Below are 93,501 nucleotides of genomic sequence, written 5' to 3' on the forward strand. Positions count from 1 at the left end.
GGTGCCGGCCGAGGCGACGGCGAGGGCCCGGATCGCGGTGGCGGCGCCGCCCTGCGGCGCGCGGTTGCCCTCCAGGGCGGCGTCGAGGACGTCGACGGCTGCGACGTCGGCCAGCGCCGGGACGACGACGTCGGCCAGCTCGTGGGCGGTCTGGTCGAGGTCGAGGGTGGTGCCGATGAGCACCGAGGCGTCGGCGATCAGGGCGAGCCGGCGGCGGGCCTCGGCGGCGGCCAGGTCGGCGCGGTAGCGGTCGGTGACGTCCACGACGGACGCGGCGACGCCGAGGATGTGCCCGCTCGCGTCCTCCAGCCGGTAGTAGGAGACCAGCCGGGCCCGGTCGTCCTCGCCCCCGCCGATGCCGCCCGCCACGAACCGGTCCAGCTCCGGCGCGCCGGTGGCCAGCACCCGGCGCATGGCGGCCTCGCTCTCCTCGATGTCCACGAACGGCAGCACCTCGCCGATCCGGTGCCCGAGGTGGTCCTCCGCGGGGAGGCCGTGGATGCGCTCCAGGGCGGGGTTGACCATCACGTAGCGCAGGTCGGTGTCGAGGACGGCGAGGCCGATCGGGGACTGGGCCACCAGGCGCAGCGAGAGCGCCAGGTCCCGTTCCAGGTCGCGCAGGACCTCCCGGTCGGTGGCGATGCCGAGGGCGTACATGCTGCCGTGCGGGCCCTCCAGCCGGACGTTGCGCAGCTCGACCAGGCGGGGGCCGCCGTCCTTGTGCCGGACGGGGAAGACGCCGGCCCAGCTCTCGCCCTCGCCCATCACCCGGTCGAACAGGTCGAGGACGACGGCCAGGTCCTCCTCGGCGACCAGCAGCCGGGCGGCGTACTGGCCGAGCGCCTCGGCGGGCGTCCAGCCGAACAGGTCCTGGGCCTGCGGGCTCCACAGGATGATCCGGCCCTCGCGGTCGAGGACGACGGCGGCCACGCTGAGCACGTCGAGGAGACCGCCCGCCTCGTCCCAGGCGGGCCGGGTCCGGCCGGGGCCGGTCCGGAATCCGTCGGTGGTGCCCATGCGAGGTCCTCCTTGCGCCCGCGCGCGGTGGGGCGGCCCCGGCGGCGCCGGGGCCCGGACGCCGCCGCGCCCGGTCCGGTACCGCCGCTCGCGCCGCCGTCCGCCGCGCCGCGGTCTCCATCGTCCCTCGGATCCCGCGCGGCGCGCAGCCGCTGCGGCCCGGGCGCGGCGTGGGAGTGGTGACCGTACGGGGGGCGGCTCAGGCGCCCGCGGGGCCCGCGGGGGCGCGGTGGCCGTCCGGGAGGGGCAGGGCGAACCACACGGTCTTGCCCGTCGGGGAGGCGTGGTGGCCCCAGCGCTCGGCGATCTGCTCGACGAGCCACATGCCGCGGCCGTTCTCGCTGTCCCGCCCGGCGAGCGAGCAGCGCGGCAGGGCGCCGCCGCGGTCGGTGACCCGGGCGACCAGGTGGCCGGGGGTGCGGGAGAGGGACAGCTCGACGTCGCCGGCGCCCTCGGGGACGTGCACGATCGCGTTGGTGACCAGTTCGGAGAGGAGCAGCGCGGCGTCGTCCGTCAGCGCGTCCAGTCCCCAGTCGGCCAGCAGGCGCCGGGAGAAGGCGCGGGCCGCCGCGACGGAGCGGGGGGAGGCGGGCAGGGAGATCGCGTGGGCCGGGCGGTGCGGGACGGCGGCCAGGGGCCGCGGGGCGACGGTGGGTCCCCCTGAGGCGCGGCGGCCCCACGGGCCGTTCCACGGGCCGGCCGGCGGCGGGACGGCCGCGTCGGGGACGCCGAGGAGGGCGTCCGCCGGAGACGCGGGGCTCAGGGTGTCACGGCTGGAAGCAGACATGAGGCTCTGTGCGATCGAGGGGGGACACGAAGGCGGACCGTGGGGGGTCGCGGGCTTCGCGGTGGTCTTCCCCACACTGGCGTGATTTCCGCCAGAGGTCTATACCCTCTCGGTCACGGTGGCCCTGCGGAGCGCTATGTTCGCAGGTGACGGGCGCTGAACGGGGTCTAAAGTCATGGTGAACACGGGGTGGGAGCCGTACTCCCCTCGGCCGGGCGGCCGGGCGACGGGTCAGCCGGGTGGCCAGGCGACCGGTCGGCCGGGGAACGCGGGGCTCCCCGGCCGCCGCCCGCGTCACTTGCGCGGGCACTCCTTCCACGCCAGGTGGTAGATCGTGTTGATGGCGCCGTCCGTCGAGTCCATGGTCATGAAGCTGTTGGTCTTGGAGGTGTCGGACGTGCCGGCGTTGACGCGGAGTTCCGTGTTGATGTTGAAGTTGCGCCGCTCGCCGCAGGGCGCCCACACCAGCGCGCCCACCGGAACCGAGTCGGTGGCCTGCCAGTTGTCGCCGTACGGGCCTCTGAAGGCGTGGGAGCTGGGCGTCGTCTGGGACGAGCCCTGGAAGTAGTACGAGGCCTTCTCCGTGCCGCTCGCCCCGGACTCCAGCTTGGCGTAGCCGCGGTAGTCGGCGCTGGCGATGGCGTAGGTGAAGCCCTGCGGGACGTGCACGATCAGGTTGAGCTGGCAGTTCTTGCGGAAGTCGGTGGGCTTGGAGCCCACGCCGACCTGGGCCAGGTAGTCGCTGTAGGTGACGGTGAAGGCGGTGTTGTCGGGCGACACCGCGACGGCGGCGGTGCCGACCGGACAGCCCGAGCCGTTGACGGTCGCGATCTCGATGACGATCTTGTCCGGCGGCGGGTTGGTGATGACCGAGGGCTGCTGGGTGCCGAACGCCGAGGCGAACAGCGCGGCGATCGCGCCGGTGGTGACCAGACCTGCGGGCATGGCGCTCCAATCGGTTGCCTTCGGGCGGCGTGGGCGGCCCGAGGGGACGGCGGGAACCATTCCGCGGCGTACGACCCTCGGTGCCCCTTGGAGCGGACCCTTCCGGGACGACCGGCCGGCCGGCGGCGGAACGACGTGCCGGACCGGAAGAAGGGCAGGTCAGGAGCATCGACACGCCATGCCCATGACAATCCTCACGGCCCGCTGGGACGGGGAGCGTTCGAATGATAGGGAGCCCCAGGGGGGTTGGCTAGGCCCCCCGCCGCGGGCCCGCCCGGCCACCGGCCGCGTCCGGTGCGGAACACCCCTCCGACCCCCGGCGCGCACTCCGTGACAATTCCGGAATTCAATGTTCCACCCCGCCCCCTCCCCCACTCCGCAAAACATTTGCCGCCCCAAACGCGCGTGCGACATAATGACGGCCTTTCACCACCGTTCATTTCTCACACCCGGGTGAGGGCCACTGCCCGATGGGCGTTTCTCTTCGCGCGTTCCGCGCACTCGTTCTCCTCTTCGGTTTCTATCTCTTCTGCGTCGCGGTGCTCTGCGCCCTGGTCGGCACCGGCGTGTTCGTCTACTGGTCGCTGGGGGCGCACGCCGCGACGCTGAAGCTCATCACCCTGCCCCTGCTGCTGGCCGTCCCGCTGGTCCGGGGCATGCTGCACCTGCGCACGCCGCAGGACGACGGCGAGGACGGTCTGCCCGTCACCGAGGCGGAGCAGCCCCGGCTGTGGGCGGCCGTCCGCGAGGTGGCCGCGGCGGCGGGGACGCGGGCGCCCGACGAGATCTTCCTCGTCGGCGACGTGAACGCGGCGGTCTCCGAGAACTCCCGCTTCCTGGGCCTGATTCCAGGGCGCCGCCGGCTCTATGTGGGAGTGCCGCTGATGACGGGCCTGATGGACAGTCAGCTTCGGGCGGTCCTCGGCCACGAATTCGGTCACTACTGCAATGCCGACACCCGTATCTCCGCCATCACCCTGCGCGGCCGGCACGCGCTCGCCCGGACGGTGACGTCCTTCCGGCGGGAATCCCGGAAACAGGTGGAGAAGGAGCTCACGAAACAGCGGGCGGCGGCCGAGAAGCGGATCCGCAAGGGGCGGCGGCCCAAGAAGACCGACGCCTCCGGCGCCGGGCTGAGCTACCGGCTGATGGCCCGGCTCTTCGTCGGCTACGCCAAGTTCTACCTGCGGACCACCCGCGGCGACGGTCGGCGGCAGGAACTCGCCGCCGACCGGGTGGCGGTGCGCGTCGCGGGCCGGGACGCCGCCGCGTCCGCGCTGCGGCGCACCGCCGCCCTCGCCGACCTGCACGACTTCTACCTCCACGGCTACGCCACCCTGGGCCTGCCGGCCGGACTGCTGCCGCCCGAGGGCCAGTTCTACGGCGGTCTCGGCCACCTGCTCGCGGCGCCGGGCCGGTACGCGGAGTTCGAGCGGCTGGCCCGCGAGCTGCCGGACACCGAGCCGTCGCCCTACGACGCGCACCCGCCGATGGCCGAACGGGTCGCGCGGATCGAGGCGCTGCCCGACGACGGCCGGGGCGCGGACGGGCCCGCGCGGTGGGCCCTGGAGCTCCTCGACGCGCCCGACCGGGTCCTGGCCCGGCTGGAGGAGGCGACGCTGACGCCCGAGGTGCTGCGACTGCGCCGCGCCTCGTGGCCGGAGCTCGTCCACTTCGGGATCCGCGCCCACCGGGCCGCCGAGGTGGAGCGGCTGCGCGCCGCCACGGCCGCGTACACCGGCGGCGACGGTTCGCTGCGCGCCCTGCTGGACGCGGCCGACGGCGGGCTCCTGTGGCACGTCGCCGCCCGGCTGGCCGGCGAGGACGGCGACGACGCCGAGGCCGATCCCCGGGCCGAACTCCTGCACGGCCTGCACGCGCTCCTCATCCTGGAGCTCGTCGACGCGGGCTGGGCCGGCTGGGAACTGTCCTGGTCGGACGCGGCCCGGCTGCGCCTGCCGGAGGGGTACGACGAGCTGGTGCCCGCCGCGGTGGCGGCGGTGGCCGCCGAGGTCCCGGACACCCGGCCGCTGCGGTCGCTGCTGCCGGCGGCCTGAACGCGCCCGCGTACGGGGGCCCGTGGCGGGCGCCGCGCCGCCCCCTGGCAGCATGACCCCGTCTCATCTGTCCCACCCATCACTCCCACCGCACCGAAGGACGACATGATGACGCTCCGCTGCACCGTGCTCGACGACTACCAGGGCGTCGCCCTCTCCACGGCCGACTGGTCGGTCCTCGGCGACGCCGTCGAGGTCCGGGTGGTGCGCGAGCACGTCGCCGGGCACGACCGGCTCGCCGAGGAGCTGGCCGACAGCGAGATCGTCGTCATCATGCGGGAACGCACGCCGTTCCCCGCCGAGTTGTTCGCCCGGCTGCCGAAGCTGCGGCTGCTGATCACCTCGGGCATGCGGAACGCGTCCGTCGACCTCGACGCGGCGGCCCGGCACGGCGTCACCGTGTGCGGGACCGACAGCAACCCCGAGCCGCCCGTCGAGCTGACCTGGGCGCTGCTCCTCGGGCTGGCCCGCGGCCTGGTCCCGGAGAACGCGGCGCTGCGCGACGGCGGCCCCTGGCAGAGCACCGTCGGGGCCGACCTGCACGGCCGGCGGCTGGGGCTGCTGGGGCTGGGGAAGACCGGCGGCCGGATGGCGCGGATCGGGCGGGCGTTCGGCATGGAGGTGGCGGCCTGGAGCCCCAACCTCACCGACGAGCGGGCGGCCGCCGCGGACGCCGTCCGGGTGTCCAAGGAGGAGCTCTTCTCGGACAGCGACTTCGTCTCCGTCCACCTGGTGCTGGGCGAGCGGACCCGCGGGCTGGTCGGCGAGGCGGAGCTCGGGCTGATGCGGCCGACGGCCTACCTCGTCAACACCTCGCGGGCGGCCATCGTGGACCAGGACGCGCTGGCCCGCGCGCTGCGCGACGGCCGGATCGCCGGGGCCGGCGTCGACGTCTTCGACGAGGAGCCGCTGCCCGCGGACCACCCCTTCCGCACCCTCCCCCGGCTGCTGGCCACCCCGCACCTGGGGTACGTCACGCGGCGCAACTACGACGGGTACTTCACCCAGGCCGTGGAGGACGTCGCCGCGTTCCTGGCGGGCGAGCCGGTCCGGCGCCTGGCCTGACGCTTCCGCCGCCCGCTGGGCGGCGTCGAACGGGCGCGGGGGGCGACGAACGGACACGGGGGGGCGACGAACGGACGCGGTGGCCGTCCCGGCGTGGACGGCCGCCCACGTGGCGGAAGAGAACCGCCGCCGCCCCGACGCCCGGGCCCCCGCGGGCCGTTCACGCGTCGGTCGCCAGCGCCAGCGACGCCCCCTCCTCGTCCGCCTCGGTGTCGAAGACGACCCGCCCGGCCAACCGGGTGGCGATCTCGTCGCGTTCGGCCGGGGTCGCGGCGCCGGTGACGAAGACCCCGGAGCGGGTGAAGGAGTCCTTCTCCGGGGGGATGACGTCACCGGGCCGGACGCGGAGGTCGGCGGCGAGGACGGCGGGGTGCGCGGCGAGTTCGTCCCAGCCGCGGACGGCGCGGAGTCGGCCGGGCGGGGCGAAGAGGAAGTCGACGCGGGCGGCGCGGCCCGGCTCGGGCGGCGGCGGGGGCGTCCGGCCGAGCAGGTCGTCGACGAGCGTGCCGTAGAGCTCCAGTCCGGGCCGGGTGTGCTCGACGAGGGCGTGGATGAAGTCGCCGCCGCCGCGGCAGTGGAACTCGCCGAGCACGATGCCGTCGGCGGTCACCCACAGCTCGATGTGGAAGACGCCGCGGGTGATGCCGACCGCCTTCAGCCCGCGGGCCACCGTGTCGCGGGCGAGCCGGTCCGTCGCCTCGTCGAGGCCGGCGGGCTGCTGCTGGCTGGTGGAGATGAAGCCGTCGGTGACGGCCTTCCGGGTCAGCGCGAGCACCTGCGGCTCGCCGCCGAGGACGATGCCCTCGGCCGAGTACTCGTCCCCGGCGACGAAGGTCTCCACGAGGAAGTAGGGGGAGGCCGGCAGCGGGCTCATGGCCTCCGACGGGAGGCGGAACTTCCGTACGGCCTCGGGTAGTTGCTCGGGGCTGCCGATGAGGGAGACGCCGATGCTGGCGAGGCCGTCGCGCGGTTTGACGACCCACGGGCCGGGGGCGGTCTCCCGCAGGAAGCGCTCGGCGTCGGCCACGTTGTCGCAGACGGCGGTGTGGGGCTGGGGGAACCCGGCCTCGCGGAGCCGCTGCCGGCACAGGTCCTTGGTGCGGACGCGGCGCACCGCGTCGGGGTCGTTGCCCGCGAGGCCGAGCTCCTGGGCGATGACGGCGGTCGGCAGCACCGACAGTTCGCGGACGGTGAGGACGGCGTCGATGGGCGGCCGGGTGGCGGCCCAGGCCCGGCAGGCCTCGGGGTGGTGGACGTCGAGGGCGACCACCTCGTCCACGTACCCGAGGTCCCGGGCGGTCGCGGACCGCAGGTTCTCCGGGGTGTCGGCGCCCACCAGGGTGACGCCGCGCCGCCGGGCCTGTTCGCTCAGCCGCCGGATCTGGTCCTGACCCCAGGCCGGCATTCCGGTGTTTCCCATGACGAGGAGCGTCACATCTGCCATACGACCGGCTCACTTCCTCTGACGACTGATCGGACGACTGGTCTGGCGACTGATCGGATTGCAGGGATTCCTGACGAAGCGTAGCGGTTCGCCGTGGTTCGGGGAGGGTGGCCGGACGGGTGTCGTACCGGCCGGACGGCTCGCGGGTGGCGACCGGATCGGGCGCCGGGAACGGTCGGCGTTATTTCGGCCAGGGTCGAAAAGGTACGCGCGGCGCATTGGCCACCTCCCGCCGCCGTCTCACATGCCGTATGCATATTCAGCATGCAATCATCTGTCGTGAAACCGTGTGCGCGGCATTTCGGGGAGTCCCCTGGAATGGATTCCGCAAGAGCCGGGCAAGGGTTTCCTCCGTCCAATGCGCGGCGCTGGTGACGGCCCGCCCCAACCGTCCCATGGCGGGGAACGCCTTCCGGCCAGAACCGGTCGATTGACAGCCCGAACGGCCCTCTCTAGCGTCAGGGGCGTCATGCTCCCGAAGGGGCGAACCCCTTCGCCCGACGGGGCGCACCCCTTCGCCGTCGCTTTACCGCCGGCCGTCCCCGCGCATTCCGGAAATCATCCGGGCGCGGCCGAACGGCCCGCTTCCACGCCCCATCCCCCGTTTCCTCTCCACCCCTTCTCCACCCCCTCTCCGCCTCTTCTCCCGCAAGGCCGTCCGCTCCGTGGATTCCCGCTCTGGAGGCGCCCGTATGGCCGTGGACCCCCTGCTCTCGCACCCGGATTTCACCGGTGCGGACGTGGCCGTGATGACGGAAATCGAAAACGAACTGGCCGACCGGCTGGACATGCTGGGCGATGACGGCGATCTCATCGTGGTGGCCGGTCTGGTGGCCGCGCGGATCGTCGACGCGGCCGTTCTGGAGAAAATCGCCGACGACCGCTCCGGGGCCGGGCGGCCGCTCGATCTCGCCGCCCACGGAATTCCGGCCGAGGAATTCACGCGTTTCCAGCGGCTCTGGTACCACTTCAAGGTGCCGTACGCGCGGGCGTCGCTGGTCTGGTGGCGGCTGTTCTGCCGGGCCGTCGGGCGCGGCGCCGCCGTGGACGAGGCGCTGGAGCGGATGGCCGACGGGCTGTCGGCGCTGCACGCTCCCCTCCCCGACGCCCTCGCGCGGGCCGGCGCGGGGGCGCCCGGCGGAACGGTGGTCGTCACGGCGGACGAGACGGCCGGGCTGCGGGCGCTGACGGCGGCCGTCCGGCTGGACGCGCCGCTGGTCGCGGTGGACGACGTCCACGCGGCCGTGACGGCCGGCCGGGAGCTCGGCCTCCGGGTGGTCACGGCCGACCCCGAGGCCGGCCCTTCGCCGGCGGGCGGGCGCGCCGCCCTGTGGCTGGGTCCGCCCGCCGTCCTGGAGGGCCTGCCGGAGCGGGCGCGTCGGGACTGGGCGGCGCTCCCCGCGGACGAACGGGAGGCGCTGCTGGCCGGGTTCGAGCGCCGGATCTCGTCCGTCGAGCGGGTCCGGCTGTTCGCCGGCGAGACGCTCCTCGACAACCGGGGCGTCGGCGCGGAGATGGCGGCCTGCCGCGCCCTGCCGCCGGCGGAGTGGAGTGGTACGCGGCTGGTCCTGGCGACGCTGCTGTGGTGCTGGCAGGAGGCCGGGTTCGTGCTCCAGGAACTCAACCAGTCCCTGCTGTCGTTCCCCGCGCTCTCCCTCTTCCTGCTGCGCAAGTCCCGTGGCTACGCGGGGCTGTTGGGCGAGGCCGAGCCGCCGGAGGCGACCGCCCCCGACGCCCTGGCGGCGGCCCGCCGGCTGGGCGGGCTGCGTACCCGCGCCGAGGAGCGGTACGAGCGGTGCCTGCACTTCGACGGCAGCAACTGGGAGCGCCGCGAGTTCCTGCTGCCGCTGTCGGTGTACCGGCGCAGCGCGCGCGTCCCGGACGGGCTGCCGGAGCGGCTGTACGCCGAGACGGGCGCGGAGTTCACCGGCCGTACCGGGTCCGCTGAGGAGTGGGACGGCTTCCTGGAGCGCGTGCTGGAGGCGGGGAGCTCGCCGACCCGGGCGATGCAGGCGGTGGCGCACTGGGCCGCGGACGCCGAGGACCTGCCGGTGGACATGGCGGTCTTCACGGTGCCGGTGGGCCGGAAGCTGCTGGAGCCGTGGACGATGGAGTTCACGGACCTGTTCTGCTACACGGGGTTCCGCTCCGGCTTCCGCCCGGAGGAGTTCGGCATCGCCAACGGCCGGCTGCTGATGTACAACGTCATCGCCCAGCGCATGCGGTACAACGCGGTGAAGAAGGCGCAGAACTACGCGCCGGTCATGCGGTTCGCCCCGCAGGGGTTCAACCTGCCGGACATCGCCGTCGCCGAGGACGCGTTCCACGGCGGCCACGCCGCGGCCGGCATCCGGCTGGCCTGCCGGCTCCCCATCACCGTCCGGTACCGCGACCGCGACTGGAACGGGCTGGCGGACGTCCGGCTGAACCGGTCGGCGTACAGCCGGGAGAACCGGTTCCGGCCGCGGGACATGGTGCTGGGCCACCGCTACACCGCGTGGGCGAAGGGGCTGGCCGACGCCACGTACCGCCGGGGTCTGAGCTTCGACGACAAGTGGACGGACAAGGTCAAGGACCTCGACCTGTGAGGACGGAGCCGGTGATGGGCGAGGCGATGACCGGGGCGGCGCCCCGGGAAGCGGCCGGGGCCGTACAAGAGGCGGCCGAGGCGGTCGAGGCGGTGGTCGAGCCGCTGCCGGACGGCAAGGGCTGCGTGGTGCGGCTGGGCGACCGGGTGGTCAGGGTCCCCGCGCGCTGCCCGCACCGCGGCGCGCCGCTCGCGGCCGGGCTGGTGACCGGCGTGTTCCTGGAGTGCCCCTGGCACGGGGCCACCTTCGACCTGCGCACCGGCCGGCGGGTGCGCGGTCCCCAGTGCGCCGACATCGCCGTGCGGCCCCTGCCGCCGGACGGCCGGGCGGCGACGGACGGTCCGGCGAGGACGGCCGTCCCGGCGAAACCGGAGGAGGGAAGCGCATGACGTACGTGATCACCGAGCCGTGTATCGACGTCAAGGACGGCGCCTGTGTGGATGTCTGTCCCGTCGACTGCATCGAGGGCGCGGAGGCCGAGGCGCCGCAGTTCTACATCGACCCCGCCCGCTGCGTCGACTGCGACCTGTGCGCCACCGTCTGCCCGGTGGACGCCATCTTCCGCGAGGAGGAACTGCCCGAGGAGTGGGAGCACTTCACGGCCGTCAACGCCGACTACTTCAGCGAGCGGGCGGAGGCGTGATGCGTTCCGAGGCCGACGACCTCTCCATCATCCGGTGGGCCAACGCCAGGATCGGCGACATCGCCACCTCGCTGCACGTCCCGCACGGCGAGCGGCCGGTGCACATGCACGGGGCGGACGCCACGGGGGTGGGGCTGGTGAGCAACGGCGCGATCGGCGCCGACGTCATCCGGCTGCCCGCGGGCGCCGGCTTCCCGCCGCACACCCACCCCGGCCACCACGTCCTGGTGGTCCTCGGCGGTCTCGGCACCATCACCTACAACGGGCGCGTCCACCCGACCGAGGCGGGCCAGATCTACCTGGTCGAGGGCTCGGTGTCGCACGCGGTCGGCGCGATCTCGGACCACGTGCTGCTGGCCATCGGCGCCCCGCACATGCCGGTGGAGTCCGAGCGGCGGATGGAGGTCGTGGTCTACGAGGAGGTGCTGAGCGAGGTCGGCAACCTGCACTGCCTCATCTGCGACCTCAAGTCCCGGCTGCCGGCGTACCTGCACGACGTGGGGTGCTCGCACTGCCCCTGCCACGACTGCGCGGCTCCCGGCCAGGCCCGGTGCTGACCCTACTCTCCCCTCCCGTCATCAAGGAGCCGTCCATGGGCATCTCGCGTTACCACACCCAGGTGACCCACCCTGGGCTGACCGCGCTCAAGGCGGAGATCGAGCCCGCCCGCAAGGGCGTCCTCGGCCACCCGATGTACCACAGCGTCACCAGCCCGGAAGCGGCGCGGATCTTCATGGAGCACCACGTCTTCGCCGTCTGGGACTTCATGTCCCTGCTCACCTCCCTCCAGCGGCGGCTCACCTGCGTGGAGGTGCCCTGGGTGCCGAGCGGCCCGGTGGCCAGCCGCCGGCTGATCAACGAGATCACGCTGGTGGAGGAGAGCGACGAGTACGGCGACGGCTTCATCAGCCACTTCGAGCTCTATCGGGCCGCGATGGACGACGTGGGGGCGGACACCGGGCCCGTCGACGCGTTCCTCCGTGCGCTGCGGGCCGGCGTGCCGGTGTCCGAGGCACTGCGGACGGCCGGGGTGCCGGAGCCGTCGGCGCGGTTCGTCGAGGGCACCTGGACCGTACTGGAGACGGCGCCCGTGCACTGCCAGGCGGCGGTGTTCGCGTTCGGGCGCGAGGACCTGATCCCCGAGATGTTCGAGCAGGTGGTGCGGATCGAGGACGCGGACGGGCGGCTGGCCCGGTTCAAGGACTACCTGGAGCGGCACATCGAGGTCGACGCGGACGAGCACACGCCGATGGCGATGCACATGCTGGTCGATGTGTGCGGCGACGACGGCGGGAAGTGGAGGCAGTGCGCGGACGCGGTGCGTTCCGCACTCCACGCGCGGGCGGATCTGTGGACGGGGATCACGGACGCGATCTCCAGCCCGTCCGGCGTTTGAGGACTGGGGGTACCCCCTCTGGGGAAGCCCGCAGGGCGCTTCGGGGGTGCGGGGGCGCAGCCCCCGCAAGAAACGGTGAAAGGGCGGGGCGGGGCAAACCCACGGCCCGTAGGGCCGTGCCCGCCCCCGCGGAGAGGAGAACGACGTGCTCACCGACCCCCGCACCGGCCACCCCCGTCCCCACCCCGCCGCGCCCGGCGACACCCCGGGCACGGCGGGGTCCGCCGGACACGCCGTCGCGGCGGCGCGGCGGGCGCTCCCCGGCTGGTCGGGACTGACGGCCAGGGAGCGGTCCCGGCGGCTGCTGCGGTTCGCGGCGGTGCTGGAGGAGGAGGCGGGGGCGTTCGCGGCGGCGGAACGGGCGGGCACGGGCAAGCCGTTCGCCGACGCCGCCGCCGAGGTGGCGCAGTGCGCCGACCTGATCCGCTTCTACGCCGGCGCGGCGCGCGCGGACCTCGCGCCGGCCGGGGGCCGGCGGCTGCCGGGCCGGGAGAGCTGGGTCCGGTGGGAGCCGCTGGGCGTGGTCGCTGCGGTCGTGCCGTGGAACTACCCGCTGCTGATGGCGGTCTGGCGGTTCGCTCCCGCGCTGGCGGCCGGCAACACCGTCGTCCTCAAGCCGGCGGAGACGACGCCGGACAGCGCGCTGCTGGCCGCCCGGCACGCGGACGAGGAGCTGGGCCCGGGCGTGCTGACCGCGCTGCCGGGAGGCCGGGAGACCGGCCGGCTGCTCGTCGGGCACGAGGGCGTGGACGCCGTCGCGTTCACCGGCAGCCGGGCCGGCGGGCTGGACGTGGCGGCCCGGGCCGGGGTACGCCGGGTGAGCCTCGAACTGGGCGGCAACTGCCCGGCGTTGGTGCTGCCGGACGCCCCCGCGTACACCTGGGAGCGGCTGACCGACGCCTGCGTGTACAACGCGGGTCAGAGCTGCGCCGCCCCGGCCCGGGTGCTCACCCCGCGGTCCTGCTACGAGCGGACGGTGGCCGGGCTGGCGGAGGCGATGGCGGCCCGTCGGGCGGGAGCGGACTTCGGCCCGCTGAACAACCCCGAGCAGCTGAAGCGGTTCGACGGGCTGCTGGCGGCGAGCCGGGCCGGCGTCCGGCACGTGGCGCCCGTCGCGCCGGGAGAAGACGAGCGGGACGGCTACTGGCAGCCGGCGACGGTCCTCGCCGACCTGCCGGACGACGATCCGGCGGTGCGGGAGGAGGTGTTCGGCCCGGTGCTCACCGTCCAGGCCGTGCCGGACACCGAGGCGCTGGTCGCGGCCGCCAACGGCGTGCCGCACGCACTCGCGGCGAGCGTGTGGGGCGAGACCGTGCCCGCCGTGCTGCGGCTGGCGGGCGCGCTGGACGCGGGTGAGGTGTGGGTCAACTGCCACCTGGAGCAGACGGCCGAACTCCCGCACGGCGGACGCCGGCAGTCCGGCCAGGGCACCGATCTGAGCGTGCTGGCGCTCGCCGAGTACCAGCGGCCGAAGACCGTCACCATCGCTCTGGAGTGACGCACCTGGACTGATGTGTTCCGCCATGGACCGATGTATTCCGCCATGCGTTCCGCACGGCCCGTTGATGACACGTGTGACTGTTCCGGCTCCCCCCGGCGTGGAAATCTCGACGCATCACAGCCGAGGGGGATCACGACATGGACAAGCGGTACGAGGTCTACTGCCTGGCCGACCGGCACTTCTACGAGACCCCGGACCGCCTGCCCGCCCTCGCCGGGACCGCCACGGAGGACGGTCTGTTCGAGACCGCCCGGCGGCCGGTTCCGGACGGCTGGGCCACCGCCCGCAACGGCGACTGGCTGAACCTCTTCCCGGCCGGCCCGGACGGCGGGCCGCTCCCGGGACAGCCGCTCCAGGGCTGGAAGATCCACGTCTCCGCGACCGCCGCCACGGCGGACAAGACGGCGGCGGACGTGTGGGACCACTGCGTCGCCCGGGGCATCCCGTTCAAGTTCGTGCCCGGGCCGCACCTGCTGCACCTGCGCAACACCAAGTACGCGGGCCGCGACCACAGCGGCAAGTTCGTCACCGTCTACCCGGCGGACGAGGAGCAACTGCGCACGACGCTGGAGGAGCTGGACGCGGTCCTCGGCGGCCGGCCCGGGCCGTACGTCCTCACCGACCTCCGCTGGAACGCGGGCCCCCTCTACGTCCGGTACGGCGCCTTCGCCCGCCGCTTCTGCGTCGGCGAGCGCGGCACGCTCGTCCCGGCGATCGAGGACGGCACGGGCCGGCTCGTCCCCGACTCCCGCGACCCGGCGTTCCGGGTCCCGTCCTGGGTGACCCTCCCGGCGTTCCTCGAACCCCACCTCGCGGCGCGCAACGCGACCACCGTGGCCGACCTGCCGTACCGCATCGAGAAGGCGCTGCACTTCTCCAACGGCGGCGGCGTCTACCGCGGCACCGACACCCGCGACGGGCGGAAGGTCGTCCTCAAGGAGGGCCGGCCGCACGCCGGTCTCGCGGCCGACGGCGCGGACGCCGTCGCCCGGCTGGAGCGGGAGCGCGACGCGCTGGAACGGCTCGCGGGCCTGGACGCCGCGCCCGGGCTGCGCGACTGGTTCACGCTCGGCGAGCACAGCTTCCTGGTGATGGACTTCGTCGAGGGCAGACCGCTCAACTCCTTCTTCGCCGAACGCCATCCGCTGCTCGCCGCCGAGCCCGACCCGGCCGCCACCGCCGCGTACACCGCGTGGGCGCTGCGGATCCACCGGGCGGTGGAGGAGGCCGTCGAGGCCGTCCACGAGCGCGGGCTGGTCTTCAACGACCTGCACATGTTCAACATCATGGTGGCGCCCGACGAACGGTCGGTCACCCTCATCGACTTCGAGGCCGCCGCGCCGGCGAGCGAGCACGGCCGGCAGGTCGTCGCCCACCCGGGCTTCTTCGCCCCGCCGGACCGCCGGGGCCGGGACGTGGACCGGTACGCGCTGGCCTGCCTGCGGCTGGCGCTGTTCCTGCCGGTCACCACGCTCTTCGTCATCGACCGGCAGCATGCCGCGCACCTCGCCGAGGTGATCGCCGCGCAGTTCCCGGTGGAGCGGGAGTTCCTGGACGAGGCGGTCGCGGAGATCACCCGTGACGCGGGGGCCGTTCCCCGGACCCGCTCCTCGGTCCGCCCGCCCCGGCCGGGCGACTGGCCGGCGAGCCGCGACTCCATGGTCCGCGCGCTCCTCGCCTCCGCCACGCCCGAGCGCGACGACCGCCTCTTCCCGGGCGACGTCGCCCAGTTCGGTGACGGCGGCGGACTCGGTCTCGCGCACGGCGCGGCCGGGGTGCTGTACGCCCTCGCGGAGGCGGGCGCGCCGCGCTACGAGGCGGGCGAGCGGTGGCTGCTCGACCACACCGACCCGCTGCCGCCGGGCACCCCGCTCGGTCTCTACGACGGCGTCGCCGGCGTCGCCCTCGTCCTCGACCGGCTCGGCCACACCGGGCGCGCCCTGGACCTGGCCGAGGCGGTCCTCCGCGAGAACTGGCAGCGGCTCTCCTCCGACCTGCGCGGCGGCCTGGCCGGCCTCGGCCTCCTCTTCGACCACCTCGCCGGCTCCACCGGGGACACCGCCCTGCGCGAACACGCCGTACGGGCGGCCCGGATCCTCGCCGACCGCCTCGCGGCCGACGCTTCCGGGGCCCCCGACAGCCCCCGCGCCGCCGGCCTGCTGCGCGGCGCGACCGGGCCCGCCCTCCTCTTCCTCCGGCTGTACGAACGGACGGGCGCACCCGAGCTCCTGGACCTGGCCGGCCGCGCGCTCCGCGCGGACCTCGCCCGCTGCGTCACCACCGGCAACGGGACGCTGGAGGTCGACGAGGGCTGGCGGACCATGCCGTACGTCGGGGACGGGAGCGTGGGCATCGGCATGGTGCTCGACGACTTCCTCGCGGCGGCGGCCGACGGATCGGCCGACGACCCGGCGCTCGTCGCGGCCCGCGACGGGATCGCGGCGGCAGCCCGGGCCCGGTTCTACGCCCAGCCGGGCCTGTTCCAGGGCCGCGCCGGCATGGTCCTGCACCTCGCCCGCACCTCCGCGCCCGGCGTCACGCCCGGACAGGTGGCCGCCCAGGTCGACGGCCTGGACTGGTACGCCATGGGCTACCGGGGCGAACTCGCCTTCCCCGGCCACCAGATGATGCGGCTCTCCATGGACCTCGCCACCGGAACGGCCGGCTGTCTCCTGGCCCTGACCGCCGCCCTCGGCGACCGCCCGGCCCACCTGCCGTTCCTCCCGCCCCTCCCGGGCTCCCGCCCGGTCACGGGCCCCTGAACCCGGCACCGCCGTTCGGCGGGGCCGTAGCACAGCACCGACAGTCCCCGAGAAAGGACACAGTCATGGCACTTCTCGACCTGCAGAACATGGAGTCCGACGAGCTGCACGGCGGTGGCGGCGGCGGGCAGAGCACCGTCAGCCTGCTCTCCTGCGTCAGCGCGGCGAGCGTTCTCCTGTGTCTGTGACCCGACGGGTCCAACGGGCCTGAGGCCCCGGCCGGTCCTCCTCCGCGGGGGGCCGGCCGGGGTCCGGCCGTGGGGTGCCCCGGTCCCGCCCTTTCACCGTTTCCTGGGCTGCGCCCCAGACCCCCTTGTCGCGGCTTCGCCGCTCGTCCTCAATCGCCGGACGGGCTGAGAGTGCCCGCTGAGGCACGATTCAGCCCGTTGGGGGTCCCCCCTCTGGGGGAGTTTGAGGACAACCGCGCGGAGCGCGGTTTCGGGGGTCTGGGGGCTGGCCCCCAGGAAACGGTGAAAGGGCGGGACTGGGGCACCCCTCTCCCCCGCAACCACGAAGGCGGTGCCCCCATGACGCCCGGCGACCAGCTCCTCCTCGCCACCACGCGCCACAGCGCGGGCCGAGCCGCCACCCTCACACTCCTCTCCCTCGCCTCGGCAAGCGCCGCGCTCCTCCTCCCCGCCGCCCTCGGCCGCGCCGTGGACCTCCTCCTGACCCACGACAGCGGAGCCACCCACTGGGTGGCACTGTGCGCCGCACTCCTGGCCGCACCGGCCGCCCTGGACGCCCTCACCGACCTCCTGGCAGGCACCACCACCGCCCGAGCCACAGCCTGGCTACGCCACAAACTCCTGCGGCACGCCCTGGCCACCGGCCCCCGCGCCACCGCCGACAGCCCGCCGGGAGATCTGGTCACCCGCCTCGTCGGAAACACGGCGGACGCCGGTGCCGCCCCGGCCGCCCTCGCCGCGGCCGTCGCCTCGGTGGCCGCACCGCTGGGCGGCGTCGTCGCCCTCGCCCTCATCGACCCCTGGCTGGCCGCCGCGTTCCTGGCCGGGGCGCCGCTGCTCGTCCTCCTCCTGCGCGCGTTCACCCGCGCCTCCACCGACTGCGCCGCCCGCTACCAGCGCCTCCAGGGCGACATCGCCGGACGGCTGGCCGAGGCCCTGACCGGAGCCAGGACCATCGCCGCCGCGGGCACGGCCGACCGCGAACGCGCCCGGATCCTGCGGCCGTTGGGCGGCCTCTCCCGGCAAGGCCACCGGGTGTGGCGGGTCCAGGGACGTGCCGCCGCCCGCGCCGTCACGCTCGTGCCGCTGCTGCAGATCGCGGTTCTCGCCGTCGCCGGACTGCTGCTGTCCCGGGGACGGATCAGCGTGGGCGACGTGCTGGCCGCCTCCCGGTACGCGGTGCTCGCGACCGGTGTCGGCATGCTCGTCGGGCAGCTGGGCGGGCTGGTGCGCGGCCGGGCCGCCGCCCGCCGGCTGGCCGAGGTGCTCGCCGTCCCCGCGCCGGGGTACGGGACGCGGCCGGCGCCGTCCGGCGACGGGACGCTGGAACTGCGCGGCGTCACCGCCGTCCGCGGCGACCGGACCGTCCTGCGCGACGTCGATCTCACCGTCCCGGGCGGCACGTCGGTGGCCGTCGTGGGCCGGTCCGGGACCGGCAAGTCCGTGCTGGCCGCGCTCGCCGGGCGGCTCGCCGACCCGGACGCGGGAACCGTCGCGCTGGACGGCGTCCCCCTCCCGGAGCTGAGCCACGACGCGCTGCGGCACTCCGTCGGCTACGCCTTCGAACGGCCCGCGCTGCTCGGCGGCACGATCGGCGGCACGATCGCCTTCGGCGCGGCCGATCCGGGGCACGACGCGGTGACCGCCGCCGCCCGGGCGGCCTGCGCGGACGGCTTCGTCCGGCGGCTGCCGGAGGGGTACGCGACGCCGTGCGCCTCGGCGCCCCTGTCCGGCGGCGAGACCCAACGCCTCGGCCTGGCGCGGGCGTTCGCGCACGCGGAACGCGTCCTCGTCCTCGACGACGCCACCTCCAGCCTGGACTCCCCCACGGAACGCGAGGTCGGCCGGGCGCTGCTGCACGACGTCGCCGCCCGCACCCGGCTGATCGTCGCCCACCGCGCGTCGACGGCCGCCCGCGCGGACCGGGTCGTCTGGCTCGACGACGGCCGGGTGCGGGCGGCCGGGCCGCACGCGGAGCTGTGGCGGCTGCCCGAGTACCGGGCGGTGTTCGGTGCCTGAGCCGGGCCGTACGCCGTCGACCGCCCGGCAGGGGCTGCGGTTCCTCGCCGCCCGGCGGGCAGCCCTGGCCCGGCTCGCCGGCTGGTCGGTCCTGGAGGCCGGCCACACCTTCACCTTGGGGTACGCGCTGGCCCGGGCCCTGGACCGGGGCTTCCTCGCCGGCCGGGAGGCCACCGGCCTCGGCTGGCTCGGCCTGGCGGCCCTGGCCGTCCTCGCCGGGGCGTACGGCACCGGGCGCACCTACCGCGCCACCGCCGACCTCGTGGAGCCGCTGCGCGACGGCCTCGTCCGGCGCGTGGTCGGCCGGGCGCTCGTGGACGGCGACGGCGCGGCGGTCTCCCGCCTCACCCACCAGGTGGAGATCGCCCGCGACACGTTCGCCGGGCTCGTGATGGTCTCCCGCTCCTTCGTCTTCACGGCCGGCGGCGCGCTGGCCGGACTGTGCGCCCTGGCGCCCGCCCTGCTGCTGGCCGTGGTGCCGCCGCTGCTGCTGGGGCTGCTGCTCTTCCTGCTGACGCTGCGGGTCCTGGCCCGCCGCCAGGAGGCGGTACTCGTCGCGGACGAGGCGCTCGCCCGCTCCCTCGACGAGGTGGCCCGCGGTCTGCGCGACATCACGGCGGGCGGTGCGGAACGGCGCGTGGCCGCCGCGACCGGCGCCCTCGTCGACGCCGAACGGGACGCGGCCCGCGCCCTCGCCCGCTGGTCCGTCGTCCGCGTCGCCGCCCTCGCCCTGGCCGGCCGCCTCCCGATCGTCCTCCTCCTCGCCCTGGCCCCCTGGCTCCTGGACCACGGCGCCACCCCCGGCGCCTTCGTCGGCGCCCTGGCCTACGTGACCCAGTCCCTCCTCCCGGCGGTCCAGGAACTCGTCCACGGCCTGGGCGCGAGCGGCGCCCGACTGGCCGTCGTCATACGCCGGTTGACGGCGGGGACGGGGAGCGGCACCGGGCGGCCCGACGGCCCCGGGCCGGGCAGATCCACGGGGAAGGCAGGCGCGGCCCCGGACGCAGCGCCGCGCGAGTGCGCGCCCCACTCGCCGCACCCCTCCCTCACCCCCGCCCTGGAATTCCGCGGCGTCACCTTCGCCTACGGACCGCACGCCGCCCCCGTCGTCCGGTCGCTGGACCTGAGCGTCGCGTCGGGGGCGCGGCTCGCCGTCGTCGGGCCGAGCGGGGTCGGGAAGTCGACGCTGGCCGGGCTGGCGGCCGGGCTGTTGGTGCCGGCCGGGGGCGAGGTCGTCGTCGGGGGGCTGCCCGCGCGGGGGGCGGCGGCGCGGGCGGGGCGGGTGCTGATTCCGCAGGAGGCGTACGTGTTCTCGGGGACGCTGGGCGAGAACCTGGGCTATCTCCGGGCGGATCCGGTGCCGGAGGACGAGTTGTGGGCGGCCGCGGAGGCCGTCGGCATGGGGGAACTGGCCGAGCGGCTCGGCGGGTTCGGGACGGTCGTGGCGCCCGCGGGGCTCTCGGCGGGCGAGCGCCAGTGGATCGCGCTGGCCCGGGCGTACCTGTCGCCGGCGCCGCTGGCGCTGCTGGACGAGGCGACGTGCCACCTCGACCCGGCCGCCGAGGCCCGCGCCGAGGACGCGTTTGCCCGGCGGCCGGGCGGGACCCTGGTCGTCGTCGCGCACCGCGCCGCGTCGGCGCTCCGCGCTGACCGGGTGCTGGTGATGGACGGGCCGCACACGGTGTGCGGGGAGCACGCGGAGCTGCTCCGCGTGTCCCCGCTGTACCGCGATCTGATGGCGGACGCGGACGCCGGGGGCCCGTCAGACCCAGCCGGCTCCCTGGGCGACTCTTATCGCGTCGACCCGGTTGCGCGCGCCGGTCTTCCGGGTGATCGCGCACATGTAGTTGCGCACGGTGCCGTGCGACAGGTGCAGGCTGCGGGCGATCTCCCCGACGCCGGCGCCCTCGGCGGCGAGTGACAGCACGGTGAGCTCACGGCGGGTGAGCGGGATCTCGGAGGCCTCCAGGAAGCCGAAGCCGAGGGACTCGTCGATGTAGCGCTCGCCTTTGGCGACGTGCCGGATGCCCTCGACCAGCCGGTCGGGCGAAGCGTTTTTGCTCAGGTACCCCAAGGCTCGCTCCTCGTACGCGCGGCGCAGCGGCCCCGGCCGTTCCGCGGTCGCCAGGGCGAGCAGGGCCGGACGCGCGTCCCCTGCGGCACATCCGCCCGACAGCTCACGCAGGCCCGGTCCCGCCGCGTGCGGGCTGTCCATGTCGACGACGCAGACGCGCGGCCGTACCGTCCGCGCGGTGAGGACCGCGCGGCGCCAGGGCGCGGCGTGCACCTCGAACTCCGGTTCTCTTCCGATCAGTTCCATGAGGGCGGTGCGCAGCAGCGAGGTGTCGTGCACCAGGAGAACTCGAATCACGGATCCCGTCCCACCCTTCCCGTTTCCCCCCGTTGTGCGTCTTGCTCGGGGCACGTCAACAATTCATACCGGCGTGTGCCACGGTCACGGGCGGGGATCACTGACCCGCTGGGGGCGCAAGGGCGCACAACTTCCGCCACGCGCGCCCCAAGTTCACTCGAACGCGCCTGCCGGAACTCTTGAAAGAGCAGTATTTCCCCCGGTCCGTCAAGGCCGTGTGGTTCGCCGACACCGGTTTCCCCGAAAAACGGTGCGGCAGTCGGGGCGGATGGGGAAGCCGTGATTCCGAGTAGAGAGGGGGGACGCGCCTCAGGCGCCCGTGAAGCGGGCCAGGACGTACAGGGCGGGCCCGGACAGGTCACCGTCCGAGGTATCGGCGGAATCGACGGCATCCGTGTCGTCGTACATGGCGAGCACCCTGAACCCGTGCTCCGCCAAGTGGTGCTCCAGCTCCATCGGATACAGCAGCCGGAACCGCACGTGGTCCGTCAGCGGCTCCCGCCCCGCGACGCGCCACAGCCGCCTGCGGGTGAGGAGCTGGTGCCGGCGGTCGAGGGTGTACGTGGCCTCGGCGGTGGCGGTGAAGGCGGGGGCGGCGAGGGTGAAGTGGCGCTGGAACGCCGCCTCCTCGGGGTCGGCCAGCGGGTTGGGCACGTGCACGAACAGCAGCGCCCCCGGCCGGCAGTGGGCGGCGAAGGTCTCCACCGCGCGGGACACGTCCGCGTTGGCGTGCAGGTTGGACAGCGCCCAGCCGAAGCAGGTGACGGCGTCGAAGGTCCGGCCCAGGCGCAGGCTCCGCATGTCGCCGACGCGGTAGTCGGGCCCCGGCCGCCGCTCGCGGGCGAAGGCGAGCATGTTCTCCTGGCAGTCGAAGCCTACGCAGTCCACCCCCGCCTCGGTGAAGTAGGCGACGTGCCGGCCGGTGCCGCAGCCGGCGTCGAGCAGCGTCCGGACGCCGCCGGGGGCGTGCGCGGCGAACAGCCGTTCGCAGAACCGGGGGATGTCCTTCTCCGTCCCCGGGTACATCTCCTCGTACAGCTCCGGATGGTCGTAGAGCAGGTTGCTCAGCAGAGGGTCCATCGCTGCCTCTCCCACGGCGGTGCCTGTCATGCGGCGGCGCCACTCACACGGCGGTGCCGCCTGGTTCGGTGTCGAAGACGATGCGCGCCGCCAGCCCGGCCACCAGCGCGTCGAGGGCGTCCGCGTCCGGCGCGGCGGCGACGAAGACCCCGGGCCGGGAGTACGAGTCCCGGGCGGGCCCGATCACGTCCCCCGGCGCGACGCGGAGGTGGGCCGCCAGCACGGCCGGGTGCCGGCGCACCTCGTCCCAGCCGCGGACCGCGCGCAGCCGGCCGGGCGGCGCGAGCGGGAACTCGGCGCGGGCCGCGCCGGACGCGGCGGGCACGGGGGCCGGGGCGCGACCGAGCAGGTCGTCGATGAGGGTGCCGTACAACTCCAGCCCGGGGCGGGTGTGTTCGACGAGGGCGTGGATGTAGTCGCCGCCGCCGCGGTCGTGCAGCTCGCCGAGGACGACACCGTCCGGGGTCACCCAGAACTCGACGTGGAAGATGCCCCGGGTGACGCCGACGGCCGTGAGCGCGCGGGCGACCGCGTCGGCCGCCACCTCGGCCGTCGCCTCGTCCAGCCCCGCGGGCACCCGCTGGCTGGTCTCCACGAACCCGTCGCCGGTCCCCTTGCGGGTGAGGGCGAGGACGCGGGGGACGCCGCCGACGAGGACGCCCTCGGCGGAGTACTCGGCACCTTCGACGAAGGTCTCCACGAGGAAGCCGGCGGACGCGGGGAGCGCACCCATGGCAGCCGGCAGTGACCCGAATTTGCCCAGTGCCTCCGGGAGTTGGTCCGGACGGTCGATCCGGGAGACGCCGATGCCGGCCAGCCCGTCGCGCGGCTTGACGACCCACGGGCCGGGAGGGGTCGCGCGCAGGAAGCGCTCGGCGTCGGCGAGGTCCGCGCAGAGCGCGGTGCGCGGCTGGACGAAGCCCGCCGCGCGCAGCCGGTCGCGGCACAGGTCCTTGTTGCGGACCCGCCGGACGGCCTCGGGGTCATTGCCCGCGATGCCCAGCTCGCGGGCGATCACCGCGGCGGGGAGGACGGACAGTTCGCGGATGGTGGCCACCGCCGAGACGGCGGGCCGGCCGGCCGCCCAGGCCCGGCAGGCGCCGGGGTCGTGGACGTCGAGCGGCAGCACGGCGTCGTAGCGGGCGAGCTCGTCGGGCGTGGCCGTCCGCAGGTTGCCGGGGGTGTCGGCGCCGGTGAGGGCGAGTCCGCGGCGCCGGGCCTGCTCGCACAGCCGCCGCAGCTGGTCGCGCGCCCAGGGCGTCAGGGCGGTGCAGCCCAGGACGAGGAGCGTCTCCTCCGTCATGCCGACCGGTACTCCTCCCCGTCCACGGAAGGTGCCGACGGGCGGGCCGCGGTGCGGGTCACCGTGCGGTCACCGGACGCGCCGTCGGGCAGGGCCCTACGAGTATGCGCACCCGCCGGGTGCCTGCCAACCACAGGCGTCCGGCGGGCGCGTCGGAGGGGCGGGAAGCGGCCAGCGGGCGGTCAGCCGGCCGCCGGGCGGAGCTCCAGCGTGCAGCACTTGACGCTGCCGCCGCCCTTGAGCAGCTCGGCCAGGTCGACGCCGACCGGCTCGAACCCGCGGGCGGCCAGCCGCTCGGCCAGCCCGGTGGCGGCCTCGGGCAGCACGACGTGCAGGCCGTCGCTGACGGCGTTGAGGCCGAGCACCGCCGCGTCCTCGGCGGTCGCCAGCACGGCGTCCGGGAAGAGGCGTTCGAGCACGGCCCGGCTGCCGGGGGTGAACGCGCCCGGGTAGTACATGACCTCGTCCGGGCCGAGGACCGCCAGAGCCGTGTCGAGGTGGTAGTAGCGCTCGTCCGTCAGCTCCAGGCTGACGACCGGGCGGCCGAAGAACTCCTGCGCCTCCGCGTGCGACTCGGGCGCGCTCCGGAAGCCCTTGCCCGCGAGCACCCAAGCGCCGGTGACCAGGAAGTCGCCCTCGCCCTCGTTGACGTGCACCGGGTCCAGCGTCTCGGTGTACCCCCGGGACCGGAACCAGTCCAGGTAGGCGGGGCCCTCCGCGGCCCGCTCGGCGTTCCGGAAGCGGGCGCCCAGCACCTTGCCGTCGACGACGGTGGCGCCGTTGGCCGCGTAGACCATGTCGGGGAGGTCCGGCAGCGGCTCGATGACGTCGACGCGGTGGCCGAGCCGGAGGTAGAGGTCCCGCAGGTCCTCCCACTGGGCCACGGCCAGGTCCGTGTCCACGGGCTTGGCGGGATCCATCCAGGGGTTGATGGCGTAGGTGACACGGAAGTGGGTGGGCGGGCACATGAGGTAGTGGCGGGGGCGGGCCGTACGGGGTGTGGCGGGCATGGTGTGCTCCTCGGTGGGGGTTTCTCGGGGTTCCGGTGACGGGGGGGCTCGCTCAGCCGGTCCCCCACCTGGCCTCCAGGGCCGTGATCGCCGCTTCGTCCAGCGCCACCAGCGGGAAGTCGGAGGGCGTGTGCCCGCCGGCCTCCGGCCGGTCGAGGCGGCCGGCGAGATCCTCCAGCGCTTCCCGCCAGGCGGCGGTGTCGGGCGCGGCTCCCGCGGCTCGGTGGACGGTGAGCGTCAGGGCGCCGTCCGGGGCGGTCCCGTCCACGTGCAGGTGCAGCGGCTCGCGCGCCGGGACGGGCGGGGCGATCGGCCACTCGTCGGCGGGCGCGGGCGCCCAGTCGTCCGCTCCGGCCGCCGGGCGGTGGACGGACGTCCAGTACGCGTCCGGCGCCTCCGCCCCACCCGGCGCCGTACGCAGCAGCTCCTTGACCCGCTTGAGCAGCACGCCGTGCCCGTCCGGCCGGTGCGGCCCGGCGGGCAGCCGGACGGCGACCTCCCGCCCGAACGGACCGACGGTGGCGGTGAACGGGCCGCGGTCGGCGCGCACGACCCCGACGGCGAGTCCTGGCGAGGCGAGGGCGAGGCCGGTGAGCAGCACGTCGTCCAGGCGGGCATGGAAGCGGGCCGCCACGCGGGCGAGGCCGCGGGTGAGCGCGGGGGGCGCGAGCTCGGTCGTCGTGGTGGCGACGGCGGCGGGCGCCTCGCCCTGGCCGGCGGGGGCCGAGGCCGAGGCGGACACCGCCACCGAGGACTCCTCGCCCTGTGCGGCGCGGGTGCGGGCCGGGGCAGGCGGTGTCGGCTTCACCGTCGCGGTGGTCACGGTGGTCGCGGATGGCGTGGTGGTCGGATCCGGAGCAGTGGTCTGCGGGAGCTCGCCGCCCTCCCGGGCGTGCGTGGACGGCACCGGCGTCGCGGGAGGTCGCTCGTCGTCTTGGGCGCGTGCCCATGCCGCGAACGGGGCCGGTTCCGGGTCGAGTTCGGCGCCGGCAGCCACTGCGGCGAGGTCGGTGGCGAGGAGGCGGAGGGATTCCTCGTCGGCGGCGAGTGGGTGGGCGGTGAGCAGGAGTCGGCCCTGACGGTGGGGGCCGCGGTCCCACCAGAGGGCGTCGAGGAGGACGCCGCGCTCCGGGGCGAGGCGGTCGCGCGCGGCGGCGGCCTCGGCGGTGAGGTCGGGCCGGTCGCCGGTGATCCGGGTGGGTACGGCGGCGGGGTGCGGGGCGGTGGCGGGGCGCAGCCCGTCGGGGGTGAGGGTGGAGCGCGCGGCGGGGTGCCGGTCGAGGACGGCGCGCAGGGCGGCCGTCAGCCGGTCTGCGGTCAGCCCGGCGGGGGCGCGCAGCAGGAGCGTGCGCGGCGGCGTCCCCTCGGCGGCGAGGCGGCGCGCGAGCGGGGTGAGGGGGGCGGCGGGCCGGTCGTCGTCCTCGGGTGTGGCCGCCGCGGCGAGGGCCTCGACGGTCTGGTGGCGGAAGACGTCCCACGGCGAGACCGGCAGTCCGGCGGCCGTGGCCCGCCCGGCCAGCTGGATGGCGACGATGCTGTCGCCCCCCAGGGCGAAGAAGCTGTCCCTGACACCGACGTCGGGCAGCCCGAGGACCTGGGCGAACAGACCGGCGAGCCGTTCCTCCGCCGGAGTGGCGGGCCGGTCGCCGCCGACCCGGGCGGCGAAGTCGGGGGCGGGCAGGGCGCGCCGGTCGACCTTGCCGTTGGGTGTCAGGGGCAGCGTGTCGAGGGGGACGACGGCGGCGGGGACCATGTAGTCGGGCAGCAGCCCGCGCAGGTGCTCGCGCAGCGCGTCGGGGTCGACGGCCGAACCGGGAGCGGCCACCGCGTAGGCCACCAACTGACGTCCGGCCGTGGGGTGTTCGTGGACCGTGACCAGCGCACGGGCGACGTCTGGCCGCCCGGTCAGGGCCGCCTCGATCTCCCCGGGTTCGATGCGGAAGCCGCGGATCTTCACCTGGTGGTCGGCCCGGCCCAGGTACTCCAGGCGGCCGTCGGCGCGCGCCCTGACCAGGTCGCCGGTGCGGTACATCCGGGCGCCGGGCGGCCCGTAGGGGTCGGCGACGAAGCGGCCGGCCGTCAGTCCGGGCCGGCGCAGGTAGCCGCGGGCCAGGCCGGCGCCTGCGAGGTACAACTCCCCCGTGCCGCCGGGCGGGACGGGCTGGAGGCCGGCGTCCAGGACGTAGGCGGAGGTGTTCCACAGCGGCCTGCCGACGACCGGGTCGGCGTCGGTGACGTCGGCGTACAGGCTGTCGGCGCTCACCTCGGACGACCCGTAGAGGTTGATCAGCCGGGCGTCCGGGAACGCCTCGGCGAAGGCACGGGCCGTCTCGCCGGTGAGCGCCTCGCCGCTGCTGATCCAGATGTCGACGCCGGCGAACAGGGCGCGTTCGGCGGGCGGCAGGGCGGTGACGGCGGCCAGCAGGCTGGGGACGACGGTGAGCCGGGTCGCCCGGTGCTCGTGGACGAGGGCGGCCAGCTGCGGGAGGCTGCGGGCCGCGACCCGGTCGGCGAGCACCACCGTGCCGCCGTGCAGCAGCGGGCCGAGGAGCTCGCCGGTCCCGTCGAGGAAGCTCAGCGACGTCTTGGCGCAGACGCGGGTGCCGGGCCGCCACGGGTGCCGGTCGTGGAACCAGGCCAGCCGGTTGACGAGCCCCCGGTGGACGCCGACGACGCCCTTGGGCGCGCCCGTGGAACCGGAGGTGTAGATGACGTAGGCGGGGCTGAGGGTGTCGACGCGGGGGCGGGGTTCCGCCGGGTCCCGGTCCGGCAGCGCGGCGAGTTCGGCCCGTACGGCCGGGTCGTCGAGGACGACGGGCGTACCGGGACCGTCGCCGGGCAGGTCCACGTCGGACGTGGTGACGAGCAGCGCCGGGCGGGCGTCGCGGCGGACGGCGGCGATGCGTTCGGCGGGGTAGTCGGGGTCCAGCGGCAGGTAGGCGGCACCGGACTTCAGGACGGCGAGCACGGCGACGACCATGTCCGCGGTGCGGTGCAGGGCGAGCGCGACGAGCGTCTCGGGGCCCGCGCCGCGCGCGGCGAGCAGGCGGGCCAGCCGGTCGGCGCGGGCGTCCAGCGCGGCGTACGTGATCTCCTCGCCGTCGGCGACCAGCGCGGTGGCGTCGGGCGTCCGGGCCGCCTGCCGCTCGAACAGTTCCCCGAGGGAGGCGTCGGGGAAGGCGTGGCCGGTGGCGTTCCACTCCTCCAGCACCCGCCGCCGTTCCGCCGCGTCGAGCAGCGGCGCCCGCCGGACGGGGGCGTCGGGCTCGGCGAGCAGCCCGTCCAGCAGGTTCGCGAAGCGGCGCAGCAGGCCGTCGATGGTCTCGGGGCGGAACAGGCCGGTGCGGTAGGTGGCTTCGAGGGCGAGGCGGTCGCCGGTGGCCACGGCGGCGAGGGTCAGTTCGAACTGGCTGGTGCCGTTGGACACCGGGCGCGGGCGGACGGTGAGGCCGGGCAGCGCGAAGGTGTCGAACGCCTCCGTGCGCAGCAGGAACATCACGTCGAACGGGGTGACCCGGCTGGACGTCCGCCGGGGCCGCAGCTCCTGGAGGACGCGTTCGAACGGCAGGTCCTGGTGTTCGTAGGCGGCGGTGCACACCGCGCGCACCTGCTCGACCAGCGTGGTGAAGGCCGGGTCGCCGTCCAGGCGGGTGCGGAGGAGCAGGGTGTTGTCGAAGTTGCCGACGACGGACTCGTACTCGGCCCGGTCGCGGTTCATCGCCGGGGTGCCGACGGCGAGGTCCCGGCCACCGGTGTGCCGGTGCAGCAGCACGGTGACGGCCGCGAGCAGCACCATGAACGGGGTGACGCCCCGGCCGCGCGCGAACTCCCGCAGCCGTACGGCCAGTTCGTCGGGCAGGGCGTGGACGGCGACGGCCCCGTCGTCGTCGGTGGCGGTCGCGGTCCGGGGGTGGTCGGTCGGCAGGGCCACCGGGTCGGGCCAGGGGTCGAGGTGGCGCCGCCAGTGGTCCAGCCGGGGCCGGATCCGCTCGGGCGTCAGCCCCTCGCGCTCCCGGCGGGCGAACGCGGCGTACTGCGCGGCGGGCGCCGGGGCGGGCCCGCCCCCGCCGGTGCGCCGCCGGTAGCAGGCGGCGAGGTCGCGCAGCAGCACCTCCCAGCTGCCCTCGTCGACGGCGATGTGGTGGGCGACGAGCACGAATAGGTGCTCGTCCTCGCCGGTGCGGAACAGGGCCGCCCGCAGGGGGAGTTCGGCCGCGAGGTCGAACGGCCGCCGGCCGAGCTCGCGGGCGCCGCGCACCGCCTCGTCGGCCCGGCGCGCGGGCGCGAGACCGGTCAGGTCGGTGACGGGCACGGGTACGTCCCGGCCGGTGACGACGTGCTGGACGAGGGTGCCGTCGGGCTCCTCGCGGTGCGTGGTCCGCAGCACGTCATGGCGGTCGGCGACGTCGGTGAGGGCGGCGGCCAGCGCCCCGGCGTCGAGGGGGCCGGTGATGTCGAAGGCGAGCGTGAGGTTGTAGGCGGCCGTGTGCGGCGAGAGGTTCTGGAGGGCCCACATGCGGCGCTGCGCGGCGGACGGCACGGGCGCCTCGTCCGCCGCCTCGGGCACGCCGCCCGCCCCGCCCGGCGCGGACCGGGTGAGCCCCCGTTCGGCCAGTCGTCGGCGCAGCAGCGCGCGCTTGCGCTCCGCGAGCAGTTCGGCGTCGGTGGCCGGCTGGTCAGACACGGTGGCGGGAACCTTCCTCGCGGGGACCGCCCGGGGCGGGCGGGGTGGGTACGGCGGGGTGGGGGGCGGTGGGCGCGCCGGCTTGGGCGCCGGCCGGGCTCCGCCCCGGGGCCGGGACGCCGGGGAGGCACGTGCCCGGCTCGACGGCCGGGACCTCGCCTCCGGCCACGCTCCCGTCCCGGCTCGGGCTTCCCGGGTGGGGGGCGGCCCGGCCGACGGCCTCGGGTTCCCCGATCGCGAGGGCCTCCCCTGCGACCGGATCCCCGCCCGGAGTCCGACCACCCTGAAGGGACGCGGACCGTCCTCCGGCCGGCGCGTCCCGGACGAGCGGGACGCCGTCGCGCGCCACGCTCCCGTCCCGGCCGGAGCCGGCCCCGGAAGGCGCGGCCCCGCCGGCGGCCGCGGACTCCCCGGGGACCGGCTGAGCCGCGAGGCCGCCGTGCTCCGCCCAGTGCCGCCCGAAGAGGAGCCGCTCGTCCGGGAGGACTTCCGGGATGGGCCGTGAGACGACCGTGTGGTTGAGGAAGTCGCGCCAGGTGATGTTGCCGGAGCCGCCGGTGCCGGCCCAGGTGCCGCCGGAGAGGGTGGTGGTGAAGGGGACGCCGGTGGCGAAGCCGCCGGTGTTGGTCATGGTCGACTGGTTGACGACGACGCGGCAGGTGGGGATGCGGTCGGCGAGGAGGGCCACGCGGTCGTCGCGGCGGGTGTGGATGCCGCAGCTGTGGCCCCGGCCGCAGCGGTCGAGGATGTCCCGCACCACGCCCACGGCCCGCTCGAAGTCGTCGTAGACGGCGAGGGTGAGGAGCGGCGAGATCTTCTCGCGGAGGATGGGGTCGTCCGGCCCCGGGTCCGGGCAGTCGAGGACCAGGACGGCCGCCTTGCCCGCGTCCGTGACCCCGGCGGCCTCGGCGATGGCCGCGGCGGGGCGGCCGATCAGCTCGCGGTCCAGGGTGCGGCCGTCGGGCCAGAGCGCGGCGCGGATCCGGGCGGTGGCGGGGCCGTCGCACAAGTGGGCGCCCAGCCGCACGAGTTCGGCGCGGAAGCGGTCGGCCACGGAGCGGTGGACGAAGACGTTGCTCTCCGAAGAGCAGGAGGTGCCGTTGTTGTAGGAGGCGCCGGTGGCGATGGCCTCGGCCGCGGCCGTGAGGTCGGCGGTCTCGTCCACCAGGACCGTCGGGTTGCCGACTCCCGCGCCCAGGGCGGGCGTTCCGCTCTCGTGGGCACGGCGTACGGTTCCGGGGCCGCCGATGGCGACGACCTGGTCGGCCGCGCGCATCAGCGCGGTGCCGGCGGCGCGGCCGGTGACCTCCAGGCACTGGAAGAGGTCGGCGGGCGCGTCCGCGTCCTCCAGGGCCTCGCGCATCAGCCGGACGACCTCGCGGGCGGTGGTGTGGGCGCGGGGGTTGGGCGTGAAGACGGCGGCGTTGCGGGTCTTCAGGATGGGCAGGGCGTTGCAGACGATCCCGGGGCCGGGCGCGGTGGCCGGACTGGCCACCGCGATGACGCCCATCGGCTTGGCGATCCTGGTCAGCCCGAGTTCCGGGAGTTCCTCGACGACGCCGGTGGTGCGGACGCCGTGCAGGTCGCGGAGGACGCCGAGGACGCGGCGGCGCTGCATGGCGTGGAGGTGCTCGGTGTCGCCGAGGCGGGTGTCGCGGCGGCTGAGGCGGGCGATGTGGCGGGCGTTGTCGTCGCGGTAGCACTGCCAGGCGACGGCGGCGACGAGGTCGTCGATCCGCTGCTGGGGCCAGTGGGCGATCTGCCGCTGGGCGGCGCGGGCGCGCCGGACGGCGGCGTCGACGGCTGCCGCCGTGGGATCGATCACGGGGTCGGTCACGGATGCTTCGGCGCCGGCCGGGCGGCCGACCTGCGGAGTCTGCGGGACGTGCGAGGCCGGAGTGGCCATGGTGGTCTCCTGTGGGGGACGTGCGGGGAACCTCAAGGCAGGGGTGGTGAGTGGCTGGGCGAGTGGAGTGGGTCGAGGTCGCCGGTCGGCCGCGCGGCGGCGCACCGCCTCGGGCCGGACCGTTCGGGCGGGGCGGCCGAGTCGCCGAGCAGTCCGCCGGGCGGGGCGGCCGGATCCGAAGGGTGGGCCGGGCAGGGGCCGGCCGGCCCCGCGGATCCGCCTGGCCGGCAGACCGGACGGAATCGGTCATGACCGGCCCACGGACCGGACGACGGTCGTCCGCTCCCTATCCCACGACCTCCCCCTCGGCCCCCTGGGCCCCCGCGTCTCCCGCCCTTTCCGCGTACGCGGCCACCGCGTCCAGCCCCCGGAACCAGAGATCGGCCAGCTCCCCCACCGCCTCCTCCGTCAGCAGCGCCGCCGGCCACGACCAGCGCACGTGCAACTCCGGCCCGTCCGCCCGCTGGAGCGCGTAGGCGTTGACGTCCAGCGCGTAGCTGACGGGCATCGCCGGATCGGCGGCGTCGCTGAAGTCGGCGGCCTCCTCGGCGAGGGTGAACTCGCCGTCGGCCGTCTCGCCGGTGGCGAACCGGCCCAGGTAGTTGAACTCGACCTCAGGCTGCGGCAGTCCGGCCAGCACCGGTCCCGACGACGGGTCGAGGTAGCGCAGCAGGCCGTGCCCGATGCCGCCGTCGGGGATGGTCCGCAGCCGGTCGCGGACGGCCCGGACGACGTCGGCGAGGGCCGCGCCGCCGGCCAGGGCGGCGGCGGTGTCGACCGGTCCCGGGTCGAGGCGGACGGGGTGGACGGTGGTGAACCAGCCCACCGTGCGCGACAGGTCGGCGCCCGGGACGAGCTGGTCCTCGCGGCCGTGGCCTTCGAGGGCGACGAGGACGGCGCGCCGCGCGGGGTCGGTCCCGGCGCGTTCGCGCCAGACGGTGAGGGCGAGGGAGAGGGCGGCGAGGAGGACGTCGTTGACGGACGCGCCGAGCGCGGCGGGCGCCTCGGTGAGCAGCCGGGCGGCGCGGTCCGGGGGCAGGGTGCGGTGGACGTGGCGGAGGGTGCCCTTGGTGTCGCGGCGCGGGTCGCGCACGAGATCCGGGAGCAGGGGTTCGGCACCGGCCGCCATGGCGTTCCAGAGCGGGAGTTCGGACCGTCGTCCACCCGAGGCCGCGTGGTCGGCGAGGGCGCGGGCCCAGTGCCGGAAGGAGGTGCGGACGGGTTCGAGGGCGGGCGGCTCGCCGGCCGCCGCCGCGCGGCAGGCGGCGGCGAGGTCGGGCAGCAGGACGCGCCAGGAGACACCGTCGACGACGAGGTGGTGGCCGAGGACGAGCAGCCGGGCGTCGGCCGGGTCGTCGGTGTCCAGCCGGATCGCCAGGAAGACGACGCCGGCGGCGGGGTCGAGCCGGTCGAGCGCGGCCTCGTACTCGGTGGTGAGCAGCCGCCGCGCGGCCTCGGCGGACAGCCCGGTCGCGTCCACCCGCCGGACGGCGTCCTCCGCGCGGACGGAGCCCGGCGGCCGGGTCTCCAGTACGCCCGTGGCCTCGTCGAAGCGGGCGCGGAGCAGGTCGTGCCGGTCCAGGAGGGCCTGGACGGCGGTGAGGAGGTGGTCGTGGCCGAGGCCGGCGGGGAGGCGCAGCAGGTTGCCCTGCGAGTAGCGGCCGATGGGGCCGCCGGTGCCGGTGAGCCAGTGGATGATCGGGGTGAGGGGGATGGCACCGATGCCGTCGTCGTCACCGGCCGGGGCGTCCTCGACGGCGGTGGCGGCCGCGGCGAGGGCGGCGACGCTCGGCGCGGTGAAGACGTCCTTGGGCGAGATCACCAGGCCGGCGGCGCGGGCGCGGCCGGTGAGCTGGATGGAGACGATGCTGTCGCCGCCGAGCGCGAAGAAGTCGTCGTCGGCGCCCACCTCGTCCACGCCGAGGAGCTCGGCGATCAGCGCGCACAGCAGCTTCTCGCGCGGAGTGCCCGGCGGCCGGGAGCCGCCGCCGGCGGCGGCCGGGACGGGGAGGGCGGCGCGGTCGAGCTTCCCGTGGGCGGTGAGCGGGAGTTCGGGGAGGACGGCGACGCCGGCCGGGACCATGTGGCCGGGCAGCGTGGCCGCGAGGAAGTCCCGCAGCTCCCCCGGCGAAGGCTCCGTACCGGCGACGGGCACGGCGTACCCGTACAGCCGCTTCACCCCCGGCCGGTCCTCGCGGACGACCACCACCGCGCGGTCGACGTCCGGGTGCGCGGCGAGGGCGCTCTCGATCTCGCCGGGCTCCACCCGGAAGCCGCGGATCTTGACCTGGTCGTCGGTGCGTCCGGTGAAGTCGAGCTGTCCGTCGGCGGTCCAGCGGACCACGTCGCCGGTGCGGTACATCCGGGTGCCGGGCGGCCCGAAGGGGTCCGCGACGAAGCGTCCGGCCGTCACGCCGGGCCGCCGCAGGTAGCCGCGGGCGAGCCCGTTGCCGGACAGGTACAACTCGCCGTCCACGCCCGGCGGTACGGGGTTGAGGTACGCGTCGAGCACGTAGGCGCGGGTGTTGGCGACGGGCCGCCCGATGACGGGCCGTTCGCTGTCGCGGGTGTCGGCGACGACGGTGTCCACCGTGCACTCGGTGGGCCCGTAGAAGTTGTACGTCCGGGTGTCGGGCAGTCCGCGCAGCCGCTGCCACATGGCGTCGGGCACGGCCTCGCCGCCCACGCCGAGCCCGGTGAGCCGGCCCGGCCGGCCGTCGCGGCCGTCGGCGGCCAACTGGCCGTAGAAGGACGGCGACACCTCGATGAAGTCGACCGCCCGCTCCTCCAGCCAGGCGAGGTGCAGGGCGGGGTCGCGCCGGGTGTCCTCGTCCAGGATCTCGATCGTGTGCCCGTCGAAGAGGGCGACGAGCGGCTGCCAGGAGGCGTCGAAGGAGAACGACCAGCCGTGCCCGACCCGCAGCCGCCGCCCGGCCGCCTCGGCGAGTGGCTCGTACACCTGCCGCCGGTGGCCGGCCACCAGGCCGACGACGTTGCGGTGGACGGTGACCACGCCCTTGGGCGCGCCGGTGGAGCCCGAGGTGTAGATGACGTACGCGGGGTGGTCGGGGAGCAGCGGCCGGTGCCGGTCGGCGTCGGTGACGGGGTCGCCGGGGAGGGCGGCCAGCGCGTCGGCGAAGGCCGGGTCGTCGAGGGCCAGGGCGGGCAGCCCGTCGGGGACGCCGGCCGGCGGTTCGCCGACGGTGAGCAGCAGCCGCGGCCGGGCGTCGGTGAGCATGTGCGCGACGCGCGTGGCCGGGTACTCGGGGTCGACGGGGACGTAGGCGGCGCCGGCCTTCTGCACGGCGAGCAGGGCGGTGACGATGTCGAGGCCGCGCGGCATCGCGAGGGCGACGAAGTCCTCGGGGCCGACGCCCTCGGCGACGAGCCGGCGGGCGAGGCGGTTGGCGCGGGCGTCGAGTTCGGCGAAGGTCAGGGTCTCGCCCCGAAAGACGAGGGCGGGCGCGTCGGGCCGGGCGGCAGCCTGGGCGGCGAAGAGGTCGGGCAGGGTGGTGTCCGGCACGTCCACGGCGGGCCCGCGCCCGGCGGTGAAGAGGGCGGCGCGTTCGTCGTCCGCGAGGATGCCCAGGCGGCCCACCGGCCGGTCGGGATCGGCGAGGAAGGCGCCGAGGAGCCGTTCGAAGCGGCCGGCCAGGGCCTGGGCGGCGGCGCGGTCGAGGACGTCGGGCTGGTACTCGAAGGAGACGGTCAGCCGGCCGTGGAGGAGCAGCGGGACGAGGGTCACCGGGTAGTGGGTGGCGTCCCGGTTGGCGATGCCGTGGACTTCGAGGCCGCCGGCGGTGCGGGCGTTCTCCAGGCTCTCGGTGACGTCGGGGGCGTTCTCGAAGACGACGAGGGTGTCGAAGAGTTCGCCGGTGCCGGCGGCGCGCTGGATGTCGGCGAGGCCGAGGTCGTGGTGGGGCAGCAGGGCGGCCTGCTCGGCCTGGAGCCTGGTGAGGAGGCCGGTGAGCGGCTCGTCGGGCCGCAGGGTGACGCGGACGGGCACGGTGTTGATGAACAGGCCGATCATCGCCTCGACGCCGGGCAGGTCGGCGGGGCGGCCGGAGACGGAGGCGCCGAACACCACGTCCCGGCCGCCGGTGAGTCTGCCGAGGAGGATGCCCCAGAGGCCCTGGACCACGGTGTTGAGGGTGAGCCCCTTGCCACGCGCCAGGGCGCCGAGGCGGGCGGTGGTGTCCTCGTCCAGGGCGAGCGGGACGACGTCGGGGGTGCGGGCGGCGCGGTTGCGGTCGGGGCCGTAGAGGAGGGTGGGGCCGGGGAGGCCGGCGAGGGCGGTGCGCCAGGCCGCCTCGGCGGGGGCCTTGTCGAGCGTGGCGAGCCGCGCGAGGTGGTCGCGGTAGCGGCGGGGGGCGGGCAGGGCCGCGGGGTCGCCGCCGTGGGCGTGGAGGTCGACGAGTTCGCGGACGAGCAGCGGCACCGACCAGCCGTCGAGGAGGATGTGGTGGCTGTGCAGGACGAGCCGGTGGAGGCGGTCGGCGAGCCGGATCAGCCGGAAGCGGACGAGCGGCGGTTCGGTGAGGTCGAAGCGGCGGGCGCGGTCCTCGCGGAGGACGGCTTCGAGGGCGTCCTCCCGTTCGCCCTCCGGCAGGTGACCGAGGTCGGTCTCCTCCCAGACCGGCTCGACGGCCTTGGGGATCACCTGGACCGGCCGCCGGACGCCCTCGTTCCAGAAGGCGGCGCGCAGGTTGGGGTGGCGGTGCAGCAGCGCCCCGGCGGAGCGGCGCAGCACGGCGCGGTCCAGCGGTCCGCGCAGTTCCAGGATGAGCTGCATGGTGTAGACGTCGTGGGCGCTCTCGTCGAAGAGCGCCTGGAACAGCAGCCCCTCCTGCAAGGGCGCGAGCGGCAGTACGTCCTCGATGCCCGGCCGCTTCGTCATGGGTCGTTCCCCTCGTTCCGTTCCCTGCGGTCCACCGGCCGGGCGCCTCGGGGGCGCCCGGTCCCGGCTCAGAGCTGCGATGCGATCTCGTCGGGTGTGAGGCCCTCGATCTCCAGACAGATTTCGGCGGCTTCCTCCAGCCGCGCGGGATCGTCCTCGGCGGCCCGCAGTTCGGCGGCGAGGCCGGCGACGGTGGGGGCGGCGAAGACCGCGCGGACGGTGAGGTCGGGGGTGTCGAGGGACTCGCGGATCCGGCCGACGATCCGGGTGGCGAGCAGCGAGTCGCCGCCGAGCGCGAAGAAGTCGTCGTCGGGGCCGACGGCCGGGGCGTGGATGACTTCCTGCCAGATGCCGGCCAGGACGCGTTCCAGGGCGGTGGCGGGGGCCGGTGCCTTCTCCTGGGTCTCCTCTTCGGGAGTGGCGGCCAGGGCGCGCCGGTCGACCTTGCCGTTGGCGGTCAGCGGGAAGCGGTCGGCGAACCGCAGGCTGCCCGGGACCATGTGCTCGGGGAGCCGGTCGCGCAGGAGCGCCAGCACCTCGTCGACCGGAGGCACCGGGTGCCCGCTCCGGACGGTGGCGTGGGCGGCGATGCCGCGGTACCCGGGCCCGTCCGGCCGGGGCACGGCGACGGCGACGGCCGCGGCGACGGCCGGGTGGGACCGCAACGCGGCCTCAATCTCGCCGAGTTCGACGCGCCGCCCGCGGATCTTCACCTGGGAGTCGGCGCGGCCCGCGAACTCGATGGTCCCGTCGGGGCGGAAGCGGCCCAGGTCGCCGGTGCGGTAGAGGCGGTCGCCGGTGACGGGGTGGTGGACGAACGCGGCGGCGGTGCGCTCGGCGTCCTCCCAGTAGCCGGCGGCGACGCCGGGCCCGGCGCAGTACATCTCCCCCGTCACCCCGTCGGGAACGTCCCGCATCCCGTCGTTGAGCAGGTGGTAACGGGTGTTGGCGATCGGCCGGCCGTACGGGATGGTGGGCAGCGCGGTGTCGGCCTCGGCGACCGGGTGCCAGATGTTCCAGAGGGTGGTCTCCGTGGGTCCGCCGACGCCGGTGACGCGGATGCCGGGAACCGAGCGGAGCAGCCGTTCCGGTACGTGCGGGGGTATCCAGTCGCCGCCGAGCAGGACGAGCCGCAGCGAGGCCGGCGGGCGGGCGCCGGTGCGGGCGTCCTCCAGCAGCATCTCCATGGCGGCGGGCACGGAGTTCCACAGCGTCACGCCGTGCGCGGCGACGAGTTCGGCCCAGTGGGCGGGGTCGCGGTCGCGGCCGGGCTCGGGGACGACGACGGAACCGCCCGCGCCGAGGACGCCGAACAGGTCGAAGGCCGACATGTCGTGGTGCAGCGCGGTGACGGCCAGTGCGCGGTCGTCCGGCCCGACCTCGAACGCGTCGAGGGTGGCCAGCAGGGCGTTGACCATGCCCCGGTGCCGGATCATGGCGCCCTTGGGCTCACCGGTGGAACCGGACGTGAACAGCAGGTACGCGAGGTCGTCGGGGCCCTGGGCGGGCGGGAGCGGGTCGGCGGGCAGTCCGTCGAGTCCGGTGTCGACGGACAGGACGCGGAGGCCGAGGTCGGCGGGCAGTTCACGGATGGCCGGCTCGGCGGACCGGGTCAGCAGGTGCCGGGCGCCGGTGCGGCGCAGGATGCCGTGCAGCCGGGCGGCGGGCTGCCGCGGGTCGAGCGGGACGTACGGGGTGCCGGCGAAGAGGGCGCCGTACGCGGCGGCGAACTGCTCCCAGCCGCGGTCCATGACGACGGCGACCGGGCGGCTGGGTTCGGCGCCCTCGCGGCGCAGCCAGTGGGCCACCCGCCGGGCGCGGTCGGCGAGTTCGCCGTGGGTGAGGGTGGCGTCGGGGGCGACGACGGCGGTGCGCTCGGGGTGCTCGGCCGCGTGTCGGGCGAAGAGGTCCTGGACCAGCAGGTCCGGTACGGGACGGTCCGGCCCGGCGATGCCCTGCCGTATGCCGTCGGGGCGGACGGGCAGCGGCTCGTCCCAGGCGGACTCGTCGGCCTCCAGCCGGTCCAGAAGGTCCCGGAACGCGGCGAACATGGCGTCCATGAGGCCGGCGGGGAACAGCTCGTCGACGGCGTCCCAGTTGACGAAGAGGTCGCCGTCGTGCTCGTCGATCTGCACGTCGAGGTAGACCTGCGGCGTCTGCGAGATGGTGTACAGCTCCTCCAGCAGGCCGCCGAGCAGCGGCCGGTCGCCGCCGCGCAGGCCGATGGTGCTGGTGAGGACGACGGGCATCAGGGCCTGCCGGAAGCCGCCCTGGTGGCGGACGAGTTCGCGGAGCAGCTCGACGCCGGTGACGTGCTGGTGGGCGAGGTCGCGCCAGCCCTGCTCCTGGACGCGGGCGGCGCGTTCGGCGAAGGTCCCGGGGGTGCGGTGGTCGACTTCGAGGAGGGAGAACGACGCGAACTCGCCGAGGACGCGGTCCGCCTGCGGGAGCAGCGGCAGCCGGTTCATCCGGGGGATGTTGAGGGTGAAGCGGGCGCTCTCGCTCCAGTGCGCCAGCACCTCCGCGAACGCGGCGATGGCCAGGCCGCTGGGGGTGAGTCCGGCATGGGCGGCGCGGGTCTTCAGCCGCTTCCAGCGGGCGGCGTCCATGCGGTGGCGGCGGCCGGTGAAGGTGTGGCGGGCGAGCTCGGCGGGGTCGCGGACGAGCGGCAGCCGGGGGGACGGCGGCAGCTCGGGCAGCCGCTCGGTCCAGTAGGCGCGGGAGGCGCGGTACTCGTCGGAGTCCCGGGTGGCGGCCTCGGCGAGCACGTAGTCGCGGAACGTCGTCTCCAGCGGAGGGAGTTCGGCGTCCGGGTCGGCGTAGTACGCGGAGAGGTCGGCGAGCAGCAGCTTCCAGCTGAGGAAGTCGAGGATCAGGGCGTCGAAGTCGACGTGGACGCGGACGCGGTCGTCGGCGAGCCGGCTGAGCACGACGCCGAACAGGAACGGCCCGTCGGCCGGGAGCACCCGGTGGGACATCGCGTCCCGGATCGCGTCGAGCCGGGCGCGCACGGTCTCCTCGTCGGCGCCTCGCAGGTCGACGGTCTCGACGGGCGGGGGCGGCACCTCGGCGCGGATCCGCTGCTCGCCGCGCTCGGCGTCGATGGCCAGCCGCAGGACGCCGTGCCGGGCCACGACCCGCTCCCAGGCGGTGGTGAACCGGGGGATGTCGAGGTCGCCCTCGAACTCGTAGTAGGCGTGGGTGGAGACGTTCCCGAGCTCGAACACGTCGGTGCGGCCCAGGAGGTACGCCTGCTGTGTGTCGGTGAGCGGGAACGGCTCGTGGCGCGCGCCGGGGTCGGGGGCGGGTGCGTCGGGCGTGGCGGATGCGCCGGGTGCGGCAGATGCGCCGGGTGTGGCTGACGCCGGCTCGACGGGTGCCGGCGCGGCGGGTGCCGGTGCTGCGGGTCGGGGCAGGTCGTGGGCCACCTGGGAGTCGCCTTTCCTTTGGTACTTGGTGCTCAGTGCTCGGTGCTCGGTGCGCGGTACGCGCCGCTCCGGCCGGGGCGCGGGGGCGCGCGGCGCCGACGCCCCGGGCGAAACCGGCGGCGGGACGGGATCGGCCGGATCCAGGGGCGCGTCCGGGCCGGGCCGCCCGGCGGGCACGCCGGGGCGCGGGGTGGGCGGGGGACGGAGATCTCCGGGGCGAAGCGGTTTCCGGACACTTTCCGGAACTCGACGGAATCCGACGGCACTCGATGGAATCCGACAGAGCCCGACGAAATCCGGCCGGTCGATTCCGGTCGGTTATCGGCCGTCCGGCGTGCATTCAGTCGATGGTCTACCCAAGTATGTATTTTCGGCCGTCGTTTTCCGGCCTGCCGAAAACTCGGCGGCGACCCGCCGGAGCAGCCTCAGCCGACCGCGCCGGCGAAGAGTTCCGACCACTCGCGGACGGTGGGCCGCTTCGCCAGCTCGACGTACGGCACGTCGAAGCCCCGGGACCGCCAGCGGGCGGAGAGGGTCATCATGCGGATGGAGTCGAGCCCTTCGGCGAGCAGGTTGTCGTCGAGCCCGACCTCGTCGACCGGGAGGTCGAGGATCTCGGCGACATCCGCTCTGATCTCGTCAATCGGCAGCGGCGCGGGGTCCGTCAAGGTCGTCATCTCCTCGGGCAGGGGGTGCCGTGACGCGGCCGGGGCCGGCGTCCGGGCGGGCGGACGCGGCGCCCGGCGGCACGGCGGTCGGTGGCACGGGTTCGGCCCGGAAGGGGAACCGCGTCAAGTAGGGAAGAGAGGGAAGCGGGGGGAACAGGGCCGCCGGCAGGTCGCCGGCGCGGGCCGGGGAGGCCGGCCGTTCAGCGCTCGGACCGGAGCGGTTCCACTCGGATCGGACACCGCCGACGGAATTGGCCGGAATTCTGCGTGAGCACTCGCCGAATCCTTTCGTCGCGCCCGCATTTCGAACCCTCGATGCCGCAAACCTAGCAAGGGTCACCTTACCTGACCACACGGCGGATCCGTGTCCCACGTCACACTACTTTACGCATATAACCCAAGGTCAGGGGCGGGCTCCCGGAAGCCCTCCACCGCTGGTGAACCGGCGCCCCGGGCCCGGTACGGCTCCGCCCCGGCACCACGCTCCGTGAGCGCGGGCCGGGGCGGAGGCTCGTGTCCCCGACAGGCCGTCAGGACACCGACGTCGGCGCCGACTCCATCTCCGGTCCGGGCTCGACTCCCGCGGCCGGCCGCGCCCGCCCCGGGAGCACGGCCGTCAGCAGCGCCGCCACCGCCAGCAGCCCCGCGCCCGCCAAGAGGGCCAGCCCGTAGCCGTCGTTGAGCGCCACCAGCGGCGCGTCGCCGCGGTCCGTCAGCGTCGTCGTCCGGCTCGTCGCCACGCTCACGGTGACCGCCAGGCCCAGGGAACCGCCCACCTGCTGGGCGCTGTTGAGGATGCCGGAGGCCATCCCCGCGTCGGCCGGCGGCACGCCGGTGGTCGCGGCGTGGGCCAGCGGGACCACGCACGCGCCGATGCCCAGGCTGGTGACCAGCGACGGGCCGAGCACGTCGGTGAAGAAGCCGCCGTCGGCGCTGATGCGGCTGAACCAGAACAGCCCCAGCGCCCCGACCAGCGCGCCGACCGCCGCGGGCAGCCGGGGCCCGGTCTTGGCGTAGACGCGCCCGATGAGCATGGCGCTGGTGACGAAGCCGAGGCAGAAGGGGATGAACGCCAGGCCCGCGACGGCCGGGCTGTAGTCCAGGACCCGCTGGAGGTAGAGCGAGACGAAGTAGAAGCTCGCGAACTGGCCGGCCGCGAGCAGCAGCATCGTCACGTTCGCCCCGCTGACCGTCCGGTTCGCGAACAGCCCCAGCCGCACCAGGGGGTTGCGGGCGGCCCGGGACTCGTACCAGACGAAGCCGCCCAGCAGCACCACCGCGGCACCGAGCAGGCCCAGCGTCAGCGGAGAGGAGAGCGGATGGTCGCCGGTGCGCCCCACCCCGTACACCAGGGCGGCCAGGCCGGTGGTGGCGAGCAGCGCGCCGCCCACGTCGAGCCGGCTGCGGCGCTCGGGCCGGCCGTCGGGGACCATGCGTCCGGCCACCGCGGCCAGCACCACGACCGGCACGTTGATCAGCAGCACCCAGCGCCAGTCCAGGTACTCGGTGAGCACCCCGCCGATGAGCACCCCGGCCGCGCCGCCCGCCGAACCGGCCGCGCTCCACCAGCCCAGCGCCCGGCCGCGCGCCGGGCCCTCGGGGAAGCAGGTGGTGACGATGGTCAGCGCGGCGGGGGCCAGGACGGCCGCGCCCAGGCCCTGCACCGCGCGCGCTGCGACCAGTTGGCCCGGTGTCTGGGCGATCCCGCCGGCCAGGCTGGCCAGGCCGAACAGGCCGAGGCCCCACCAGAGCACCAGCCGGCGCCCGTAGAGGTCGGCGATCCGGCCGCCGAGCAGCAGGCAGCCGCCGAAGACCAGGGTGTAGGCGTTCACCACCCACAGCAGCCCGGACTCGGTGAAGCCCAGGTCCTCCCGCATGGCCGCGAGGGCCACGTTCACCACGGAGGCGTCCAGTGTCACCATGAACTGGACGGCCACCACCACCGCCAGCACCCAGCCGTACCGGATGCCCTCTCCGGCCTCAGCCGGCACTTCGTCCCGCACGTCGCGCTCCTGTCCCATCCCTCGACTGTCGGACCTCTGCTGTCGGATCTTCGACCGGGCGGCGGTCCGGACGGCGGCCCGTTGGACCGGCCCGCCACCGCCCGCGGCTACCGCGTCGCCGCGTCCACCGCTTCGTTCGCGCTCACCGCTTCGTTCGCGCTCACCGCCTCGCCCGCGTTCGACGCCTCGCCCGCGTTCGACGCCTCATCCGCGTTCACGTCGTCGCCCTCGGTGGCGACCCACTGCTCGACCGTCATCCCGTGCCGCCAGTAGCCGGAGGCGTCCAGGGCGCCGCGCTCCAGGCCGCGCTCCCCGAGCAGGTGGCGGCGGACGGCGCGGACGGCGCTCGCCTCGCCGGCGACCCAGGCGTGGACGACGCCTTCGGGCCATTCCAGTTCACGGACCGCGCGCTCCAGCGGCGTCGGCGAGCGCCAACCGGCGGGGTCGCGCCGCACCCAGCGGACCTCGGTGCCGGGGGGCGCCTCCAGGTACTGCTCGTCGTCCTCGTCCGCCACTTCGGCGATCACCAGGGCCCGGCTGCCGGCGGGTATCCGTTCCAGCATGGTGGCCATGGCGGGCAGGGCGGTCTCGTCGCCGGCGATCAGGTGGACGTCGGCCTCGGGGGCGGGCGTCCAGCCGCCGGTCGGCCCGGCGATGCCGAGCATGTCGCCGGGGCGGGCGCGGCGGGCCCAGTCGACGGCGCGGCCGTCGCCGTGGATGACGAAGTCGATGTCCAGTTCCAGGGTGTCCGGGTCGAAGGAGCGGACCGTGTACGTCCGGGCGTGCGGCACGGCCGCGCCCTCGGGGTACCGCATCCCGGTGGGGCCGATCTCCGGCAGGGCGGGCGCCCGCTCCCCCGGCGCGGGGAAGAACAGTTTGATCCGCTCGTCGGCGGTGCGGCCCGCCGCGAAGCCGCGCAGCGTCTCGCCGCCGACCCGCAGCCGCAGCATGCGGGGGGTGAGCGCGGTGGCCCGCAGCAGCGGGGCCAGATAGGTCTCGATCCGGGCTCGCGGGAGCCGCTTGCGCATACTTCCCTCGGCTCGCCTCATCGGCGGCCACCTCATTTCCGTGGGTCTCGCTCCTCGGGCTCGATCGAGCGAGAGTTATCCTACATGTATAAAAAAGCTACCCTCAAGCTCTCACGGCGACCGAGGACCGCCACGGGCGCACCGAGGACCGCCGCGGGCGCACCGAGGACCGCCGCGGACGCGAGCGGGTACGAGAAAGGGCAGAACACTGGCCGGCAACAGCACTTCCAGCAGCAGCACCAAGCGGGGCCGTCCGCCCCGGCTGTCCCGCGAGCACATCGTGGCGGCGGCCTACGAGATCATCCTCAAGGAGGGCGCCGAGCACCTGACGATGCGCCGGCTGGCGGCGGCGCTGGACAGCACCGCCATGGCCGTCTACTACCACGTGCGCGACAAGGACGAACTGCTCGCCCTCGTCCTGGAGCACGTCGCCCGCAACCTCCCCCGGCCGCCGCTCCCCGACGACCCGCGGGAGCGGCTGGTGGTCGTCTGCGGGCTGATGCACCAGGCGTTCGCCGACCACCCGTGGGTGGTACCCATCGTGGCGCGCGGGGAACTCGTCGGCATGTCGGCGGTGTGGATGACCGAGGAGATCCTCGGCGCCCTCACCGCCTACGGGCTCGGCCGCGAGGAGGCGTTCTGGGCGCACCAGACGCTCTGGTACTACACGGCGGGCCATGCCCTGTCGACGCCGCCGCGCTCGCTGCCGGAACCGGGCGGCGGCACCGGCCGGCACTACCCGGAGACCGCCGCGTCCCGGGAGAGCGCGGCCGCGTACCCGCATGTCACCTCCTACGCCGAGGACTCGCGGGACTTGGAGGCCCGGTACGGCTACGAGCTGGGGATCCGGCACATCCTGGACGGGGTGCTGCGCGACTGACCCCGGCACGACGGGATCTGATGTGACGTCAGGTCAGCCGCCGACCTTCTTCCCCTTCTCCAGCGCCTCGGCGAACCGTTCCATCAGCGGGGCGTAGCCCGCGTAGCTGAACTGCGCCTCGTTGTTCCACGGGACGACCTGTCCGGCCTTGACCGCCGGCAGGTCGTTCCAGGTGGGCTTGGAGCGCGCCACCTCGTCCAGCGGCATGTTGTTGGACCGCTGGTCGTAGAAGAGGATGTCGGGGCGGTAGGCGTCCGCGTTCTCCCAGCTGTGCTTCTCCCAGTAGCCGGGCGGGCCCGGCTTCTCCGGGGCGATCAGCTGTACGCCGAGTTCGCGGTAGTAGCGCAGGTCGGGAAGCTTGTCGGGGACGGCGGCGGAGAGCGCGTCGGGCTGGGCGGCGACGGCGAGGACCCGCAGCCCGCCGTTGGCCTTCGCCGCGCGGCGCAGCCGTTCCGCCGCCTGCTCGAACCGGGTCTTGGCGTCGGCGACGGTCTTCGCCCGCAGGTCCGCGCCCAGGGACCTGGCGAGTTCGGCGTACCGTTCGACGGCCCGTACCAGGGAGACGTCGGAGGTGCGGATGCCGACGCTCGGCGCGAAGCCGAGGATCTTCTGTTCGCTCTGCTCCGGAACCTGCCACAGGTGCTGCCCGACGTTGACGTTGCCGACGAGGAGTTGGGGGCGCAGTGCCGCGTACTTCTCGATGGAGAACTGGCCGGTGCTGCCCAGGGAGGGGATGCGGTCCACGTCCAGGGTTCCGGCCTGCGGGGCGGGTTTGCCGTCCTTGAGCTTCGCGGGGCCGTAGACGGCGGCGCAGTCGATGCCGTAGTCGTGCAGGGCGGCGGCGGAGGCGACGTAGGCGACGATCCGCTTCGGCATGGAGCCGGCCTTCGCCGTCTCGCCGCGGTCGTCGCGGAAGCTCCAGCCGCCCTCGGAACCGCCGCCGGAGCCCTTGCCGGAGTCGTCGTCCGAGTCACCGCCGCACGCCGTCAGCAGCGCGCCGACGCCGAGCGCCCCTCCGGCGGCGAGCAGACCGCGGCGCGACAGCGGGCGGCGGGACGGGGGCCGTACCTGACGGTCCGTCAACTCGGTGGGTACGCGGTCGGGGGCAGCCAAGACGCCTCGCTCTCATCACGGGTCCCGGTTCCGGCGGGCCGGGGTGCGGCGCGGGCGGATGACGGGAATTCCCTGGGAAAACCTGCAAAGTCGGTTTACGCATATAGCTGGACCAAGTGAGGTTAGGCTAACCTACCTGAATGCTGTTGAACAGGCCGGTGCCCGTCGCGGCGGCACCCCCCACCCCGGCGGCGAGGCGACGCGAACTCCCCTATCTGGCCCTGCTGTTGACATCCTGCGCGGTCCTGCTGCTGCTCGTCGTCCTCAGCCTGATGGTCGGCGCCCGGTCGGTGCCGCCCGACCACGTGTGGCACGGGCTGTTCGACTTCACCGGCACCACCGACGACATCGTCGTCCGCCGCGTCCGGCTCCCCCGCACCCTGCTGGGGCTGCTGGCCGGCGCCTCGCTCGGCCTCGCCGGAGCGGTCATGCAGAGCCTGACCCGCAACCCGCTGGCCGACCCCGGGCTGCTCGGCATCAACGCCGGCGCCTCGGCGGCGGTGGTCACGGCGATCAGCTTCCTCGGCGTCACCTCGCTGACGGGTTACGTGTGGTTCGCCTTCCTGGGCTCCGGGGTCTGCGCCGTCCTCGTCTACCTCATCGGCGGCAGCCGCTCGGCCACCCCGGTACGGCTCGCGCTCGGCGGAACGGCCGTCTCCGCCGCGCTGCACGGGTACATCAACTCGGTGCAGCTGATGGACTCCGCCGCGCTGGACCGGCTGCGCTTCTGGACCGTCGGCTCGCTCGCCTCGGCCACCTCGGGCATCGTCCTCCGCGTCGCGCCCTTCCTCGTCGTCGGCATGGTCCTCGCACTGGCCCTGGCCCGCCCGCTGAACTCCGTGGCCCTCGGCGACGACGCCGCCCGCGCCCTGGGCACCAACCTCACCCGCACCCGCGCGGCCTCCTTCCTCGCCATCACCCTGCTCTGCGGCGGCGCCACCGCGGCCTGCGGCCCGATCGCCTTCGTGGGCCTGATGGTCCCGCACATCGCCCGCTCCTTCACCGGCCCCGACCTGCGCCGCCTCCTCCCCCAGTCGGCGGTGCTCGCGGCGGTGCTGCTGCTCGGCGCGGACCTCGTGGGACGCGTCGTGGTGCGTCCCGCCGAGCTCCAGGCCGGCATCGTGACGGCCCTGCTGGGCGGCGCGGTCTTCCTCCACCTGGTCCGCCGCAGGAAGGTGGCGCAGCTGTGAACTCCCGTACGCGCAAGCCTCGTATGCCGGTCCGCGGCCGGGTCCTCCGCCCCGGCACCCTGTCCGTCCGCTTCGACCCGCGCTCGCTGCTCGTCTGCGCGGCCTTGACGGCCGTGGCGGTGCTCGCCGCGCTGGCGCTGCTCGGCAGCGGCGACTACCCGCTGTCGGTCGCGGACGTCGCCCGCACCCTCGCGGGCGGTGGCAGCCCGGCCGACGAGGCGATCGTCAACGAACTCCGGCTGCCGCGCGGCCTCGCCGCCCTGCTCGTCGGCGCGGCGCTCGGCCTGGCGGGGGCGGTCTTCCAGAGCATCGCCCGCAACCCGCTGGGCAGCCCGGACGTCGTGGGCTTCGGCCAGGGCTCGGCCACCGGGGCGCTCTGCGTCATCGTCGTCCTGCACGGCGACAGCACCGCCGTCGCCGTCGGCGCGGTGGCCGGCGGCCTGCTCACCGGGCTGCTGGTGTACGCGCTCGCCTGGCGCCGCGGCGTGCACGGCTACCGACTCGTCCTGGTCGGCATCGGCACGGCCGCGGTGCTCACCGCCGTCAACGGATACCTGCTCACCGAGGCGGAGTTCAGCGACGCGCAGCGGGCCGTCATGTGGCTGACCGGCTCGCTCGACGGCCGGAGCTGGGACGACGTGGGCCCGCTGGCGGTGGCCTGCGCGGTCCTGCTGCCGGTGGTCGCGGCGTACGGGCGCCGCCTGTCCACCATGGAACTCGGCGACGACGCGGCCCACGCGCTCGGCGTGCCGGTGGAGCGGACCCGCCTGGTCCTGATGGCCGCCGCCACCCTCCTCACCGCCGCCGCCACCGCCGCCGCGGGCCCGATCGGCTTCGTAGCCCTCTCCGCCCCCCAGCTCGCCCGCCGCCTCACCCGCTCCCCCGGCCCCCAACTCGCCCCCGCCGCCTGCATGGGCGCCACCCTCCTGATCGGCGCCGACTGGCTCTCCCAGCGCGCCTTCGGCTCCGACCGCCTGCCGGTGGGCGCGGTGACGGGGGTCCTGGGCGGGGCGTACCTGGTGTGGCTCCTGGTGACGGAACGCCGGGCGGGAAGAGTGTGAGCCGCAGCCCCTATCAGCCCGTCCGGCGCTTGAGGACGAGCGGCACCCCCTCCAGCCCGTCCGGCGCTTGAGGACGAGCAGCGAAGCCGCGATAAAGGGGGTCTGGGGGCGCAGCCCCCAGGAAACGGCGAAGGGGCGGGTCTGGGGCCAACCCCCCGGAACGGAACCGCGACTCAGCCCGCCCACCGGCCACCGGCCACCGGCCACCGGCCACCGGCCACCGGCCACCGGCCACCGGCCACCGGCCACCGGCCACCGGCCACCGGCCACCGGCCAGCGTCCGGGGACGGCCGCGGCGCGGCGCGGTCCCGGGTCCCGTGGACGTGCTCGGCTGCCGGCGCGACACGCCCGGCTCAGGCCGCCCGTCGGCCGTTCTCCTCGGTGTCCGCGGGGAGTTCGACGGGGTACTCCGCGCCGAAGTCGGCGGAGATGGAGACGGCCTGCCACGCCTCCGCTTCGGCGGTCTGCCGCCGCGCGTGGTCGAGGGCCATCCGGGCCGCGGTCCCGCCCAGGGGCAGGTGGGTGGGGAGGTGGTCGCGGCGGACCACGCGGACCAGGATCTCGGCGGCGCGGTCGGGGTCGCCGGCGCTCATGCCGGCCGCGCGGGCCCGGCCGTGGAAGGCGCCGACGGTCGCCTCGTACTCGGGCGGGACGTCGTGGACCGTCATGGAGGCGCCGGCCCAGTCGGTGGCGAAGCCGCTCGGCTCGACGACGAGGTAGCGGACGCCGAACGGCGCGGTCTCGGTGGCGAGGACGCGCGTGAGCCCGTCGATGGCGAACTTGGCCGCCTGGTAGGAGCCCAGGCCGGCGCTGCCGCCCACCCGGCCGCCGATGGAGGAGAACTGGACGACGGTCCCGCCGCCCTGCGCCCTCAGCAGGGGCAGTGCGGCCTTGGAGACGTTGTACACGCCCCAGAAGTTGGTCTCGAACTGACGGCGGAAGTCGTCCTCCGGCGCCGTCTCGACGGGGGCGAGGTTCGCGTAGCCGGCGTTGTTGACGATCACGTCGACGCGGCCGAAGCGGTCGCGGGCGGCGTCGAGTGCCGTCGCGGCCGCCGCGGCGTCGGTCACGTCGAGCGCGAGGGCGAGGATCCGGTCGCCGAACCGCTCGACCAGGTCGGCGAGTTGCTCGGGCTTGCGGGCGGTGGCGACGACCCGGTCGCCCGCTTCCAGGGCGGCGGTGGCGAGGGAGCGGCCGAAGCCGCGGGAGGAACCGGTGATGAACCATGTCTGGGTTGCCATGCCGCTTAGCAAAACACGGTTTCGTTATTATCGCAACCTCGTTGCGCTAACATTGGCCCCATGGTCAGCCCCAGTCAGCCCGCCCGAGCCAGAAGCCCCGAGGCCAAACGCGCCCGCGAGGCCGCGATCCTCGCCGCGGCGGCCCGGCTGGCCACGGCGAACGGCATCCGGTCGGTGACGCTGACCGACATCGCCGCCGAGGTCGGCATGCACAAGTCGGCGATGCTCCGCTACTTCGAGACCCGCGAGGAGATCTACCTCCGCCTGGCGTCCGCGGGATGGGTGGAGTGGTCGGAGGCGGTGCGCGAACGGCTCGCCGAGGCGGCACCGGCGGGGGCACCCGCCCCTCGGCCCGTCGCCGCCGCGCTCGCCGAATCACTGGTCGCCCGGCCGCTCTTCTGCGACCTGCTCGCCCACACGCCGATGAACCTCGAACGCAACGTCTCGCTGGAGAGCGTCCGCTCCTTCAAGCTGACCGCCCTCGCCGAGGTCGCGGCCGTGGGCGAGGCGCTGCGCCGGGTGGCCCCCCTGAGCCCGGAGCAGGCCGGCAACCTCGTCGCCACGGCCACGGCGATGGCCGGAGCCCTGTGGCAGATGGCCGCTCCGGGGACGGAACTGCGCCGCCTGTACGAGACGGACCCGGACCTCGGCCACGCCGTCGTCGACGTCGCCCCCCGGCTGACCGACATCCTGGACGCGATGCTCCGCGGCTACGGCGGCGAGCCCGCGTAGGCGTTCACCTCCCGCGCAGGATCCCGTCCAGGTGGCGCAGCGAGCTGACAAGGTGATCCGGCCCGAACGGCGGGAAGCGAAGGTACTCCCGGACGGACGGCGGCACCGCCGACCAGTCGTAGGTCAGCGTGACGGCGGTCCCGCCCGTACCGCCCGTACCGTGCGGCCCGAGCGGCACCAGGTCGTACCGCCACCACCAGCCCCCGAACTCCAGCCGCCCGCCGGCCTTCTCCTGCCCGGTCAGCCAGCCGATGGCGCGCGGCGGGTCGAGGACGTGGACCTGGTTGGCCACCTGATACGTGCCGTTCGGGTGATCGGGGTGGTACATGTCCATCCGGAAGACCTGCCCGATCTCGCGCAGGGGCGCCCGGTCGACGGCGGCCCGCACCCAGCCGGTGCCGTCGATCGCGGGGTGGGCCGTCGGATCGGCCAGTACGGCGAACACCGTCGCGGCGGGCGCGGCGACGTCCAGGGTGGCGCTCACGTTCTCGCGGTCCATGGCGTCCACCCTGCCACCATTCCTTACTGGCCGTCCCCTACCGGCCGTCCGCCCGCCGCGCGCCCGTACCCGTACCCGTGCCCGCGCCCGTGCCCGCCGCCGTCATGGCCAGCAGCACCAGCGCGTCGTGTTCGGGCGTGCCGGGGGCGGCCTGGTAGAGGAGGAGGCGACTGCCCTGGGCGGTGGCGAGGATCTCGTTCGCGAGAGTGACGCGGCCGATCACCGGGTGGGCGAAGGCGGTGACTCCGCCGCGTTTGACGAGCACCTCGTGCCGGTCCCACAGCTCGGCGAACTCCGGGCTCGCGACGCGCAGTTCGGCGACGAGCGCGGCGGTGGCCGCCGGGGCGGATGGCTCGACGGTGCGCAGGTGCGCCACGCAGTTGCGGGCCACCCGCTCCCAGTCGACGAAGAGCGTCCGCGCGGCCGGGTGCAGGAACGTGTAACGGACGGTGTTCCGCCGGCCCGACGGCCGGTCGTCGAGGCCGGGCATCAGCGCGAGCCCCTCCGGGTTGGCGGCCAGGACGTCGTTGAGGTCGTTCAGCACGTACGCGGGGCCGGGCCGGACCGATTCCAGCAGGAGCCGCAGCCCATGGCCGACGGGCAGCGGAACGGCGGGCCGCCGGCGCGGTGACCGTCCGGCGGCCCGGTCGGCGAGGGCGAACAGGTGGGCGTGCTCGTCGTCGGTGAGCCGCAGCGCCCGGGCCAGGGCGTCGAGGACCGCGTCGCTGGGTGCCGTCTCCCGGTCCTGTTCGATGCGGGCGTAGTAGTCGACGCTCACCCCGGCCAGCGCGGCCAGTTCCTCCCGGCGCAGGCCGGGGGCGCGCCGGGTGCCCGGACCGGTGGGCAGGCCGACGTCGGCCGGGCCGATCCGTCCGCGCCGGGACCGCAGGTATTCCGCCATGGCGTTCACGCCGCGAGTGTGCCACCGGAAGGCTGCATTCCGGGTAGCCGTGTCACACCCATGATCAGCACGGCCTTCCCCGCGTCCGCACCGGCGGCCGATGCTCGCCCCATGACTGACGCACTGATCATCGGCGGCGGCTCCGGAATGGGCCTGGCGCTGGCCCGGACCCTGCTCGCCGAACAACTGCACGTGACCATCGCCGGCCGGTCCGCCGACCGCCTCGCGGCGGCCCGCGCCGCACTGGAACCGTCCGCCGCCGGGCGGATCGACACGGTACGAGCGGACATCGGCAGGGAGGAGGACGTGGCCGGGCTCTTCGCCCACACAGGACAGGTGGAGCACGTGGTGGTCACCGCCGCGGACGTGACGGGGGCGTACGGCCGGAGCACGGACGTCTCCGCCTCGGCCGCCCGCAACGTTCTGGACGTCAAGCTGCTCGGCGCCTGGCTCGTCGGCAAGTACGCGGCCGGGCGGGTCACCGGCTCCCTCACCTACACCTCGGGGATCAACGCCTACCGGCCGAACGGCTCCAACACCATCGTGGCCGCCGCCAACGGCGCGCTCGCCTCCCTCGCGTCCGGCCTCGCGCTCGAACTGGCCCCGGTGCGGGTGAACGTCGTGTCGCCGGGCTGGGTGGACACCCCCGTCTGGGACCGGCTCGGCGAGGACACCGGCATGGACAAGCGGACGGCCTTCGCCGAGCTGGCGGAACGCCTCCCGGCCCGGCGCGTCGGAACGCCCGAGGACATCGCCCAGGCGTTCCTGTCGGTCCTGCGCAACGGGTTCGTCACCGGGACCGTGCTGCACGTGGACGGCGGCCACCGCCTGGTGTGACGGCGGGCGGCGGGAACCGCGCGCAGATCACCTCATGGGCGAGCCGCGCCGTGGCCAGCAGATCCTCGCGTCCGGCACCGAGGCGGGCGCGCACGGACAGACCGTGCACGACGGACTCGACGAGACCGGCGAGGGCCGCGGCGTCGACGGCATCGGTCTCCCCTTCCCGGACGGCCCGCTCGACGCGCTCCCGGAGGGCCCGCTCGTTCCAGGCGTGGAGTTCGGCGTAGTGGGCGCTGGTGTCGAGCGTGCTCGTGCTGTCCGTCATGGCGGCGCTGCTGAGCAGGCACCCCGGGTGGACGTCGTCGGGCTGCGTGAACTCGTGCACCGAATCGACGAGTACGCGCTCGACGACGGTCGGGAGATCCTCCTCGGCGACGGCCCGCCGGTAGATCTCCCGATACCGCTCGGCGTACGTCCGCACCGCCTCCTCGAACAGTCCGGCCTTGCTGCCGAAGGCCGCGTAGAGGCTGGAGGTGGAGAGGCCGAGGGCCGTGGTGAGGGCGCGGGTCGACGTCCCGGAGTAGCCGTACCGCCAGAAGAGGCGGGCGGCTTCGAGGAGGGCGCGGTCGCGGTCGAAGGCTCGTGGTCGTCCACGGGTGGTTCCAGACACCCTTGCATTGTAGAGCGTTTGCTCCATAATGAGTTTATGGAGCAAACGATCCAGAAAAAGGTACGCGTCGACGGCGGGGACAGCTGGGTGACGGCCGACGTCTACGGGCAGCCGGACGCCCCGGGCCTGGTCGTCATCCCGGGCGCGCTGAGCGACGCGCACGCGTGGCGGCACGTCGCGACGACCGTCACCGCCTGGCCGTCGGTGACGGTCGTCAACCGCCGGGGCCGCACCCCGTCAGGCCCCCTGACCGACACGTACTCCCTGCGAACGGAGCTTGAGGACCTCTACGCCGTCCTCGGCGAAATACCGGCCCCCCAGGCGCTGTTCGGCTGGAGCTACGGCGGCCTGATCGCCTTGCTGGCCGCCGGCGAACGCCCGTTGCGCCACGTCATCGCGTACGAGCCGGTGATACGGCCGTTCGGCGGCAACGCGCTCCCGGCCCTGAAGGCCGCCACGGACGCGGCCGACTGGGACGCCGCCCTGGAGACGGTGCTCCGGCAGGTCGCCGGCCTCGACTCGGCACAGGCCGAGACCCTCCGGGCGGACCACGCGGCCTGGGCGGCCCTCCGCCCCTTGAGCAGGCCGGCGTACGCCGAACTCGCCGCTCTCAACACGCCCCCGACACCAGACGAGTTGGCGCGGCGCGCGGCCCGAGTCGACCTGATCGTCGGCGAACGCAACGCCGGCACCGCCCCCTATGGGACGGCCTACGACGACGTACGGAAGCGCGTCCCCCACGCCGCCGCCCACACCCTCCCCGGCCAGGGCCACCTGGCCCACCTGGAGGCCCCGGCCCGACTCGCCCGCCTCCTCGACGAACTCGCGGGCGCCCGATGAGTCCCGGCACCCCGCGCTCCCCGTCGGAGTCCTGGCACCGGATCGACGCCTGGCTGGCGGCTCACGCACCGTCCGATGCCGCCCTCCTCAACCCACCGGCGGCAGAGGACGACATCCGACAGGCGGAACGCGTCCTCGGCATCCAACTCCCCGCCGACCTGGCCGAGTCCCTGCGCTGCCACAACGGCGCGAGCGCGTGGACGACCATCCTGCCGGAGCAGTCGCCGCTCACCGTGAGCGGCATCGTGGACCAGTGGCAGACCTGCATGACCATCGCGGCGGAAGAGGACGGCCTGACCACGCGCCCCTGGGACGCCCCCGCCCTCCCCAGCCGGTAGAAGCACCACCAGGGCGGTCGGCGTACCGTGGTCGTCCAAGTGCCGCTCTTCGGACGGGTTGGGGAATGGCGACGACACTCGGTGACCGGTTGCGGGAACTGCGGGCGAGGCGGGGGCTTACCCAGGAAGCCCTGGCGGAGGCCGCGTTGCTCAGCGCGGACATGGTGCGGAAGCTGGAGCAGAACCAGCGATTGACGGCCCGCATGGCCACCCTCCACAAACTCGCGCGGGCACTGGACGTCGAGACGTCCGTCCTCCTCGGAGCGCCGACCGTGCTGGAGCCTTTCGGCGGCGCCGAGCCCGCCAGCCTCCTCGCGCTCCGGCAATCGGTCGCCCCTTTGCGTGAATTCCCGGGACTCGATGGCGAATCCGAGGATCTGGAGCCGCCGACCGTGGCCCGGCTCAAGGACCGCATCCGCAGCACCGAACGGATCCGGCGCCTGGGCGAGCTCACGAAGATCACGGCGCTGCTGCCGGCGCTGTTGGCGGACGCGCGCACCGCCGCCCGCGCGCACACCGGAGAAGACCGCGCGGCCTCCTACGCAGTGCTCGCCGAGGCGTACCAGGTCGCCGCAACGACGCTGACGGCGTTCGGCAAGGAGGACGCCGCCTACACGGCCCTGGAGCGGTCCCTGACGGCCGCCCGGCAGTCCGACGACCCCCGGCTGGAGATCATCGGCGTGTCCACACTCTCCTGGATCTTCTCCAAGCAGGGGCGGGTGGCGGACGCCGAGCAGGTGGCCGTGCGGATGGCGGAACGTATCGAGCCCGGGTTCCGGTCGGAGCCCGTGGACCTCTCCCTGTGGGGGATCCTGCTGCTGCGCGGCGCCAGTGCCGCGATCCGGGGTGACCGCGCCGACACCGCCGAAGACCTGCTCTCCCTGGCCGCCGCCGCTGCCGCGCGCATCGGGACGGACCGGCTCGACTACGCCACTCCCTTCGGACCGACGAACGCCGGGGTGGCCACCGTCAACGCCTACGTCGACCTGGGGAAACCGGACAAGGCCCTCCAGCACGCGCGAAGCATCCCCGGCCTGGCCGGCCTCCCACCGACCTGGCTGGCACGGCACTACGTGGACCGCGCCCTCGCCCACGCCGAGTTGCGCCAGAACGCCGGGGCCACGAGGAATTTGCTCGCCGCCGAACGCACGGCACCCGAGTGGATGCGGTATCACGCCACGGCCCGGCACCTCGTCGCCGAGCTGAGGGAACGCGAGCTCCGGCGCAGCTCCCCGATCAGGGACCTGGCGATCCGTTTGCAGGTCGAAGGCTAGGCGGCGCGAGGTAGGGCACGGCGTCCCAGCGAGCCCACCGGCTCGCCCGCCCTGTCCCTGGGCCCGGACGGCGCGGTGCCGGACGGTGGTTCCACACAGCCACCGAACGACAGGAGGCCCCATGCCTGGCCGCCGCGCAGCGAATCCGCAAACGCCGGATGACGGCACTGTTCCTCGCCGATGAGGGTCTCGTGCACGCACCCGGCAGACGGCTGGACGGCCGGCGGCGGCATGCTGACGTGCGCCGGTTGCGGAGTCCGTCGCGTCGAGGACTACACGGCGCTCGGTCCGGCGGTGGACCCCCCTGATTTCGGACCGGCACCGCACGGCCCGGTGGTCACCGCCCTGGGCGTCATGCACTTACGAGACCATCCGCAACCGGCCGACAACCGGGACGAAGGAGGCGCCGGGCAGAGCCCTCCGCCGCCCGAAACCACACCCTCCCGCAGAAGAGAAGAGGAGCACGATGACTCCAGCCATGCCGCCCGCACCGGTCTCGGGACCGGAGTCGGTACCCCGTGTCCGGGCCCTGCTCGGTGACGCGTTCGACAGCGTTCGCGCCACCGTCGCGGACAACAACCCGGACATCTCCTACAAAGTGCGCGGCCACATCGTGGACGAGGCAGTGAAGTTCGTGGCCACCGCGGCACGATTCCCGCAGTGGTGCGTCGTGCCGTCCAGGTCGTGGACGTGAGCTGGCACGCACTGTCATTACCCCAAGCGCCCTGGCTGAAGCCCGTAGCCTTCCCCAGGAAGGCGGGAACAGCCGGAACAGCTCGACCGAAGGGAACGCAGAGCCATGGAATGGACCGATTCCCAGGTACGCGGATTTCGTCGAAGCGATGCGCAGCGCCCAACTCCGCGCCGAGGAGCGGGGTGCCGGTACCGACCATCCGGTGAGGGGATTCATCGTCACCCGTGAGGAGTACGAGAGCCGAGGGTGAGCGGGGTGCCCCCCCGGCCGTACGTCAGGGGGGAGCCGGGGTGGCCAGGCGCTCCCCAGCCACCCCCGGCGACCGCGGGAAGGCCGCGGGACGGTCTTGTCACCTTCCCTCGATGGGGCTCGTCATAGGGGCGAGGGCCGCGTGCGAGCGGTCGTCGTGCCGACCGAGTGAATCGAGAACCGGATGCTGACCACCATCACGTACGTGACGGTCTACGTCACCGATCAGGACCGCGCGCTGGAGTTCTACGCCGGGGGGCTGGGCCTGGAGAAGCGGGTCGACTTTCCGGGGCCCGACGGGCGTTTCCTCACCGTCGGTGTGCCGGGCAGCCCGGTGGAGATCATCCTGTGGTCGCACGCGGCGGCCGCCGGGCAGCCGGGTGACGCGGGGCGGTACGCCTCGCCCGGGCCGCTGATCCTCGAGTCCGACGATCTGCGGAAGGATGTCGAGGTCCTGCGCCGGCGCGGCGTCATATTCGAGCAGCCGGAGCCCGAGGACTACCCGTTCGGGGTGCGCATCGAGGCGGTGGACCCGGACGGCAACCGGGTCTCGCTCCGTGAGCGGCGAAAGGCGTGACCGCGCACCCGTCCGCCCTCGTGGCCGAGGCGTTCGAAGCGCAGCGCGACCGGCTGCGCGCCGTCGCGTACCGCGTGCTGGGCTCGCACGCCGACGCCGAGGACGTGGTCCAGGAGACCTGGGTGCGCCTCGCCCGCCAGAACGGGGCGGCCATCGGCAACCTGGCGGGCTGGCTGACCACCGTGGTCGGCCGCATCAGCCTGGACCTCCTGAGATCCCGTCAAGCGCGCCCCAGGAGGCCGCGGACCTCGTGGTGACGCCCGTCGCGCCCGCCGCAAGGTCCGGTCCGTGGACCGGCCGGCGGGCCTCGGCCGCGAGCATCGGGAGGCGGTCCGGACGTTCCATGCGGCGGCCCGGGGCGGCGACTTCGAAGCGCTGCTAGCAACGGGGCGTCCGGTTCCCAAGGCGCTGACGGCGCGAACGGTTACGTGGTGATCACCTGGTAACCCGCCGCTGTTCGCGATAGACGGCACACCGCAAGCGCCGGAAGAGGCCGATGCCCCGGGCCGGTGGCCATCTCCCCCACGCCGGCTACACCCCCGTGACGGAGCAGGTGAATGCCACCTTGTGGTGAACGGCCCCGGCAGCCGCGCACCCCGCGGGCCCGGCCGGCAGCCTGCTGCCGCCCGGAGCAGCCGTCGGTGCCAGGGTCGTCGGTGTGGGCGAGCGCGGTGCCCGGGGGGAGGGCGTCGCGAACGGCAACGAAGGCGGCCGTCGACGGCGACGCCTCAGTGGTCAAGCAACCGATCACGCGAATGCTGCCAAATATGGAACGTTTCCAATGACGCTCCCCGCCAGCTCTCCGGCCGTCTGGAGGCCGAACGGCTCAAGGCCACCCACCAGGCCCTGGTGGTCCGAGGGGCCGGGGACGCGCTCGCCGCCGTGGGAACCGCCGCCACCTGGGCCGTGCTCGCAGCTCTGGTGGCCACCGGCCGCATGGAGCTCGCGATCGCGTCCACCGCGGCCCTGGCGGTGCGGACCTCCGGGGCCGCGCTCACCACGACGGTGCGGGCCGGGGCCCGGCTGTTCCGCACTTCGCCGTCCCTGGATGACTGGGCGCGCTTCCTCATGGTGGCCCAGGCGTGGACGACCCGCCGCGGCACCGCCGCCATTGCTCCGGACGGGCCGCAGGTCATCACGGCCGAGGGCATCTGCTTCGCCTACCCGCGAGCGCGCCCGCGCTCGACGGCATCGACCTGGAGCTCGGGTGCGGCGAGGCCATCGCCCTGGTCGGCGAGAACGGCGCCGGCAAAAGCACCCTCGCCCGCATCTTGACCGGCCTCTTCCTCCCCACCAGCGGGTCGGTGCGGTGGGACGGCATCGACCTGGCGGACGCCGACCCGGCTTCGGTGCTCGCCCACGTCGCACTCGTCCCGCAGGACTACACGCGCTGGCCGCTGGCCGCCCGCGACAACATCACCCTCGGTCAACCCCGCCCCGAAAGCGACACCGCCGTACACGCCGCCGCCGAGGCCGCCGGCGCCGACAGCGTCATCACCGCCCTGCCCCACAGCCTGGACACCTCGCTGGCCCGCTCCGGGTGGGGCGGACACGACCTCTCCCGCGGACAGTGGCAGCGCATCGCCGTCGCCCGCACCTTCCACCGCAACGCCCCCGTCCTGGTGATGGACGAACCGACCGCCGCGCTCGACGCCCGCGCCGAACACCGGATCTACACCCACCTCAAGACCCTCGCCACGGGCCGGACCACGATCTTCATCGCCCACCGTCTGGCCAACACCCGCCCCGCCCACCGGATCGTCGTCCTCGACCAGGGCCGGATCTCCGAGATGGGCGCCTACGACGAGCTGATCGAACAGGCCGGCAGCTTCTTCGGGATGCTCAAGCTCCAGGAGGACCGCGCCTGATCCGGCCCTGCCACCGCAGGCGCGAGGCTGACACCGGACGGGCGGCCCTCAGTGGCTTGGCGGCGGAGGAGCGCAGTACCGCCCGGGCGTCGGCGGCGTGGTGGCGGCCGGGATCGGCGTCAGCCCGCGGACGTCGCGGACGGCCTCGCCCTGCCCCCAGATCCGGACGCTCCTGGTCAGCGTCACCTGGCAACGAGATACGAGGTCGCCAGCGAACGCAGCGTGGGGACCGGGACAGCGTGGGCACTCGCGTTCGGGCATCACGGCCTCCTTGCTTAATCTCCAGGCGGTGGCGGATGCCTCGGCATCAGGCTTCCCAACCCGGGGCCCGGAGTTCAGAAACAGGATTCAGGGATGCATCGGTGTTGTAGTGCGATCCCCCGTTTTCCAAGCAGCGGACCAATCCCCTGGCATCCATGCACGATGCGCAATTCATCATGCATAGAACGCACTTAACCTTTTGCGCGTCACCTGGATAGGTTTGCGTCGAGCCGAAGAGATTCACTCTAAGCGGAGGGGCACTGTGACCTCGTTCATCCTCGGGAAGGTCGACTTCGATGAGGTCCGGCTGGCGGCCGATGTGGCGGCTCTCCGGGACCTGGAGAAGGGAAAGGAGGCATATGACGAGTTCACCAGCGGGTTCTGGAAGAATGTCCCGTTGTGGAACGAGTCGGGCGACGCGCGCGACGGGATGTTCAAGGATGTCGACTCCCCGGCAAAGCCCACCGAGCACACGGCGGCCGTTCCGTACCTCACCGAGGTGATCGGCGAGACCTTCGCCGTCGAACACCTCACGATGGTGCGGGGCCGGGACATCGTGGACGCGTCGATGATGCCACACAAGGACTTTCTGGAGCTGGACGGGAAAGCGACGGACCAGTTCCGGGTGCTGATGGTGCTGGAGGACAACGAGGCGACCTTCAACTCCGATGAGGAGAAGGTGTTCCGGATGCGCAAGGGTGAGGTGTGGTTCCTTGACGCCGCCGGCGTGCATTGCGCGGCGAACTTCTCCGCCGACAGCCGGGTCTCGCTCTGCCTGGACTTCTCCTTCGACAAGCCATTCGTGCCGGCCGACGTCTTCGCCTCGTCGGATCGGTACATCCCCGGTCTGGAACCGCTGTTGATCAAAAGGAAGCCGTTGCCGGACGGCTTCGCCGTGGACATGCGGCGCATCGCCGCCGCCTGCACCCGGCACAACTTCCGGGACATCGCGTTCGGGCTCGCGAAGCTGCACTTCACCTACGATGTCCCGGCTGCTGACTGCTACGAATGGCTCGTCGAGATAGCGGAGTGCACCGACGACGCGGCGATAGTGGCGAAGGCGGAGCGGGCGAAGGACTTCTACGTCGTGGACCGCGCGATGCACGAGAGGTTCTCCTTCACCGCTTGGTGATCTACCGCAAGTCCTTGAGGGCGAGGAGAGGGAGTTGACCGTGAGCGGTGGCCGGGAGAGTACTCGGGACGTGCGGCGTGAGCAGTTGCCGGATGGCTCTGCCGCCTCGCGGGGACGGCGCGCGCTTCCCCCGCTGGAGATTGCCCTGCTCGCCCTCGCGGTTCTTGGTATTTCTCTCTCCGCGCCACTGGCCACCTACGCGGCGGCGCCCGCGCTGGCCATCGCGTTCTGGCGCAATGTGATGGCCAGTGCGGTCCTGGTGCCCCGCGTCGTTGCCAGCCGTGGGCGGCGGCCCGGCAAGACCGATCTGGCGTTGTCCGGGCTGGCCGGGCTGTTCCTGGCCGTGCACTTCGGAACATGGATCCCGAGTCTGCGGATGACATCAGTGGCGGCATCGACTGCCCTGGTGTGCACGGCTCCCCTATGGACGGGCGTGATCGCCAAGGCGCGGGGGCGGTCCGTCCCCGCGGCGGCCTGGGGTGGCATGCTGCTCGCCCTGGTGGGTGTGGTGGTCGTGAGTAGTGTCGACTTCGGCTCCTCCTCGCGCGCCATGCTCGGCGATGGGCTCGCCCTGGTGGGCGGGGCGTGTATGGCTGCGTATCTCACCGTAGGGGAGTGCGTCCGCAAGCGGGTCAACACCGCCACTTATACGGCTGTTTGCTACGGCACGGCTGCGGCGATCCTGCTCGTCGTCTGCTTGGCAACCGGCAGTGAACTGATCAATTTCGGTGCCCGGACGTGGGCCGCCTTGGTCGGGCTCACCATTGCAGGGCAACTCGTGGGCCATTCCCTGCTCAACCGCTCCCTCAGCGTGGTGAGCGGATCGACGGCCGCAGTGGTCTCCCTACTCGAGGTTCCCGGCGCGGCGTTCCTCGCGGCCGTCCTGCTCGGTCAGGCCCCGGCTCCGCTGGTGTACGTTGGCGTCGCCGTAACGCTCGCCGGCGTGTGCGTCGTGATCCGGGCCGAGTCGAGGGCAAAATAACCCCCGTCTGCCCCATCAAATCTTTGACCGCTTAGGAAGCGCCGAAGGCATCGACCGCATGCCGGACGAACGCGTCGAGAGCCGCATGGCCGCCCGGAGGCTTCCAGGCGAGCTGGAGGGCGACGGTCGGCGCGTCCTCCAGCTCGACATACACGATCGCGGGGAGAGAAGACATTCCGGCGGTGGAGGCCGGTGTCAGGCCGATGCCCTTGCCCGTCGCGATACCGAAGAACCAGTCGTCGTAGGTTGCGACGTGCAGTAGATCCCGGGGCGTTCCCACCGATGTCCATAGATCCGAAAGGTTTGTATCGGAGGCGGTGTTAAACACAACGGTCTCCCTGCACAGATCCCGCAGACGAAGGGTGTTCCGTGTGCTGAACGGGTGGTCGGCCGGAACCGCAACGCACAGCCTCTCGCGCAATAACAGCCGGGTCTGGAAGGGCGTGGGCGGGGGCTCACGGACCAGACCGAGGTCCACGCTTCCATCGGTGAGGCCCGCTAGGCGATCGTCCGTCCGGTGAGTGCTGATGGGAAAGCCGGGGTGCTGCCGCTCCCAGGCCCTGACGGTCGTTAGCATACGTTCGTCCAGTGTGGACCACATGTAGCCGAGCCGCAGAGGACGGTGGGCCGTGCCGACTGCATTGAGTGTCCGGTCGAACTCCGCGACCGCCCTGCGGGCGTGAGCCAGGACGAGATCGCCCATCCGATTAGGGTGTATCGAGGCGGAGTTCCGGTTGACCAATTCGCACCCCACGTATTTCTCCAGCTGTTGGATCGTCCGTGAGACGACAGACTGGCTGACCATGATTCTTCTGGCCGCGCCAGTGAAACTCTTTTCTTCGCAAAGGGCGATGAACGCACGCAGGTGTCGAATCTCGACCGACAAAGGATCGTCTCCGGACGCTCAGAGTTTTGGTTGTAAAGTGAAATGATCGGTACGAATGCTTACTGTAAGTGCCTGCTCGACTTCGCATCAAGGCCATCCGGAGGTGATCGGGACCACCTAGGCGTGTCTTCGTGGCCCAGGTTGCCGACTTCGGGCGCACGGTGAGCCGGCCGGTGTCGACGTCGTAGCCGGCGGCCGCGACTGGTCGGCCAGATCGGGGGCGATCGCTGCCCAGCGCTCGCGCAGGGGCGCGCCGACCATTGGGAGGTTCCAGGCCCGCTCGACGACCAGTGCCGCGAGCGCGCCGGCCAGGCAGTGGATTGCGCCCGTCGCGGCGGGCAAGTGCGGCGGCGCGGTGCTTGGCTGGAGAGCGCGGCCGCCGCGTGGCGGCGGGCGGCTTGCCGTGCGGCGCGGAGCGCGACACGGGCGAGGTCCACGCCTTCCGATCGCGGGGTGAGGGCCATCAGGCCACCTCCCCGGTGAGTTCCGAGATCCGGTGGCGGGCGCACACGCTGCGGGTCGGCAGAGCCTGCCGGCCGCACGGCCCGCCGCGGCGGTCCCGGCCCGAGCAGCGGCTGTTCCTCGGCGGCGAGGGCCGCGGACGCCTGGAGGGTGGCGGGGGTGGCGGTTTCTTTGCGACAGGGCGTGCACAGGCCGTCCTCGAGGGCCTTGCCGACCATCAAGATCCGGACTCCGCAGTCGCCGCAGAAGCCGCGCGGCGGGCCGACGTCACCCGTTGCCGAGGCACGGCCGGGGCGTCCCGGCCGACCGCGTCGTCCGGACCGCACTCGGCGCACCGTCCCGAAGGGCCCGGGCGGGTGCCATGCTCGGGGCACAGGCCCTGGGCGCTGCGCCGGGCACGCTGACGGGAGGCGGCCTGGTCCCGTTCGACCGCGCCATCAGCCGCCTCCGGCACGATGGCCGGGCGCGGCCCGGGCAGGTCCGGCAGCACGAGCGGGACAACGAAGACCTCGGGCGCGGGGTACGCGGCTTTGGCGCGGACCACGGCGGCGGCCCGGACTTCCTCCCACCGGCGGAACGACTCCCACTCCCGTACCTTCGCCCACGTCCGGGCCGTCACGGCCTCGTGTACCTGCCGGGCGATGGCCGCACGGCGCTCGGCCGGCGAGGCGTTCGGCGGCATCTCCCCCTCGACGGCGGCCGCGACCGCCTGGCGCTGGGCCCTGCGATCGGCCTGCCGCTCCTCGCAGAAGGGACACTCCTGGCCGGAGTCGAGGAGCGGGCCGTCGTCGCACCGCCCTTCGCCGCGCTGCTGACGCTGCGGCAGGCCCCGGCCGATCAGCCATCCCACCGGGTTCTGGATCGGCCTGCCGAGGCGCATTCTGCTCCTCCAGGCGGCGGGCAAGCCGGTCCGCGAGGACCTGCGCGCGTCCGACGGGCCGGTGAAGCCGCGCGGCCGGACCAGCTCCCGACGGACCGCCGTCTCCACCAGGCGGCGGGTGGGACGGTTGCGGGACGGCCGGAGTGTCAGCCGGCCTCGCGGGTCGGCGCGTCGCGGACCTCAGCGATCCGTACCTCGAGGTCGCGGTAGAGGTCGGTGACCTTGCGGCCCTCCGTGTCCACGAGGCCGGCGTCCAGCTCGCGCAGCCGGTCCTCGGCGGCGTGCAACTGGGCCTCCAGGGTGAACCGGCCCGCGGCGCCGCCGGGATGGGCGAGTTCGGCGCGGGCGGCGGCGAGGGAGGCGCGGATGCGCTCGCGGATCGGAGCGATCTTCCCGGGCAGGGCCACCAGTTTGTCCCGCAGGCCGACGAAGGCGTCGTTCGTGGACGTGAGGGAATCGAGCAGTTCCTCGGCGGCCTCGGCGAGCCCGTGGAACTGCGCGGCCGCTTCGTCGAGCGCCGAGGCGTCCTCAATTTCGGGGCGACGCCAGAGGTCGCGCGCCTCCTCGTAGTGGATCCGCGCCTCCCGGCAGGGCTCCAGCACCTGCTGGGCCGGTGCGAGCTGGGTCTGCAAGGTGCTCACCGGTACGCCGTCACCGCGACCGAGCCGGGAGTGGACCTCCGCCAGGGTCCCCTCGAAGCGCGCGAGCTCGCGGTCGAGCCGTGCGTACGTCTGCCCCGCCAGCTCCATCGCGTCCATCAGCTCCGCGAGGGCCGCCGCCCCGAGCCGACCGTCCGCCTTGCGCCGCCGCCCCCACATGACCGTCTCCTTTTGACCCGACAGGAAATCAAAAACCCATGAATAGCGCTCCTGGGTTCGACTATTGCAAGAGCGTACGGCGTCGGGGGAGATCACCTGAGGCGACGGGGTGTCAGTCGGCTGGCCGACCTCGCTGCCCTGCAGGCCCTCGCCACCGGCGTGCCGCATCAGCTCGCCCGCACCGAGACCGCCGTGCACACCGCCCTCATCCCTCCCCACCGATGGCCAGGCCCAGCGGGAGGCGGCTGTGCTCGCTGCCCTGCTCACCGCGTAGAGCTGTCCCGGGACGACGACCTGCTCGACCCCATGTTCAAGCCTGCTGTTGCCGCAGAGAGGTGCTGTTCGTTCCGTGCGGAGCCTCCGTAGAACTTCCCGGCTGACCTTCGTGAATCGCAAAGCTTTGCCCTCTGAGCGGCCGAGCCCCGCTACGTCTGCGCCATGTCCACAAAGCGTGAGTAGTGGCCCTGGAAGGCGACCGTGATGGTGGCGGTGGGGCCATTGCGGTGTTTGGCGACGATCAGGTCGGCTTCGCCAGCGCGCGGGGACTCCTTCTCGTAGGCGTCTTCGCGGTGCAGCAGGATGACGGTGTCGGCGTTGTCCTCGAGGGCTCCGGAGTCGCGGAGGTCGCTGAGCATGGGTTTCTTGTCGGTGCGTTGTTCCGGGCCGCGGTTGAGCTGGGAGATGGCCACGATCGGTATGCCGAGTTCCTTGGCGAAAAGCTTGAGGCAGCGGGCGATTTCGGAGATCTCTTCGTAGCGGGAGGCGAAGGGCCGGGTTCCGTAGGTGAGCAGGTGCAGTGCGTCGATGACGACGAGCCGGATGTCCTGCTGGCTGTGCAGTCGGCGGCATTGGGCGCGCAGGTCCATGAGAGTGGAGTAGGCGCCGTCCTGAATGTAGAGCGGGGCGGCGGCGATGTCGGGCATGCGGCGGGCCAGGCGGGTCCAGTCCTCGTCCGTCATGGAGCCGGAGCGCATGCGGAAGAGGGCGACGCGGGCTTCGGCGGAGAGCAGGCGTGTGGCGATCTCGTCCCGGCTGGACTCGAGGGTGAACAGGGCGGCGGGAAGATTGTGCTGGAGGGAGGCCGCCCGCAGGAAGTCGAGGGCGAGGGTGGACTTGCCCATGGCGGGACGCGCTGCGAGGACGACGAGGTGGCCGGGGTGCAGGCCTTGGGTGAGCGCGTCGAGGTCGGTGAAGCCGGTGGGCACCCCAACGAGGTCTCCGGTCCGGGAGCCGGCGGCTTCGAGCTGGTCGAGCGTGCCTTCGAGGATCTCGCCCAGAGCGTAGAGGGGTGGTACCACGTCGCGTCGGCGCGTGGTGGCGGCAAAGATCTCGGCCTGGGCCACTTCGATGATGCGGTCGGCGTTCTCGGCCGATCCCTCGTTGACGAGGTTCTCGATATGGATCGCGGCCGACCTGGTGCGGCGGAGCAGGGCCAGGGCCTGGACGCGGGAAGCGTCCTTCACCCAGCCCCTGCTGCGCGAAGGCGAGGTGGCGAGGAAGGCGATGTAGTCCGCGCCGCCTGCCCTGTCGAGGTCTTCGTGCTTGGCCAGGTGCGCCGCGACCGACACCGCATTGATGGCCTCGTCGTTCGCGTAGAGGCTGAGGATCGTGTCGTAGATGAGGGCGTGCGCGGGCCGGTAGAAGTCGTCGCTCCGCAGCACCTCCACGATGTCGGCGATGGCATCGGTGGAGTTCAGCATCGCGCGCAGCAGAGCCCTTTCCGCGGCCACGTCGTGGGGGCCGTGCACCGGCTCAGCCTCATCCTGGCTCATCCGGTCCTCCCCCTCGCGCCCGCGGAAAACGGGCCGGTACGTGTGCGTACAGCCTAGTGGCCGGGCAACGTGGCCTGGCTTTCGCCGGGGTCGCGCTTACCTGCGCCGGGCTCGTTCGGCGCGGCCCGTTCCAGCGCACGAGCACGTATCGCCTCAGGCCGGGAACCGGGGCCGCCATGGCCCAACGGTCGTGCTGCCGCCCTTGTGCCGGCGGTGGGGGCGGGTTCCCGTGCTGCGGTCCGGGACTGTCGCTCGACGGCGAGGCGTACGGCAGTATCGAAGGTGGGATCAGCGGGCGCCAGGGCGGTGGCGGCGGGGCGGTCGGCGGCCGACGGCCGCCCGTATCCGGGCATGATGTTGATCGCGAGGACTTGCTGGTCGCCCAGCTTCTCGTTCACCAGCTTGACGATCGCCGGGGCGAGCAACCGGGCTTGCGCCGCCCATGCCGGTGAGACCGCGCGGAGCACCAACTCGCCGCGTTCCGGGAGCAGCGCCACCGCATGCAGGCCGCGGGCGATCGGGCCGACGGCATCGGACCACTGGGCGAGCACCTCGCCGCCGGGGAGGAAGCCGCGCGCCCTCCGCAGCACATGTTGCTCAACGACGACGCTCAGCGGTACGGGTGCCGAGAGTGCTCGCCGGTCCGTGCGAGGCTTGGGGGTGGAGGGGCGTGGGGCCCTGCGGAACCGCGCGTCCTGCCGTGCGTTGCGCAACATGATCAGCGCTAGGTCCGGCTCCGGCGAACCCGCCGGCCGCGCTGGGGCAAAGCCGCGGAGCGGGAACGGCTCGGTCATCCTCGGCCTCCCGGTCGCCGGCGCGCCAGCAGGGCGTGCTGTCATGAACCGGCCCTCGGCTCGTCAGGGCTTCCGAAGCAGATGGTACAAGCGGTGTGCTGGGCGGGCTCGGTCGTAGCGTCGGCCGCAGGAGCAGAGGAGCCAGTGGAGGCGGACGGGGCCTTGGGTACAGGGGGCGGCGACGGGAACGCGGCGGGCGGTGCACTCGGGCCATCGGGCGCCGAGCGACGCTGTTGGGGAGCTGAGGCCACCTCAGCCTTATCGGAGGATTCGGTCAAAGCCGGGAGCGCCGTCCTAGCCTGCCCTGGACACAGCCTCGCACCTAAGGGCCTGGCGCACCCGCGTGATCAGGCCGTCCGGCGCAGCTGCCGGAGTGGCCCGACGGGCAGCAGACCGGACCGCTCAGCCCGCGCCCGGCGCAGTGCCCGGGCCCGAACGCCATCTACGGTCCGGTCCTGCGCGGCCTTGGCCTGCCGGTCGTCGAGCGTCTGCTGCCTGTTGCCGAACAGCTCCTCGGGTTCCCGGAGCCGCCTTTGACCTGCCGTTCCGCCGCTGCGTAGATCGCCGGATCGACCGCTGGCGATTTTTTCGCCGCCTGGTGGGCAGCGAGTGCGCGGTGGTAGCCGGGCGAGACCGTGTTCCCGGTCTTCGTCAGTTCCGTGAGCATCGCCGCTGTCGCCGGGGCTGGATGTGTCGTAGGAGGCGCGGGCATGGCACCGGCGGGTAGTACCCGGAGGGTGCGCACCGCGTCGGTGCCGACCGCGCTGTTCACCGCGACGAGGACTCATGCGGTGATCAAACGCAGCTGGGTGGCGTAGGCGGGTGAGTCGGGGCGCAGGTCCAGCTGTCCGGTCTCCGGATGAAAGGCGACGGCGGCGACGTGGTGCGGCGGCTGCGGGGCGATGGTGGCCGCGATGTCGGGCCAGCGGTCCAGGATGGTGCCGCCGGTGGCGGGTAGTTCCCAGGCGCGGTCGGCCATCAGCCCGGTGAGGACGGTGGCGAACCCGCTGGGCTCCCGCTCGTCTCGCCAACGTGAAGCAGGGCGGCGGCGCGTCCTCGACCCGGACGTGAGGCTGACCGTCGACACCCCCGGCGGTGTGGTCGTCACCCTCGGCGCCACCGAAGTCGCCGCCGGTGCCCGCATGTTCTCCGGCGAGGTCGCCCGCCACCGGCCGGTGCTGGTCGACGGCGTTCCCGGCCACATGTCCTGGCGCCCCGACGGAACCCCGCTCTCCGTCATCGCCTTCACCGTCGCCGGAGGCCGGATCACCGGCATCCGCATCATCGTCGACCCGGTCAGGCTCGCCTCGGTCCGGCTGCCCGCCCCCGCCTGAACCGGTGGTGACGGTACGCGTCGAGGAGTGGCCCCCGGCCGGCCGCCGTCGGGCGGGGGCCGGCCGGGGTGGCTGTGCGGGGAGCTCCGGCGGTCCGGCCCGCGCCTCACCCCACCCGCAGCGACCGCGCGATCCCCGTCACCGTCTCGCCCGCCGCCGCGTAGGGCGTGCCGGGCGGGTGCAGGGTCAGGACGGCGACGATCCAGCGGTCGTCCGGTCCCACCACCCCCGTCGTGTGCAGGGCGGGACGGCCGAGGTCCACCCCCTCGACCTCGCCTCGTCCCGGGTCGGCCGACGGGTAGCCGGACCAGCCCTGCTTCACGGCCCAGGGGCGGGGGAAGGCGGACGGTATGCCGAAGGACTGGTCGAATCCGTCGGCGCCGAGCCGGGTCGCCCGCCGCAACGGCCCCAGCACGGCCGCGCGGACGGGCGGCGGCGCCGCGTCCAGCAGGTGACGGTAGACGCGGACGGTGTCGGCCGCCGTGATGGCCGAATATCCCCAGTGGCCCGGGAATCCGGCCGGCGGTCCGGCGGTGTGCGTGAGTCCGAGACGGGAGACCATGCGCGTGATCACGCCGGATCCCCCGTTCCGCTCCCAGAAGTGGCCGGCCGCGTCGTCGTCGCTGCGCGCGAGCATCGCGTCCAGCCGGGAGCGGTCCTCCGGCGGCAGGCCGTCGACCGGGCCGCGGTCCCACAGGTGGTCGAGCGCGATCAGCAGCTTCACCACTGACGCCGACCGGAACCGCGCGTCCGGGTCGAGCCGTTCGGTGCGGGTGCCCGAGCCGCGGTCGTACACGACGACTCCCGCGCTCACCCCCGTCGGCACCCGCGGGCCGGCGGCGCGTGCCCCACTCATCGTGCGCACGCCCCTCCGGCGCCGAACGGCTCACGTCCTGTCACGTCGGGTCCCCCGTCTCTCCCCCGCATCCCCCTTGGGCATCAGTTTCCGGTACGGCGGACGGACCGGCCACCACATTCGAAGAGGTTCGAAACCGCCTGGTCACGCGGATGGCGTGGTCACGCCACCCGGCGGGCGTTGAGGAGTTGGACGCCGAGCGGGGTCAGGGTGTGGTGGGCGGCGCCGCCGACCCGGCGGGTGATCAGCAGGCCCGCCTCGCGGAGGACGGAGACGTGGTGGCTGGCGGTGGCCGCGGCGATGTCGGCGGTGCGGGCGAGTTCCGTGGTGGTGCCGCCCTCGGCGACGGCCTCCAGCAGCGTCGCCCGCGTCCGGCCGAGCAGGGCGTCGAGCCCCTGGCCCCGTCCCGACGCCTGCCGTACGACGGTCAGTTGGGACGGGGTGTGCTCGATCGGGTAGACGACGACCGGTGGCAGGTCGCGGCTGCGCAGCACGGTCGGCTTGCGCCAGCAGAAGAAGGACGGGAGGAGGAGCAGCCCGCGTCCGTCGAGGTACAGGTCCCCCTCGACGTGCGGGCCGTGCATGATCAGCACCGGCGGGGACCACTCCAGAGTGGGGTGCAGGGTCCGCAGGAGGTGGTCGAAGGCGCCGGACGGCAGGTCGGCGACGGTCCGCGTCATCCGGCCGCGCGCGGCGAGATCGGCGGTGACCTCGGCGCGTACCCGTGACCAGTGGGGCGCGAGCGCCACCCGGTAGTACGACCGGACGGCCTCGCCGAGCCCCTTGAGCGCGTCCAGGTCACCGTCGGCGATCCCGCGCATCCAGGGCGCGGTGTGCCCTTGGGAGACGGCGAACTGCGTGAGGTCGTCGCGCAGCCGGCCGCGCGGGGTGGACATCAGGGCGCTGACGCCGAGTTCGAGGCCGCCCGCGCCGGCCGCCGGGGTGAGGAAGTCCGGCGAGTAGCCGCGCGGCGGGGCCAGCGCCAGCAGGCGCCGTGCGCCGGGGTCGAGCCGGCCCCGGACGTCGCGGCGCCACTGGTCGAACACGAGCGGCCCGTCGGTGGTCTGGAGCATGTGCAGGCTCAGCAGCACCTCCCACATCGGGTCGGGCGTCTGCGCCAGCCGCGTGCGGACGACGTCGTCGCTGCCGAAATGGATCCGCAGTCCCACAGACCTTGCCTCCTGCCCGGCTCCCCGGGCACCCGCCGCCCGTCCTCGCCGGTCCGTCTCCATGGTCCCGGCGGCCGGCGGAACCTTTCAATCACCCCGACGGTGGGTTCCGGCCATCCTGCCGTGGACCGACGGCGGTTGACGTCCGGCCGGGGTCGGGAGGGGAGGGGCGCCCTTATGCTCCTGCGCCACACGATGGTTACCGGCGGTAGGGGGTTGCGATTCCCATGGTCGAGCGGATGGAACGGACGCAACGGATCACGGAGGCGGGCACGGAGGCAGGGGCGGGGACAGGAACGGAGGCAGGAACGGAGGCAGGGGCGGCGCGCGACGGCAGCACGCGCAGGACGTTCGTCGGAGGCGTCACCGCCGCGGTCACAGCCGCCGTCGCGGCGTCCGCCCTCGGCGGAACGGCGCGGGCCGCGACCCCTTCCGCAACCCCGGCCCCGGCCCCCTCGCCCCAGGGCCACACCCCCCGGCGGTCCCTCGCCCGGACCGTCGCCGTGCTCGGCGGCGGCGTCGCCGGCCTCACCGCCGCGCACGAACTGGCCGAGCGCGGCTACCGCGTGACGGTGTACGAGCGCAAGGACGCGCTCGGCGGCAAGGCGCGCAGCATGGACGTACCGGGCAGCGCGCGCGGCGGGCGGAGACCCCTGCCCGGGGAGCACGGCTTCCGCTTCATCCCCGGGATCTACCACAACCTGCCCGACACCCTGCGCCGCATCCCGTTCCCCGGCAACCGCGACGGCTGCCACGACAACCTCCTCTCCCCCGGCGAGATGCTGATCGCCCGCACCGGCAAGGAGGACATCCGGCTCCCGTTCGCCAACCCCGGCACCCCGCCGCGCGTCCTCACCCCGGACGAGCTGCGGCGCGCGCTGACGGCCCTGCTGGAGACCTTCACCAGCGTCCCGCCGCACGAGATCGCCTATTTCGCGGGCCGGTTGCTGGTCTGGTTCACCAGCTGCGAGCGCCGGCGGCGCACGGAGTGGGAGCGCACGCCGTGGTGGGAGTTCACGCGCGCGGCGCGCATGTCGACGGACTACCAGCGGCTGCTGTGCGTCGGCCTGACCCGGAACATCGTCGCGACCAAGGCCGAGGTGGCGAGCACCAAGACGGTGGCGACCTGCGCCGAGGCGTTCGTCTTCAACCTGCTCGGCCGGGGCGCGGACGGCCCGCCCGACCGGCTGCTCAACGCCCCGACCAACGAGGCGTGGATCGACCCGTGGGTGACGTATCTGACCTCCCTGGGCGTGGAGTTCCGCACCGGCTGGGAGGTGCGGGACCTGCGGCTCGCCGGCGGACGGATCGCCGAGGCGGTGCTCGCGGACGCGCGGGGCGAGCGCCGGACCGTCGCCGCCGACCACGTCGTCTCCGCCATGCCCGTCGAGCACGCCCGCACCACCTGGAACGCGGAGGTGCGGGCGGCCGATCCGCGGCTGGCGCGCTGCGACGCGCTCCGGACGGACTGGATGACGGGGATCCAGTTCTACCTCACCGAACCGACGCCGGTGATCCACGGGCACGTCAACCACATCGACTCCCCCTGGTCGATCACGTCCGTGGCGCAGGCGCAGTTCTGGCCGGGCCGGGACGTCCGGCGGGACTACGGGGACGGGACGGTCGCCGACTGCCTGTCCTGCGACGTCTCGGAGTGGGACAAGCCGGGCATCCTCTACGGCCGGACGGCCAAGCAGTGCACCCGCGAGGAGGTGGCGCGCGAGGTGTGGGCGCAGCTGAAGGCGGGTCTGAACGACACCGGACGGACGGTGCTGAGGGACTCGGCGCTGCACTCCTGGTTCCTGGACCCGGCGGTCCGCCTCGGCGGCCCGAACGGCGAGGCCACCAACGACGAGCAGCTCCTCATCCACCCCGTGGGCACCTGGGGCAATCGCCCGGAGGCCCGGACGGCGATCCCCAACCTCTTCCTCGCCGGGGACTACGTGGCCACGGACATCGACCTGGCGACAATGGAGGGCGCCAACGCATCGGCGCGGGCTGCGGTGAACGCGCTGCTGGACGCGGACGGTTCGGCGGCGAAGCGCTGCGCCGTCACACCGCTCTACCGGGCGCCGGAGCTGGAGGCGGTCAAGCGGCGGGACGAGGTGCGGCTGCGGCTGGGGCTGCCGAACGCGTTCGATCTGGGCTAGTCGGATCCGGGCTAGTCCGATCCGGGCTGGGCGGCGGCCGTCCCGCGACGCGGCTTCGACTTGACGCGGACGCGGCTTTGACTTGACGCGCCCCTGTCAAAGCGCCCGCGCCCGTGGCACGCTGTCCGACGCACGTCGAACCGCACCGCTCGTCTGCCCGGGCCGCATTCCCGGCCCGGCCCCCACACGGCCCGCGCCCACCGCGCGCCGGCCACGGCAGAGGGAGTACGCGTGAGACGACACCGACGACACCCCCACACGACCGCCATCGCCACGGGCACCCTGCTGGCCGCCTGTTCCCTGGCCGTCCCCGGCCTCGGGACCGGCGCCGCAGGTGCCGCGCCCCCGCCGGACACCGAGCACACCCTCGCGACCACGGCGGAGGCGCGGCAGCAGGCCGCCGCCTTCTGGACGCCCGAGCGGATGCGCTCGGCCACCCCGCTCGACATCAGCGCCGACCGCACCGCTCCCGTACCGGCCACCGCCCCCGCACCGTCCGCCGGCCGGCACACCACCGTGGCCCCCACCGCCGCACCGGCCACCACCGCCCCGGCCACCCCGGCCCCCACGACCGCCGTCCGCTCCTTCCCGCAGGCCGGCGGCCCCTGGACGGGCGGCGGCGCGGTGGTCAAGACGTCCGGCCGGGTGTTCTTCACCATGCAGGGCCGCACGGCGTCCTGCTCCGGCGACGCGGTCACCAGCGGCAACAAGAGCACCGTCATCACCGCCGGACACTGCGTCAAGTACCAGGGCAACTGGCACACCAACTGGACGTTCGTCCCCGGCTACCACGACGGCCAGACGCCCTACGGCACCTGGGCGGCGACCAAGACGCTCTCCACCCCGCAGTGGACGGCGAGCGAGGACATGAACAACGACATCGGCGCCGCCGTCGTCGGCCCGCTCGACGGCAAGCGGCTCACGGACGTCGTCGGCGGCCAGGGGCTCGACTTCAACGGCGGCTACAACAAGCGCATGTACTCCTTCGGCTTCCCGGCGGCCTCGCCGTACGACGGGACGAAGCTGATCTACTGCAGCGGGAACACGTCGAAGGACTTCCTGCTCACCAAGGACCACGGCCTCTCCTGCAACATGACCGGCGGGTCGAGCGGCGGCCCGTGGTTCACGTCGTTCGACGAGACGACGGGCACCGGGCTGCAGGCGTCGGTGAACAGCTTCGGCTACACGTTCCTGCCGAACACGATGTTCGGGCCGTACTTCGGCGACGTGGCCAAGACGCTGTACGACCAGGCCCAGGCGGGCTGAGCCACCGCCACGCCGCGGCGCGCCGCCGCCCCGAGCGGGCGGCGGCTGCGCGAGGCGGCCCGGCGCGGCATGACCGCCGTGTGGCGATCTTGTGTCGGAAGCCGGCGAGGGCTCCCGTCGCCCGGCCGGAGCTCCTTAAGGTCCGTACCAGTTCGTTCCCCGAACGATCGGCTCAACCCCTCCCGTTCGCAACGCGAAAGGACCCCGACCCCGTGCGTCTCCCCCGTCGCCCCCGTGGCCGCACAGCACTGGCCGCCCTCATATCCACCGCCGTCGCGACCCCCGTCCTGCTCTCCGCCGCCCCGGCCGACGCCCGGCCCGCCGACGGCCCGGCCCGGCAGCACCAGAAGGCCGAGCGGCTCGCGAGACAGCTGGAGCGGGACGCGTCGGCGAAGGGCGCGTACCGCCACCTCCGCGCGTTCCAGCGGATCGCGGACGCGAACGGCGGCAACCGGGCCGCGGGCACGCCCGGCCACGAGGCGTCGGCCGCGTACGTCCACCGGCTGCTGCGGCAGGCCGGGTACCGCGTCTCGTACCAGTGGTTCGACTTCTGGCAGGCGAAGACGCTGACCGAGAAGCTGTCCGTCGTCTCGCCGGACGCCCGGGAGGTGAAGGTCGTCGCGGGGAGGTACACCCCGTCGACCGCGCCGGACGGCCTGCGCGCGGCCCTCGCCGCCGCCCGGGTGGACGCGACGCCCGGCTGCACGCCCGACGACTACGCCGCGGGCGCCTTCACCGGCCGGATCGCGCTCGTGAAGCGCGGCGGCTGCACGTACGCCGAGAAGCAGAAGGCCGCGGCGGAGGCGGGTGCCGTCGGCACGATCGTCTACAACAACGTCGCGGGCGGAGTGGCGAAGCCGTCGTTCGGGAGCCCGGCCGAGGGCAAGGTGCCCACCGCCGGCATCTCCCTGGCCGACGGCGAGGCGCTGGCCGCGGCGGTGGCCAAGGGCGAGGTCAAGGTCGCCCTGAACATCCAGCAGCAGCACATCAAGAAGCGCACCCCCAACGTGATCGCCGAGACCCGCGGCGGCGACCCGCGCCGCGTCGTCGCCCTCGGCAGCCACCTCGACTCCGTCCCCGAGGGCCCGGGCATCAACGACAACGGCTCCGGCTCGGCCGGCCTGCTGGAGGTCGCCCTCAAGCTCGCCGACCGCACCCGGCACACCGGTCAGCAGCCCACCAACAAGGTCCGCTTCGCGTGGTGGTCGGGTGAGGAGCTGGGGTTGCTCGGGTCCGAGCACTACGTGGCGCAGCTCTCCGAGGCCGAGCGCAAGAAGATCGCCCTCTACCTCAACTTCGACATGATCGCCTCGCCCAACCCGGCCCAGCTCGTCTACGACGGCGACGACTCGGACCACAAGGGCTCCGGCGCCGGCCCCAAGGGTTCGGCCGAGATCGAGCAGCTGATCAACGGCTACCTCGACCGCAAGGGCAAGCCGCACGAGGGCACCGACTTCGACGGCCGCTCCGACTACGGCCCGTTCATCGCCACCGGCATTCCCGCGGGCGGCACCTTCACCGGCGCCGAGGGCATCAAGTCCCCGGAGCAGGCGGCCAAGTTCGGCGGCAAGGCCGGCGCCCCGTACGACCCCAACTACCACGGCAAGGGCGACACCCTCGCGAACCTCGACCTCAAGGCCTTCGACACCAACATCGACGTCATCGCCCACGCGGTCGGCATCTACGCCCACGACCTGAGCTCGCTGGGCGGGGGCACCCGCGGCTGATGCCGCAGTGAGGAGGCCGGCCTCGCCCGAGGCCGGCCTCCCACGGCCTTCAGGACATCTCGGCCTTGCGCCGGGCGATGGCCCGTTCGACCACTTCGCGATGCTGCGGCGCCGGATCGCGCTCAGGCGCGTTCGCGTGCTGCGCGGGAACCGGCCGCGCGGGCCCGGGAGATGGCGCGGTCCAAGGCCGCCGTGTGAGCGGGTCGGTCATGCGGTCGGCACCACACGGACGGGCTGCGGAAATGGAGGAGAATCGGCGGCCGCCCGCCGCTACCTTTCCCCCATGCACCCGATCACCGTCACCGGCGCCCGGCTCCGCCTCCGCGAGATCCGCCGCACCGACCTCGACGCGCTCCACGCCGTCCAGGGCCACGCCGACGTCGCGCGCCATATGAAGGGCCGGGCGCAGAGCCGGGACGAGGTCGCGGACTCGATCTCGCGCGCGGTGGCCCACGCGGGTGCGGTACCGCGTAGCGTCTACATGCTCGGTGTGGTCCGCGCGGCCGACGGCCGGCTGATCGGGCGGGCCGACCTGGACCTGGACCCGTTCTCGGAGAAGGCCGCCACCATCGGCTTCATGCTCCGCCCCGACACCTGGGGCGCCGGCCTGGGCACCGAAACGGTCCACCTGCTCTGCGCGCTCGGCTTCCGGCACCTGGGCCTGCACCGGATCTGGGCCACCCGCTCCCCGTCCAACGTCGCGTCGGGCAGGACGCTGTCGAAGGCGGGGCTGGCGGAGGAGGGCCGGGTACGGGAGCAGTTCTTCGTGGACGGCGCGTGGCGCGACTCCGTCGTCCACGCGGTCCTGGAACACGAATGGCGGGCGCCGGCGGGGTTCCCCGTCCGCTGACGACCGCTCCCGGCCCGCCCACGCGCGCTGTCGGACGACGCTCGCCTGAGGCCGCCGGACATGCGGCGGCCTCAGGTGTCGGCTTCCGGGACGGCTCCCCCCTGCTCCACCGGGCGACCCCCATCGCTCGTGTGTAACCGTCCCAGGATGCGTGCGCCGTGGTGCGCCGTGATGCCGTGAACGTTCTCCGGAACCGTCCGGCTCCGGTCACCGTTCACCCCTTCGGCATCAGCGGCGACCGGAGGAACGTCCTACCGTCCCGTCCGGGCCGCGGTGCACGCCGTCATCGCGTCGGAACGTCTCAAGGTCTTAAGTACGCTGGCAGAAGCCACTGCACGCGCTGTTTCCCCCTCATTCTTTCCCCCTTTGTCGCTTTCCGTAGACGCCATCGGCCACGCGGCCGGGGCGTCTGCACAGGTTTCCGTCCCGCGAAGCGCGACGGACGAGCCGCCCGGGTTCCGCTTCGAGTGCCGTCCCCTCCGATCGGCACTCGAAGAACCCGAGGAATGGCACGGACGGGGGCCGTGCCATTCCTCAAGCGGCTCGTGTCCACTGTCCCCGCCCGCGAAATGATGATCAATGCCAAGATCACCTACGATCGGTGCGCCACACTCACCAATGAACGGACAGGGAACGGACAGGGAGGGGCCGACGGTGGAACGGCATGAGATGGAGGCGTTCCTGACGCTGGCCGAGGAACTTCACTTCCGGCGCACCTCGGAGCGGCTGGGGCTGGCTCAGGGGCGGGTGAGTCAGACCATCCGGAAGCTGGAGCGGCGCATCGGCGCGCCGCTGTTCGAGCGCACGAGCCGCAAGGTGAGTCTGACCCCGGTGGGCGAGAAGCTGCGGGACGACCTGTTGCCCGCCTACCAGCAGGTGCAGCGGGCGCTCGCCGAGGCGGCGGCCGCCGCGCGGGGGACGCGTGACGTGCTGCGGGTGGGGTACTCCAGCGCCATGGTGGCCGAGCTCGTCCTCAAGGCCGCCGACCGGCTCACCGCCCTGCATCCCCACGCCGAGGTCCGGATCCGGGAGATCCGGCTCTCCGACCCCCTCGGGCCGATCCGCAGCGGCCAGGTGCACCTGCAGGTCACCGAACTCCCCGTGCGGGAGGACGACCTGGTGGTCGGCCCCGCGCTCATCACCGAGGACCGCGTGGTCCTGGTCCACCACCGGCACCCGGTCGCCCGCGCGGGGGCCATGACGTCGGAAGACCTGGCCGACACGAACCTCATCACCTACGCCGGGGACATCCCCGCGTACTGGCTGGACTACCACGGCCCCCGCCACACCCCCTCGGGCCGGCCCATCCCGCACCTCGTGGCCGACAACTGGCAGGAGGCGCTGGCCATGGTCGGCGCCGGCAAGGGCGTCACCTTCGGTTCCGCACGCGCCGAGCGGTACTACGCCCGTCCCGACATCGTCTGGCTGCCCTCCCCCCACCGCCCGCACATCGAGTACGCCCCGATCTGGCCCCGCGCCGGCAGCGGTCCCCTCGTCCGGGCGTTCCTCCGGGCCCTCAACGAGGTCGCTCCTCGCCACCCCGCAGCAGCCCCCGCAGATCGGCGATCTCGTACCCCCGAGCCCGCACCAAGTCGATGATCTGCGGCAGCGCTTCGGCGTCCAGGACCTCGCCCGAGCCGTCGGCCGAGCCGACGTGCATCTGGATGACGGCGCCGGGCCGGAGGACGTCGGCGACGCGCTTCACCGCCTGCTGGATGCTCATGCCGCCGGGGGTGCCGAGGTAGCCCTTGGTGTCGGTGGTCCACTCGATGTCGGCGAGGCCGAGGGAGTTGACGTGGGCGATCGCCTGCGGGGTGGTCTCGCCGTAGGGGAAGCGGAAGAAGGGCAGCGGGACGGTCCCTGTGGCGCGGAGGGCGCGGTCGGCGGCCGTCACCTCCTCCTCCGTCTCCGCGCGGGTGAGGCGGGAGAAGTGCGGGTGGTTGTGCGAGTGGCTGCCGACGCCGTGCTGCCGGGCCATCGCCCGTACGGCGTCGGGGTGGCGCTCGGCGAACCGGCCGGTGGGGAAGAAGACGGCGGGCGCCCGGTTCCGGTCGAGGGTGCGCAGGACGTCCGCCAGGCCGGCCTCGTCCCAGGCCGCGTTGAAGGTGAGGGCCACCTCGCGGCGCGTCGTCGGGAAGGTGCGGTTCTCGGAGCCGTAGAGCCGGTCCACTGATCCCGCTTCCTCGGCCGCGGTCACGGACGCGCTCGCGGACGCGGACGCGGTCATGGACGCGGTCACGGACGCGCTGGCGGCCGGTGGTCGCGGCAGGGCGGCGCCGGGCAGCGCGACGAGGACGAGCAGCAGCACGGCGGGCAGCAGTGCGCGGTGGTTTCGCATACGCCGAGCATGCCGGACCGCGCCGGTGCCCGTTTGCCGCCCGCCCGGCCGGGTACCCGGCGGCCGTGAACATCCGCAGGAGGCCGAAAGTCGTCGTCGTGACCGGAGCGAGCGGCGGAGTCGGGCGGGCGACCGCCCGGGCGTTCGCCGCGCGCGGGGACAGCGTCGCCCTGCTGGCGCGGGGCAGGAAGGGGCTCGACGCCGCCGCCGAGGAGGTCGGCAAGGCGGGCGGACGAGCGCTCGCGATCCCCGTGGACATGGCGGACGCGCACGCCGTCCGCGAGGCGGCGAACCGGGTGGAGGAGGAGTTCGGCCCGGTCGACGTCTGGGTCAACAACGCCTTCGCCACCGTCTTCGCGCCCTTCGTCGAGATCCAGCCCGACGAGTTCCGGCGGACGACCGAGGTCACCTATCTGGGGTACGTGTACGGGACCCAGGCCGCCCTGTCCCGCATGCTGCCCCGCGACCACGGCACGATCGTGCAGGTCGGCTCGGCCCTCGCGTACCGCGGCATCCCCCTCCAGTCGGCCTACTGCGGGGCCAAGCACGCCATCCAGGGCATGAACGAGTCGCTGCGCTGCGAGCTGCTGCACGAGGGCAGCAGGGTGCGGACGACGATGGTCCAGCTGCCGGCCGTCAACACGCCGCAGTTCCGCTGGGCGCTGTCGCGGATGCCGCGCCGCCCCCAGCCCGTACCGCCGATCTACCAGCCGGAGGTCGCCGCCCGCGCCATCGTGTACGCGGCCGACCACCCGCGCCGGCGCGAGTACTGGATCGGCGGCAGCACCGTCGGCACCCTGCTCGCGAACGCGGTGGCGCCCGGACTGCTGGACCGCTACCTCGCCAGGACCGGCTTCTCCGCCCAGCAGACATCCGTACCGTCGGAGGAGGGCCTGCCCGTCAACCTCTGGCACGCGGAGGACGGCGAGGAAGGCCACGACTTCGGCGCCCACGGCCTCTTCGACGACAAGACGGTCGTCCACGCCGCCCAGCCGTGGGCCTCCCGCCACCGCGGCGCCCTGGCGCTGGCCGCGCTGGCGGCGGGGGTGGGAGCGGTCGGCGGGCTGCGGCGCGGCCGGCGTTGAACAGGCGCCCGGACGACCCGGAAGGCCGGGGCCGTGAACCCGGTTCCGCCGCCCCTCCCACCCGCCACGCATCACCCGTTCGGGGGTATTGCGCGGGTGCCCGAGCGCCCTCACCATGACGAGTGGCGGCGCCGCGTAAACGTCGGACGGCACCGCCGGGGCGTGAGCGGTGCGCGGGCCGGGTGCGGGCCGTGCGACGCGGCCGGTCCCCCGCCCTCCGTTCTCCCGCGCATGGTCCGCCTGTCCCGCCCCGCGCCCGTCCGGTCGAGGACGGGCCCGCGCCTTCCCGAAGAGCCGACGGGTCTCCGTCCCCCCTTCCCGAGGGCCTCCTTCCCTTCGTCTGGCCGTGCCGTGGGCCCGCGCTCCGCATGCCCCGGCGACCCCGAGAGCCCTGGAAATGGGGATGGACGACCGTGACATCCGAACAGCACACCGGTTCCGGACCGGCCGGCGCGGCCGCCGTCCGGCTGATCTTCGAGTACGAGGGGCCGGACATCCGGCTCGTCTCCCGGCAGCGGGTGGACGCGGCCCCTCCGCCCACTGACGACCTCTCCGAGACGACCGGTCCGGCCGGCTCCGACGCCACCGACGAGCGGCCCGGCGTCAAGGGCTTCTGGGTGGAGCTCCGCGACGCCCGGCAGCAGCCGCTCTACCGGCGCGTCATGCACCCGCCGGTGCGGTACGACGCCGAGGTGTTCTCCGACGATCCGGACCGTTCGCTCGCCCGGGTTCCGGTGGACGAGCCGAAGGGGGCCTTCGCGGTGCTGGTCCCCGAGCTCGCGGACGCCGACCACGTCGCGCTGGTGAGCAGCCCGCTCGCCCCGGGGCCGACCGTGGCCCCCGCGGCGGAGGTGGCGCGCTTCGCCCTGCGCGAGGACGAAGACGAGGCGGACGCGGCGAACGACGCAGACGAGACGGAAGAGCCGGACGAGGGGGGCCATTGAGATGGGTACGGGGGACGGTGCCGTCGTCGGCACCACCAAAATCGTCGACAACGGTCCGGCGAACGCCCGCTGGAACCTGGTCATCATGGGCGACGGCTACCGCAGCACCGAGCTGGGCCAGTTCGCCACCAACGCGCAGAGCTTCGTCAACACCCTCTTCGCCACCGCGCCGTTCACCGCGCTGCGCGCCGCGATCAACGTGTACCGGGTGGACGTCCGGTCGAACGACAGCGGCGCGGACGACCCGACGGCCTGCGGCGGTACCGGGGCGGCGCCCAACACCTACTTCGACGCGGCGTTTTGCAACAACGGGACGCGCCGGCTGCTGACGGTCAACAGCAGCACCGCCCTGGCGGTGGCCGGGCAGCAGGTGCCCGGGTGGCACATGATCCTGGTGATCGTCAACTCCACGGTGTACGGCGGCTCCGGCGGGCCTTCGGTCGCGGTGTTCTCCCTCGCGCCGAACGCCAACGAGATCGGCCTGCACGAGATGGGCCACTCCGCGTTCGGCCTCGCGGACGAGTACGAGTACTACCTCGGCTGCGGCGTCGACACCAACCGCAACGTCCACCCGGCCGTCGAGCCGGCGGAGCCGAACGTCACCATCGACGCCAACCACGCGACGAACAAGTGGCGGGACCTCGTCGCGCCCGCCACCGCGATGCCGACGACCAAGAACGCCAACTGCTCGGTGTGCGACCCGCAGCCCAACCCGGTCGGCGCGGCGACGGTCGGCGCGTTCGAAGGGGCCCACTACTACCACTGCGCGGCGTTCCGGCCGCAGTACAACTGCCGGATGCGGGTGCTGGGCCAGCCGTTCTGCGCGGTGTGCCAGCGCCGGATCCGGCAGACCCTGCTGCCGCGGCTGCCCGTCGGCGAGGTGTCGACCGTGGCCCGGTCCTCGGGGCACATGGACGTCTTCTGGGTGAGGAACGACGGGAAGGTCTGGAGCAACTGGTGGGACCAGACCACGGGCATGGGCTGGCACGACCACAACTCCTTCCCCATCGCCGGCAGCTTCCCGTCGCCGGCGGCCCATGACACCGGGATCGCCACGGTCGCCCGGAACCCCGGTCACATGGATGCCTTCTGGGCCGGACTGGACGGCAAGATCTGGAGCACCTGGTGGGACCAGGCCACGGGCATGGGCTGGTTCGACCACAACCCCTTCCCCATCGGCCGCGACTTCCCGGTCCCCGCCGCACCCGGCACCGGCATCGCCACGGTCGCCCGGAACTCCAACCACATGGACGTCTTCTGGACCGGCACCGACGGGCAGGTCTGGAGCAACTGGTGGGACCTGAACCAGGGGATGGGCTGGTACGACCACGGCATGTTCCCCATCGCCGCCTCCTTCCCCGTCCCCGCCGCACCCGGCACCGGTATCACCGTCGTCGCCCGAAACCCCAACCACATGGACGTCTTCTGGGCCGGAGCAGACGGCAAAATCTGGAGCACCTGGTGGGACCTCACCAACGGCATGGGCTGGTACAACCACAACCCCTTCCCCATCGCCACCACCTTCCCCGTCCCCGCCACACCCGGCACCGGCATCACCGTCGTCGCCCGAAACCCCAACCACATGGACGTCTTCTGGGCCGGAACGGACGGCAAAATCTGGAGCACCTGGTGGGACCTCACCAACGGCATGGGCTGGTACAACCACAACCCCTTCCCCATCGCCACCACCTTCCCCGTCCCCGCCACACCCGGCACCGGCATCACCGTCGTCGCCCGAAACCCCAACCACATGGACGTCTTCTGGGCCGGAGCAGACGGCAAAATCTGGAGCACCTGGTGGGACCAGACCACGGGCATGGGCTGGTACGACCACGGGGCGTTCTCCATCTGAAGCCCGCCCCGGACCCCCTCACAGCCCACGCCGCCGTACCCCGGCCGCCACCGCCCCCGCCACCACCGCACCGGCCGCCGCCGCGACCGCCCACGCGTCCGCGCGCCGGCGGTGCGGCCGGAGGGCGCCCAGCTTCTCCGGGTGCTCGGCCGGGGCGGGGCCGTCGAGGCCGAGGGCCAGCGCCTCGGCCAGGTGCATGGCCCGGCGGCCCGTGCCGCCCTCCTCGATCTGGGTGCGGCAGCTGAAGCCGTCGGCGAGGACGTACGTCGCGGGTCCGGCGGCGCGGACGGCGGGCAGAACGCCCTGTTCGCCGACGGCCATCGAGACGTCGTGGTGGCCGCGCTCGAAGCCGAAGTTGCCGGCGAGGCCGCAGCAGCCCTCGTCGAGCACGTCGGCGTGCAGGCCGGCGCGTTTCATCAGCTCCCGGTCGGCGTCGAACTTCATGACGGCGTGCTGGTGGCAGTGGGTCTGCACCAGCGCCGTCCGGGCGGCGCGCGGCGGCCGCCAGTCCCGCGGCGCCCGGTTGACCAGCAGCTCCGAGAAGGTGAGGAACTGCTCCGAGAGCCGCTGGACGTCCTGGTCCTCCGGCATCAGCTCCGGCGCGTCGGCCCGGAACACGGCGGTACAGGAGGGTTCCAGGCCGACGACGGGCGTCCCGGCCGCGAGCCACGGCCCGAGCGTGTCGAGGGTCCGGCGCAGCACCCGCTTCGCCGTGGGCAGTTGCCCGGTGGAGATCCAGGTGAGGCCGCAGCAGACGGGCCGTTCGGGGACGGCGACGTGGAAGCCGGCGTCCTCCAGTACCCGGACGGCGGACCGGGCGACGTTCGGGTGGAAGTGGGTGCTGAAGGTGTCCGGCCAGAGCAGGACCGTGCGCGGGTCGGCGGGGTCGGGTACGGGCGTGTCCCGCGCCCGCCACCACTCGAGGAAGGACTCCTCGGCGAACACCGGGAGCGCCCGCTCCCCCGCCACACCCGCCAGCCGCTTCCCGACGGCGCCCAGGCCGGGCGCCTGGAGCAGCGCGTTGACGGCGCGGGGCGCGACGCGGGCGGCCCGGGCCCACACCGGGAGCCAGCCGAGCGTGTAGTGGGCGGCGGGCCGGAGCCGCCCGGCGTAGTGGTGGGCGAGGAACTCGGCCTTGTACGTGGCCATGTCCACCCCGACCGGGCAGTCGGACTTGCAGCCCTTGCAGGCGAGGCAGAGGTCGAGGGCGTCGCGGACGGCGTCGGAGCGCCAGCCGTCGGTGACGGCCGAGTCCTCGTGCCCGTTCAGCATCTCGAAGAGGAGCCGGGCCCGGCCGCGGGTGGAGTGCTCCTCCTCGCGGGTGGCGCGGTAGGAGGGGCACATGACGCCGCCGATGCTGGTGCGGCACTGGCCGATGCCGACGCAGCGCAGCACGGCGCGGCCGAACTCGTGGTCGTCGTGCGGGTAGTGGAAGTGGGTGTCCTCGGCGGAGGGCCGCCAGAGCGGGCCGAGGCGCAGGTTCTCGTCGGCGCGGTGGGGGTGGACGACCTTGCCGGGGTTCATCCTGTCGTCGGGGTCGCAGAGGTGCTTGAGCTCGCCGAACGCGCCCACCAGCCGCTCGCCGAACATGCGGACGAGCAGTTCGCCGCGGGCCTGCCCGTCGCCGTGCTCGCCGGAGAGGGAGCCGCCGTAGTCGTGGACGAGGTCGGCGGCCCGGTGCAGGAAGCGGCGGAAGTCGGCGACGCCCTCGGCGGTGCGCAGGCCGAAGGGGACGCGGGTGTGGACGCAGCCCTGGCCGAAGTGCCCGTAGAGCGAGGCGCTCTGGTACCCGAACTCGGCGAACAGCTTCTTGAGGTCGCGCAGGTAGTCTCCGAGGCGGTCCGGGGGGACGGCGGAGTCCTCCCAGCCCTCCCAGGTCTCGCGGTCGTCGGGCGGCCGGGCGGTGACGCCGAGGCCGGCCTCGCGGGCCTTGAGCATCTCCTGTTCGCGTTCGGGGTCGTCGGAGAGGGCGACGTCCGGGTCGTCCTCGGTCCGGTCGATCGCGCGCAGCAGGGCGCGGGCCTTGTCGTCGGCCTCCTCGGTGCTGTCGCCGGTGAACTGGAGGAGCAGCCAGCTGTCCCCGGCGGGGAAACGGTCGAGGGACTCCGGGTAGGCGCCTTCCTCGCGCATCAGCTGTGCCATGCGGTGGTCGATGGCCTCCAGCTGGTCCGGGTGGCAGTGGTCGAGGAGGCGGGGTACGTCGTCGGCGGCGGCGCAGATGTCGTCGTAGCCGAGGACGAGGACGGTGGCGGCGGCCGGTACGGGGACGAGGTCGAGTTCGGCGTGCAGCACGGTGACGAGGGTGCCCTCGCTGCCGGCCAGGGCGCGGGCGACGTGGAAGCCGTTCTCGGGGAGGAGGGAGTCGAGGTTGTAGCCGGAGACGCGGCGTGGGATGCGGGGGTAGCCGCGCCGGATCTCGGCGAGGTGGCGGTCGGCCAGGCCGCGCAGCCCCCGGTAGAGCCGGGCGCGGTCGCCGCCGGCGGTCTGGATCCGCTCGTACTCGTCGTCGGTGGTCGGGCCGGTCCAGCAGCGGAGTCCGCCGTAGGTGAGGATCTCCAGGCGGCGGAGGTTGTCGACGGTCTTGCCGTAGGACTGGGCGGTGGCGCCGCACGAGTTGTTGCCGATCATGCCGCCGATGGTGCACTGACCGTGCGTGGACGGTTTCGGTCCGAACTTCAGCTTGTGCGGGGCGAGTTGCCGGTTGAGGTCGTCGAGGACGATGCCCGGTTCGACGACGCAGGTGCGGGCCTCGGGGTCGACCGAGACGAGCCGGTGGCAGTACTTGGACCAGTCGATGACGACGGCCCGGTTGGTGGTCTGGCCGGCGAGGCTGGTGCCGCCGCCGCGGGAGAGGACGGGGAGCCCGTACTCGGCGCACACGGCGACCGCCTCGGCGCCGGCGTCGACGGTGCGCGGCAGGACGACGCCGAGGGGCGGCTGCCGGTAGTTGGACCCGTCGGTGGAGTACGCGCCGCGGGTGCCGGCGTCGAAGCGCACCTCGCCGTCGACGCGCCGGGCCAGCGCCTTGCGGGCCGCTTCGAGCGCCCGCTCCTCCGTCCCCTCTGTCGCCTCCGTCTTCCCTGTCGCCCGTCCGTCCGTCATCGGCTCTCCCTCCGTCTCGGCGGGCCGGGCGTGCCGCCGGTCGTCCACACCACCGTGGCACCCGGTGCGGGGTGCCGCAGGGCGTGGACGCCCGATCGGGGGCGCCGCGCCCGGCGGGCCGCCCGGCTGTCGGGCCGGTCCGGCGGCTCGGCCATCCCGCTCCCCTGCCGGGCCGGTCGGCCGCCCGGCCGACCGTCTCGTTCCACGGCCGAGTCGGTTATCCGCCCGGCCGTCCCTCTCCGCGGCCGAGCCGATCAGCCACCCGGCCGTCCCTCTCCGCGACCGGATCGGTCAGCCACCCGGCCGCCTCGTCCCACGACCGGATCGGTCAGCCGCCCGGCCACAGGACCAGCGCCGACAGCAGTCCGATGCCCGCCGCCGTCCACGCCACGTAGTCGCCGACGTGCCCGGAGTGCAGCCGGCGCAGTGGGGCCGCCCACCGCCGGGCCGGGACGGCGCCGCGGACGCCGAGCGCCGCCAGCCCGGTGGCGAGCAGGGCCGAGAGCAGGCCGAGGCCCACGCCCGTCAGGCTCCACCACGCGTACGGGTGCCCGGCGCCGGGCGCGGCATGCGTGCCGTCGAGCACGGTGGCCGCGTATCCGGCGTGGTCGGTGAAGGCGTGCGCGGCGCCGGCCGCGGCGCGGGCGAGGGCGGGGACGAGGCCGACGGCGAGGGAGCCGGCGAGCAGGAGGGCGGCGACCGTGGCCATCAGCGACGGCAGCCGGCGCACCCGGCGGTCGGTCTCGGGTTCCTCCTGGTCGCCGGTGGTCTCGGGGGCGCCGCAGTCGTCCTCCTCGCGGGGCCCGGCGCCGAGGAACACGCGGGCGGCGGCCCGCAGCACCGCGCCGCCGGTCACGGCCGAGACCACGACGTACAGGGCGGTCAGCCAGCCGGCCTGTTCCTCGGCCAGCGCCTTGCCGAGCGCGGTCCCGAACGGCGGCAGCCCGGCCAGCGCCAGCCCGCCGGCCGCGTAGAGGGCGCCGACGCCGCGCATCTCCCGGGCGCGGCCGTGCAGCCGGTGCTCGTCGACGCCGCCGTAGCGGTCGAGGAGGGCGCCGGTGCAGGCGAAGAGGGCGGCCTTGGCGCCCGCGTGCCCGAGGACGTACAGGAACACGCCGGTGACGCCCTCGGGCTCCAGCGCGGCGAGGCCGGCGAGGAACAGGCCGGTGTGGGCGACGGTGGAGAAGGCGAGCAGCCGTTTGAGGTGCCGCTGCTGCCAGCACAGGGCGGCGCCGGTGAGCGCGGTGAGCAGGCCGAGGACGGTCAGGGCGCGCCGGAAGTCCTCGGCGGGGACGCCGCCGGGTCCGGCGAAGACGGTGACGTACACGCGGGCGGCGCCGTAGACGCCCATCTCCACCATGACGCCGGAGAGCAGCATGCAGACGGGTGTCGGGGCGACGGCGTGGGCGTCCGGCAGCCAGAAGTGGAAGGGCACGGCGGCGGCCTTGACCAGCAGTCCGGTGAGGATGAGCACGAACGAGGCGAGGACCAGGGCGTCGTGCCGGCCGGCCGCGTCGAGCTCGCGCCCCGCCTGGGCCATGCCGAGTTCACCGGTGCGGGCGTAGAGGAGGGCGATGCCGAGGAGGGTGGCGTAGCCGCCGAGGGAGTTGACGAAGCCGAAGGCGAGCGCGCCTTGGACGGGCCGGGCCTCCTCGACGCGGTAGCCGGTGAGGGCGTAGCCGACGACGCCCATGAGTTCGAAGAAGACGAAGGCGTTGAAGAGGTCGCCGGTGAGGGCGAAGCCGCACATGCCCGCCTGGAAGAGGAGGATGAGGGCGGGGAAGGCGCCGGCGTGGCCGCGCGGCGGTTCGTCGAAGTAGCGCCACGCGTAGGCGAGGACGGTGACGACGAGGAGCGAGGTGAGGGCGGCGAGGCCGGTGCCGGTGCGGTCGCCGGTGAGGACGATGCCCACCCCGTGGCCGTCGACGGGCCGCCAGTCGCCGGACCAGACGACGTGCGGCCCGCCGGCGAGGGCGGCGACGGCGAGCCCGGCGGAGGCGGCGGCGCAGAGGCAGCCGGTGGTCTCCGCGACCGGCCGCGGCATCCGCCGGCCCGCGCCGGCCAGCAGGGCGGCGCCGAGCAGCGGGACGACAACGATCAGCGGGAGCAGCCGGTCCACCGGGTCAGCCCTTCAGTTCGGAGAGGGCGTCGGGATCGGTGGTGCCGTGCCGTTTGGCGATCTGCACGACGAGGGCGAGCAGCAGCGCCGTCACCGTCGCGCCGACGACGACGTCGGTGAGGGCGAGGGCCTGCACGACGGGGTCGACAACGGGACGCGAGCCGGGCTCGATGTCGGAGAAGACGGGCGCGGAGCCGCCCTTGCGGTAGCCGACGGCGAGGAGCAGGACGTAGGTGGAGGACTGGGTGACGGACAGGCAGCCGACGGCGTGCACGAGGTCGCGGCTGGTGGCCATGCCGTACACGCCGACCAGGAAGATCCACCCGGCGACGAGGTAGGGCAGAACGCTCATCCCTTGCCCTCCCCCCGGTCCTCGTCGCCCTCGATCTCCAGCGCCTGCCCGAGGAACCGGGCCAGCAGGACGACCACGGCGGCGGCCACCTCCACGCCGACCGCGGCGTTGAGCAGCGGCACGGTGCCGCCGGAGGAGAGGGTGTTGAAGGTCCCGTACGGCAGGACGTTGGCCAGGTAGGCGGCGCCGGCGAGCAGCCCGCCCGCGCCGGTGAGGACGTACGCGGCCTCCCCGGCGGCGTCGGCGATCTCGTACGGGCCGAGGGGCCGGACGCGTTCCAGGGCGCGGTAGTCGACGGCGATGTAGAGCAGGTGCACGGCGGTGGCCACGACAACGCCGCCCTGGAAGCCGCCGCCGGGGCTGAGCTGGCCGTGGGCGACGACGTACAGGCCGATGAGCAGGGTGACGGGCAGCGCGAGCAGCCCGTAGCGGCGCGTCCGGTCGGGTACGGGCGAGGGTTTGGGGACGGTCCGGTGCTCGTCGCTCGTCTGCCGGAGGAGGACGACGGTGCCGAGGACGGAGGCGAACAGGATGCTCTCCTCGCCGAGGGTGTCGAGGGCGCGCTGGTCGAAGTTGACGGCGGAGACGGTGTTGGCGGTGTGCCGGAGGAGCGCGGCGTGCACGGCGCGGTCGCCGTAGGGGTGCCGGTCGCCGCCGAAGGGCGGCAGTTCGGCGCAGGCGGCGGTGAACAGGGCGGCGAAGGCGAGCAGCCCGAGGGCCAGGACGCACAGCCGGAAGCGGCGGCTCACCGGGACCGCCCCTTGCCGTCGTCCTCCGCCTGCCTGCCCCGTCCGATCCGCCGCACCTTGCGGACCGTCAGCAGGATCATCAGCGGGGTGATCGCCGACCCGACGGCGAGCTGCGAGAGGCCGACGTCCGGCGCCTGGAGGACGGTGAAGAGGACGGCGAGGCCGAGGCCGAGGAGCGACAGGACGAGGGCCTGCCGGGCCGGGTCCCGGTTGAGGACGGCGGCGGTCGCGGCCGCCGCGACGAAGAGCAGCGCGAGGCCGCCGAGCACGTCATCCACCGCGCACCGCCCGGCTGGTGACCGCTCCCCCGGCGAGCAGCAGCACGCCGATCACGATCAGCTTGGCCATGGCCCGGCCGGGTCCGGTGGCGACGCAGAGCGGGACGACGGTGGCGACGGTGGCGGCCGTGACGAGGGGGCTGAGGAGGCGGGCGGCGGCGGGGGTGTCGGACGGGGTCTCGAAGAGCCGGACGAAGACGAGGGTGCCGGCCGGGCCGAGGACGGAGACGACGAGGGCGAGGTCGGTGTAGGCGGGCCGCTCGTACCCCTGGGCGAGCAGCAGGAACACCAGGCACAGCAGGAGCGTCGCGGTGTTCTGGGCGGTCATCCGGCGCCCGGTCCCGCCGGTCGCGGCGCCCCACAGGCAGGGCCCGAGCCCTCCGAGGATCAGCAGGGCGGCGCCCGCCAGCCACCAGTTCACCGTTCGGCCGCCGCCCGGCGCGCGGCCCTGGCCGCCCACGCCCCGCCCGCCGCGGCCCCCGCCCCCACGACGGCCTCCAGGACATCCACAGTCCCGATCAGCACCACCCACAGCAGCATCAGCCCGGCCCACCACCCCAGCCCCTCGGCCGCGGCGACGGCACGTCCCCTGTCCGACATGCCTGCTCCTCCCTGCGCGCTCCCGAGTGGCCCCCGGATACCCGGCGCCGACCCGGCCATTCCGGCGGTGAGGGCACGAATACCAGACCCCCGGGGCCCCCGCGCGGACCCGGCACCCCGCGTGTCCGCCGCCGGAAAAGGAGGGGCGCGCCCGCCGCCCGGGCCGGAGACTGCCCTCATGCCGACCGTCGACATCGTCCTGGAAACCGCGGACACCACCGGCTTCACCCTCTGGCCGGTGGCGGAACTCCCCCCGTACCGCGCCCTCGCCCTCTCCGGCCGCCTGACGCCGGACGAGACCGGCAGCGCCCTGGCGGCCCTGGCCGCCCACACCACCGGAACGTCCCTCGCCGGCACGCCCGCCCCGGACGCCGCCACCCTCCTCCGCGGCGCCCTCGCGGAGGACGAGATCACCGCCGACGGCGGCCTGCGCTTCCACCACACCGGCCTCGGCGTCACCGTCACCCCCGGCTGCTGCTGCGCCCTGAAGGACTGGCGCGACTGGCTCGCCCTGGCGGACGGCGAACTGCCCTGGCTGGGCCACGACCCGACCCCCCGCCTGGAACTCACCCCCGACACCCTCCGCCTCTGGCCCGACGGCGGCTTCGATGCCGAACCACCACCCACCCACCCCCTCGAGATCCCGACCGCGGACATCCCCGGCATCCTGCGATCCGCACGTGACGACCTGCGTGGCTTCATCGGGCTCGTCGAACACTGGACGACCCGCCACGCACCCGCCCTCGCCGCCGAGCTGACAACCCGCCTGACCGCGGACCTGTCCGTCGACGCGCCGCTGCCCGGGGAGCCCGCCAAAGCGTGACCGCGGCCCCGGAGGCATCCGCGTACCCGCCCCATGAGCCCTCAGCGAGTAGGCGTGAGGTCGGCGGTGACGGGCAGGTCGGGGACTTGGCGGTTGGTCACGACCGCCAGTTCGTAGTCGTGGCGGGTGCCGGGCTGCCACTGGCCGCCGGCGAGGGCGACGGTGGCCACGTTCGGGACCGGGCCGGTGCTCCAGTCGAGGGTGCCTGCGACGGTCTCCAGGCGGGTGGCGGCGAGGGCCGCGGCGATGGCCTGGCGGTCGGTGGGGTCGGTGGCGGTGCGCAGGGCGTGGGCGGCGACCTCGAAGAGAGCGTGGGCCAGGCCGAGGGGCTGGAGCCACTGCCGCCCGGTGGTCTGTTCGTAGGCGGCGGCCAGTTCGGCGGCGGTCGTGCCGTCGAGGGACGAGCGGTACGGGTGGGCCGGGGTCCAGTAGACGAGGGTCGCCACCCCGGCCTGGGGCGGCCGCTCGCCCGAGCTGGTGACCGAGGGCGGGTAGGCGAGCCAGCGGGAGCAGGTGATCAGCCGGGGCCGGACGCCGTGCGCGGCGGCCTGACGGCGGAACAGGGCCAGGTCCCGGCCCGTGGCGGCACTCGTGACCAGGTCCGCGCCGGCTTCGGCGCAGGCGGCGACGTGCCGGGAGAGGTCGGTCGCCGGCTCCGGGTACCCGCCGGGGTCCACGAGCCGGTGGCCCCGGGCCCGGGCGGCCGGTGCGAAGCCGTGGCGCTCGTGGCGCGACCAGGCGCCCTGCGGCCCGTCGTTCCACAGGCAGCCGACCGTCCGGCCCGGTCCGCCGGCGGCCTCCCACAGGTCCGCGAAGACCTCGGCGATCGTGTCGAGCCCCCAGCAGAAGTGGTACGTCCAGCGGAAGGGCGCGCCGTCGTCCGCGCCGCGTCCGTAGTAGTAGACCTGCCAGGGGAAGGTGCTGGAGACGCAGGGGACACCGGCCGTCTCGCAGGCGTCGGCGACGGCCGGCAGCACCCGGGTGCCGGCCAGGGTGAGGACGATCCGCGCGTCCTCGCCGTGGACGAGCTCGTGGACCGCCTGCCCAGCCCCTTCCGCGGTGGACCGGCTGTCGCGTTCCACCAGGCGCACCGCGTACTCGCGGCCCCCGTTGACCAGGCGGCGCAGTGCGGCGGGGCGGAGCAGGCCGGTGACGTAGGTGAGGGGGTCGCCGAGCCGCGCCAGGCGTCCGGTGCGGGCCGCCACCACCCCCACGGTCAGCATCCGCCGCTCCTCGGCACTCGGTTCGCGCATCGCGCGCCTCCTCGCTACGGCCTCCGGCGAGCCGGGGGAGGAACGTGGGCCCCGCCGGTCGCGCAAAGGTGCATGTCCACCCGTATGTCGTGATGACTGGGGATATGCGGTGTCAGGCAGCGGCTACCCGGACGGCGACCCGCCATGCGGGCCGTCACCCGTCGGGGAAGGCGTTCCGGCGGTCGCGGGTGTGGAAGCGGAAGGCGAGGGCGGCGACGAGGAGGGCGCCCGTGAACCAGAGGGGGCCGAGGAGGAGGTAGGGGAGCGGGATCGCGTCGCGGAAGCCGGCGGTCGTGGCGACCTGCATGGCGCCGAAGGACGGGAGGTAGCGGATGACGTCGTCGTCGGCGACCGGGTTGGCGAGCGGGCTCTGCAGGCCGGTGTCGATGATGCTGGTCATGATGATCAGGAGCATGCCGGTGAGTTCACCGCGGACCAGGGCGCCGAGCATCACGCCCAGCCCGCCGTACGTCAGCGCCCCGCAGGCCAGGGCGAGGGCGAGCAGCCACGGCTGCCTCGGCGACCAGTAGAGGCAGACCGCGAACGTCGCGTAGGCACAGGTGACGACCGCGACGACGACGAGGGCCGCCAGCTTCGCGGCGAGGAGGTGGCGGCGCGGGTAACCGGCCATCGCCAGCCGCCGGTCGAAGGCGGCCGCCTTGAACGTCACCGAGAACATCATGAAGCCGACGATGAGGGTGACCGCGTTGAGGGCGCCGGTGATGTTGCCGAGGTCGTTGCCGTGCGCGGTGACCGTCCCGTGCGTGGCGCGCAGCATGAAGCGCACCTCGTGGTGGTCGACGACCGCGTGCCCGAGGGAGATCCACAGCGGGACGAAGAGCACGACGAGGACGAGGGCGAGCCGGTTGCGGACGTGTTCGAGGAGCGCGAAGCGGGCCGCGGTGGCGAAGTACGTCCAGGCGGTGGGCGGCATCGTCACCCCGCCCCCGGGTCGGCACCGGGCCTGGGCCCGGGCCGGGGCTCGGGCCGGGCGCCGGCGGCCAGCCGGCCGTCCTTCAGCCGCCAGAGCCGGTCGAAGCGGGCGGTGTCGTAGGCGATGTGGGAGACCAGGAGGAACGAGCGGCCGGCCGCGCGGAGCGTGTCGGCCAGCTCCCAGAAGCGCTGGTACGACTCCCAGTCGAAGCCCTGGTACGGCTCGTCGAGCAGGAGCAGCGGCGGGTCGTGCATCAGCGCGAGGACGAGGTTGAGCTTCTGCCGGGTGCCGCCGCTGAGCGCGCCGACGCGGTGGTGGCGGTACGCGGTGAACCGCAGCGTGTCCAGCAGTTCGTACGCCCGGCGCAGGCCGGGGAGGCGGTAGGCGACGTGGAACAGCTCCAGGTGCTGGTCCACGGTGAACGCCGGGTTCAGGACCGTCTCCTGCGGGCAGTAGCCGACGGGCCCGGGGCACTCGACCGTCCCCCGGTCCGGCCGGGTCTGCCCGGCGAGGACGCGGAGCAGCGTGGTCTTCCCCGAGCCGTTCTCGCCGACGACCCCGGCCAGGCAGCCGGCCGGCAGGTCGAGGTCGACGCCGCGCAGCACGGGGTGACGGCCGTACGCCTTGTGCACGCCGCGGACGCGCAGCACGGGGGTGGGGGCGGGGACGGGGGCGTCGGGCACGGTCGGCGTTCTCCTCGCCCGGGCGGGCGGAGCGGCGGCAGGGGCGGGCCCCATCCTGACCGCCGTCCGCCCCCGGGCGGCGTCGCATGCGGCGGGTTCCGCCGGGAATCGCCCGATGGGCGGTGCGGGCGGGTCAGCCCAGCCGGCGGGCGGCCTCGACCGCCCAGTAGGTGAGGACGACGTCCGCGCCGGCCCGGCGGACGGCGGTGAGGGTCTCGGCGATGGCCCGGTCCCGGTCGATCCAGCCGCGGGCCGCCGCGGCCTCCAGCATCGCGTACTCGCCGGAGACCTGGTACGCGGCGACGGGGACGCGCGCGTGGTCGGCGATGGTGCGCAGCACGTCCAGGTAGGCCAGGGCGGGCTTCACCATGACGAGGTCGGCGCCCTCCGCCTCGTCCAGCGCGAGTTCGCGCAGGGCGCCGGCGGCGTCGCGCGGGTCCATCTGGTACGTGGTGCGGTCGCCGCGCAGGTCGCACTCGACGGCGTCGCGGAAGGGGCCGTAGAAGGCGGACGCGTACTTGGCGGTGTACGCCAGGATCGCCGTCTCCTGCCGCCCCGCGGCATCCAACGCTGCTCGTACCGCGGCCACTTGGCCGTCCATCATGCCGCTCAGGCCCACGCAGTGGGCGCCCGCCTCGGCGTGCAGCACGGCCATGGCGGCGTAGCGTTCCACGGTGGCGTCGTTGTCCACCCGGCCGTCCGGCGTGAGGACGCCGCAGTGGCCGTGGTCGGTGAACTCGTCGAGGCACACGTCGCTCATCACCACCGCCGCGTCCCCGACCTCGTCGGCCGTCTCCCGCAGCGCCCGCTGCAGGATCCCGTCCGGATCGAGCGCCGCCGAGCCGACGGCGTCCTTGCGCTCGGGCACGGCGAACAGCATCAGCCCGCCCACTCCGGCGTCGACCGCTTCCCGCGCGGCTTTCCGCAGTGAGGGGAGCGTGTGCTGTGTGACGCCGGGCATGGTGGGGACGGGGGTGGGGTCGGTTATGCCTTCCTTGACGAAGAGGGGGAGGACGAGGTGGGCGGGGTGCCAGTTCGTTTCGGCGACGAGGTCGCGTAGGGCGGGGGTGTGGCGGAGGCGGCGGGGGCGGTGGGTCGGGTGTCGGGACATTGGTCCTCCTGGTTGTCGGTGGGGTGCCCCGGTCCCGCCCTTTCACCGTTTCTTGCGGGGGAGGCAAGCCCCCGCACCCCCGGACGGGCTGGAATCAGCCCGTCCGGCGTTTGAGGACGAGCGGCGAAGCCGCGACAAGCGGGGTCTGGGGCGCAGCCCCAGGAAACGGTGAAAGGGAGGGACCGGGGCACCCCCTCAGTGGTCCTTGCGAAGCGCCCGCGCCAGCTCCCGCCCCACCGCCG

At 74.1% G+C, this 93,501-nt stretch carries 77 protein-coding genes and 2 pseudogenes; 38 read left to right on the forward strand and 41 right to left on the reverse strand.

Annotation, left to right across the window (positions count from 1 at the left end; translation table 11 throughout):
* From JNW98_RS07410 to JNW98_RS07420, 3 genes are all read right to left on the reverse strand, one after another.
* The coding region (locus tag JNW98_RS07410) for a PAS domain-containing protein (RefSeq protein ID WP_223767286.1) at positions 1-1,017 on the reverse strand (1,017 nt) is incomplete at its 3' end.
* 199 nt (positions 1,018-1,216) lie between these two features.
* On the reverse strand, positions 1,217-1,804 hold the full coding sequence (locus JNW98_RS07415; RefSeq protein WP_223767287.1) for an ATP-binding protein: 588 nt from the start codon (positions 1,802-1,804) through the stop codon (positions 1,217-1,219).
* Between the two features lie 294 nt (positions 1,805-2,098).
* Positions 2,099-2,749 (reverse strand): DUF4360 domain-containing protein, encoded by a 651-nt coding sequence (locus JNW98_RS07420; RefSeq protein WP_223767288.1) that lies wholly within the window; start codon positions 2,747-2,749, stop codon positions 2,099-2,101.
* A gap of 470 nt (positions 2,750-3,219) precedes the next feature.
* On the opposite strand from JNW98_RS07420, the gene JNW98_RS07425 reads away from it, so the two are divergent.
* Positions 3,220-4,806, forward strand: coding sequence for a M48 family metalloprotease (locus JNW98_RS07425; RefSeq protein WP_223767289.1), 1,587 nt, complete (start codon positions 3,220-3,222; stop codon positions 4,804-4,806).
* A 108-nt stretch (positions 4,807-4,914) separates the two neighbouring features.
* Positions 4,915-5,871: a D-2-hydroxyacid dehydrogenase family protein gene (locus tag JNW98_RS07430; RefSeq protein ID WP_223767353.1), complete on the forward strand. Its 957-nt coding sequence runs from the start codon at positions 4,915-4,917 to the stop codon at positions 5,869-5,871.
* 160 nt (positions 5,872-6,031) lie between these two features.
* Here JNW98_RS07430 and JNW98_RS07435 read toward each other — a convergent pair whose 3' ends face one another.
* Positions 6,032-7,291 (reverse strand): ATP-grasp domain-containing protein, encoded by a 1,260-nt coding sequence (locus JNW98_RS07435; protein ID WP_223767290.1) that lies wholly within the window; start codon positions 7,289-7,291, stop codon positions 6,032-6,034.
* A gap of 716 nt (positions 7,292-8,007) precedes the next feature.
* Here JNW98_RS07435 and JNW98_RS07440 point away from each other — a divergent pair.
* From JNW98_RS07440 to JNW98_RS07485, 10 genes are all read left to right on the forward strand, one after another.
* A complete protein-coding gene (locus JNW98_RS07440; RefSeq protein WP_223767291.1) occupies positions 8,008-9,903 on the forward strand; it encodes a hypothetical protein in 1,896 nt (631 codons plus the stop codon).
* Entirely contained in the window at positions 9,900-10,292 is a 393-nt protein-coding gene (locus tag JNW98_RS07445) for a Rieske (2Fe-2S) protein (RefSeq protein ID WP_223767292.1), read from the forward strand. The genes JNW98_RS07440 and JNW98_RS07445 overlap by 4 nt, the downstream gene beginning before the upstream one ends.
* Positions 10,289-10,546 (forward strand): 4Fe-4S dicluster domain-containing protein, encoded by a 258-nt coding sequence (locus JNW98_RS07450; protein WP_223767293.1) that lies wholly within the window; start codon positions 10,289-10,291, stop codon positions 10,544-10,546. The genes JNW98_RS07445 and JNW98_RS07450 overlap by 4 nt, the downstream gene beginning before the upstream one ends.
* Positions 10,546-11,103, forward strand: coding sequence for a cupin domain-containing protein (locus JNW98_RS07455; RefSeq protein ID WP_223767294.1), 558 nt, complete (start codon positions 10,546-10,548; stop codon positions 11,101-11,103). The genes JNW98_RS07450 and JNW98_RS07455 overlap by 1 nt, the downstream gene beginning before the upstream one ends.
* Positions 11,104-11,138: 35 nt before the next feature.
* Positions 11,139-11,942, forward strand: coding sequence for a DUF3050 domain-containing protein (locus JNW98_RS07460; RefSeq protein ID WP_223767295.1), 804 nt, complete (start codon positions 11,139-11,141; stop codon positions 11,940-11,942).
* Positions 11,943-12,087: 145 nt separating this feature from the next.
* Complete coding sequence (locus JNW98_RS07465) at positions 12,088-13,440, forward strand: aldehyde dehydrogenase family protein (protein ID WP_223767296.1); 1,353 nt, start codon at positions 12,088-12,090, stop codon at positions 13,438-13,440.
* 140 nt (positions 13,441-13,580) lie between these two features.
* Complete coding sequence (gene lanKC / locus JNW98_RS07470) at positions 13,581-16,205, forward strand: class III lanthionine synthetase LanKC (protein ID WP_223767297.1); 2,625 nt, start codon at positions 13,581-13,583, stop codon at positions 16,203-16,205.
* Positions 16,206-16,270: 65 nt separating this feature from the next.
* A complete protein-coding gene (locus tag JNW98_RS07475) occupies positions 16,271-16,393 on the forward strand; it encodes a SapB/AmfS family lanthipeptide (RefSeq protein ID WP_223767298.1) in 123 nt (40 codons plus the stop codon).
* Positions 16,394-16,732: 339 nt separating this feature from the next.
* Complete coding sequence (locus JNW98_RS07480) at positions 16,733-18,412, forward strand: ABC transporter ATP-binding protein (RefSeq protein ID WP_223767299.1); 1,680 nt, start codon at positions 16,733-16,735, stop codon at positions 18,410-18,412.
* Entirely contained in the window at positions 18,405-20,333 is a 1,929-nt protein-coding gene (locus JNW98_RS07485; protein ID WP_223767300.1) for an ATP-binding cassette domain-containing protein, read from the forward strand. Before JNW98_RS07480 ends, JNW98_RS07485 begins: the two co-directional genes overlap by 8 nt.
* Here JNW98_RS07485 and JNW98_RS07490 read toward each other — a convergent pair.
* From JNW98_RS07490 to JNW98_RS07540, 11 genes and pseudogenes are all read right to left on the reverse strand, one after another.
* Positions 20,256-20,732 (reverse strand): annotated as a pseudogene (locus tag JNW98_RS07490) (LuxR C-terminal-related transcriptional regulator); the annotation flags it as partial. The gene JNW98_RS07485 and the pseudogene JNW98_RS07490 overlap by 78 nt on opposite strands.
* Before the next feature lie 360 nt (positions 20,733-21,092).
* The gene (locus JNW98_RS07495; RefSeq protein ID WP_223767301.1) at positions 21,093-21,863 is read right to left on the reverse strand and encodes a class I SAM-dependent methyltransferase; all 771 of its coding nucleotides are present in this window, start codon (positions 21,861-21,863) and stop codon (positions 21,093-21,095) included.
* A gap of 43 nt (positions 21,864-21,906) precedes the next feature.
* On the reverse strand, positions 21,907-23,166 hold the full coding sequence (locus JNW98_RS07500) for an ATP-grasp domain-containing protein (protein WP_223767302.1): 1,260 nt from the start codon (positions 23,164-23,166) through the stop codon (positions 21,907-21,909).
* A 182-nt stretch (positions 23,167-23,348) separates the two neighbouring features.
* On the reverse strand, positions 23,349-24,176 hold the full coding sequence (ddaH, locus tag JNW98_RS07505) for a dimethylargininase (RefSeq protein WP_223767303.1): 828 nt from the start codon (positions 24,174-24,176) through the stop codon (positions 23,349-23,351).
* 52 nt (positions 24,177-24,228) lie between these two features.
* A complete protein-coding gene (locus tag JNW98_RS07510; RefSeq protein ID WP_223767304.1) occupies positions 24,229-28,860 on the reverse strand; it encodes a non-ribosomal peptide synthetase in 4,632 nt (1,543 codons plus the stop codon).
* Positions 28,853-30,766 carry an aldehyde dehydrogenase family protein gene (locus JNW98_RS07515; RefSeq protein ID WP_223767305.1) on the reverse strand — a complete coding sequence of 638 codons (1,914 nt, stop codon included), beginning with the start codon at positions 30,764-30,766 and terminating at the stop codon, positions 28,853-28,855. The genes JNW98_RS07510 and JNW98_RS07515 overlap by 8 nt, the downstream gene beginning before the upstream one ends.
* Before the next feature lie 286 nt (positions 30,767-31,052).
* Complete coding sequence (locus JNW98_RS07520) at positions 31,053-35,663, reverse strand: non-ribosomal peptide synthetase (protein ID WP_223767306.1); 4,611 nt, start codon at positions 35,661-35,663, stop codon at positions 31,053-31,055.
* A 68-nt stretch (positions 35,664-35,731) separates the two neighbouring features.
* The gene (locus JNW98_RS07525; protein WP_223767307.1) at positions 35,732-39,091 is read right to left on the reverse strand and encodes a non-ribosomal peptide synthetase; all 3,360 of its coding nucleotides are present in this window, start codon (positions 39,089-39,091) and stop codon (positions 35,732-35,734) included.
* Between the two features lie 425 nt (positions 39,092-39,516).
* Positions 39,517-39,768: a phosphopantetheine-binding protein gene (locus JNW98_RS07530; protein ID WP_223767308.1), complete on the reverse strand. Its 252-nt coding sequence runs from the start codon at positions 39,766-39,768 to the stop codon at positions 39,517-39,519.
* 521 nt (positions 39,769-40,289) lie between these two features.
* Positions 40,290-41,780, reverse strand: coding sequence for an MFS transporter (locus JNW98_RS07535; protein WP_223767309.1), 1,491 nt, complete (start codon positions 41,778-41,780; stop codon positions 40,290-40,292).
* An 89-nt stretch (positions 41,781-41,869) separates the two neighbouring features.
* A complete protein-coding gene (locus JNW98_RS07540; protein WP_223767310.1) occupies positions 41,870-42,790 on the reverse strand; it encodes a siderophore-interacting protein in 921 nt (306 codons plus the stop codon).
* 280 nt (positions 42,791-43,070) lie between these two features.
* Between JNW98_RS07540 and JNW98_RS07545 the strand changes: the two genes are divergently transcribed.
* Entirely contained in the window at positions 43,071-43,670 is a 600-nt protein-coding gene (locus JNW98_RS07545) for a TetR/AcrR family transcriptional regulator (protein WP_223767311.1), read from the forward strand.
* Positions 43,671-43,703: 33 nt separating this feature from the next.
* Here the strand turns inward: JNW98_RS07545 and JNW98_RS07550 are convergent, their stop codons facing one another.
* Complete coding sequence (locus JNW98_RS07550) at positions 43,704-44,783, reverse strand: ABC transporter substrate-binding protein (protein ID WP_372459184.1); 1,080 nt, start codon at positions 44,781-44,783, stop codon at positions 43,704-43,706.
* A gap of 140 nt (positions 44,784-44,923) precedes the next feature.
* Here JNW98_RS07550 and JNW98_RS07555 point away from each other — a divergent pair, with 140 nt between their 5' ends.
* Together JNW98_RS07555 and JNW98_RS07560 are read left to right on the forward strand one after the other, a co-directional pair.
* Positions 44,924-45,973: a FecCD family ABC transporter permease gene (locus JNW98_RS07555; RefSeq protein ID WP_223767312.1), complete on the forward strand. Its 1,050-nt coding sequence runs from the start codon at positions 44,924-44,926 to the stop codon at positions 45,971-45,973.
* Positions 45,974-45,996: 23 nt separating this feature from the next.
* Positions 45,997-47,034, forward strand: a complete 1,038-nt coding sequence (locus JNW98_RS07560) for a FecCD family ABC transporter permease (protein WP_223767355.1) — start codon at positions 45,997-45,999, stop codon at positions 47,032-47,034.
* 353 nt (positions 47,035-47,387) lie between these two features.
* On the opposite strand, the gene JNW98_RS07565 is transcribed toward JNW98_RS07560, so the two are convergent.
* Positions 47,388-48,275 carry an SDR family NAD(P)-dependent oxidoreductase gene (locus tag JNW98_RS07565; protein WP_223767313.1) on the reverse strand — a complete coding sequence of 296 codons (888 nt, stop codon included), beginning with the start codon at positions 48,273-48,275 and terminating at the stop codon, positions 47,388-47,390.
* Between the two features lie 60 nt (positions 48,276-48,335).
* On the opposite strand from JNW98_RS07565, the gene JNW98_RS07570 reads away from it, so the two are divergent.
* A complete protein-coding gene (locus tag JNW98_RS07570) occupies positions 48,336-49,007 on the forward strand; it encodes a TetR/AcrR family transcriptional regulator (RefSeq protein ID WP_223767314.1) in 672 nt (223 codons plus the stop codon).
* Between the two features lie 4 nt (positions 49,008-49,011).
* Here the strand turns inward: JNW98_RS07570 and JNW98_RS07575 are convergent, their stop codons facing one another.
* Together JNW98_RS07575 and JNW98_RS07580 are read right to left on the reverse strand one after the other, a co-directional pair.
* Entirely contained in the window at positions 49,012-49,506 is a 495-nt protein-coding gene (locus tag JNW98_RS07575) for an SRPBCC family protein (RefSeq protein ID WP_223767315.1), read from the reverse strand.
* 37 nt (positions 49,507-49,543) lie between these two features.
* A complete protein-coding gene (locus tag JNW98_RS07580; RefSeq protein WP_223767356.1) occupies positions 49,544-50,407 on the reverse strand; it encodes a helix-turn-helix domain-containing protein in 864 nt (287 codons plus the stop codon).
* A gap of 111 nt (positions 50,408-50,518) precedes the next feature.
* On the opposite strand from JNW98_RS07580, the gene JNW98_RS07585 reads away from it, so the two are divergent.
* The gene (locus JNW98_RS07585) at positions 50,519-51,244 is read left to right on the forward strand and encodes an SDR family oxidoreductase (protein WP_223767316.1); all 726 of its coding nucleotides are present in this window, start codon (positions 50,519-50,521) and stop codon (positions 51,242-51,244) included.
* On the opposite strand, the gene JNW98_RS07590 is transcribed toward JNW98_RS07585, so the two are convergent.
* Positions 51,198-51,857, reverse strand: coding sequence for a TetR/AcrR family transcriptional regulator (locus JNW98_RS07590; RefSeq protein WP_223767317.1), 660 nt, complete (start codon positions 51,855-51,857; stop codon positions 51,198-51,200). The genes JNW98_RS07585 and JNW98_RS07590 overlap by 47 nt on opposite strands.
* A 36-nt stretch (positions 51,858-51,893) precedes the next feature.
* On the opposite strand from JNW98_RS07590, the gene JNW98_RS07595 reads away from it, so the two are divergent.
* The 9 genes and pseudogenes from JNW98_RS07595 (at position 51,894) to JNW98_RS07635 (ending at position 57,697) form a co-directional block, all read left to right on the forward strand.
* Complete coding sequence (locus tag JNW98_RS07595) at positions 51,894-52,697, forward strand: alpha/beta fold hydrolase (protein ID WP_223767318.1); 804 nt, start codon at positions 51,894-51,896, stop codon at positions 52,695-52,697.
* Positions 52,694-53,035 (forward strand): SMI1/KNR4 family protein, encoded by a 342-nt coding sequence (locus JNW98_RS07600; RefSeq protein ID WP_223767319.1) that lies wholly within the window; start codon positions 52,694-52,696, stop codon positions 53,033-53,035. Before JNW98_RS07595 ends, JNW98_RS07600 begins: the two co-directional genes overlap by 4 nt.
* Positions 53,036-53,100: 65 nt before the next feature.
* Positions 53,101-54,309: a helix-turn-helix domain-containing protein gene (locus JNW98_RS07605; RefSeq protein ID WP_223767320.1), complete on the forward strand. Its 1,209-nt coding sequence runs from the start codon at positions 53,101-53,103 to the stop codon at positions 54,307-54,309.
* Between the two features lie 180 nt (positions 54,310-54,489).
* Entirely contained in the window at positions 54,490-54,849 is a 360-nt protein-coding gene (locus JNW98_RS36840) for a DUF6255 family natural product biosynthesis protein (RefSeq protein ID WP_223767321.1), read from the forward strand.
* Positions 54,776-55,003, forward strand: a complete 228-nt coding sequence (locus tag JNW98_RS07615) for a hypothetical protein (RefSeq protein WP_223767361.1) — start codon at positions 54,776-54,778, stop codon at positions 55,001-55,003. Before JNW98_RS36840 ends, JNW98_RS07615 begins: the two co-directional genes overlap by 74 nt.
* Positions 55,004-55,436: 433 nt before the next feature.
* Positions 55,437-55,829, forward strand: coding sequence for a VOC family protein (locus JNW98_RS07620; protein ID WP_223767322.1), 393 nt, complete (start codon positions 55,437-55,439; stop codon positions 55,827-55,829).
* Positions 55,826-56,234, forward strand: a pseudogene (locus tag JNW98_RS07625) (sigma factor); the annotation flags it as partial. The gene JNW98_RS07620 and the pseudogene JNW98_RS07625, both read left to right, overlap by 4 nt.
* 444 nt (positions 56,235-56,678) lie before the next feature.
* On the forward strand, positions 56,679-57,104 hold the full coding sequence (locus JNW98_RS07630; RefSeq protein ID WP_223767362.1) for a hypothetical protein: 426 nt from the start codon (positions 56,679-56,681) through the stop codon (positions 57,102-57,104).
* Positions 57,056-57,697 (forward strand): ATP-binding cassette domain-containing protein, encoded by a 642-nt coding sequence (locus JNW98_RS07635; protein WP_263420534.1) that lies wholly within the window; start codon positions 57,056-57,058, stop codon positions 57,695-57,697. Before JNW98_RS07630 ends, JNW98_RS07635 begins: the two co-directional genes overlap by 49 nt.
* A 48-nt stretch (positions 57,698-57,745) precedes the next feature.
* Here the strand turns inward: JNW98_RS07635 and JNW98_RS07640 are convergent, their stop codons facing one another.
* The gene (locus JNW98_RS07640; RefSeq protein WP_223767323.1) at positions 57,746-57,883 is read right to left on the reverse strand and encodes a hypothetical protein; all 138 of its coding nucleotides are present in this window, start codon (positions 57,881-57,883) and stop codon (positions 57,746-57,748) included.
* A 337-nt stretch (positions 57,884-58,220) separates the two neighbouring features.
* Here JNW98_RS07640 and JNW98_RS07645 point away from each other — a divergent pair, with 337 nt between their 5' ends.
* Together JNW98_RS07645 and JNW98_RS07650 are read left to right on the forward strand one after the other, a co-directional pair.
* On the forward strand, positions 58,221-59,090 hold the full coding sequence (locus tag JNW98_RS07645) for an aspartyl/asparaginyl beta-hydroxylase domain-containing protein (RefSeq protein ID WP_223767324.1): 870 nt from the start codon (positions 58,221-58,223) through the stop codon (positions 59,088-59,090).
* A 40-nt stretch (positions 59,091-59,130) separates the two neighbouring features.
* Positions 59,131-60,072 carry a DMT family transporter gene (locus tag JNW98_RS07650; RefSeq protein ID WP_223767358.1) on the forward strand — a complete coding sequence of 314 codons (942 nt, stop codon included), beginning with the start codon at positions 59,131-59,133 and terminating at the stop codon, positions 60,070-60,072.
* 31 nt (positions 60,073-60,103) lie between these two features.
* On the opposite strand, the gene JNW98_RS07655 is transcribed toward JNW98_RS07650, so the two are convergent.
* From JNW98_RS07655 to JNW98_RS07680, 6 genes are all read right to left on the reverse strand, one after another.
* Complete coding sequence (locus JNW98_RS07655; protein WP_223767325.1) at positions 60,104-60,958, reverse strand: LysR family transcriptional regulator; 855 nt, start codon at positions 60,956-60,958, stop codon at positions 60,104-60,106.
* Between the two features lie 679 nt (positions 60,959-61,637).
* Entirely contained in the window at positions 61,638-62,300 is a 663-nt protein-coding gene (locus JNW98_RS07660) for a hypothetical protein (RefSeq protein WP_223767326.1), read from the reverse strand.
* A gap of 146 nt (positions 62,301-62,446) precedes the next feature.
* On the reverse strand, positions 62,447-63,118 hold the full coding sequence (locus tag JNW98_RS07665; protein ID WP_223767327.1) for a hypothetical protein: 672 nt from the start codon (positions 63,116-63,118) through the stop codon (positions 62,447-62,449).
* 425 nt (positions 63,119-63,543) lie between these two features.
* Positions 63,544-64,890 carry a replicative DNA helicase gene (gene dnaB / locus JNW98_RS07670; protein WP_223767328.1) on the reverse strand — a complete coding sequence of 449 codons (1,347 nt, stop codon included), beginning with the start codon at positions 64,888-64,890 and terminating at the stop codon, positions 63,544-63,546.
* Positions 64,891-64,943: 53 nt separating this feature from the next.
* Complete coding sequence (locus JNW98_RS07675; RefSeq protein ID WP_223767329.1) at positions 64,944-65,684, reverse strand: DciA family protein; 741 nt, start codon at positions 65,682-65,684, stop codon at positions 64,944-64,946.
* Between the two features lie 784 nt (positions 65,685-66,468).
* Positions 66,469-66,663 carry a DciA family protein gene (locus JNW98_RS07680; protein ID WP_223767330.1) on the reverse strand — a complete coding sequence of 65 codons (195 nt, stop codon included), beginning with the start codon at positions 66,661-66,663 and terminating at the stop codon, positions 66,469-66,471.
* Positions 66,664-66,679: 16 nt separating this feature from the next.
* Between JNW98_RS07680 and JNW98_RS07685 the strand changes: the two genes are divergently transcribed.
* Complete coding sequence (locus tag JNW98_RS07685) at positions 66,680-67,018, forward strand: sigma-70 family RNA polymerase sigma factor family protein (protein ID WP_223767331.1); 339 nt, start codon at positions 66,680-66,682, stop codon at positions 67,016-67,018.
* A gap of 106 nt (positions 67,019-67,124) precedes the next feature.
* Here the strand turns inward: JNW98_RS07685 and JNW98_RS07690 are convergent, their stop codons facing one another.
* Entirely contained in the window at positions 67,125-67,874 is a 750-nt protein-coding gene (locus JNW98_RS07690; protein WP_223767332.1) for a serine hydrolase, read from the reverse strand.
* 161 nt (positions 67,875-68,035) lie between these two features.
* Positions 68,036-69,043 carry an ArsR/SmtB family transcription factor gene (locus JNW98_RS07695; RefSeq protein ID WP_223767333.1) on the reverse strand — a complete coding sequence of 336 codons (1,008 nt, stop codon included), beginning with the start codon at positions 69,041-69,043 and terminating at the stop codon, positions 68,036-68,038.
* Between the two features lie 239 nt (positions 69,044-69,282).
* Here JNW98_RS07695 and JNW98_RS07700 point away from each other — a divergent pair, with 239 nt between their 5' ends.
* The 5 genes from JNW98_RS07700 to JNW98_RS07720 all read left to right on the forward strand — a co-directional run bounded on the left by JNW98_RS07700 (position 69,283) and on the right by JNW98_RS07720 (position 76,635).
* Positions 69,283-71,193, forward strand: a complete 1,911-nt coding sequence (locus JNW98_RS07700; protein ID WP_223767334.1) for a hydroxysqualene dehydroxylase — start codon at positions 69,283-69,285, stop codon at positions 71,191-71,193.
* A gap of 231 nt (positions 71,194-71,424) precedes the next feature.
* Positions 71,425-72,459 carry a trypsin-like serine peptidase gene (locus JNW98_RS07705; protein ID WP_223767335.1) on the forward strand — a complete coding sequence of 345 codons (1,035 nt, stop codon included), beginning with the start codon at positions 71,425-71,427 and terminating at the stop codon, positions 72,457-72,459.
* Between the two features lie 212 nt (positions 72,460-72,671).
* Positions 72,672-74,186 carry a M28 family metallopeptidase gene (locus JNW98_RS07710; RefSeq protein ID WP_223767336.1) on the forward strand — a complete coding sequence of 505 codons (1,515 nt, stop codon included), beginning with the start codon at positions 72,672-72,674 and terminating at the stop codon, positions 74,184-74,186.
* A gap of 283 nt (positions 74,187-74,469) precedes the next feature.
* On the forward strand, positions 74,470-75,036 hold the full coding sequence (locus JNW98_RS07715) for a GNAT family N-acetyltransferase (protein WP_223767337.1): 567 nt from the start codon (positions 74,470-74,472) through the stop codon (positions 75,034-75,036).
* Between the two features lie 654 nt (positions 75,037-75,690).
* Entirely contained in the window at positions 75,691-76,635 is a 945-nt protein-coding gene (locus tag JNW98_RS07720) for a LysR family transcriptional regulator (RefSeq protein ID WP_223767338.1), read from the forward strand.
* Here JNW98_RS07720 and JNW98_RS07725 read toward each other — a convergent pair.
* Positions 76,553-77,374, reverse strand: a complete 822-nt coding sequence (locus JNW98_RS07725) for a polysaccharide deacetylase family protein (RefSeq protein ID WP_223767339.1) — start codon at positions 77,372-77,374, stop codon at positions 76,553-76,555. The two genes, JNW98_RS07720 and JNW98_RS07725, sit on opposite strands and share 83 nt — an antisense overlap.
* Positions 77,375-77,439: 65 nt before the next feature.
* On the opposite strand from JNW98_RS07725, the gene JNW98_RS07730 reads away from it, so the two are divergent.
* From JNW98_RS07730 to JNW98_RS07740, 3 genes are all read left to right on the forward strand, one after another.
* A complete protein-coding gene (locus JNW98_RS07730; RefSeq protein WP_372459185.1) occupies positions 77,440-78,459 on the forward strand; it encodes an SDR family oxidoreductase in 1,020 nt (339 codons plus the stop codon).
* A gap of 413 nt (positions 78,460-78,872) precedes the next feature.
* A complete protein-coding gene (locus tag JNW98_RS07735) occupies positions 78,873-79,403 on the forward strand; it encodes a hypothetical protein (protein WP_223767340.1) in 531 nt (176 codons plus the stop codon).
* Between the two features lies 1 nt (position 79,404).
* A complete protein-coding gene (locus JNW98_RS07740; protein WP_223767341.1) occupies positions 79,405-81,255 on the forward strand; it encodes a M64 family metallopeptidase in 1,851 nt (616 codons plus the stop codon).
* Positions 81,256-81,273: 18 nt separating this feature from the next.
* On the opposite strand, the gene JNW98_RS07745 is transcribed toward JNW98_RS07740, so the two are convergent.
* The 7 genes from JNW98_RS07745 to JNW98_RS07775 all read right to left on the reverse strand — a co-directional run bounded on the left by JNW98_RS07745 (position 81,274) and on the right by JNW98_RS07775 (position 88,455).
* Positions 81,274-84,357: an FAD-binding and (Fe-S)-binding domain-containing protein gene (locus tag JNW98_RS07745; protein WP_223767342.1), complete on the reverse strand. Its 3,084-nt coding sequence runs from the start codon at positions 84,355-84,357 to the stop codon at positions 81,274-81,276.
* Positions 84,358-84,685: 328 nt separating this feature from the next.
* Positions 84,686-86,476 (reverse strand): complex I subunit 5 family protein, encoded by a 1,791-nt coding sequence (locus tag JNW98_RS07750; RefSeq protein ID WP_223767343.1) that lies wholly within the window; start codon positions 86,474-86,476, stop codon positions 84,686-84,688.
* A gap of 4 nt (positions 86,477-86,480) precedes the next feature.
* Entirely contained in the window at positions 86,481-86,828 is a 348-nt protein-coding gene (locus JNW98_RS07755) for a sodium:proton antiporter (RefSeq protein ID WP_223767344.1), read from the reverse strand.
* Entirely contained in the window at positions 86,825-87,577 is a 753-nt protein-coding gene (locus JNW98_RS07760) for an MnhB domain-containing protein (RefSeq protein ID WP_223767345.1), read from the reverse strand. Before JNW98_RS07760 ends, JNW98_RS07755 begins: the two co-directional genes overlap by 4 nt.
* Positions 87,574-87,855: a Na(+)/H(+) antiporter subunit B gene (locus JNW98_RS07765; protein ID WP_223767346.1), complete on the reverse strand. Its 282-nt coding sequence runs from the start codon at positions 87,853-87,855 to the stop codon at positions 87,574-87,576. The genes JNW98_RS07760 and JNW98_RS07765 overlap by 4 nt, the downstream gene beginning before the upstream one ends.
* Positions 87,848-88,276: a monovalent cation/H+ antiporter complex subunit F gene (locus tag JNW98_RS07770; protein WP_223767347.1), complete on the reverse strand. Its 429-nt coding sequence runs from the start codon at positions 88,274-88,276 to the stop codon at positions 87,848-87,850. Before JNW98_RS07770 ends, JNW98_RS07765 begins: the two co-directional genes overlap by 8 nt.
* Positions 88,273-88,455 carry a hypothetical protein gene (locus JNW98_RS07775; RefSeq protein ID WP_223767348.1) on the reverse strand — a complete coding sequence of 61 codons (183 nt, stop codon included), beginning with the start codon at positions 88,453-88,455 and terminating at the stop codon, positions 88,273-88,275. Before JNW98_RS07775 ends, JNW98_RS07770 begins: the two co-directional genes overlap by 4 nt.
* 178 nt (positions 88,456-88,633) lie before the next feature.
* On the opposite strand from JNW98_RS07775, the gene JNW98_RS07780 reads away from it, so the two are divergent.
* Positions 88,634-89,278: a hypothetical protein gene (locus tag JNW98_RS07780; protein WP_223767349.1), complete on the forward strand. Its 645-nt coding sequence runs from the start codon at positions 88,634-88,636 to the stop codon at positions 89,276-89,278.
* Between the two features lie 41 nt (positions 89,279-89,319).
* Here JNW98_RS07780 and JNW98_RS07785 read toward each other — a convergent pair whose 3' ends face one another.
* The 4 genes from JNW98_RS07785 to hemB form a co-directional block, all read right to left on the reverse strand.
* A complete protein-coding gene (locus JNW98_RS07785) occupies positions 89,320-90,531 on the reverse strand; it encodes an ABC transporter substrate-binding protein (RefSeq protein ID WP_223767350.1) in 1,212 nt (403 codons plus the stop codon).
* A gap of 154 nt (positions 90,532-90,685) precedes the next feature.
* Positions 90,686-91,465 carry an ABC transporter permease gene (locus tag JNW98_RS07790; protein ID WP_223767351.1) on the reverse strand — a complete coding sequence of 260 codons (780 nt, stop codon included), beginning with the start codon at positions 91,463-91,465 and terminating at the stop codon, positions 90,686-90,688.
* A 2-nt stretch (positions 91,466-91,467) separates the two neighbouring features.
* Entirely contained in the window at positions 91,468-92,112 is a 645-nt protein-coding gene (locus JNW98_RS07795; protein WP_223767360.1) for an ABC transporter ATP-binding protein, read from the reverse strand.
* 169 nt (positions 92,113-92,281) lie between these two features.
* On the reverse strand, positions 92,282-93,259 hold the full coding sequence (hemB, locus tag JNW98_RS07800) for a porphobilinogen synthase (RefSeq protein ID WP_223767352.1): 978 nt from the start codon (positions 93,257-93,259) through the stop codon (positions 92,282-92,284).
* Positions 93,260-93,501 lie beyond the last annotated feature (242 nt).

Source organism: Streptomyces huiliensis, from assembly GCF_020037025.1.
In the GTDB taxonomy this organism is placed as follows: domain Bacteria; phylum Actinomycetota; class Actinomycetes; order Streptomycetales; family Streptomycetaceae; genus Streptomyces; species Streptomyces huiliensis.

Coding starts and splice junctions, on each gene's coding strand:
- JNW98_RS07430 (WP_223767353.1), top strand. CDS start 4,915: ATGACGCTCCGCTGCACCGTGCTCGACGACTACCAGGGCGTCGCCCTC.
- JNW98_RS07690 (WP_223767332.1), bottom strand. CDS start 67,874: ATGAGTGGGGCACGCGCCGCCGGCCCGCGGGTGCCGACGGGGGTGAGC.
- JNW98_RS07535 (WP_223767309.1), bottom strand. CDS start 41,780: ATGGGACAGGAGCGCGACGTGCGGGACGAAGTGCCGGCTGAGGCCGGA.
- JNW98_RS07475 (WP_223767298.1), top strand. CDS start 16,271: ATGGCACTTCTCGACCTGCAGAACATGGAGTCCGACGAGCTGCACGGC.
- ddaH (WP_223767303.1), bottom strand. CDS start 24,176: ATGCCCGCCACACCCCGTACGGCCCGCCCCCGCCACTACCTCATGTGC.
- JNW98_RS07680 (WP_223767330.1), bottom strand. CDS start 66,663: ATGGCCGACCGCGCCTGGGAACTACCCGCCACCGGCGGCACCATCCTG.
- JNW98_RS07455 (WP_223767294.1), top strand. CDS start 10,546: ATGCGTTCCGAGGCCGACGACCTCTCCATCATCCGGTGGGCCAACGCC.
- JNW98_RS07715 (WP_223767337.1), top strand. CDS start 74,470: ATGCACCCGATCACCGTCACCGGCGCCCGGCTCCGCCTCCGCGAGATC.
- JNW98_RS07460 (WP_223767295.1), top strand. CDS start 11,139: ATGGGCATCTCGCGTTACCACACCCAGGTGACCCACCCTGGGCTGACC.
- JNW98_RS07425 (WP_223767289.1), top strand. CDS start 3,220: ATGGGCGTTTCTCTTCGCGCGTTCCGCGCACTCGTTCTCCTCTTCGGT.
- JNW98_RS07675 (WP_223767329.1), bottom strand. CDS start 65,684: ATGACCGAGCCGTTCCCGCTCCGCGGCTTTGCCCCAGCGCGGCCGGCG.
- JNW98_RS07605 (WP_223767320.1), top strand. CDS start 53,101: ATGGCGACGACACTCGGTGACCGGTTGCGGGAACTGCGGGCGAGGCGG.
- JNW98_RS07415 (WP_223767287.1), bottom strand. CDS start 1,804: ATGTCTGCTTCCAGCCGTGACACCCTGAGCCCCGCGTCTCCGGCGGAC.
- JNW98_RS07615 (WP_223767361.1), top strand. CDS start 54,776: ATGACTCCAGCCATGCCGCCCGCACCGGTCTCGGGACCGGAGTCGGTA.
- JNW98_RS07565 (WP_223767313.1), bottom strand. CDS start 48,275: ATGGCAACCCAGACATGGTTCATCACCGGTTCCTCCCGCGGCTTCGGC.
- JNW98_RS07790 (WP_223767351.1), bottom strand. CDS start 91,465: ATGCCGCCCACCGCCTGGACGTACTTCGCCACCGCGGCCCGCTTCGCG.
- JNW98_RS07435 (WP_223767290.1), bottom strand. CDS start 7,291: ATGGGAAACACCGGAATGCCGGCCTGGGGTCAGGACCAGATCCGGCGG.
- JNW98_RS07540 (WP_223767310.1), bottom strand. CDS start 42,790: ATGCGCAAGCGGCTCCCGCGAGCCCGGATCGAGACCTATCTGGCCCCG.
- JNW98_RS07785 (WP_223767350.1), bottom strand. CDS start 90,531: ATGCGCGAACCGAGTGCCGAGGAGCGGCGGATGCTGACCGTGGGGGTG.
- JNW98_RS07450 (WP_223767293.1), top strand. CDS start 10,289: ATGACGTACGTGATCACCGAGCCGTGTATCGACGTCAAGGACGGCGCC.
- JNW98_RS07585 (WP_223767316.1), top strand. CDS start 50,519: ATGACTGACGCACTGATCATCGGCGGCGGCTCCGGAATGGGCCTGGCG.
- JNW98_RS07725 (WP_223767339.1), bottom strand. CDS start 77,374: ATGCGAAACCACCGCGCACTGCTGCCCGCCGTGCTGCTGCTCGTCCTC.
- JNW98_RS07595 (WP_223767318.1), top strand. CDS start 51,894: ATGGAGCAAACGATCCAGAAAAAGGTACGCGTCGACGGCGGGGACAGC.
- dnaB (WP_223767328.1), bottom strand. CDS start 64,890: ATGAGCCAGGATGAGGCTGAGCCGGTGCACGGCCCCCACGACGTGGCC.
- JNW98_RS07480 (WP_223767299.1), top strand. CDS start 16,733: ATGACGCCCGGCGACCAGCTCCTCCTCGCCACCACGCGCCACAGCGCG.
- JNW98_RS07495 (WP_223767301.1), bottom strand. CDS start 21,863: ATGGACCCTCTGCTGAGCAACCTGCTCTACGACCATCCGGAGCTGTAC.
- JNW98_RS07560 (WP_223767355.1), top strand. CDS start 45,997: ATGCCGGTCCGCGGCCGGGTCCTCCGCCCCGGCACCCTGTCCGTCCGC.
- JNW98_RS07745 (WP_223767342.1), bottom strand. CDS start 84,357: ATGACGGACGGACGGGCGACAGGGAAGACGGAGGCGACAGAGGGGACG.
- JNW98_RS07500 (WP_223767302.1), bottom strand. CDS start 23,166: ATGACGGAGGAGACGCTCCTCGTCCTGGGCTGCACCGCCCTGACGCCC.
- JNW98_RS07700 (WP_223767334.1), top strand. CDS start 69,283: ATGGAACGGACGCAACGGATCACGGAGGCGGGCACGGAGGCAGGGGCG.
- JNW98_RS07530 (WP_223767308.1), bottom strand. CDS start 39,768: ATGACGACCTTGACGGACCCCGCGCCGCTGCCGATTGACGAGATCAGA.
- lanKC (WP_223767297.1), top strand. CDS start 13,581: ATGGACAAGCGGTACGAGGTCTACTGCCTGGCCGACCGGCACTTCTAC.
- JNW98_RS07570 (WP_223767314.1), top strand. CDS start 48,336: ATGGTCAGCCCCAGTCAGCCCGCCCGAGCCAGAAGCCCCGAGGCCAAA.
- JNW98_RS07755 (WP_223767344.1), bottom strand. CDS start 86,828: ATGAGCGTTCTGCCCTACCTCGTCGCCGGGTGGATCTTCCTGGTCGGC.
- JNW98_RS07420 (WP_223767288.1), bottom strand. CDS start 2,749: ATGCCCGCAGGTCTGGTCACCACCGGCGCGATCGCCGCGCTGTTCGCC.
- JNW98_RS07575 (WP_223767315.1), bottom strand. CDS start 49,506: ATGGACCGCGAGAACGTGAGCGCCACCCTGGACGTCGCCGCGCCCGCC.
- JNW98_RS07660 (WP_223767326.1), bottom strand. CDS start 62,300: ATGCGCCTCGGCAGGCCGATCCAGAACCCGGTGGGATGGCTGATCGGC.
- JNW98_RS07515 (WP_223767305.1), bottom strand. CDS start 30,766: ATGGCCACTCCGGCCTCGCACGTCCCGCAGACTCCGCAGGTCGGCCGC.
- hemB (WP_223767352.1), bottom strand. CDS start 93,259: ATGTCCCGACACCCGACCCACCGCCCCCGCCGCCTCCGCCACACCCCC.
- JNW98_RS07600 (WP_223767319.1), top strand. CDS start 52,694: ATGAGTCCCGGCACCCCGCGCTCCCCGTCGGAGTCCTGGCACCGGATC.
- JNW98_RS07440 (WP_223767291.1), top strand. CDS start 8,008: ATGGCCGTGGACCCCCTGCTCTCGCACCCGGATTTCACCGGTGCGGAC.
- JNW98_RS07520 (WP_223767306.1), bottom strand. CDS start 35,663: ATGACGAAGCGGCCGGGCATCGAGGACGTACTGCCGCTCGCGCCCTTG.
- JNW98_RS07780 (WP_223767349.1), top strand. CDS start 88,634: ATGCCGACCGTCGACATCGTCCTGGAAACCGCGGACACCACCGGCTTC.
- JNW98_RS07620 (WP_223767322.1), top strand. CDS start 55,437: ATGCTGACCACCATCACGTACGTGACGGTCTACGTCACCGATCAGGAC.
- JNW98_RS07740 (WP_223767341.1), top strand. CDS start 79,405: ATGGGTACGGGGGACGGTGCCGTCGTCGGCACCACCAAAATCGTCGAC.
- JNW98_RS07775 (WP_223767348.1), bottom strand. CDS start 88,455: ATGTCGGACAGGGGACGTGCCGTCGCCGCGGCCGAGGGGCTGGGGTGG.
- JNW98_RS07555 (WP_223767312.1), top strand. CDS start 44,924: ATGCTGTTGAACAGGCCGGTGCCCGTCGCGGCGGCACCCCCCACCCCG.
- JNW98_RS07580 (WP_223767356.1), bottom strand. CDS start 50,407: ATGGCGGAATACCTGCGGTCCCGGCGCGGACGGATCGGCCCGGCCGAC.
- JNW98_RS07665 (WP_223767327.1), bottom strand. CDS start 63,118: ATGTGGGGGCGGCGGCGCAAGGCGGACGGTCGGCTCGGGGCGGCGGCC.
- JNW98_RS36840 (WP_223767321.1), top strand. CDS start 54,490: ATGAGGGTCTCGTGCACGCACCCGGCAGACGGCTGGACGGCCGGCGGC.